The sequence below is a fragment of the Nonomuraea insulae genome (genome assembly GCF_042656245.1).
In genome coordinates, this window is sequence record NZ_JBHSPA010000055.1 from 169,601 (window position 1) to 284,587 (window position 114,987).

98 protein-coding genes, 2 tRNA genes and 3 pseudogenes (2 of these 103 only partly in view) are annotated in these 114,987 nt (G+C 68.3%); 45 read left to right on the top strand and 58 right to left on the bottom strand.

The genetic code is table 11. The features are described from left to right. A protein-coding gene (locus tag ACFPZ3_RS42390; protein WP_379520024.1) for a hypothetical protein crosses the window boundary here: on the top strand, positions 1-51 show its 3' portion. Its footprint begins 99 nt before the window's first position; the window shows 51 of its 150 coding nt (coding positions 100-150); its start codon lies off the left edge, out of view; its stop codon occupies positions 49-51. Positions 52-385: 334 nt separating this feature from the next. Here ACFPZ3_RS42390 and ACFPZ3_RS42395 read toward each other — a convergent pair whose 3' ends face one another. Beyond that, entirely contained in the window at positions 386-1,288 is a 903-nt protein-coding gene (locus ACFPZ3_RS42395) for a 4-(cytidine 5'-diphospho)-2-C-methyl-D-erythritol kinase (RefSeq protein WP_379520025.1), read from the bottom strand. 237 nt (positions 1,289-1,525) lie between these two features. Then, entirely contained in the window at positions 1,526-1,855 is a 330-nt protein-coding gene (locus tag ACFPZ3_RS42400; RefSeq protein WP_379520026.1) for a putative quinol monooxygenase, read from the bottom strand. A gap of 392 nt (positions 1,856-2,247) precedes the next feature. Here ACFPZ3_RS42400 and ACFPZ3_RS42405 point away from each other — a divergent pair, with 392 nt between their 5' ends. Beyond that, entirely contained in the window at positions 2,248-2,580 is a 333-nt protein-coding gene (locus ACFPZ3_RS42405; RefSeq protein WP_379520027.1) for a hypothetical protein, read from the top strand. Here ACFPZ3_RS42405 and ACFPZ3_RS42410 read toward each other — a convergent pair. Further along, on the bottom strand, positions 2,541-3,104 hold the full coding sequence (locus ACFPZ3_RS42410; protein ID WP_379520028.1) for a C40 family peptidase: 564 nt from the start codon (positions 3,102-3,104) through the stop codon (positions 2,541-2,543). The two genes, ACFPZ3_RS42405 and ACFPZ3_RS42410, sit on opposite strands and share 40 nt — an antisense overlap. Before the next feature lie 267 nt (positions 3,105-3,371). Between ACFPZ3_RS42410 and ACFPZ3_RS42415 the strand changes: the two genes are divergently transcribed. The 3 genes from ACFPZ3_RS42415 (at position 3,372) to ACFPZ3_RS42425 (ending at position 5,640) form a co-directional block, all read left to right on the top strand. Beyond that, the gene (locus tag ACFPZ3_RS42415) at positions 3,372-3,872 is read left to right on the top strand and encodes a GNAT family N-acetyltransferase (protein ID WP_379520029.1); all 501 of its coding nucleotides are present in this window, start codon (positions 3,372-3,374) and stop codon (positions 3,870-3,872) included. A 249-nt stretch (positions 3,873-4,121) separates the two neighbouring features. Continuing rightward, the gene (locus tag ACFPZ3_RS42420) at positions 4,122-4,442 is read left to right on the top strand and encodes a VOC family protein (protein WP_379520030.1); all 321 of its coding nucleotides are present in this window, start codon (positions 4,122-4,124) and stop codon (positions 4,440-4,442) included. 433 nt (positions 4,443-4,875) lie between these two features. Next, a complete protein-coding gene (locus ACFPZ3_RS42425) occupies positions 4,876-5,640 on the top strand; it encodes a hypothetical protein (protein WP_379520031.1) in 765 nt (254 codons plus the stop codon). Positions 5,641-5,910: 270 nt separating this feature from the next. On the opposite strand, the gene rsmA is transcribed toward ACFPZ3_RS42425, so the two are convergent. After that, a complete protein-coding gene (rsmA, locus tag ACFPZ3_RS42430; RefSeq protein ID WP_379520127.1) occupies positions 5,911-6,750 on the bottom strand; it encodes a 16S rRNA (adenine(1518)-N(6)/adenine(1519)-N(6))-dimethyltransferase RsmA in 840 nt (279 codons plus the stop codon). A gap of 91 nt (positions 6,751-6,841) precedes the next feature. Between rsmA and ACFPZ3_RS42435 the strand changes: the two genes are divergently transcribed. Both ACFPZ3_RS42435 and ACFPZ3_RS42440 read left to right on the top strand, forming a co-directional pair. Beyond that, the gene (locus ACFPZ3_RS42435) at positions 6,842-9,016 is read left to right on the top strand and encodes a serine/threonine-protein kinase (RefSeq protein WP_379520032.1); all 2,175 of its coding nucleotides are present in this window, start codon (positions 6,842-6,844) and stop codon (positions 9,014-9,016) included. A 26-nt stretch (positions 9,017-9,042) separates the two neighbouring features. Further along, positions 9,043-10,206 carry a hypothetical protein gene (locus ACFPZ3_RS42440; protein ID WP_379520128.1) on the top strand — a complete coding sequence of 388 codons (1,164 nt, stop codon included), beginning with the start codon at positions 9,043-9,045 and terminating at the stop codon, positions 10,204-10,206. Here ACFPZ3_RS42440 and ACFPZ3_RS42445 read toward each other — a convergent pair. Both ACFPZ3_RS42445 and ACFPZ3_RS42450 read right to left on the bottom strand, forming a co-directional pair. Then, positions 10,203-11,120 carry a ubiquitin-like domain-containing protein gene (locus ACFPZ3_RS42445; RefSeq protein ID WP_379520033.1) on the bottom strand — a complete coding sequence of 306 codons (918 nt, stop codon included), beginning with the start codon at positions 11,118-11,120 and terminating at the stop codon, positions 10,203-10,205. The genes ACFPZ3_RS42440 and ACFPZ3_RS42445 overlap by 4 nt on opposite strands. 83 nt (positions 11,121-11,203) lie before the next feature. Continuing rightward, positions 11,204-12,058, bottom strand: coding sequence for a TatD family hydrolase (locus ACFPZ3_RS42450; RefSeq protein WP_379520034.1), 855 nt, complete (start codon positions 12,056-12,058; stop codon positions 11,204-11,206). 132 nt (positions 12,059-12,190) lie between these two features. On the opposite strand from ACFPZ3_RS42450, the gene ACFPZ3_RS42455 reads away from it, so the two are divergent. After that, complete coding sequence (locus tag ACFPZ3_RS42455) at positions 12,191-13,414, top strand: FAD-dependent monooxygenase (RefSeq protein ID WP_379520035.1); 1,224 nt, start codon at positions 12,191-12,193, stop codon at positions 13,412-13,414. Here the strand turns inward: ACFPZ3_RS42455 and metG are convergent. Both metG and ACFPZ3_RS42465 read right to left on the bottom strand, forming a co-directional pair. Further along, positions 13,359-15,140, bottom strand: coding sequence for a methionine--tRNA ligase (gene metG, locus ACFPZ3_RS42460; RefSeq protein WP_379520036.1), 1,782 nt, complete (start codon positions 15,138-15,140; stop codon positions 13,359-13,361). The genes ACFPZ3_RS42455 and metG overlap by 56 nt on opposite strands. 318 nt (positions 15,141-15,458) lie before the next feature. Continuing rightward, the gene (locus ACFPZ3_RS42465; protein WP_379520037.1) at positions 15,459-16,679 is read right to left on the bottom strand and encodes a glycosyltransferase family 2 protein; all 1,221 of its coding nucleotides are present in this window, start codon (positions 16,677-16,679) and stop codon (positions 15,459-15,461) included. Positions 16,680-16,778: 99 nt separating this feature from the next. Here ACFPZ3_RS42465 and ACFPZ3_RS42470 point away from each other — a divergent pair, with 99 nt between their 5' ends. Then, on the top strand, positions 16,779-18,326 hold the full coding sequence (locus tag ACFPZ3_RS42470; protein WP_379520038.1) for a hypothetical protein: 1,548 nt from the start codon (positions 16,779-16,781) through the stop codon (positions 18,324-18,326). Here the strand turns inward: ACFPZ3_RS42470 and ACFPZ3_RS42475 are convergent. Both ACFPZ3_RS42475 and rsmI read right to left on the bottom strand, forming a co-directional pair. After that, complete coding sequence (locus ACFPZ3_RS42475; protein WP_379520039.1) at positions 18,262-19,851, bottom strand: dolichyl-phosphate-mannose--protein mannosyltransferase; 1,590 nt, start codon at positions 19,849-19,851, stop codon at positions 18,262-18,264. The two genes, ACFPZ3_RS42470 and ACFPZ3_RS42475, sit on opposite strands and share 65 nt — an antisense overlap. Before the next feature lie 10 nt (positions 19,852-19,861). Then, the gene (gene rsmI, locus ACFPZ3_RS42480; RefSeq protein WP_379520040.1) at positions 19,862-20,704 is read right to left on the bottom strand and encodes a 16S rRNA (cytidine(1402)-2'-O)-methyltransferase; all 843 of its coding nucleotides are present in this window, start codon (positions 20,702-20,704) and stop codon (positions 19,862-19,864) included. Between the two features lie 84 nt (positions 20,705-20,788). On the opposite strand from rsmI, the gene ACFPZ3_RS42485 reads away from it, so the two are divergent. The 3 genes from ACFPZ3_RS42485 to ACFPZ3_RS42495 all read left to right on the top strand — a co-directional run bounded on the left by ACFPZ3_RS42485 (position 20,789) and on the right by ACFPZ3_RS42495 (position 24,742). Next, the gene (locus ACFPZ3_RS42485; protein ID WP_379520041.1) at positions 20,789-22,429 is read left to right on the top strand and encodes a dolichyl-phosphate-mannose--protein mannosyltransferase; all 1,641 of its coding nucleotides are present in this window, start codon (positions 20,789-20,791) and stop codon (positions 22,427-22,429) included. A 112-nt stretch (positions 22,430-22,541) separates the two neighbouring features. Next, positions 22,542-23,741, top strand: coding sequence for a hypothetical protein (locus ACFPZ3_RS42490; protein ID WP_379520042.1), 1,200 nt, complete (start codon positions 22,542-22,544; stop codon positions 23,739-23,741). A 74-nt stretch (positions 23,742-23,815) separates the two neighbouring features. Next, the gene (locus tag ACFPZ3_RS42495; protein WP_379520043.1) at positions 23,816-24,742 is read left to right on the top strand and encodes a DUF5996 family protein; all 927 of its coding nucleotides are present in this window, start codon (positions 23,816-23,818) and stop codon (positions 24,740-24,742) included. A gap of 203 nt (positions 24,743-24,945) precedes the next feature. Here the strand turns inward: ACFPZ3_RS42495 and ACFPZ3_RS42500 are convergent, their stop codons facing one another. From ACFPZ3_RS42500 to ACFPZ3_RS42510, 3 genes are read right to left on the bottom strand one after another with little or no spacing between them, the layout of a single operon-like run. Continuing rightward, a complete protein-coding gene (locus ACFPZ3_RS42500) occupies positions 24,946-25,608 on the bottom strand; it encodes a TetR/AcrR family transcriptional regulator (protein WP_379520044.1) in 663 nt (220 codons plus the stop codon). A 25-nt stretch (positions 25,609-25,633) separates the two neighbouring features. After that, the gene (locus ACFPZ3_RS42505) at positions 25,634-26,860 is read right to left on the bottom strand and encodes an RNA polymerase sigma factor (RefSeq protein ID WP_379520045.1); all 1,227 of its coding nucleotides are present in this window, start codon (positions 26,858-26,860) and stop codon (positions 25,634-25,636) included. A gap of 12 nt (positions 26,861-26,872) precedes the next feature. Then, positions 26,873-27,280, bottom strand: coding sequence for a YciI family protein (locus ACFPZ3_RS42510; protein WP_379520129.1), 408 nt, complete (start codon positions 27,278-27,280; stop codon positions 26,873-26,875). 102 nt (positions 27,281-27,382) lie between these two features. Between ACFPZ3_RS42510 and ACFPZ3_RS42515 the strand changes: the two genes are divergently transcribed. Beyond that, positions 27,383-28,165 carry an alpha/beta fold hydrolase gene (locus ACFPZ3_RS42515; protein WP_379520046.1) on the top strand — a complete coding sequence of 261 codons (783 nt, stop codon included), beginning with the start codon at positions 27,383-27,385 and terminating at the stop codon, positions 28,163-28,165. On the opposite strand, the gene ACFPZ3_RS42520 is transcribed toward ACFPZ3_RS42515, so the two are convergent. Next, positions 28,113-29,066 (bottom strand): helix-turn-helix transcriptional regulator, encoded by a 954-nt coding sequence (locus ACFPZ3_RS42520; protein WP_379520047.1) that lies wholly within the window; start codon positions 29,064-29,066, stop codon positions 28,113-28,115. The genes ACFPZ3_RS42515 and ACFPZ3_RS42520 overlap by 53 nt on opposite strands. A gap of 82 nt (positions 29,067-29,148) precedes the next feature. On the opposite strand from ACFPZ3_RS42520, the gene ACFPZ3_RS42525 reads away from it, so the two are divergent. The 3 genes from ACFPZ3_RS42525 to ACFPZ3_RS42535 all read left to right on the top strand — a co-directional run bounded on the left by ACFPZ3_RS42525 (position 29,149) and on the right by ACFPZ3_RS42535 (position 32,278). Continuing rightward, positions 29,149-29,619 (top strand): VOC family protein, encoded by a 471-nt coding sequence (locus ACFPZ3_RS42525; protein ID WP_379520048.1) that lies wholly within the window; start codon positions 29,149-29,151, stop codon positions 29,617-29,619. Positions 29,620-30,087: 468 nt separating this feature from the next. Then, positions 30,088-31,446: an MFS transporter gene (locus ACFPZ3_RS42530; RefSeq protein ID WP_379520049.1), complete on the top strand. Its 1,359-nt coding sequence runs from the start codon at positions 30,088-30,090 to the stop codon at positions 31,444-31,446. A gap of 4 nt (positions 31,447-31,450) precedes the next feature. Beyond that, positions 31,451-32,278 carry a maleylpyruvate isomerase family mycothiol-dependent enzyme gene (locus ACFPZ3_RS42535; protein WP_379520050.1) on the top strand — a complete coding sequence of 276 codons (828 nt, stop codon included), beginning with the start codon at positions 31,451-31,453 and terminating at the stop codon, positions 32,276-32,278. A gap of 19 nt (positions 32,279-32,297) precedes the next feature. On the opposite strand, the pseudogene ACFPZ3_RS42540 reads toward ACFPZ3_RS42535, so the two are convergent. From ACFPZ3_RS42540 to ACFPZ3_RS42575, 8 genes and pseudogenes are all read right to left on the bottom strand, one after another. Then, a pseudogene (locus tag ACFPZ3_RS42540) lies at positions 32,298-32,750 on the bottom strand (alpha/beta fold hydrolase); the annotation flags it as partial. Positions 32,751-32,818: 68 nt separating this feature from the next. Then, a pseudogene (locus ACFPZ3_RS42545) lies at positions 32,819-33,244 on the bottom strand (alpha/beta fold hydrolase); the annotation flags it as partial. After that, positions 33,150-34,751, bottom strand: a complete 1,602-nt coding sequence (locus ACFPZ3_RS42550) for a hypothetical protein (RefSeq protein WP_379520051.1) — start codon at positions 34,749-34,751, stop codon at positions 33,150-33,152. The pseudogene ACFPZ3_RS42545 and the gene ACFPZ3_RS42550, both read right to left, overlap by 95 nt. A 563-nt stretch (positions 34,752-35,314) precedes the next feature. Then, entirely contained in the window at positions 35,315-38,923 is a 3,609-nt protein-coding gene (locus ACFPZ3_RS42555) for a vWA domain-containing protein (protein ID WP_379520052.1), read from the bottom strand. Then, a complete protein-coding gene (locus ACFPZ3_RS42560) occupies positions 38,920-40,140 on the bottom strand; it encodes an ATP-binding protein (RefSeq protein ID WP_379520053.1) in 1,221 nt (406 codons plus the stop codon). Before ACFPZ3_RS42560 ends, ACFPZ3_RS42555 begins: the two co-directional genes overlap by 4 nt. 25 nt (positions 40,141-40,165) lie before the next feature. After that, the gene (locus ACFPZ3_RS42565) at positions 40,166-44,872 is read right to left on the bottom strand and encodes a DNA-binding protein (RefSeq protein ID WP_379520054.1); all 4,707 of its coding nucleotides are present in this window, start codon (positions 44,870-44,872) and stop codon (positions 40,166-40,168) included. Next, a complete protein-coding gene (locus ACFPZ3_RS42570; protein ID WP_379520055.1) occupies positions 44,869-45,723 on the bottom strand; it encodes a DUF4132 domain-containing protein in 855 nt (284 codons plus the stop codon). The genes ACFPZ3_RS42565 and ACFPZ3_RS42570 overlap by 4 nt, the downstream gene beginning before the upstream one ends. Before the next feature lie 110 nt (positions 45,724-45,833). Next, complete coding sequence (locus ACFPZ3_RS42575) at positions 45,834-46,277, bottom strand: DUF2000 domain-containing protein (protein ID WP_379520056.1); 444 nt, start codon at positions 46,275-46,277, stop codon at positions 45,834-45,836. Between the two features lie 114 nt (positions 46,278-46,391). On the opposite strand from ACFPZ3_RS42575, the gene ACFPZ3_RS42580 reads away from it, so the two are divergent. Further along, positions 46,392-46,886: an Lrp/AsnC family transcriptional regulator gene (locus tag ACFPZ3_RS42580; protein WP_379520057.1), complete on the top strand. Its 495-nt coding sequence runs from the start codon at positions 46,392-46,394 to the stop codon at positions 46,884-46,886. A gap of 3 nt (positions 46,887-46,889) precedes the next feature. Here the strand turns inward: ACFPZ3_RS42580 and pip are convergent, their stop codons facing one another. Further along, a complete protein-coding gene (pip, locus tag ACFPZ3_RS42585) occupies positions 46,890-47,840 on the bottom strand; it encodes a prolyl aminopeptidase (protein WP_379520058.1) in 951 nt (316 codons plus the stop codon). An 83-nt stretch (positions 47,841-47,923) separates the two neighbouring features. Beyond that, entirely contained in the window at positions 47,924-48,706 is a 783-nt protein-coding gene (locus tag ACFPZ3_RS42590; protein WP_379520059.1) for a neutral zinc metallopeptidase, read from the bottom strand. Positions 48,707-48,851: 145 nt separating this feature from the next. On the opposite strand from ACFPZ3_RS42590, the gene ACFPZ3_RS42595 reads away from it, so the two are divergent. Beyond that, positions 48,852-49,601, top strand: coding sequence for a hypothetical protein (locus ACFPZ3_RS42595; protein WP_379520060.1), 750 nt, complete (start codon positions 48,852-48,854; stop codon positions 49,599-49,601). An 8-nt stretch (positions 49,602-49,609) separates the two neighbouring features. Here the strand turns inward: ACFPZ3_RS42595 and ACFPZ3_RS42600 are convergent, their stop codons facing one another. Further along, positions 49,610-50,047: an NUDIX hydrolase gene (locus ACFPZ3_RS42600; protein WP_379520061.1), complete on the bottom strand. Its 438-nt coding sequence runs from the start codon at positions 50,045-50,047 to the stop codon at positions 49,610-49,612. Between the two features lie 10 nt (positions 50,048-50,057). Then, positions 50,058-50,447 carry a RidA family protein gene (locus tag ACFPZ3_RS42605; protein ID WP_379520062.1) on the bottom strand — a complete coding sequence of 130 codons (390 nt, stop codon included), beginning with the start codon at positions 50,445-50,447 and terminating at the stop codon, positions 50,058-50,060. Between the two features lie 30 nt (positions 50,448-50,477). Here ACFPZ3_RS42605 and ACFPZ3_RS42610 point away from each other — a divergent pair, with 30 nt between their 5' ends. Then, positions 50,478-51,041 (top strand): LysR family substrate-binding domain-containing protein, encoded by a 564-nt coding sequence (locus ACFPZ3_RS42610; RefSeq protein ID WP_379520063.1) that lies wholly within the window; start codon positions 50,478-50,480, stop codon positions 51,039-51,041. A gap of 47 nt (positions 51,042-51,088) precedes the next feature. On the opposite strand, the gene ACFPZ3_RS42615 is transcribed toward ACFPZ3_RS42610, so the two are convergent. Further along, positions 51,089-52,297 (bottom strand): cytochrome P450 family protein, encoded by a 1,209-nt coding sequence (locus tag ACFPZ3_RS42615; RefSeq protein WP_379520064.1) that lies wholly within the window; start codon positions 52,295-52,297, stop codon positions 51,089-51,091. A 124-nt stretch (positions 52,298-52,421) separates the two neighbouring features. Between ACFPZ3_RS42615 and ACFPZ3_RS42620 the strand changes: the two genes are divergently transcribed. Further along, entirely contained in the window at positions 52,422-52,895 is a 474-nt protein-coding gene (locus tag ACFPZ3_RS42620) for a GNAT family N-acetyltransferase (RefSeq protein WP_379520065.1), read from the top strand. Between the two features lie 215 nt (positions 52,896-53,110). Continuing rightward, on the top strand, positions 53,111-54,934 hold the full coding sequence (locus ACFPZ3_RS42625) for a rhamnogalacturonan lyase (RefSeq protein ID WP_379520066.1): 1,824 nt from the start codon (positions 53,111-53,113) through the stop codon (positions 54,932-54,934). Here the strand turns inward: ACFPZ3_RS42625 and ACFPZ3_RS42630 are convergent. Then, a complete protein-coding gene (locus ACFPZ3_RS42630; RefSeq protein WP_379520067.1) occupies positions 54,922-55,317 on the bottom strand; it encodes a hypothetical protein in 396 nt (131 codons plus the stop codon). The genes ACFPZ3_RS42625 and ACFPZ3_RS42630 overlap by 13 nt on opposite strands. 172 nt (positions 55,318-55,489) lie before the next feature. Between ACFPZ3_RS42630 and ACFPZ3_RS42635 the strand changes: the two genes are divergently transcribed. Beyond that, positions 55,490-56,065 carry a TetR/AcrR family transcriptional regulator gene (locus ACFPZ3_RS42635; RefSeq protein WP_379520068.1) on the top strand — a complete coding sequence of 192 codons (576 nt, stop codon included), beginning with the start codon at positions 55,490-55,492 and terminating at the stop codon, positions 56,063-56,065. An 8-nt stretch (positions 56,066-56,073) separates the two neighbouring features. Continuing rightward, the gene (locus ACFPZ3_RS42640) at positions 56,074-56,598 is read left to right on the top strand and encodes a histidine phosphatase family protein (protein ID WP_379520069.1); all 525 of its coding nucleotides are present in this window, start codon (positions 56,074-56,076) and stop codon (positions 56,596-56,598) included. 146 nt (positions 56,599-56,744) lie between these two features. Here ACFPZ3_RS42640 and ACFPZ3_RS42645 read toward each other — a convergent pair whose 3' ends face one another. From ACFPZ3_RS42645 to ACFPZ3_RS42660, 4 genes are all read right to left on the bottom strand, one after another. Continuing rightward, positions 56,745-57,176 carry an SRPBCC family protein gene (locus ACFPZ3_RS42645; protein WP_379520070.1) on the bottom strand — a complete coding sequence of 144 codons (432 nt, stop codon included), beginning with the start codon at positions 57,174-57,176 and terminating at the stop codon, positions 56,745-56,747. A 214-nt stretch (positions 57,177-57,390) separates the two neighbouring features. Beyond that, positions 57,391-58,122, bottom strand: a complete 732-nt coding sequence (locus ACFPZ3_RS42650; RefSeq protein WP_379520071.1) for a sulfite exporter TauE/SafE family protein — start codon at positions 58,120-58,122, stop codon at positions 57,391-57,393. 233 nt (positions 58,123-58,355) lie between these two features. Further along, positions 58,356-59,726: an FAD-dependent monooxygenase gene (locus ACFPZ3_RS42655; RefSeq protein WP_379520072.1), complete on the bottom strand. Its 1,371-nt coding sequence runs from the start codon at positions 59,724-59,726 to the stop codon at positions 58,356-58,358. Between the two features lie 319 nt (positions 59,727-60,045). Then, the gene (locus tag ACFPZ3_RS42660; RefSeq protein ID WP_379520073.1) at positions 60,046-60,249 is read right to left on the bottom strand and encodes a hypothetical protein; all 204 of its coding nucleotides are present in this window, start codon (positions 60,247-60,249) and stop codon (positions 60,046-60,048) included. 41 nt (positions 60,250-60,290) lie between these two features. Between ACFPZ3_RS42660 and ACFPZ3_RS42665 the strand changes: the two genes are divergently transcribed. Continuing rightward, entirely contained in the window at positions 60,291-60,473 is a 183-nt protein-coding gene (locus tag ACFPZ3_RS42665; RefSeq protein ID WP_379520074.1) for a hypothetical protein, read from the top strand. A gap of 354 nt (positions 60,474-60,827) precedes the next feature. Here ACFPZ3_RS42665 and ACFPZ3_RS42670 read toward each other — a convergent pair whose 3' ends face one another. The 11 genes from ACFPZ3_RS42670 to galU form a co-directional block, all read right to left on the bottom strand. Then, entirely contained in the window at positions 60,828-61,355 is a 528-nt protein-coding gene (locus ACFPZ3_RS42670; protein WP_379520075.1) for a hypothetical protein, read from the bottom strand. Between the two features lie 274 nt (positions 61,356-61,629). After that, positions 61,630-62,157: an NUDIX hydrolase gene (locus ACFPZ3_RS42675; protein WP_379520076.1), complete on the bottom strand. Its 528-nt coding sequence runs from the start codon at positions 62,155-62,157 to the stop codon at positions 61,630-61,632. A 53-nt stretch (positions 62,158-62,210) separates the two neighbouring features. Next, the gene (locus ACFPZ3_RS42680; protein WP_379520077.1) at positions 62,211-62,660 is read right to left on the bottom strand and encodes a FadR/GntR family transcriptional regulator; all 450 of its coding nucleotides are present in this window, start codon (positions 62,658-62,660) and stop codon (positions 62,211-62,213) included. A 39-nt stretch (positions 62,661-62,699) separates the two neighbouring features. After that, positions 62,700-63,176, bottom strand: coding sequence for a hypothetical protein (locus ACFPZ3_RS42685; protein WP_379520078.1), 477 nt, complete (start codon positions 63,174-63,176; stop codon positions 62,700-62,702). A gap of 206 nt (positions 63,177-63,382) precedes the next feature. Continuing rightward, a tRNA-Ala gene (locus ACFPZ3_RS42690) sits at positions 63,383-63,456 on the bottom strand. A 49-nt stretch (positions 63,457-63,505) separates the two neighbouring features. After that, the gene (gene sepX, locus ACFPZ3_RS42695) at positions 63,506-64,090 is read right to left on the bottom strand and encodes a divisome protein SepX/GlpR (protein ID WP_379520079.1); all 585 of its coding nucleotides are present in this window, start codon (positions 64,088-64,090) and stop codon (positions 63,506-63,508) included. A gap of 124 nt (positions 64,091-64,214) precedes the next feature. Further along, positions 64,215-64,871, bottom strand: a complete 657-nt coding sequence (locus tag ACFPZ3_RS42700; RefSeq protein ID WP_379520130.1) for a GNAT family N-acetyltransferase — start codon at positions 64,869-64,871, stop codon at positions 64,215-64,217. A gap of 44 nt (positions 64,872-64,915) precedes the next feature. Continuing rightward, positions 64,916-65,395: a MogA/MoaB family molybdenum cofactor biosynthesis protein gene (locus ACFPZ3_RS42705; protein ID WP_379520080.1), complete on the bottom strand. Its 480-nt coding sequence runs from the start codon at positions 65,393-65,395 to the stop codon at positions 64,916-64,918. Next, the gene (moaC, locus tag ACFPZ3_RS42710) at positions 65,392-65,868 is read right to left on the bottom strand and encodes a cyclic pyranopterin monophosphate synthase MoaC (protein ID WP_379520081.1); all 477 of its coding nucleotides are present in this window, start codon (positions 65,866-65,868) and stop codon (positions 65,392-65,394) included. Before moaC ends, ACFPZ3_RS42705 begins: the two co-directional genes overlap by 4 nt. Further along, a complete protein-coding gene (glp, locus tag ACFPZ3_RS42715; protein ID WP_379520082.1) occupies positions 65,865-67,052 on the bottom strand; it encodes a molybdotransferase-like divisome protein Glp in 1,188 nt (395 codons plus the stop codon). Before glp ends, moaC begins: the two co-directional genes overlap by 4 nt. Beyond that, positions 67,039-67,941 carry a UTP--glucose-1-phosphate uridylyltransferase GalU gene (galU, locus tag ACFPZ3_RS42720; RefSeq protein WP_379520083.1) on the bottom strand — a complete coding sequence of 301 codons (903 nt, stop codon included), beginning with the start codon at positions 67,939-67,941 and terminating at the stop codon, positions 67,039-67,041. Before galU ends, glp begins: the two co-directional genes overlap by 14 nt. Before the next feature lie 24 nt (positions 67,942-67,965). Between galU and ACFPZ3_RS42725 the strand changes: the two genes are divergently transcribed. The 3 genes from ACFPZ3_RS42725 to ACFPZ3_RS42735 all read left to right on the top strand — a co-directional run bounded on the left by ACFPZ3_RS42725 (position 67,966) and on the right by ACFPZ3_RS42735 (position 70,462). Continuing rightward, entirely contained in the window at positions 67,966-68,535 is a 570-nt protein-coding gene (locus ACFPZ3_RS42725; RefSeq protein ID WP_379520084.1) for a 5-formyltetrahydrofolate cyclo-ligase, read from the top strand. A 24-nt stretch (positions 68,536-68,559) separates the two neighbouring features. Beyond that, positions 68,560-70,065: a potassium/proton antiporter gene (locus tag ACFPZ3_RS42730; protein WP_379520085.1), complete on the top strand. Its 1,506-nt coding sequence runs from the start codon at positions 68,560-68,562 to the stop codon at positions 70,063-70,065. Between the two features lie 70 nt (positions 70,066-70,135). Beyond that, positions 70,136-70,462: an FmdB family zinc ribbon protein gene (locus ACFPZ3_RS42735; protein WP_379520086.1), complete on the top strand. Its 327-nt coding sequence runs from the start codon at positions 70,136-70,138 to the stop codon at positions 70,460-70,462. Between the two features lie 235 nt (positions 70,463-70,697). Here ACFPZ3_RS42735 and ACFPZ3_RS42740 read toward each other — a convergent pair whose 3' ends face one another. Then, positions 70,698-70,913, bottom strand: coding sequence for a hypothetical protein (locus ACFPZ3_RS42740; RefSeq protein ID WP_379520087.1), 216 nt, complete (start codon positions 70,911-70,913; stop codon positions 70,698-70,700). 242 nt (positions 70,914-71,155) lie between these two features. After that, the gene (locus tag ACFPZ3_RS42745) at positions 71,156-73,123 is read right to left on the bottom strand and encodes an MFS transporter (protein ID WP_379520088.1); all 1,968 of its coding nucleotides are present in this window, start codon (positions 73,121-73,123) and stop codon (positions 71,156-71,158) included. Between the two features lie 110 nt (positions 73,124-73,233). Here ACFPZ3_RS42745 and ACFPZ3_RS42750 point away from each other — a divergent pair, with 110 nt between their 5' ends. From ACFPZ3_RS42750 to mscL, 3 genes are read left to right on the top strand one after another with little or no spacing between them, the layout of a single operon-like run. Continuing rightward, on the top strand, positions 73,234-74,040 hold the full coding sequence (locus ACFPZ3_RS42750) for an S-methyl-5'-thioadenosine phosphorylase (RefSeq protein WP_379520089.1): 807 nt from the start codon (positions 73,234-73,236) through the stop codon (positions 74,038-74,040). Beyond that, a complete protein-coding gene (locus ACFPZ3_RS42755; RefSeq protein WP_379520090.1) occupies positions 74,037-74,627 on the top strand; it encodes an RcpC/CpaB family pilus assembly protein in 591 nt (196 codons plus the stop codon). The genes ACFPZ3_RS42750 and ACFPZ3_RS42755 overlap by 4 nt, the downstream gene beginning before the upstream one ends. A gap of 23 nt (positions 74,628-74,650) precedes the next feature. Next, positions 74,651-75,049 carry a large conductance mechanosensitive channel protein MscL gene (gene mscL / locus ACFPZ3_RS42760; RefSeq protein WP_379520091.1) on the top strand — a complete coding sequence of 133 codons (399 nt, stop codon included), beginning with the start codon at positions 74,651-74,653 and terminating at the stop codon, positions 75,047-75,049. A gap of 7 nt (positions 75,050-75,056) precedes the next feature. Here the strand turns inward: mscL and ACFPZ3_RS42765 are convergent, their stop codons facing one another. Further along, positions 75,057-76,115: a D-alanyl-D-alanine carboxypeptidase family protein gene (locus tag ACFPZ3_RS42765; protein WP_379520092.1), complete on the bottom strand. Its 1,059-nt coding sequence runs from the start codon at positions 76,113-76,115 to the stop codon at positions 75,057-75,059. A gap of 851 nt (positions 76,116-76,966) precedes the next feature. On the opposite strand from ACFPZ3_RS42765, the gene ACFPZ3_RS42770 reads away from it, so the two are divergent. From ACFPZ3_RS42770 to ACFPZ3_RS42785, 4 genes are all read left to right on the top strand, one after another. Continuing rightward, positions 76,967-77,039: transfer RNA gene (locus ACFPZ3_RS42770), tRNA-Arg, on the top strand. A 38-nt stretch (positions 77,040-77,077) separates the two neighbouring features. Beyond that, the gene (locus tag ACFPZ3_RS42775) at positions 77,078-77,368 is read left to right on the top strand and encodes a hypothetical protein (protein ID WP_379520093.1); all 291 of its coding nucleotides are present in this window, start codon (positions 77,078-77,080) and stop codon (positions 77,366-77,368) included. Positions 77,369-77,548: 180 nt separating this feature from the next. After that, positions 77,549-77,818 (top strand): hypothetical protein, encoded by a 270-nt coding sequence (locus ACFPZ3_RS42780; protein WP_379520094.1) that lies wholly within the window; start codon positions 77,549-77,551, stop codon positions 77,816-77,818. After that, a complete protein-coding gene (locus ACFPZ3_RS42785; protein ID WP_379520095.1) occupies positions 77,808-77,996 on the top strand; it encodes a hypothetical protein in 189 nt (62 codons plus the stop codon). Before ACFPZ3_RS42780 ends, ACFPZ3_RS42785 begins: the two co-directional genes overlap by 11 nt. Here the strand turns inward: ACFPZ3_RS42785 and ACFPZ3_RS42790 are convergent. The 3 genes and pseudogenes from ACFPZ3_RS42790 to ACFPZ3_RS42800 all read right to left on the bottom strand — a co-directional run. Further along, positions 77,909-78,853: pseudogene (locus ACFPZ3_RS42790) on the bottom strand (recombinase family protein); the annotation flags it as partial. The gene ACFPZ3_RS42785 and the pseudogene ACFPZ3_RS42790 sit on opposite strands and share 88 nt — an antisense overlap. Before the next feature lie 218 nt (positions 78,854-79,071). Continuing rightward, positions 79,072-80,082: a DNA-methyltransferase gene (locus ACFPZ3_RS42795; protein WP_379520096.1), complete on the bottom strand. Its 1,011-nt coding sequence runs from the start codon at positions 80,080-80,082 to the stop codon at positions 79,072-79,074. Further along, positions 80,082-80,660, bottom strand: a complete 579-nt coding sequence (locus ACFPZ3_RS42800) for an XF1762 family protein (protein ID WP_379520097.1) — start codon at positions 80,658-80,660, stop codon at positions 80,082-80,084. Before ACFPZ3_RS42800 ends, ACFPZ3_RS42795 begins: the two co-directional genes overlap by 1 nt. Positions 80,661-80,884: 224 nt before the next feature. On the opposite strand from ACFPZ3_RS42800, the gene ACFPZ3_RS42805 reads away from it, so the two are divergent. The 7 genes from ACFPZ3_RS42805 to ACFPZ3_RS42835 are packed head-to-tail and all read left to right on the top strand — an operon-like array spanning position 80,885 to position 90,703. Beyond that, a complete protein-coding gene (locus ACFPZ3_RS42805) occupies positions 80,885-82,141 on the top strand; it encodes a hypothetical protein (RefSeq protein WP_379520098.1) in 1,257 nt (418 codons plus the stop codon). Between the two features lie 5 nt (positions 82,142-82,146). After that, complete coding sequence (locus ACFPZ3_RS42810) at positions 82,147-83,691, top strand: conjugal transfer protein TrbL family protein (RefSeq protein WP_379520131.1); 1,545 nt, start codon at positions 82,147-82,149, stop codon at positions 83,689-83,691. Beyond that, entirely contained in the window at positions 83,688-84,626 is a 939-nt protein-coding gene (locus ACFPZ3_RS42815) for a PrgI family protein (RefSeq protein ID WP_379520099.1), read from the top strand. The genes ACFPZ3_RS42810 and ACFPZ3_RS42815 overlap by 4 nt, the downstream gene beginning before the upstream one ends. Continuing rightward, the gene (locus ACFPZ3_RS42820; protein ID WP_379520100.1) at positions 84,623-86,371 is read left to right on the top strand and encodes a VirB4 family type IV secretion system protein; all 1,749 of its coding nucleotides are present in this window, start codon (positions 84,623-84,625) and stop codon (positions 86,369-86,371) included. The genes ACFPZ3_RS42815 and ACFPZ3_RS42820 overlap by 4 nt, the downstream gene beginning before the upstream one ends. Beyond that, on the top strand, positions 86,371-88,692 hold the full coding sequence (locus tag ACFPZ3_RS42825; RefSeq protein WP_379520101.1) for a type IV secretory system conjugative DNA transfer family protein: 2,322 nt from the start codon (positions 86,371-86,373) through the stop codon (positions 88,690-88,692). Before ACFPZ3_RS42820 ends, ACFPZ3_RS42825 begins: the two co-directional genes overlap by 1 nt. Then, the gene (locus ACFPZ3_RS42830; protein WP_379520102.1) at positions 88,689-89,522 is read left to right on the top strand and encodes a replication-relaxation family protein; all 834 of its coding nucleotides are present in this window, start codon (positions 88,689-88,691) and stop codon (positions 89,520-89,522) included. Before ACFPZ3_RS42825 ends, ACFPZ3_RS42830 begins: the two co-directional genes overlap by 4 nt. Continuing rightward, positions 89,519-90,703, top strand: a complete 1,185-nt coding sequence (locus tag ACFPZ3_RS42835; protein ID WP_379520103.1) for a C40 family peptidase — start codon at positions 89,519-89,521, stop codon at positions 90,701-90,703. The genes ACFPZ3_RS42830 and ACFPZ3_RS42835 overlap by 4 nt, the downstream gene beginning before the upstream one ends. Positions 90,704-90,814: 111 nt before the next feature. Here ACFPZ3_RS42835 and ACFPZ3_RS42840 read toward each other — a convergent pair whose 3' ends face one another. The 5 genes from ACFPZ3_RS42840 to ACFPZ3_RS42860 all read right to left on the bottom strand — a co-directional run bounded on the left by ACFPZ3_RS42840 (position 90,815) and on the right by ACFPZ3_RS42860 (position 96,816). After that, positions 90,815-91,405, bottom strand: coding sequence for a hypothetical protein (locus ACFPZ3_RS42840; RefSeq protein ID WP_379520104.1), 591 nt, complete (start codon positions 91,403-91,405; stop codon positions 90,815-90,817). Between the two features lie 2 nt (positions 91,406-91,407). Further along, the gene (locus tag ACFPZ3_RS42845) at positions 91,408-92,823 is read right to left on the bottom strand and encodes a YifB family Mg chelatase-like AAA ATPase (protein ID WP_379520105.1); all 1,416 of its coding nucleotides are present in this window, start codon (positions 92,821-92,823) and stop codon (positions 91,408-91,410) included. 56 nt (positions 92,824-92,879) lie between these two features. Then, a complete protein-coding gene (locus ACFPZ3_RS42850) occupies positions 92,880-93,929 on the bottom strand; it encodes a DUF4192 domain-containing protein (protein WP_379520106.1) in 1,050 nt (349 codons plus the stop codon). A 256-nt stretch (positions 93,930-94,185) separates the two neighbouring features. Further along, complete coding sequence (locus ACFPZ3_RS42855; protein ID WP_379520107.1) at positions 94,186-94,995, bottom strand: hypothetical protein; 810 nt, start codon at positions 94,993-94,995, stop codon at positions 94,186-94,188. A gap of 507 nt (positions 94,996-95,502) precedes the next feature. After that, positions 95,503-96,816: a helix-turn-helix domain-containing protein gene (locus ACFPZ3_RS42860; RefSeq protein ID WP_379520108.1), complete on the bottom strand. Its 1,314-nt coding sequence runs from the start codon at positions 96,814-96,816 to the stop codon at positions 95,503-95,505. Positions 96,817-97,116: 300 nt separating this feature from the next. Between ACFPZ3_RS42860 and ACFPZ3_RS42865 the strand changes: the two genes are divergently transcribed. From ACFPZ3_RS42865 to ACFPZ3_RS42875, 3 genes are all read left to right on the top strand, one after another. Next, the gene (locus ACFPZ3_RS42865) at positions 97,117-97,380 is read left to right on the top strand and encodes a hypothetical protein (protein ID WP_379520109.1); all 264 of its coding nucleotides are present in this window, start codon (positions 97,117-97,119) and stop codon (positions 97,378-97,380) included. Between the two features lie 923 nt (positions 97,381-98,303). Continuing rightward, positions 98,304-105,800, top strand: a complete 7,497-nt coding sequence (locus ACFPZ3_RS42870; RefSeq protein ID WP_379520110.1) for a polymorphic toxin-type HINT domain-containing protein — start codon at positions 98,304-98,306, stop codon at positions 105,798-105,800. A gap of 4 nt (positions 105,801-105,804) precedes the next feature. Further along, on the top strand, positions 105,805-106,287 hold the full coding sequence (locus ACFPZ3_RS42875) for an Imm21 family immunity protein (RefSeq protein ID WP_379520111.1): 483 nt from the start codon (positions 105,805-105,807) through the stop codon (positions 106,285-106,287). A gap of 122 nt (positions 106,288-106,409) precedes the next feature. Here ACFPZ3_RS42875 and ACFPZ3_RS42880 read toward each other — a convergent pair whose 3' ends face one another. Continuing rightward, positions 106,410-106,760, bottom strand: a complete 351-nt coding sequence (locus ACFPZ3_RS42880; RefSeq protein ID WP_379520112.1) for a tyrosine-type recombinase/integrase — start codon at positions 106,758-106,760, stop codon at positions 106,410-106,412. Between ACFPZ3_RS42880 and ACFPZ3_RS42885 the strand changes: the two genes are divergently transcribed. Continuing rightward, the gene (locus tag ACFPZ3_RS42885; protein ID WP_379520113.1) at positions 106,678-107,517 is read left to right on the top strand and encodes an alpha/beta hydrolase; all 840 of its coding nucleotides are present in this window, start codon (positions 106,678-106,680) and stop codon (positions 107,515-107,517) included. The genes ACFPZ3_RS42880 and ACFPZ3_RS42885 overlap by 83 nt on opposite strands. On the opposite strand, the gene ACFPZ3_RS42890 is transcribed toward ACFPZ3_RS42885, so the two are convergent. From ACFPZ3_RS42890 to ACFPZ3_RS42900, 3 genes are all read right to left on the bottom strand, one after another. Then, positions 107,514-108,452 carry a hypothetical protein gene (locus ACFPZ3_RS42890; RefSeq protein ID WP_379520114.1) on the bottom strand — a complete coding sequence of 313 codons (939 nt, stop codon included), beginning with the start codon at positions 108,450-108,452 and terminating at the stop codon, positions 107,514-107,516. The two genes, ACFPZ3_RS42885 and ACFPZ3_RS42890, sit on opposite strands and share 4 nt — an antisense overlap. A 466-nt stretch (positions 108,453-108,918) precedes the next feature. Next, on the bottom strand, positions 108,919-109,158 hold the full coding sequence (locus ACFPZ3_RS42895; RefSeq protein WP_379520115.1) for a hypothetical protein: 240 nt from the start codon (positions 109,156-109,158) through the stop codon (positions 108,919-108,921). Positions 109,159-109,172: 14 nt separating this feature from the next. After that, positions 109,173-114,987: the 3' portion of an RHS repeat-associated core domain-containing protein gene (locus tag ACFPZ3_RS42900; RefSeq protein ID WP_379520116.1), read on the bottom strand. It continues 911 nt past the right edge of the window; the window shows 5,815 of its 6,726 coding nt (coding positions 912-6,726); its start codon lies off the right edge, out of view; it ends in the stop codon at positions 109,173-109,175.

The following is a 114,987-nucleotide window of genomic DNA, read 5'->3' on the forward strand; positions in this document are numbered from 1 at the left end:
TGGGTCGAGAGCGACCTGGAGGCGGTCCGCGCCGTGGCCGAGCACGCCTGACCGGTGTGACCGTTAATTGATGCACCGTTCAGTGGGCAGGGCCTGGACGGACGGCCCGTTGGACTGCCACCGGAGATCCGGAAACGGCCCTCGCGCATCCAGCGGCAAGTGAGTGCGGGGCGCACCATATACGGCTCCGAACTGCGGGCGCACCACATGCGGCGCCGAACTGCGGGCGCTTCTCGTGCGGCGCCGAACTGCGGGCGCACCACGTTGCGGCGCCGGGCGCTTCTCGTGCGGCGCTGGGAGGCGGGGCCTGATGCGGTTTCGGGGGGCGGACACGCCGGAGCGCGCCGGCCCGGAGGGTGTCTCGGGCCTGCGCGTGGTGGGTGGGTCAGATCAGGGTCGCACCGTGGACGGGGCCGTGGGCGGCGACCGCGGTGTGGGCGGCGCCCGTGGTGGTCAGGCTGTGGGCCAGGTCGCGGGCGTGGGTGGGGTCGATGGCGAGGAACGCGCAGGTGGGGCCCGAGCCGGAGACGATCGCTCCCAGGGCTCCGTGCTGGCGGCCCGAGTCGAGGGTCGGGGCGAGTTCGGGGCGGAGGTTGAGGGTGGCCGACTGGAGGTCGTTGCTCAGGTGGGAGCCGAGGGCGTACGCGTCGCCGGTGCCGAGCGCCTCCATGAGCGAGTCGTTCAGCTGAGGCCACGGGACGTGGGCTCCTGAGGCTTCCCTGAGGCGGTCGCATTCGGCGTACACGCTGGCCGTCGAGAGACCGCCGTTCGCCAGCGCGAACACCCAGTGGAACGTGCCCCCGGTGGGGAGCTCGCTCAGTTGCTCACCGCGGCCGGTGCCGACCGCCGTACCGCCGAGCAGGGAGAACGGGACGTCGCTGCCGAGATCTCCCGCGATCTCCATCAGATCGTCGAAGGGCAGGCCCAAACCCCACAGCTCGTTGCAGGCCACCAGCGCACCGGCGGCGTCGGCACTGCCGCCCGCCATCCCGCCCGCCACGGGGATGCCCTTCTGGATGATCAGCTCGGCGCCGTAGGTGCGGCCCGCGTGTTTGGCGAGCGCCCGGGCGGCCCTGATCGCCAGGTTGCTGTCGTCGGTCGGCACCTGGTCGGACCACTTGCCGTTCACCTGGACGGTGATCGACTCGGATTCCTTCGCCACCACCTCATCGAAGATCGATACTGCGTGGAAGACGTTGACCAGGTCGTGGTAGCCATCTTCCCTGAGCGGGCCGACAGAAAGCTGCACGTTGACCTTCGCGGGCACACGTACGGTCACCGAACTCATCGATCTTCTGCCACTCTCATCACTTGCCGGGGTCAAGGACACTCGATGCTATCGGGGCGCGCGGCCCTGACATGCGGTTCTTGAAATATGACCCCGACGACTGTCGGCTCCTCGACACAGAGAGTCAAGTTGGTGGGCATTTGCCCGATCCCCCGGAGTGACGAAGCGAGGCTCCTTAGTGGCGTAGGCGCCGAAGCGGGTGATGCGGGCGCGCAGGCGCGGCGAGGGGCGGGCCGGTCAGCCCGCCGTGTCCGGGTGGGGGCTTCTCATCACGCCGGAGTAGGCCTCGGGCGCCCCTTCCACGTGCTCGGGCAGTCCGTCCATGAAGGCGCGCAGCAGCGGGGTCGCGTTGTGCCGATCGATGTCCTCCTGCGAACGCCAGACCTCGTAGAGGAAGAAACGGCCGTCGTCCTGCTCGTGGAGGTGGTACTGAAGGCTGCCCTCGTGCCCCCGGGACGGCTCGACGAGATCCATCAGGAGCTTCCTGAGCTCGTCGGCGTGTCCAGGCTTGGGGGTCAGGAACCCGTAGAGCGAAACGGGCGTATGCACCTTTGATGTCGTTGTCATGCGATTCACCGTAGAACGTACAACTAGTGTGAGATTCAAGCCGCTTTCCTGTGATGTGGGTCATAAGAAGGTCGGGGAGTCGTCCGGCGGAACGAACGTGGCGGCCACACGCCCCCTCCGCTACTACGAGGCCCAGGGCCACCTGCGGGCAGCCGGCGTGCTGTGTGCTGTTGACCTTCACCTTGCGGTCTCGGAGCTGGGCCAGGCCCGCCTGGTGGCCTCCTTGCGCCGGATCGGTCCCGCTGGTCCGGATCAGGGAGATCTTGGCGCTGGAACCGGCGTCGGCTGCCGAAGAGATCCGGGCCTACTGGGCTCGGACCGAGGCGGAACATACCGCCCAGCGGGAACTGGTCGGCCACCTCCTTGCCCGCCTTCACGGAAAGAAGTCCGCCATGTACGAGGTAGCCGTCCGCGATATGCCCACGCGCAGCCTGCTCAGCCTGATCCAGAGGGTGCACCAGGACGAGGTGGTGCTGGCGGGCCAGGAGCTGTTCATCCACCGGCTACGGGGTGGCGGCGTCCCACGGATCGAGGAGATCGCCGGAGCACCATTCATGATCTACCACGGAGAGGTGAGCGCGGACAGCGACGGCCCTGTCGAGTGGTGCTGGCCCGTCCCCGACGATCAGGCCGCCGAGATCAAGGACAGGCCGCGTGATGTGGGTGGCCGGCGGCTGTGGTGCGGTCAGCCTGGGCGACGGGCGCCGCGGAAGGTGGTCCGGTAGTAGGGCGTGGCGAAGTTGGTCGTCTTCACCACGTCGCCTGTCCTCGGAGCGTGGATCATGAAATTCCCTCCCAGGAACAAGGCCACGTGAGTGGGGTCGCCGGTGCGCCCGCCGAAGAAGAGCAAGTCGCCTGTACGGCGGGCGGCGAGAGCAATTCTCCGGCCCTGGCGAAACTGGGCGCCCGTGTAGTGGCTCAGTCTTATGCCCGCTCTCGACCAGGCATACAGCGTGAGGCCGCTGCAGTCGAAGCCCTTGGTGGCGGCTCCCCTACCTACTCCGAGGGTCGGACCCTTCACCGAGCCTCCGCCCCAGGAGAAGGCCACGCCTCGCTGCGTCAGAGCCGCTGCGGCGGCGACCTGACCCCTGGTGAGGTCCTTACCCGCCTTTCGGATCTTGTCCATGAGGAGCGCGATCGGAAGGCGAGGGGCCGCTTGGGCGGGGGCGGCGGCGATGGTCTGAGCGGTCAGGAGGATGGCCAGGAGTCCGCTGCTGAGGGCGAGCCATTGGAGAGCGCGGTCGGTCATGGTGGCCTCCGGGTTGATCGGGGGTGGGAGGCCAGGATCAGTTGGTGAGCGGGGGCGAGGATGGGCCGAACGGGATTCTGTGGAGAACGATCGCTTATCCACAATCAGCGGAGTTGATGGAGCTTCACGGCAACGCCGCCCCGGTCGGCCGTGAGCGGCCCGGTTAGTACTCAGCCGTAGATCGCTATGTGCCCTGGCCTTGGGGAGCTGTCTGCCGGTGGCGGAAACTCCGTTGGCCTCAATGCACCATCTGAGTAGAGTCGGGCGGTGCCCGAGCTGCAGCGGCTGCGCGCTGACCATCCCCCCGCGGTCCTGGCCTTCGAGTTGGCGAACCGTGCCTACTTCGCTGCCTCGATCTCCGATCGCGGCGATGACTTCTTCGACCAGTTCGCCGACCGGCACAGTGAGTTGCTGGCCGAGCAGGAGACCGGGATCGGCGCCTACTACGTGCTCGTCGCCGAGGATGGCTCGGTCCTGGGCCGGTTCAACCTGTTCCGGCTCAAGGACGGCACCGCGGATCTCGGCTACCGGGTCGCGCAGCACGTCGCCAGCCGCGGCGTGGCGACCGCGGCCGTCCGGGAGCTGTGCCGGCTGGCGATGGCGCGGCACGGACTGCGCACACTGCGGGCGGCCACCTCCCGTAACAATGCAGCGTCCCAGAGGGTGCTGATCAAGGCCGGGTTCGTCCCGGTTGGCCCGGCAGACCCGGCCGACCTCGGCGGTAAGCCGGGCACCTGGTATCAGCACGACCTGGTGCTCCAGCCGTAGACCGTGATCTTGTGGGTGGACCGGCTGTCACCGCTGATCATCATCGGTGTGTGAGGACTGAAGACCATGCGGTGGCCGCGGGTCACAGCGTAGACCCCGCCCGCCGGCAGGAGGCGTTCGAGGTTCGGGAGCTTGTGGCATATCACGAGATGGGGCTGTGGAGCGAGCGATGATGTGGCGCCGGCCGGCCGATCGCCGTCCTGGCAAGATAGCGCCATGGAACGTGTGCTTGGAATCGGTGGATACTTCATGCGCGCCGCCGACCCGGTGGCCCTGGGCGCGTGGTATCGCGATTGCCTAGGCCTGGACGCCGATGAGAACGGCCTGTGGCGTCAAGAAACCGGGCTCACGGTGTTCGCGACGTTCGAGTCCGAGACCGACTACTTCGGGTCCCGCGCCCAGCAGGCGATGGTCAACTTCCGGGTCCGCGACCTGGACGCGATGCTCGCACAACTGCGCGCCAAAGGCGCGGACGTGGCTGCAGAGACGCAGGACATGGAGGGTGTCGGTCGATTCGGCTGGGTCACCGATCCCGAGGGCAATCGGATCGAGCTGTGGCAGCCCGCCTGACCGTGTCTTCACGCACGACACCAGTGGCCACTGCCAGGGCTTTCAAGGCGCTTTTGGGAAACCCCCTCGGGCTGGCCGCCGCACTGCGTGCCTACGGCCCGCTGGACCCGCCGTAGTCCTGCATCAGCGCAATATCTCGCCGCACGGCGGGGGCTACCGAATTCGTCAACCTCCTGATCAGGGCCACGACAATCTCTTTCTGTGGATGAAGCCGAGCTAATAGGCATAACCCGTTTCGGAACGGAGCTTCCAGCGGGGAGTTCAACATGTCCTAATTAGCACTCCAGCGACGCTTCGCGATTATGGTTCGGATCTGCGGACAGCGGCGTGAAGCGTGCAACCGGGATGAGATCTCCACCTGCGATGATCATCCCGCCTGGCCCCGTTCCGAGGAGACGACCGCATGAGGCTTTGGGCGCTTGCCCTGACGATCATGTCCGTTGCCGTGATCGTCCCGCCGTCGGCCGTAGCCGAGGCTCGCCTCGACCCCGTCGCCGCGCTGCGCCGTCAGCTCGCGAGCGGCAACGGTGTGACGTTCTCGAACGTCACGGTCTTCAAGTCCTGGGATGGAGAGCCGACCGCTTCTCGGCTGTCAGGGGTCCACGAACTGGCTCACGGTGAGGTCATCGCGAGCGAGTTCCTTGATCCTAAGGATGGCAGGAACCCCGAGCGCTTCATTGTCTTCCCGGACCGGTACTACGAGCAGTCCTCTCTCTGGCGCAAGCATCTGCCGGAAGGCAAGAGCTGGTTAGTCATTAGGGACAAGCAGTCCCTTGCCCTGACCTGTGGCCATATGCGGCTGAGCCACCCCGCAACGCTCAAGGCCCTGCTCGCCGGCGCCAAGGCCAGGCGCCCGGCCGGTGTATATGACGGCACCCGCACCACTCTGTACGAGGGGATCATCACGCTGGGCGACGTCGCCAAGGCGGATCCCGACCTCCTCGTCCTCGATCGCAAGCCCACCGGCATATACGCCCAAGTCCGCATCAACTGGAAGCTATGGATAGGGCAGGACCAGCTCGTCCGCCGATGCCAGAGTTCTTCCTTGCTGCCCGGCTGGCCGGGGATAGACGACTTGGAGCCCATGCAGTTCGACGACGACGTCCGCCTGTCGCGGTGGGGCCGCGCGACCGACATCAAACCACCTGCGGCCGATCAGGTAGCGACCCACGACGAGCTCATCGACATGCCCGAATAGGCCCCTGTCGCGCTTCGCCAACGGCGGCCCAGGCTCGCCGGTCGCCTTTCCGACGAGTGGTGAAAGACCGTCACCACCGCGTCCAGCAGCACGAAGAGCCCACTCATTGCGACCATCGTCGGCCCGAATGTTAAATGTCCGGTTGCGTCCGTGAACGTCCGCGCTGTCGTCCCTGCCAGCGGAGCTTCACAACTTTTGGACCGTGCCCCCCACCAGACGCAGCCTGAGCCTCCATCGCGCGAAGCGCGCCCCACGGTGGAGCCCGAGCGGTTAGGGGCGGTGTTCGGCTATGCGGGCGAAGGCGTGGACGTCCAGTTGTTCGCCCCTCTCCGAAGGGTCCACGCCTGCTGCCCGCAACGTGGTTTCCGCGTCGGCGGGGGTGCCGGCCCAGGAGGAGAGGGCGGCTCGGAGGGTTTTGCGGCGTTGGGCGAAGGCCGCGTCCACCACCTCGAACACTTCCTCCCGCGATGCCGTCGTGGGGGGTGGGTCGCGGCGGGTCAGGGAGACCAGGCCGGAGTCCACGTTGGGGATCGGCCAGAAGACCGTGCGGCCCACGGGGCCTGCCCGGCGTACGTCCGCGTACCAGGCCGCCTTGACCGACGGAATTCCGTACACCTTCGAGCCCGGACCCGCGGCGAGGCGGTCGGCCACCTCCGACTGGACCATGATCAGGCCCTTGCGCAGTGAGGGGAGGGTTTGCAGGAGATGGAGCACCACCGGGACGGCCACGTTGTACGGGAGGTTGGCCACCAGAGCGGTGGGGACGTGGCCCGCGAGGTCGTCGAGGGTGATCTTCATGGCGTCGGCGTTGATGACCGTGAGGTTGCCGGCCGCCTCGTGTTCGGCCGCCGTGATGGGGAGTTGAGTGGCCAGGACCGGGTCGATCTCGACGGCCACCACTTGCGCGGCGGCGGGCAGGAGCGCGAGGGTGAGTGAACCCAAGCCAGGGCCGACTTCTATGACCACGTCATCGGGGGACAAATCGGCCACGCGGACGATGCGGCGGACGGTGCCCGCGTCGATCACGAAGTTCTGGCCAAGTTTTTTTGTCGGACGCAGATCTAGCTTGTCCGCCAAAATACGTATTTCTGCAGGGCCCAACAGCCTCATCATCCAATCAGTCTCTCGCACCGAAGAACCTGTGATGGCGGATGGGGAGACCAAAGGAGAGGATGGCGTGGAACAGGAAGGAACGTCCCTCATGGAGCCAACAGGCGCCGCGCCGCTCCGGCCGACCGACCTGCGGGAGATCGGGCCGTACCGGTTACTGGGGCGGCTCGGCGAGGGCGGGATGGGAACCGTGTTCCTCGCGCGGGCGCCGACGGGTCGTTTTGTCGCGCTCAAGGTGGTCAAGGCGGAGTTCGCCAACCAGGAGGGCTTCGCGGCCAGGTTCCATGCGGAGGTCGACAACGCCCGGCGGGTGGCATCGTTCTGTACGGCCCAGGTGCTGGACAACGGCAACACCGGCGACGGCCGACCGTACATGGTGACCGAGTACATCGCGGGCACCCCTCTGTCGGATCAGATTTCGAAATACGGGGCTCTGGACCCGGGGCCGCTGCACGGTGTCGCCCTGGGGGTCGCGGCGGCGCTGGCGGCGATTCACGTGGCGGGGCTGGTGCACCGCGACCTGAAGCCGGCGAACGTGATCCTTTCGTTGTCGGGGCCTCGGGTGATCGACTTCGGGATCGCCAGGGCGCTCGATCGTGAGACGGGCTTCACGATGTCCGGCGAGCTGCTGGGGAGTCCGGGATGGTGGGCTCCTGAGCAGGTACGCGGGGAGGTCGTCAACCCGGCGGCCGACATCTTCGCCTGGGGCTGCCTGGTGGCCTACGCCGGCAACGGGCGGCATCCGTACGGGCGTGGCGACCCCATCACGCTGGCCTCACGCGTCCTGAACACTCCTCCCGAGCTGGGTGCGCTGCCCGCGCCGCTCAACGAGCTCGCACGGCTGGCCACCTCGATGGACGCCTCCCTGCGGCCCACCGCGCAGGATCTGCTGATCGCCCTGGTGGGAGGCAGCTCGCCCGCACCCGTGGCCGTCGTCGACCCGCCGACCCTGGTCGCGAACGAGATGCTCAACGACTGGCAGCCGCCGCAGAACGTGGTGGACGAACCGGACATCACGGCGACCTTCTCGACGCCGCCGCCCAGTGACGCGACCGGGCAGAGGGCCGCTCCTGGCCTTGCGCCTACGGCATTCGGCGCGACGGCGGGGGCCGCGCCGACCGGTCCCACGGGTCCTCCCGGTGTGCCGGGCGCTGCCGAGATGGGCGGCGCGCCGTCGCAGGAGGAGCGGGCTCGGCGGGAAGAGGAGGCGGCCAGGCAGGAGCTGGCTCGCTGGCAGGTTCCCGACCAGGCTCCGGCGCGGGTTCCGTTGCGGGAGCGGGCGCGCGGGCTGTTCCGTTCCGGCCGTACGCCACAGGAGGAATCCGGGCAGCAGCCGACGGGAGCAGGGAATCAGGCGCCGGCTCAGGAGTCGCCTCAGGCCTGGGCCCAGGGGGCGCCGCCACAGGCGCGGACTCAACCGCCACAGGGTCGGACACAACCACCGCAGGAGCGGACGCAACCACCCGAGACACGAACGCAGTCGCCGCAGGAGCGAACCCAACCGCCCCAGGAGCGGACGCAACCACCGCAGGGACGGACGCAGCCGCCACAGGAGCGGACGCAGGCCCAGGCGGCTGACCACGCCACGGCGCCGAATCAGGATCAGGGCCGAAGCCAGGATCAGGACCGGAACCAGGCGCAGGTGCCGCAGGGAAGCCCCTTAGGCATCGAGACCCATCCGGGCACGCGAGCCACCCCCACCGACCCCGGCGACGAGCCCGAGACCCTCGGCGGCTCCCGTACACCGGGGACAAGGTGGCTCATCGCCGCCGCGGCCGCCGTGCTGGCGATCGTCGTGACGGTAGCCGTGCTGATCGTCAACTCGGAGCGCAACACGCCCACCACCGCCACCCAGAGCTCCCCCTCCCAGAGCACGGCCGCCGCCGCCGCCGGCCCGAACGATGTCGGCCGCCGGTTCGCGCTGGGCGCCAACTTCGACGACCCCGTGGCGATCGTGGCGGCGGCGCCGGAGTGCGGGCTGAAGGAGTTCGAGGGTACGACGTCCGCCAGCGGCCAGCTCTGCGTGATCCGCTGGACGATGCTCAACCCGGGCGGCGAGCGCAGGGAGCTGATCCAGCCCGTGGTGACCATGGTCGATGACCGGGGCGGGGAGCACGACGCGGTCCCGCTCACGTTGCCGCCGGCCATCCTGCCGGGCGCGCGGGTGGACAGCGCGTTCGTGTTCGACCTGGCCACGTATCGCAAGCCCGTGAAGATGACGGCCACCATGCTGGAGAACGGGCAGCAGATCGAGGTGGCGCTGTGATGATCGGATCCGCCCTCGTGGCGGTCATGCTCTCGACGGGACTGCCCGCCCTCAGCACCACCGCGGCCGTGGCCTGCGCCGGTGCCGCCGACTTCGACGGTGACGGTGTGGACGACGTGGCGGTGGGTGATCCGTTCGCGGATGATCAGAAGGGGGCGGTGCACGTACTGTCCGGGGGGAAGGTCGTTCCCGTTAGTGTTCCTGGGCTGGTCAGAGGTGATGGGTTCGGCTGGTCCGTACGGTTGGCGCAGGTCAACGGCGATGCCTGTGCCGATCTGGTGATCGGGGCCCCGTACGCGGACGCGGACGGCGCCGAGGACTCCGGGGCCGCGTACGTGGTCTACGGCGGCGGCGTCGCGCCCCCTCAGCGGCTGGACCCGCCTCAGCCTCAGCGGTTCGCGCACTTCGGGTGGTCGCTGGCCGCTCGCGGGGACCTGGTCGCGATCGCGGCGCCGTATGAGGACGAGCGCCAGCTCCTCGACGTGGGCGCCATCTACGTGCGCCAGGGCGCGGGCGAGCTGCGCCGCATCAGCCAGGAGACCGTGGACGTGCGGGGCAACAGCGAGGTGGGCGATCAGTTCGGCTGGTCGATGGCGTTCGGGGCGAAGAACGGGCTGGTCGTCGGCGTGCCGTACGAGAACGACGACGGCACGGGCCGCCAGGTCGACAGCGGGAAGATCGACTCGGGTTCGGTCGTCTTCATCGACGACGTGCTGGCTCCGAAGGTCACCTCGTTGAAGCTGGACTCGCCGACCGCCGCCTCCGGCGACCGCTATGGGTACGCGGTCGCCTACTCCGAAGGCTCCGGGTACGCCGTCAGCTCCCCCGGCCACGGCTACGTGCAACTCCTGGACCCCGCCAAGAAGCCCACGCGGAGGGTGACGCAGGCCGGTAAGCAGGCGTTCGGGTTCAGCATGGCCGCCTCGGCGGACGGCCGGCTGGCGATCGGGGCTCCGTACGGCGGCGGCGTGCGGGTCGTCTCGTGGAAGGACGCCGCCGAGGACCGTCGGCTGGCGGCGCAGGACGGGCTGCTCGGCTGGTCGGTGGCCTTCAGCGGCAACAAGTTGTACGTGGGCCAGCCCGACGCGCGACCGTTCGGGAAGGTCGCGGTGGCCGGGCGGAACGCCGAGACCCTCCAGCCGCTCCAGCCGTCCAAGGGAGCCGACTTCGGGATCTCGGTGTCCGGCTAGGCGTCGTCGAACAGGCGGTTCCCGCAGTTCGGCCACTGGCCCTGCCATCTGCCGCCCACCCGCTGGTAGAGGAGCTGCGCCCGGTACGTCTGCTCCTCCTCCGGCCAGGCGGTCGGCAGCCCCATGCCGCCGACCGCCTGCCACATGGTCAGGCTGAACTGGTACATCCCGTAGTAGGGCCCCTCCGCGTTGTACGCCAGCGGGTCCCCATGAGACTCGCACTCGGCCAGCGCCTGCCAGTCGAGCCGCGCGATGGCGGGCGGGATCGGCATGGTCCGGGGCGGGGTGACCGTGATGACCGTCCCGTCCTTGGGGAAGCTGCCGAGCGGCGGGCTCACCTGGTATCCGCGGCGCAGTGCGATGCGCTTCTGCCTGAGCACCTCGCGAACCGTCCTGGCCGTCGTACGCGAGGTCAGCCGCGTGGTGCCCGCCACGACGTGCACCTTCCGCCTCGTGTACACCGTCAGCTCCATCCCCTCAAGCGGCACCGCGTCGCCGGGCGGCGCGGAGAGCTTGCCGGCGGCGGCCGGGGTGATGTCGAGCTCGGCCAGCGCGTCGCCCACGTTCGTGGCGGTGACGAGATGTTCGCTGGTGCGGCCGTCCAGGGTCAGGGTGATGGGGCGCGCGCGGCGTATCTCGATCGTGCTGCCGTCGAAGACCGCCTCCTGGGCGGCCGGGTGTACGACGTCGCCGAATCTCACCGACACCTCGGCGTCGGCGAGCACCTCGCCGACGGTTCCCGCGACCGCGCGGATCGGCATACGCTCGCCGTCCACCACGACCACTACCTCTTTGACCAGGAACGACACCGCGACGAGCGCGCCGACGGCGACCGCGCCTGCCAGGCAGACGACCGGCGTCCATGGAGAACGCCACGGGATCGGCGGACGGGGTGCGCGCCTTCTTCCTCGCACGAGCCACCTCCGGTTGGGGGCAGGACCGCCGCGAACGCTACAGCTGGTCCTATGCCCGTATCCACCGGTTCACCAAAAGTTGGTCACCACTCGCCGAAAACAGTGACTCCGTTGACGCTGATCGCCGCACACAACTCGTCCGGATGGACCTTTTTGACCTCGGCCAGGCAGCGCAGGGTGAGCGGGATGAGGTAAGGGGCGTTGGGCTTGCCGCGGTGCGGGACCGGCGGCAGGTAAGGGGCGTCGGTCTCGACCAGCATGAGCTCGGCGGGCGCGACCTCGGCGGCCGCGCGCAGGTAGGCGGCGTTCTTGTACGTCACAGGACCGGAGAAAGACATGAAATATCCGGCGTCGACGCACTTCTTCGCCATGTCGGCGTCGCCCGAGTAGCTGTGGAAGACCACCTTGTCCGGCGCCCCCTCCTCGGCCAGCACCTTCAGCACGTCGTCGTGCGCGTCGCGGTCGTGGATGACCAGGGCCTTGCCGGTGCGCTTGGCGATCTCGATGTGGGCGCGGAAACTCGCGTGCTGGTCGTCCTTGCTCGCCCAGTCACGGTAGTAGTCGAGGCCCGTCTCCCCCACCGCCCGCACCTCGGGCCGCCGGGCCAGCTCCTCGATCTCCGCCAGCACCTCAGGAGTGGCCTCGTGGGCCTCGTTCGGGTGGATGGCCACCCCGGCGTACACACCCTCCTGCCCGGCCGCCACATCGGCGTTCCAGCGCGAGGACTTCAGGTCGTAGCCGATCGTGACCAGCCTCGTCACGCCGACGGCCCGCGCGTCGTCGAGGATGCTCCGCACGCTGGCCGCCGACGCCTGCGCGGCCTGCGCCACCGGATCACCGGACGACGCCTGCCGGTTGCCCACCATGATGTCGAGGTGGCAGTGGCTGTCGAACACCGGTGCGGAAAGCGGCTCTGGCGCGGCGGGAAGCTTGGTCACGCCCTCTAAAGTAGCCGCCACGCACTCCGGCATCCGCGGCGACACCGGAGATCATCGACCGACGCCATCCGGCAAAGGGCCGGTGAGCAAGCGGTGAGACTACGGTGAGCGGAGAGCGGCAAGGTCACGGGCATGGACATTCTCATCTCCGGAGCCAGCGTCGCCGGCCCCGCGCTGGCCTTCTGGCTCAACCGGTACGGCCACCGCACCACGATCGTCGAGCGTGCCCCCTCCCTTCGTGAGGGCGGCTACTCCGTCGACTTCCGCGGTGAGGCCCACCTCACCGTGCTGCGCCGGATGGGCGTCCTGGACGCCATCGAACAGGCCCAGACCAACATGGGCGCCATGTGGAACGTCAACGTGGACGGCAAGAAGCTGGTCGCGATGCCGGGCGACCTGTTCGCGGGCGACGTGGAGATCCTGCGCGGCGACCTGGCCCGCATCCTGTACGACGCCACCCGCCTAAGCACCGAGTACGTCTTCGACGACTCCATCGCCTCGATCGACCAGGACCGGGACGGCGTGACGGTCGGCTTCGAGCGGGGGCCGACGAGGCGGTTCGACCTGGTGGTGGGGGCGGACGGCCTGCACTCGAACGTGCGCTCCCTGGCGTTCGGCCCCGAGTCGGCGTTCGTGTCGCACCTGGGGCTCTACTGCGCGGTGTTCACCACGGACAACTACCTGGGGCTCGACCACACCGGCCACGCCTACAACTCTCCGGGCAGGATGGTGGCCCTCTACAGCGCGAGGGAGAACACCGAGGCGAAGGCGCTGTTCTGGTTCGGCTCGCCGGTGCTCGACTACGACCGGCGCGACGTGGCCGGGCAGCGGGAGTTGCTGGCGCGGGCCTTCGAGGGGGTCGGCTGGGAGGCTCCCGAGCTGCTGCGCCGCATGCGGCGGGCCGACGACTTCTACTTCGACTCGATCAGCCAGGTCCGTCTGGACTCCTGGTCGCGCGGCCGGGTGGTGCTGCTGGGCGACGCCGCCGCGTGCCCGTCGCCGCTGTCGGGCATGGGCACCGGGCTGGCCATGATCAGCGCGTACGTGCTGGCAGGAGAGCTGGCCGCCGAGCCGGATCACCGCGCCGCCTTCGAGCGCTATGAGCGGGAGGTACGCGACTACGCCACCGGCTGCCAGGAGTCGGCCGTGGGGGTCGCCAAGTTCATGGTGCCGGAGAACAGGTTCATGGCCTGGTTCATGAACCAGAACTACCGGCTGCTGCCCTATCTGCCGTGGAAGGGCATGATGGCGAAGTCGGTCAGGAAGACCGCCTCCGCCATCACGCTCAAGGACTATGAGGTCAGTCGGCCAGCCGGGCCAGCTCCTCGTCCACGACCTTCGGGTCGAGCTTCTTGAACAGCGGGGAGGGCGGCGCGAGCGGCGTGCCGGGCTTGATCGGCCGGTGCTCCCAGCGGGCCGCGCCGTTGTACTCGCCCGTGATCACCGGATACGGCTCGCCGCCGTCCTCGTCGACCTCGCGGATCTCCGGCATGCCCGACCACACGTCCTCGCCGCCCAGCATGGCGTGGACCTTGTTGGAGGAGCTGGGCAGGAACGGCGTGAGCATCGTCTTGGCGTCGTCGACCACCTGCAGTGCGACGTGCAGGATCGACTTCTGCCGGTCCGGGTCGTCCTTGAGCTTCCACGGCTCCTGCTCGGCCAGGTATTTGTTGGCCTCGCGGACCACGTCGAACGCCTCGGTGATGGCGCTCTTGAAGCGCGAGCGGCCCAGCTCGGCCCCCACCGGCGCGAACGTGTTGCGCGAGCGCTCCAGCAGGGCCCGGTCGGCGTCGGTGAGCTCGCCGGCCTCGGGCACGGAACCGAAGTTCTTGGCCGCCATCGAGATCGACCGGTTGACCAGGTTGCCCCAGGCCGCGACCAGTTCGCCGTTGTTGCGGTTGACGAACTCCTGCCAGGTGAAGTCGGTGTCCTGGTTTTCCGGGCCGGCCACGGAGATGTAGTAGCGCAACGCGTCGGCGTCGTAGCGGGCCAGGAAGTCGCGGACGTAGATCACGACCTGCCGCGAGGAGGAGAACTTCTTGCCCTCCATCGTCAGGAACTCACTGGAGACGACCTCGGACGGCACGTCGAGCGCCCCCAGCGGGCCCGGCGAGCCGTCGCGCGCGCCGATGCCGCTGTAGCCGAACAACATCGCCGGCCAGATCTCGGCGTGGAAGACGATGTTGTCCTTGCCCATGAAGTAGTAGCCGCGGGCGTCGGGATTCTGCCACCACTGGCGCCACGCGTCAGGGTCGCCGGAGCGCCTGGCCCACTCGATGGAGGCCGACAGGTAGCCGATGACCGCGTCGAACCACACGTAGAGGCGCTTGTTGGGCTGGTCGCGCCAGCCGTCGAGCGGGATCGGCACACCCCAGTCGAGGTCGCGGCTGATCGCCCGCGGCTGCAGGTCACCGAGCAGGTTGAGCGCGAACTTCAGCACGTTGGGCCGCCACTCGCCCTGCTTGGACTGCAGGTAGGTGCCGAGCACCTCGGCGAAGGCGGGCAGGTCGAGCATGAAGTGCTCGGTCTCGACGAACACCGGCGTCTCGCCGTTGATGCGGCTCTTGGGGTTGATCAGCTCGATCGGGTCGAGCTGGTTGCCGCAGTTGTCGCACTGATCCCCGCGTGCTCCGTCGTAGTCGCAGATGGGGCAGGTGCCCTCGATGTAGCGGTCGGGCAGGGTGCGGCCGGTGGAGGGCGAGATCGCGCCCATCGTGGTCTTGGGGAAGATGTAACCGTTGTCGTAGAGCCCCTTGAAGATCTGCTGCGTGACGGCGTAGTGGTTCTTCGTGGTGGTCCGGGTGAACAGGTCGTAGGACAGGCCGAGGCCGGTCAGGTCTTCGGTGATGACCCGGTTGTAGCGGTCGGCCAGCTCTCTGGCGCTCACGCCCTCCTTGTCGGCCTGGACCTGGATGGGAGTGCCGTGCTCATCGGTGCCGGAGACCATCAGCACCTTGTTGCCCGCCATTCGCTGATAGCGACTGAAAACGTCCGACGGCACGCCGAAACCCGAAACGTGCCCGATGTGCCGGGGGCCGTTGGCATACGGCCACGCAACAGCGGTCAAAATGTGCTGGGACATGGGTCTAAGCCTACGGGGTCTATGAAGATCATTTGTTACGCGTAGCCATAGTCTGCCACTCGCCGCACTTCGGCTGATGGCCCTCCAGGAAACGGCCTCTGACCATTCACCGGTGACCCGCCACTACGCGAGCCCACCTTGCCCGGTTACGTGGTTAAAAGCCCTGCCTGGGTTACGTGGTTCACGATTCACCACGGAAGTCGGCCGGCGGGGCGCTCCGTAACGGTGGCGCGCCACTGAACGGTCAGAGGGCGTTTTCCTGGACAGACATCCGCCGGAGACGGCGGGTGGCTGACCAGGGCAGCGCGTAAAGGATGGTCAGTGCTTTGTTTCTTCGAGAGAAATGCCCGCGGCGGCCTCTTCCGCCGCGGCGGCGGCGTGGTCGATGGGCGTCTCGCGGGTGCGGCGGATGCCGAGGATGCTGATGAACAGCGCGGCGAAGATCGTCTGGAAGCTCATGATGAGCGCCGTCGCCGACGGCACCACGATACGCAGCGACTCGCGCGGGTCCAGCTCGCCGAAGCTGCGCACCTGCCAGTGCGCCAGCGACATCACCAGGCCGACGATGCCCGCCAGGGCCAGCAGCCCTCCGACGACGAGCCCCTTCTCCAGGCTCACGATGTCGATGAGCCGGCGGATGCGCGGCGACTCCGGCAGGAAGCCCTCCTCGGCCGCGTAGACCTTGGTGAACACGGCGAACAACGCCGCCTGGAAGCCGATCACCACCAGGGCGGACGTGCCGACCAGCGTGTCGACGTCGAAGGCCAGCTCGCCGATCTCCACCGGGCCGAACGTCAGCGCGGTCCCGGCCACCAGGCCGATGACCATCATCAGCACGCCGGGGTAGAAGAACAGCCACTTCGGGCTGTAGAGGAGCAGGAAGCGCAGGTGACGCCAGCCGTCGCGCCAGGAGCGCAGGTGCGGCGGGCGGGAGCGGCCGTCGGGCGAGAGCGTGGTGGCCACCTCGCGCACGTCGAGCCCCGACAGCGTGGAGCGGACGACCATCTCCGAGGCGAACTCCATGCCGCCCGTCTGGAGCTGCAGCCGCAGGATCGAGTCGCGGCGGAAGCCGCGCAGCCCGCAGTGGAAGTCCTTGATCGCCGATGGGAAGAACAGCCGCCCGATGAACGACAGCACCGGGTTGCCGAGGTAGCGGTGCAGCGGTGGCATGGCGCCAGGGGAGATGCCGCCCCTGAAGCGGTTGCCCATCACCAGGTCGGCCCCGTCGCGCAACTCCTCGACGAACGGCAGCAGCGCCGTGAAGTCATAGGAGTCGTCGGCGTCGCCCATGATGACGAATTTGCCGCGCGCCGCCCTGATCCCGCCAATGAGGGCGTTGCCGTAGCCCTTCTCGTCGACATGGACCACACGGGCACCGGCGTCCCGGGCGAGCTGCTGTGAGCCGTCCGAGCTGCCGTTGTCGGCGATCAGGACCTCGCCCTCGATGCCGTGCTCCTCCATGCACGCCAGTGCCTTGCGTACACAGACTTCCACGGTCTCCGCCTCATTGAGGCAGGGCATGACCACCGTCAGTTCCACGTGTCTACCCTTCAGTTAAGGCTCTTCCAGTGAACCATCATGCCCTGAACGCGACGATGGTCGGGCACAGACCTGAAAACGACTGGCATTCTTTACAACATGGTGAGCGTCGCGGAGATTACCCGTGTGGCCAACTCCGCCCCAGGTCGGGCAGCTCGTGCGCTGTCCATGTTGCGCAGGCATCAGGTGTTCGCCGCGGCCTTCGGCCTCGGCGCCGTGCTGCGGCTCATCACCATGCTCGGCTACGGCCCTGCCATGTGGTTCAACGACTCCTACGAGTACGTCTCGGTGGCGTTGCACCCACGTCCGCATCCCATCAGGCCCGACGGCTACAGCTCCTGGCTGATGCTGCTGGAGCCGTTCCACAGCTTCACGCTGCTGATCTTCACCCAGCACGTGATGGGGCTGGCCACGGCGGCGCTGATCTACGCGTTGCTGCGGCTGAAGTTCCGGCTGCCGAAGTGGGGGGCGACTCTGGCGGCGGCGCCGGTGTTGTTCGACGCCTACCAGATCCAGCTCGAGCAGATGGTGATGTCCGACACGCTGTTCATGCTGCTGGTGGTGGGCGTGATCACGCTGGTGCTGTGGAAGCGGCGGCTGACCTGGAAGGCGGGCGCGGTCATCGGGCTGCTGCTGGCGCTGACCTGGCTGACGCGCTCGATCGGCCTGCCGGTCCTGGCGCTCGTGGTGCTCTATCTGCTGGTCAAGCGCACGGGCTGGCGGCCGATCACGGCGCTCGTCGTCGCCTGCGCGATCCCGGTGATGGCGTACATGGGGTGGTTCGCCTCCGCGTACGGCAAGTTCGCCATGACCAACAGCGACGGCCTGATTCTTTACATGCGCACGGCCATCTTCGCCGACTGCAACAAGATGCAGTTCGACAAGTACAAAGAGGTTCAGCTCCTGCTGTTGTGCATCAACGACCCGGTGAGCCAGCGCAAGGACTACGCCCAGTGGTACCTGTGGGGCCAGGGCAACGGCGACGGCACCGGCACCGGCGAGGTGCTGCACCGGTGGGGCATCAACAAGAAGTGGAGCGAGATCACCAACGACGCCGCGAGCGCGTTCGCCACGCGGGCGATCCTGTCGCAGCCGGGTGACTATCTGCAGGTGGTCGCGCGTGACTTCTTCCGCTCCTTCCACTGGTCGCGGCCACGTTTCCCGGACGAGTCGACGTACAACATGTACCAGTTCAAGCCGTACGTCGAGATCGACGAGAACGGCCAGCCCAAGCGGCTGCCGAAGTGGTCGTCCTACCAGGGCGGCAGGACCGACACCGACGCGTTCAGCTACGAGCAGGGCCCGCCGGAGACCCGCATCGTGCACCCGTGGGCCGACATCATGAGCGCCTACCAGAAGGTGTTCTACCTGCGCGGCATCATGCTCGGCGGGATCCTGCTGATCGGCCTGTTCGGCGTGGTGGTGCGCTGGCGCACGTTCGGCGGCCCGGTGGTGCTGCCCTGGCTGGGGGCGGTGGGGCTGCTGCTGGCGCCGGCGGCGACGGCGGAGTTCGACTACCGCTATGTGCTTCCCGCCGTCCCGCTGGCCTGCATCGCGGCGGCGATCACGCTGCGCCGCGGGATCACTTGGGTGCGGAGGTCACCCAAGAAGTCAGCAACATCCGAGCCCACCACTGTGCCTGCGTGAGCGTCTCGGCGGTCAGCACCGGGTAGAGCCACCAGAAGTTGATCAGCACGATGAGCGCGAACGCGCCCACGCTCGCCGCCCCGATGGCCCGCCGGGTGGGCGGGGCGTCCTGTCTGCCGAGGATCAGCCCCGCCATGAGCACGACCGCCAGCACCATGAACGGCAGCACGGGGATCATGTAGAACAGGTACATCGTGCGGTTGTCGGCGATGGCGTAGTAGAACCAGGGCAGCCACCCGACGGCGAAGGCCAGCACCGTCGCCCCTGCCCGCCAGTCGCGGGAGGCCACGTACCAGGCGATGAGGCCGATGAGGGCGATCGCGGCGGCGTACCAGAGTGCGGGGGTGCCGACCCCGAGCACGGCCTGTGCGCACTTGTCGGATCCGCAGGCCGACGGCGGCAGGCCGGAGGGGTAGTGGAAGGAGACCGGGCGTAAGAGCAGCGGCCACTGCCAGGGCTCCGACATGTACGGGTGATAGTCGTCCAGGCCGCTGTGGTAGCCGAGCACCTGCGACTGATACTGCAGCCACGACCGCACCGAGTCGATGACGAAGAAGAGCGGACTGCCCGAGGAGGTGGCCTGGGCCCAGTTGCGGCCCCAGCCGCCGGAGGTGGCGAACCAGCCGCTCCACGACGCCAGGAACGTCACCGCGGGCACGACCGCCATCGCCAGCAGCCCGCCGGGCAGGTCGTACGACAACGCCCCCCTGTAGGCCCCCCGCAGCCCGAGCGCCCGCCTGGCCCCCATGTCCCACAGCAGCGACAACACGGCGAACGCGACGAGGAAGAAGATCCCCGACCACTTGACCGCGCACGCCGCCCCCAGGCAGAGCCCGGCCGCCAGCCGCCACGGCCGCAGCGCCAGCCGGGGGCCCTGCTCGGTGACCGGCCGCGTGTCGTACAGGTCGGCCAGCCGTTGCCTGGCCCAGTCCCGGTCCGCCACCAGGCAGGCGAACCCGGCCAGGACGAAGAACATCACGAAGACGTCCAGCAGCGCCGTACGGGAGAGCACCAGGTGCAGCCCGTCGAGCGCCAGCAGCAGCCCGGCCAGGCAGCCCAGCAGCGTCGAGCGGGTCATCCTGCGCGCCACCCTGGCCAGGACCAGGATCGACAGCGTGCCGATCACCGCCGCGACGAAGCGCCAGCCGAACGGGTTCATCCCGAACATCCACTCGCCGAGGCCGATCATCCACTTGCCCAGCGGCGGGTGGGCCACGAAGGAGGCGCAGTCGGCCGGCTGCGGGCACTGCTTGAAGACGTCCAGGTTCCCGGCGAGGATGCGCTTGTCGGCGATGGGGTCCTTGGCGTCGCCGAGCATGGTCCGCTCGACGCCGTGGGTGATCAGCGAGTAGGCGTCCTTGACGTAGTACGTCTCGTCGAAGACGACGGCCCTGGGCTCCCCGAGCCTGATGAACCGCAGGAGGCCGCCGAATAACGTGACGGCGATCGGCCCGAGCCAGCCCGCGAGGGCGGTGCCCTGGATCGGCGGGACCAGCCGGAGCGCCGATGCCCCCCAGTTCCTCACGATGCGCACCCTACGGTGTGGCGGATCTCCTGTGAACCAGGTCATACAGCTCTCGTCTGGGCACTCCCGCGCCCTTGGCCACGTCGGCGACCGCGTGGTTGCGCCGCTCCCCTTCTGCGACCCTGCGGTCCACCTCGGCGACCAGCTCGTCGAGGTCCTGCTCGGCCTCGCCCGGCACGTATCCGGCGACCACGACCGTGATCTCGCCCTTGACGCCGGGGGCCGCCCATTCGGCCAGCTCGCCGAGCCCGCCCCTGCGTACTTCCTCGTAGGTCTTGGTCAGCTCCCGGCACACCGCCGCCCGCCGGTCGGGGCCGAACGCCAGCGCCATGGCCTCCAGGGAGCTCGCCAGCCGGTGCGGCGCCTCGAAGAAGACCATCGTGCGCTCCTCCCGCGCCAGCGAGCCCAGGCGGCGCCCCCGGTCGCCGGGCTTGCGCGGCGGGAAGCCCTCGAAACAGAACCGGTCGCTGGCCAGCCCCGACACGGCCAGCGCCGTGGTGACGGCGCTCGGGCCCGGCAGCGCGGTGACGGTGACGCCCGCCTCGATCGCCAGGCTCGTCAGGCGGTAGCCGGGGTCCGACACGCCCGGCATGCCCGCGTCGGTGATCACCACGACCGTGCGGCCGTCCTTGAGCGTCTCGACCAGCTCCTGGGCCCGGCCCGCCTCATTCTGGTCGTAGTAGGACACGACCCGGCCGCCGATCTCGACGCCCAGGTCGGCCGCGAGCCTGCGCAGCCGCCTGGTGTCCTCGGCGGCCACGACGTCGGCGCTCGCCAGCACTTCGCGCAGCCGGGGCGATACGTCACCCGCCTGGCCTATGGGGGCTCCTGCCAGCACCAACCTGCCGTTCATACTCACCTGACCATTGTGGCAGGGCATCCCAATTAGACCGTGTTTCTTGGGTAACCACCGCTCTGGGGCCCGTACGATGTCCGAATGGCGGTGACCGATTCCCCGTACCAGGCCTACGACAGCTCGGAGGTCGGCGAGAGCCAGCCCCGGGCTCAGTCCGTGCGCGATCGGGTCATACCTCCCATGCGTGGCAGCGTGATGTGGGGGTGGATCGGGCCGCTGATCATCACCTTGTTCGGCGGGATCCTGCGCTTCATCGGGCTCAGCCATCCCAAGGCCGTGGTGTTCGACGAGACGTACTACATGAAAGACGCCTTCTCGCTGATCACCCACGGTGTCGAGAAGGTCACGATCAAGGACGCCGACAAGGCGATCATGGCCGGCAACACCGACATCTGGCAGGCGTGCACGCCCCAGGATCTCGACAAGTGCGCCTCCTACGTCGTGCACCCGCCGCTGGGCAAGTGGATGATCGGCCTCGGCGAGTGGATGTTCGGGATGAACCCGTTCGGCTGGCGCTTCGTCGCGGCGGTGATCGGCACGCTGTCGATCCTGGTCCTGGCCAGGGTGGCGCGCCGGATGACCCGCTCCACGCTGCTCGGCTGCTTCGCGGGCCTGCTGCTGGCGCTCGACGGCCTGCACTACGTGCTCTCCCGCACGGCGCTGCTGGACATCTTCCTGATGTTCTGGGTGCTGGCGGCCTTCGCCTGCCTGGTCGTGGACCGGGACCGGGCGCGCGAGAAACTCGTCAGGTGGTACGAGGACTCGCCGATCTCCCCGCTGGGCCCGTCGCTGGGCATCAGGTGGTGGCGGATCGGGGCCGGGGTTTGCCTGGCCTTCGCGATGTCGGTCAAGTGGTCGGGAATCTTCTTCCTGGCCGCGTTCGCCCTCATGTCGCTGCTGTGGGACTTCGGCGCCCGCCGCGCCGTGGGGCTGCGGCAGCCGTATGTGGGGGCGTTCAGGAAGGACGTGCCGCAAGGGCTCGTGGCGCTCGGCGCGGTGCCGTTCGTGGCGTACATGGCGACGTGGGCGGGCTGGTTCGCCAACGCCACCGGCTACGGGCGCAACTGGGACCAGGCCACCTCGGCGGGCAATCCGCTCTTCTTCGCTCTCGACTCGATGCGGTCGTGGATCCAGTACCAGTGGCAGGTCTTCACCTTCCACAGCGGGCTGGAGACCTCGCATCCCTACATGTCCGAGCCGTGGCAGTGGCCGCTGCTGCTACGTCCGGTGGCCTTCTACTACGAGGGCAAGCAGAACGCCTGCGGCGCCGGCGTCAAGGACTGCTCGGAGGCCGTGCTCGGCGTGGGCACGCCGGTGATCTGGTTCGGCGCGGTGGCCGCGCTGGTGGCCCTGATCGCCTGGTACGTCTCCTCGCGCGACTGGCGGGCGGGGGCCGTGCTGCTGGCGTACGCGATGGGCTGGCTGCCGTGGTTCTACTTCGCCATCGCCGACAACCGTACGATGTTCCTGTTCTACGCCATCCCGATGGTGCCGTTCATGGTGCTGGCGATCACGTTGTGCGCCGGGCTGCTGATCGGGCCGTCCACGCCGACGGCCACGGGAGCCATGCCGTTGCGGCGTACTGTGGGGGCCGCCGTCGTCGGGGCCTTCGCCCTGCTCGCACTGATCAACTTCTGGTGGCTGCATCCCATCCTGTCCGCCGAGTTGATCCCCTACGTGGACTGGAAGGCCAGGATGCTCTTCGAGAAGCGGTGGATATGATCGGTAACACTGGCCTCCGTTGGGGTTTCTTAGGGTAGTGACTGTGCAAGACCCAATACGCACCGGATTCGGTCATCGTCAGGCCCGGGGTCGATACGGCAAACTTCGAGGCATGAGTGCACCGGATGTCACCGCCCTTCTCGCCGAGTTGGAGCGATCTCAGCCGGATCTGGCCGAGGAGGCCAGGACCGCCGTCGAATGGTTGACGGGTGGGGAGCCGTTGGAAACGGTGACCCAGCTCGACGTCTGCGAGTTCCTCTGGTACACGTTGCCGCTGAAGGTCGGGCCCCAGAAGGCCGGTGGTGACCACGAGCGCCTGGCACGTTCGCTCGGCCGGTTGCTGCTACTCGGTGGCATGGAGCGCTACGCCGCTCTGTGCGAGTCGCCGACGACCCTGCAGATCCTGCGCACCTACGCCCGCGAGGGCGAGGACGCCGGCACCAGCGCCTACCAGCAGGCCCTAGAGGCCACGGGCGTGCTCCCGCCCGACGTGCCAGAGCTGCAGTGGAGCATGATCATGGGGCCCGAGGAGCTGGGCGCGCACATCGCCTGCTCCGCCGCGCTGGAGCTGGCGATCCAGGCCGGCGAGAGCGTGGATCGCACCGAGCTGACCCGCCGCTGGCTCACCGAGCCGCGCACCGACCTGGGCGGGGACAGCTGGCTCAACCGGGTCCACGGCGAGCGGCTCAACCGCTGGGTGCTGGGGCGCGGACCGGCCAGGCGGGAGCTGGCGCAGCCGTTCGAGGTGCGTCTGCACGCGCCCGTGACCCCGCAACCCCTGCCTGTCCTGCACCGGTTGTTGTCCCTGGCCGCCTCGGGAGAGAGCCTGCCGCTTCGGCTGGCGCCCTCGCCGGAGGCGCTGCGGCTGCGCGACCTGGCCGAGCGTGAGCTGGGCGCGATCAGCCGCGACGGGGCCAAGCTGGCCATCACCGACTACGGCCTGCGGCTGCTCAGGTCGAAGAAGGCCATGTGGAAGGCGGTCACCAGGCTGCTGCTGGCCAGGGGCGAGCACGAGTTCGAGGTGTCGGCCAGGGAGGCCGCGCTGATGTTGCTCGCCGACGGCACGCTGATGTCACCCACGCAGTTGCGCGAGCGGGTGGCCGAGGTGGTGGGCGGCGAGGGCTGGCATCCGGCGACGAGCCTCGACGACGTCACCGGGCCCGTGACCGATCTGGTGGCCCAGCTCACCGCGCTGGGGCTGGCGTTCAGCGACGAGCTGGCGGTGCGGATGGACCGGCCGGGCCAGCTCGCCGCTCTGGCCGCGCTGCGGGCCCACGCTCTGCGGCCCAGGAAGTACGTCAGCTCCGGCTGACGACCCCTGAGAGTTGTCCGAATACTCCGGGTAGTTACGATTGTCGGAAATGCTCTACGTCGGAGGGGGCCGTCATGGAGCTGTTCCCGGCCATGCCGCTCGCGGAGTGGACCGAGGCAAAGGAGACATTTCACAGGTTCGCCCAGATCGTGGGAAAGATCCGGCTCGCGTCGAGCAATCGGCGCAACCACTGGTGGCAGGTGCCGTTCCACCCGACAGGGCGGGGGCTCACCACGCGGCCGATGGGCGGCCTGGGCGAACAGCCGCTGTTCTGCGTGGACTTCGACCTCGTACGCCACCGCCTGGTGGTCGACGTGTTCGACGGCCGCAGCGCGGAGTTCAGCCTGATCGGCCGGTCGGTGGCCTCGTTCCACGACCGGCTCTTCGAGACCCTGGGCGGGCTGGGGATCCGGCCCGAGATCTGGGCGGTGCCGTTCGACCTGGGGGACGACACGCCGTTCGCCGAGGACACGCTGCACGCCCGCTACGACCCGGTGCTGATCAACCGATACTGGCGGATCCTGTCGCAGGTGGTGCAGCTCCTCGACCGGTTCGCCGCCGACTTCGCCGGGAAGACGAGCCCGGTGCACCATTTCTGGCACACCTTCGACATCGCGGTCACCCGGTTCACCGGGCGCGTGGTCAAGGTCTCGCCGGAGACCGATCCGGTCACCCGGGAGGCCTACAGCTGGGAGGTGATCAGCTCGGGGTTCTGGTTCGGGGACAAGGAGCGGCCGTGGCCGGCGTTCTACTCCTACACCGCGCCGGAGCCCGAGGGGCTCGAACGGGAGCCGCTGCGTCCCATGCAGGCCGACTGGATCCCGGCGCGGGGCAGCCATCTGGCCGTGCTGCGGTATGACGACGTACGGGTGATGGAGGATCCCGTGGGGGCGGTGCTGGAGTTCCTGGACAGCGCCTACCAGGCGGGGGCCAAGCTCACCGGGATCGACGCGGAGACGCTGGCCTCTCCAGGGGGCATCACGGATCCGTATTTCTCCTGAATCGCGAACGCCCGCCCTCCGAGGAGGGCGGGCGCTCTACGAGTGCGTACCGGTGTGCGTGTCGCCTCTCGGCGAAAGGCACAACGCGGCTCCAGCCGAACGGTATTCCGCGAAGGCAATAGGTGAGGCCCGGGGACACTGGGCACACCGGCCACGTTTTATGTAACCACACCCGCCCCGCATGCATTCCCGGGCCGCGCCGATCAATTTTCCTTGTACGCGCCGTGCAGGAAGAGCTCCACCAGTTCGGCCGAGGTGAGCGGGAACTCGCCGCGCCCGGCCGCCATCGTCATGAACTGGAACGCCTCCGCGAGGCGGTCCGGCTCCAGCCTGAGGGAGTCGCGCTCGGGCTCGAACAACCCGGCCAGCACCTCGCGAGTGGCCGCCATCGAGGCCTCCCTTCCCGACGGAGCCCGCCCTCCGCCTTCGGGGCGCTCCAGCGCTTCCGGCCGATCGCCTTCTGGACGCTCCGGTCCTCCCGGCCGGCCGGCTTCTGGGCGGGACAGTCCTCCTGAGGCGGCCAGGGCGCCGGCCACCGCGCCCATGCGCGACAGATAGCCCCGCAGCGCGTCGGACGCCTCCACCAGCCGCTCGGCCAGCGGCAGGTCCAGCGAGATCCCCGCGACGTGGGCGAGCGTGTCGTCCGGCCGCAACGCCTCGGCCATGCAGGCGGCCAGCAGCGCGTCCTTGTCGCCGAAGGCGCGGAAGATCGTGCCCTCGCCGATCCCGGCCGCACGGGCGACCTGGGCGGTGGTCACGGACGTGCCGTACTCGACCACCAGCGGCAGGGCAGCGCGGACGATCATCTCGCGGCGCTGCTCCGGGCTCATCGCCGGCGCCCGCCGCCGGCCCGTCGTGTTCGTCATGCCTCCGACTGTACGGAGTGAGTACTCACTCCGTCAACCGTGCCGCCCTGGCGTGCAGGTAACGCTGCTGGGGCGGGCTCATCGCGCGACCGGCCGCCTCCTCGTACGCCTCGCGGGCCGCGGCGTGGTCGCCGGACATCTCCAGCAGGTGGGCCATGACGGCGTACAGACGGTGGTCGCCGGCGATCCGGTCGTCGTGCCGGAGACGTTCGAGCAGGTCGAGACCGGCCTGCGGGCCTCGGGCCATGGCCACGGCGACCGCCTGGTTGAGCGCCACCATGGGGTTGTCGGAGATGCGCAGCAGCAGCTCGTACAGCGCCGCGATCTGCGGCCAGTCGGTCTCCTCCGCCGTGGGAGCCTCGTCGTGCACGGCGGCGATGGCGGCCTGGAGCTGGTACGGCCCCGGCGTCCCCCGGGGGAGCGCGCCGGTGACGAGTTCGACGCCCTCGGCGATGTAGGCGGCGTTCCACCGGCCGCGATCCTGCTCGGCCATCGGGATCAGGGCGCCGTCAGGGCCGGTACGCGCCGGGCGCCGCGCGTCGGTGAGCACCATGAGGGCCAGCAGCCCGGCCACCTCGGCGTCGTCGGGCAGCAGCCGGTGCACCATGCGCGCCAGCCTGATCGCCTCGGCCGTCAGCTCGGCACGGTGCAGGTCGGGCCCGGAGGTGCTGGCGTACCCCTCGTTGAAGATCAGATACAGCACGTGCAGCACCGCGGCCAGCCGCTCGGCGCGTTCGGCGGCGCGGGGCAGGCGGAAGGGCAGGCCGCTGTCCTTGACCCGCTGCTTGGCCCTGGTGATGCGGCGCGTCATGGTGGCCTCGGGCACCAGGAACGCGCGGGCGATCTCCGCCGTGGTCAGGCCGCCGACAGCGCGCAGCGTGAGCGCGATCTGCGAGGTCGGCGACAACGACGGGTGGCAGCACATGAACAGCAGCACGAGCGTGTCGTCCGAGGCGCCCACCGGCTGGTCGGCGGCAGGCGCCGACCAGCCGCCCGGCAGCGTCCTGGCGGCCGCGGTGTCCTCGCGGCGCCGCCGCGCCTGCTCGGCGCGGAGCAGGTCGGTCAGCCGGCGCGAGGCCACCGTGATGAGCCAGGCCCGCGGATTGTCCGGTACGCCCTCCTCCGGCCATTGGGTGGCCGCCGCGAGCAGGGCCTCCTGCACGGCGTCCTCGGCGGCGGCGAAGTTCCCGTAACGGCGGACGAGCGCGCCGAGGACCTGCGGCGCCAGCTCGCGCAGCAGGTCCTCGATCACGACGCCGTCGATCTAGAACCCCAGGTCCTCGGCGGACTCGACGACCGGCCGGATGTCGGCGTAAGCGTTGGCCATGACCTCGCCGGGGAACGGGCACTGCCCCAGACGGGCGGCGATCTCCGTGGCGCGGTCGAAGCTCTCGCACTCCACGATCCAGTAGCCGGCCAGGACCTCCTGCGTCTCTGCGTAGGGCCCGTCGGTGACGAACGGGACACCGTCGCGGGAGCCCATCCTGCGGGTGTGCACGGGAGCGGCCAGGGCGCGGGTCTCGACCAGCTCGCCGGACTCCTCCAGCTCCTTGTTGACCGTCGACATGAACTGGTGCATGGCCGCCATGTCCTCCTGGGACCAGGTGACCCGCCCGGTGTCCTTGCCGGACATCTCGTCGATGTCCTGCTGGGAGGCGTACGAAAGGATCATGTACTTCACGGGATTCTTCCTCTCCTCGTTTGCCTTTCAGCAGGGACGTCGGAGCCGGGGCGGCGTACCGGACACTTTCTCACGTAGGGCACTATCGACAGCGTGCCTTACGCAACCACCTCCGACGGCGTGAAGCTGTCCTACCAGGTCCGCGGCGGCGGGCCGCCCCTCGTGCTGCTGCAGGGACAGGCCAACGACCACCGCTGGTGGGACTCCGTACGCGCGGACTTCGACGGGACGTACCAGAGCATCACCCTCGACTACCGCGGCACGGGCGACAGCGACAAACCCGACGAGCCGTACACCACCCGTGGCTTCGCCACCGACGTGCTGACCGTGCTCGACGAGGTGGGGGTGGAACGGGCGCACGTCTACGGGACGTCGATGGGCGGGCGGGTGGCCCAGTGGCTGGCGGCCGGCCATCCCGCGCGGGTCGGGCGGCTGGTGCTCGGGTGCAGCTCGCCGGGCGGCGCCCACGGGATCGAGCGGAGCAACGAGGTACGCAGGTCGCTGGCCCAGCCGGACCGGGCCGCCGCCGAAAGGGCGCTGCTGGAGCTCATGTACACCCCGGCCTGGCTCGCCACCCACCCAGGCCCGCACCACACGACCGGCGACCCGCGCATGCCCGCCCACGCCCGCCGCCGCCATCTGGCCGCCAGCGCCGGCCACGACGCCTGGGACGCGCTGCCCGCCATCACCGCGCCCACGCTGGTCGTGCACGGGACCGACGACGTGTTCAACCCGGCGGCCAACGCCCCGCTGCTGGCCGGGCGCATCCCCGGGGCCGAGCTGCGGATGGTCGAGGGGGCGCGGCACGCGTACTTCGAGGAGTTCAGGCAGGTGGCGAGTCCGATGGTGCTGGAGTTCCTGTCGCGGCTCGCGTGAGGCGGGCGGCCAGCGCGCGCAGGTGCGCGGTGAGCTCGGGCGGGTCGTGCACCTCGAACTCGCAGTCCAGCGTCGTCAGCCGGAAGGCCAGCCAGTCGAGGGTGTCGGCGTGCATGCGCAGGCGGCAGGCGCCCTCGCCGATCGGGGTGACCTCGCCCAGCGCCCTGATCATCTCCGTCGCGGGGGCGTGCAGCGTGACGACGGCCGAGTACGTGGGCGCGCCGGAATAGAGCTGATCCGCCGCGTCCGGGATCTCGCGCGGCACGACCCTGACGCCCGTCGGCCGCAACTCCTCGATGCGGTCGATGCGGAAGATCCGCCAGTCGTCCCGGTCGAGGTCGTGGGCCTGCAGATACCACCGCCGCCCGGCCGCCACCAGGCGATGCGGATCGGCCAGCCGCCTGCTCACGGCCCCGTCGTTCGACCGATAGGCGAACCGCACCCGCTCCTTGCCCGCCACCGCCACCGCCAGCGCGGTGAGCCGCTCCGGGTCGACCTGCGGGCCGTCGAGAGCGGGCATGGGCACGGTGGCGCCGCCCAGCGACCTGACCCGGTGGCGCAGCCGGGCGGGCAGTACCTGCTCCAGCTTGGCCAGGGCGCGTACGGACGCCTCCTCGATGCCCCGCACCGGATGTCTGGCGGCGGTGGACAGGCCGACCGTGATGGCCACCGCCTCCTCGTCGTCCAGCAGCAGCGGCGGCATCGCCGTGCCCGCGACCAGCCGGTACCCGCCCGCTGCCCCCATGGTGGCCTCGACCGGGTAGCCGAGGTCGCGCAGGCGCTCGACGTCGCGGCGCACGGTACGGCGGCTGACGCCCAGGCGCTCGGCCAGCTCGCCGCCCGGCCACTCGCGCGGGGTCTGGAGCAGCGACAGCAGGGTCAGGAGGCGGGGGTCGCTCATGCCTTTCAGAATGCCGTACATATAGGACAAGTCCTGACCTATATGGTGTCTAGCCTGGTGTTCCCACACCAAGGAGGCAGTCATGAATGCGATTCCCGAGGGCTACACCACCGTCACGCCGTGGATCATCTCCCCTGACACGGCCGGGGTCATCGCGTACCTCTCAGCTGCGTTCGACGCCGTCGAGCTGGGTCGGGTCACGGACGACGAGGGACGTATCGGACACGCTGAGGTGCGGATCGGCAACGCGATGGTGATGCTCTTCGACTCCAGGCCCGAGTGGCCGTCCACGCCGGCCTTCCTGCGCCTGTATGTCCCCGACGCCGACGCCACCCACCGCCAGGCCGTCGCGGCGGGCGGCACGTCGGTCACCGAGGTCACGCACCTGGCCTGGGGGGACCGGGTCGGCCGGGTCAAGGACCCGTTCGGGAACCTGTGGTGGATCCAGAGTCGGGTCGAGGAGGTCTCGGAGGAGGAGATGGTGCGGCGGATGAGCGATCCGGAGTTCACCAAGGCGATGGAGTACGTGCAGAGCGCCCGGTTCTTCGATTAACGGGTTGAGGCTTCGCGAACGGGGTTGCTACATTGCCCGGTATGTCCAGCCCCGAGGCGTCAAGACGCTAGCCACCGGTCGTCCGGTGGCTGTTCCCCTTTGAGACGGACGCGCTGACGCATCGCCGTTTCTTTGGGCTGGGCGGGAGCTTTCCGGCTCCCGCAGGGTGAGAACTTCGCTTCCCCGCTTCGGCTCACTGCCGGGTGGAAGCTTTCGGCTCGCCGTCGGGTGGGAGCATTCAGCTCACCGTCGAGTGGGAGCATTCAGCTCACCGTCGGGTGGGAGCATTCAGCTCACCGTCGGGTGGGAGCATTCAGCTCGCCCTTCCCTCTCCTCGCCACCGGATCACCGTGACACGGGCCATGCCGTGCCTGGCCGCGCGTCGCTGCCAGGCATCTCCATCGCGGGAGGACGCTTCGTCCTGCCCGCCTTCCTGTGCCGATCCACGTGGTGGTCGCGGAGTTTCTCATGCCTTTCGCTGTTTACCTGCTCGGACTGGCGGTCTTCGCCCAAGGGACGTCCGAGTTCATGTTGGCCGGGCTCGTGCCCGGAATCGCCCGGGACATGGGCGTGTCCATCCCCGCCGCAGGGCTGCTGACCTCGGCGTTCGCCGTCGGGATGGTGGTGGGGGCGCCGCTGATGGCGGTGCTGAGCCTGCGGCTGTCCAAGCGGTTCGCGCTGCTGGCCTTCCTGGTCGTCTTCCTGCTCGTTCACGTGGCCGGAGCGGTCACGACCAGCTACGAGGTGCTGCTCGTCACGCGGGTCGTGGCGGCGCTGGCCAACGCCGGGTTCCTCGCGGTGGCCATGGCGACCGCTGTGGGCCTGGCGCCGCCGGACGCCAAGGGGCGGGCCACGTCCATACTGCTCGGCGGGGTCACCATCGCCTGTGTGGCGGGGGTTCCCGGAGGTGCGCTGCTCGGTGAGCTGTGGGGGTGGCGCTCGGCGTTCTGGGCGGTGGCCCTGGCGCTGGTGCCGGCCATTCTCGCGGTCATGAAGTCCGTCCCAACCGAGACCCCCTCTATCCCGACCGAGACCCCCTCTGTCCCAACCGGGACTTCCACCGTCCCGACCGGGACCTCCACCGTCCCAACCGGGACCTCGACTGCACCGGCCGGAACCTCCTCCGTACCGGCCGGAACCTCCTCCGTACCGGCCGCGACCTCTGAAGGGACGATCGGAACCTCTGAAGGAACAGTCGGGCCCTCCGGGAGTGCGCGGCGCGAGTCGCGGGTGTTGCGGCGGCCACGGCTGCTGGTGCTCCTGCTGCTGGGGGCGCTGGTGAACGGGGCCACCTTCTGTACGTTCACCTACCTCGCGCCGCTGCTCACCGAGATCGCCGGGATCGGGCCGGCGTGGATGCCGGGGATGCTGGCGTTGTTCGGGCTGGGGTCGTTCGCCGGGGTGACGATCAGCGGGCGGATCGCGGACACGCGACCCGTACCGCTGCTGGTGGTCGGCGGGCTGGCGCTGGTGACCGGGTGGGCCGTGTTCTCCGGGGTCGCCGGGGCACCGGTGGCGGCGGTGGTGATGGTCTTCGTTCAGGGGACGTTGTCGTTCGCGGTCGGGTCCACGCTGATCTCACAGGTCCTGTACGCGGCCACCGGCGCTCCCACCTTGGCCGGCGGGTTCGCCACGGCGGCGTTCAACGTGGGCGCCGCGCTGGGGCCCTGGCTGGGCGGGGTGGCCATCGGGGCCGGACTCGGGTTCCGGTCGCCGCTGTGGGTGAGCGCCGCGCTGGTGGGCCTCGCCCTGGCCGTCGCGGGCTGCGCCCACTGGGCAAGCTCGCGGAATCCGGTGGAGGCCGATCTTCCGCGTGGGGCACAGTGATGCCATGGAAGTGGAGCACGGTGGTGCCATGGAAGTGGAGCACGGTGGTGCCATGGAACTCGTCGCACATTTCCGCCGGGAAGTACGCGCATTCCAGGAGGCCGCGCGCCAGGTGGGTGACGCGCCTCTCATACCGTCCTGCCCCGGCTGGTCGATGTCCGACCTCGTGCTCCACCTGGGCGGGGTGCACCGAAGCGTGAACGCCATCGTCAGGGACCGGCTCGACGGGCCGCCCGACCTCGCCGTGCTGGCCCGTACCGAGTTGCCTCCCGACACGGCGGGCTGGCCGTCGCCGGACGGGGCGCCCACGATGGGGCCAGTCCCGCCTACCCTGCTGGACTGGTTCGACGAGGGGGCGGACCGGCTGGAGGCGCTGTTCATGGCGCGCGCGCCGGAGGAGGCCGTGTGGACCTGGTCGCGGGAGCAGACGGTCGGGTTCTGGCTGCGGATGCAGACCATCGAGGCCGCCGTGCACCGGTGGGACGCCGAGAACGCCCTCGGCGCGGCCCACCCGATCTCGGAGGAGGTCGCGACGGACGCGGTCACGCAGACGTTCGAGGTCATGGCGCCCGCGCGGCGCTCCTGGACACGGGCGCCGGAGGGGGTGGGCGAGCGGTTCCGCTTCGTGCGTACCGACGGGCCCGGGGAGTGGCTGGTGCACTTCGACGGCCCGCACGTACGGCTCGGGGACGGGGACGCCGCCCTCGAACTCTCCGGTACGGCATCGGACCTGATGTTGTTCCTCTGGCACCGAATCCCCGCCGACGGGCTGAACATTCAGGGCGACAAGGCCCTACTCGACCGCTACTTCGTCCTGGTTCCTCCCGTATGACCAGTGGTCGCGGCCGACCTTAACCACCGTTCTCAAGGAAGGGCGCCACAACAGACCAGAAGTCGTCGAGCCTGACGCTGTGCACCCGGTGCCCAGCGTCCTCGACGGTCACCAGACGACAGTCCCGGATGGCCCGGCTCACTCGTGCCAGCGCTTCCGGCGAGACATGGCTGGTGGGACCGCCGCTGACGAGCAGCGTACGCGCGTGGATCGCCTTGAGCCGATCCCACCAGCCAGGGTCGGGAGTCCTGAACTCCGAGATGATCGGCTCGATCAACCTCCAGTCGAACGACAACGGCTCGGCCGGCTCCGTCACAGGGGCGAGGGGTTCGCTGGGCGGCGTCGCAGGAGGAGGCGGAGTGTCCTCGACGACCAACCGCCGCACCCGTCCGGCCTCCCGCTGAGCACCGAGAACGGCCACCGCCCCACCCATCGAATGCCCGACCAGGTCCACCCGCTCGATCCCCTGACCGTCGAGAAACCGATCACGTCGTCACGCATCAACCCCAGCGAGTACTGCTCCGCCCACGAACTGTCCCCATGTCCCCGCAGATCCAAGGCAAGAACGCGGCGCCCCTGGGCGACCAGCCGCCCCGCGAACCCCTCCCAGGTGCCGGCGCTCCTGCCCAAGGCATGAAGCAGCACCACGGGGACACCATGACGTACACCGACCTCGCGAAACGCGAGCGTCACACCCTCCAGCGCCACCCGACCATGCCGAATCCCCGACCCCATGCGCACGGAGCCTGCAATTCGCCCAAACCCGCGACCTTCCAGGCACACCAGAGACACAGACCCACCCAAGCCAACACAACTCCAGCCCACACCAACCGCAGCTGCCCCCTCCCGAAGGACGCCGATGCTCATGACCTCAGACGTGCACCTCCTGCCATGACGCCCGGACCAGGGACCGCTCCGTCGCCGCCAGGTGGACGGCCGCCGCCAGCCACGCCCGCGCGTACCCATCGGGCCCGGAATCCGTCGACCGGCCGAACGTGTCCCGCTCCCGTCGATCGGCCTCGGCGGCGAGGGCGGCGACCAGTTGGGCAGCGGCCGGAAACCCGTTCCGGCGCAGAGACACCCTCTGAGCTGTGAAGTCGCCGCCGCGCCCCGCCTCGGCCACGGCCCGGCGTCCCCCGGCAACGGCCAGCTCGACCAGCCGCCGTACCCGCCACAACGGCGCGCCCGCCACCGGATCCACCTCCTCGGCCAAGCTTCGCCCGCCCAGCCCGCTTCCCCGTGGGGGAAGGTGAGAGCTCTGAAGGCGGTCGTACCCGAGATCGGCCCGCCCTTCCCATTCGGGCGGCAGGCGCAACGTCGCCTCAACCCCAGGCACGGGCCCCACCGCCAGCGGAGTCAAGGTGGCCGCCCGATCCAACTCGACCCGTCCCACAACCCGCACACACAGACCAGGCCGGGACGCGAGCCGCTGAAGGTTGGCGACATGCCCAAGATCAGGATGCCGCCCAGCGGGAACAAGCCGAATCAACGGCCCAGTCAACGCAGTCACGCCATCAACCCAGCGCCCCTGACCGGCATCAGCCACACCATCAACCTGACGATCCCGGAGAGACGCAGACCCCTCACCGGCCCGGCCTCCCTGGGCAGACGGACGCGCATCATCAGCCAGGTGCTCGTGGACGGCCATGCCCGCGCCCTGCGCCAGCGGCGCACGACCGGGGGCGAGTTCGCGGGCCAGCACGTGGCCACCCGCAGCGCCGACGATCATCAGGTCACATCCGACCGGCTCCCCAACCTCGTCCGCCAGATCCGGCTCGCTCCACGACTCCCCGGAAAGCCGCAGCCGGGCAGCCTCACCCAGCGGACGCGCGAACAGTGCGGCCATCGCCCCCTCCGTCCACGGCATGCCGTTCGCCGGAGTCGCGCGAACCCCTTTGCCCGCCCCGAGACGACCGTCGGGTGAGATCGTGGCTCCGGTGATCAGCAGCCCGGCCCTGGCAAGCTGGGCATGGTTCAGCATGCCCGAGCCGATGGCGACGGTCGCGGTACCGGCGCCCCGGGCCCGCGCCGACCCGCCCGGCCTGACGTCGGCGACGGAGAACCACCGGCCGTCCTCCGTGATGACATGGGTGACCACGCCGCCGTACCCGGTGGCGCTGATCACGGGCTCGCGGAAGACACCGTGTACGCGCAGACTGCCGCCCTGCTCGTACGTCCGCCGAACGCTGCCCACCAGCTCGGGATCGGGATCGGCCACGGCGAGCCGCCCCGCGACGAGCAGGAGCTCACGCAGCGCCGACACGAGGTCCGCCAGCCGGTCGCCAGAACGCTTCTCCCGTGCCGACCGCAGCCCTTGGACGACACGAAGGGCAGCAGCCTCAGCCCTGGGCAACCCGGCCAGGCGAGCGGTATGCGCGGCACGCAACAACTCCGCCTGCGCCACCGCACCGGCGGCGGGCACCCCGGCCACCAACACGGCCGCCCCGGCACCCCACAACCCCTCCGCAGCCACCACCTGCGCCTGACCAGGCCGCTGAACACCAACGGCCCCATCGACCAATGCCGTTCCCCCAGCCGGGATCCGCCCGGCAACATCCACGACCCGCCCACCCATGTCGGCGCTCACACCCTGCGAGCCACCATCCACGCTGACCGCCGCAACACCCCCTACTCCCCCGACGCGGTCAGCACCACCACCAACCGCCGCACCGCCTCCAGCCCTCTCGACCTGGTCAGCACCGCCACCAACCGCCGCACCGCCTCCAGTTCCCTCGGCATCGCCCCCAGCCTCCACCGGGCAGAGGCTGAGCACGGCGGCCCGGTGCAGGCACCGTGGCGCGAGCAGGCAGCTGCACCGCGCCTGCCCCTCCTCCACAACCACCCCGGACCCCCCGGGCGAGAGCGTCACCACCGCGTCCTCACCACAGACGACCCGAACCTCCTCCCCCACCTCGACGGCAAGAGCGGCGTACTGTTCGACGGCCGCGTCCAGCTTCTTCCGCAGCCGGGAGGTCAGCCCCTCCACGGCGGCAGCCACCACGGCCGGCGCCACAGACGGCAAGGGCCCCGACGGGTTCACCGGTTCTCTCCGCGAAGGCGATCGCCCACCCAGCGGGCGAGGGCGAGCGGGCTGAGGGCGGCGACCGGCATCCCGGCCGCGACGAGTTGCCGCGCGATGGGCAGCGAATAGCGAGGTACGCCCCCATCGTCCAGGGCGGCACACCCCAGCAGGTGTACGCCGGACCCGGCCAGAGCGCGTACCTCTGCAAGCAGCCCCCCGAGGGGATGACCCTCCTCGAAGTCGCTCACGACCACCACGATCGTCCGGCTGGGTACGCTCACCAGCGATCGCGCGTGAGCGAGTCCGGCGGCGATGTGCGTGCCCCCGCCCACCTGTACTTCGAGCAGCAGTGAGAGCGGGTCGGTCACCTGGCCGGTCAGGTCGATCACTTGGGTGGAGAACGTCAGGAAATGGGTGGAGAGCGTGGGCACTCCCGCCAGAACCGCGGCGGTCAAGGCCGACCACACTACGGACGCCTCCATGGACCCCGACACGTCGACCACGAGGATCAGCCGCCAGTCGGCCTCCTGCCGCGCCCGTGTCCCGAACACCGGCCGCTCCGGCACCACCACCAGCCGCCCGTCCTCCAGGCGCCGGCTGTGCTGGAGGTTGGCCCGCAGCGTACGCGGCAGGTCGAGCCGCCCTCCAGGACGACGGGTCGGGCGCGGCGTGGCCAGCCCGCTCAGCGCGGGCCGCAACTTCGTGGCCAGCTCCCGGGCCAGCTCGTCCACCAGCCGCCGCACAAGTGGCCGCAGCTTGGCGACCTGCTGCTCGGGCAGGCCACCGGCCAGCGACAACACGGAGGTGAGCAGGTCGATGGAGGGCCGTACGGACGCGGGGTCCAGCTCCGCCAGCACGTCGGCACGCCCGGCGTCGGCGGCCCGGGCCAGCACTTCCTCGCGTACGTCGGCCCCGAACAACGACTCCAGCTCCTCCGCCCACTCACGCGCCGTGGGAAACGACTCCCCCTGGCCACCGGTGTCCTCGAAGTCGTCGGAGCCCTCGCCGCGGCCGGCCCCGTACAGCTCGTCGAGGGCACGCGCGTACGCCCGCCCAGCGGCCGGGAGCCGCTCGGACTCCCTCCCGAGCAACAACCGCCACCGATCCCCGGCCCCCAGACTCCGCGCCGGCGGCGCGGGAGCGGCGACCGGTGTTGCGAGTTCGCTGGGAGCATCCGGGACCGACAGCCCCAAAGATCGCAGAACGGACAGGCCGGCGGCGTCGGCGGCCGTCCAGAGGCCGAGCAGTTCGGGTGAGGCACTCAGCGCCAGGTCGAGCCGGTCTCCGAGGCGTTCGGACACGACGCCGAGCAGCCGGGTACGGGCCGCGGGCGTGAGCGTGTCGAAGCCACCGCGCAACGCGGGCAACCGATCGAGGAACTCCTGGTCGGGCAGGCCGTCGATGCGTTCGATGAGCGGGTCGAGAGCCGCCGGCGCCGCCTCGAGGAGTGGCCCGGCCGCCGTCAGCGCACCGGTCAGCAGGCGACTCAGCCGGGCGCGACCGTCCGTACCGGTGGCGTTGTCGATCCATCCGGCCGCCCGCGCGCCGAGCGTGCCGGAGCCGTCCAGGTCGAGCAGCACCCGGGCCGCCAGCGCCGCGCCACGCATGAGCGGCGACGCCGTACGCGCGAGTTCGCCCAGCGCGTCGTCCAGCCGCAGCCCCAGCCGCTCTTCGCCCGCCCAGGTGGCCAGCGCGACCAGCGCGGACGCATCCTCCGGCCGGTCGCTCCCTGCCAGCCCCGGCAGCGACCTGACGGCGGCCTCCAGCAACGTCCCCGCCAGCCCGGCGGCCTGCCCGCGGCCCTCGGGCGTGGTGCCGGGCAGGTGCTCGCGGCGCAGGGCTTCGAGCAGGTCGAGGGCGTCGAGCAACTCGATGAGGGTGGCGGTGGCGGGCAGCGCGACGGCCGCGTCGGCGAGCCGGTCCGCGACCAGCTCGGGCAGGTCACACCGGGCCGCCGCGCGGAGGCCGTCGAGAATCAGCCGGCAGGTGGGCCCTCCGTTTGCCGATTCGCGCCGGTACGTCTCCCGCAACATCCCCGCGGCGGCCTGTGCCAGGGTCACACCGCGTACGCCCGCCAGGTCGAGCAGGGCCGGCACCGCCGGCATCCAGGAGATGCGCCACCTGGTGCCGATCGCGGCGGCGTCGCCCGTACCCGCCACCTCGACCGGCTCGCCGTATCCGGCGCCGCACACGAGCAGCCGCCGCAACGCGACCTCGCGGCGCGCGTCGAGGCCGGAACGCAGCGGATCGAGGCGTACGTCACGTGCGCCCTGATCATCCGGGCCTGGCAGCCGCAACGCGGCCAGCTCCGCCTCGACCGCGGGCCCGAGCCCCGATCGCGGCGTGCCCGGGGCGGTACGGCCGCGTTCCGTGCCGACGAAGACGGTCTCCAGTGCCTGCGCGAGAGCCCTTCCCCTGCCGAGCGGCTCCCCCTGGCCCAGCACCGTCGTCACCGCCTCCAGCAGTTCGCCGCGCCCTGGAGCCGGCAGGCCGCGCAGTCGCGCCAGGTCACAGGCCAGGCGCAACGTCTCAACGGCCTCCCCCGTGCCCGCCGTGTGACCGGCGGAACGCAGCTCACGACACAGGTCGGTGATCGCCCGCGCGGCCCCGTCCCTGACCCGATCAGGATCACCCCCGGCCTCGAACACCGCCTGCTGCCACCTGGGGTCCCGGATGCCCGCGGGGTAGCCGGAGCGCGAGTCGAGCAGGTCGAAGGCATAGGGGACGAGCGAGGTGACAGGCGGCTCCCCTGCGCTGGATCGAACGGAGGGATTCCCAGAGATCGACCAAGCGCCCGACTTCGGCGGCACCTCTTCTGCAGCGGTATCGACCCGAACAGGGACATTCCGGGAGCCATCTGCGCCGGCACCGACCAGGCCAGGAGCATTCCCGGAACCATCCGCGCCGGCACCGACCAGGGCTGGGGCGTGGAAGGCACCGATCACCGCCGTGACCCGGCGGCCGCCCGCCGCCGCTTCGGTGACCACCCGTCGCATGTGGGCCTCCCGCGCCAGATCCCTGCCCGGTACGCCGCCCGCCGCCTCGGCATCTCGCCTCAGGGCCCAGCCGACGCCGAGCGCGGCCCGGCGTACCGCTTCGGGCTCGCATCCGGGCGCGAGGACCTCCACGGTCCGATCCCACATGTCATCGCCCTCACGCCCGGTCCCGGAGGCCGCCAACGCCTCAGCGAACGAGATGGCGGCATCCCCCGGGCGGACCTCACTCTGCGGCGGGTCGGACGCATGCCGGCTCGTGTCCGACAACGGCAGATCGCAGCACAGCACCTCCACCCCGAGCCGCCGAGCCCACCGAATGGCCACCAGCTCAGGCGAGAAGTCCGCGAACGGGTAGAACCCCAGCCCGCCCTCCCCATCGACCCCGGCCAACGCGACCGGTGCACGGGTCTCGGGCGAGGCGAGATGATCCAGCCACGGCTGAAAGTCCGCGGGCAGCTCGACGCACACCACCTCCGCCTCAGAAGCCTCCAGCAGAGCGGGCAGGACCGCGGCCAGGGCAGGACTGTGGTGCCGCACCCCCAGCAGGTACGGCCGCCCGCACACGGCCAGCCCATCCACCGCACGCCGGGGATCGGCCTCCACCACGTCACCCGCAGGCCGGCTCACCGGAGGTTCTCCCGCAGGTCCCAGAGCCGGCGCCACATGGCCGACCCGTCCTCGGCCCGCCGCCGCACCGGCCCGTCCCAGTACCCCAGCAGCCGCCCGTGGTCAGCCGGATCGTCCTTCCGGACGACACCGAGCAAATGCCCGGGAACCAGGTCCAGCACATCCCCCGGGGGCAGGTACGCCGCCGCCACCCCCAGCGACGCCGCCACCTGCACCGCCTCGGCCGTGGACATGACCGTGCCGGGCCGCTCCACGTCCCATCCCTCGCCGGACCGCCCGGTACGCAGGTCGCGGAAGACGGTCACCAACGCCTCCAGCACCGCGTCGTCCACCCCGAAGGCCGCCCCGGCCCGATGCACGACGGCCGTCGCCTGCCGGCGTACGAGTGAGGTCTCCGCCTCGGCGTCCGCGATGGGCCCGACGGTCTCGAAGTTGAAGCGCCGTTTGAGGGCGGCGGACATCTCCGACACCCCGCGGTCCCGCAGGTTGGCCGTGGCGATCACCGTGAACCCGGGCGCCGCCACCACCTGGGCGTCCTCGGCGCCGGCCAGCTCGGGCACGCTGACCCGCCGGTCGGACAGGATCGACACCAGGGCGTCCTGTACCTCGGGCAGGCAGCGGGTGATCTCCTCGACCCTGGCCACCCGGCCCGACCGCATGGCGGTGAGCACCGGGGAGTCGACCAGCGCGGCCCTGCTCGGGCCCTGGGCCAGCAGCAGGGCATAATTCCAGCCGTAGCGGAAGGCGTCTTCCGTCGTCCCCGCCGTGCCCTGTACGGTGAGCGCGCTCGTGCCGCACACGGCAGCGGCCAGCAACTCCGACACCATCGACTTGGCCGTGCCCGGCTCGCCCACGAGCAACAGCCCGCGCTCACCGGCGAGCGTCACGACGCACCGTTCGACCAGCGCCCGCTCCCCGACGAACTTCGCCGCCACCTTGAGCCTCCCGGGAACGAGCCCCCCAGGAACGCCACCACCCTCCGACAGCCGGGAAAAGCCGCCATCCCCCGGCGTTCCTGACGTCCCCGCGACGACTCGGCCCTCCGGCAGCTCCAGCGTCTCGTCACCGCTCCCGCAGATGAACGTCACCACCGCCCGCGGCGTCAACGCCCACCCCGGCGGCCGGGGCCCATCGTCGTAGGCGGCGAGAAAGGCCAGCTCGTCCGCGTACCGTTCCTCGGCCGCGAGCACCTGACGCCCCGAAGTGTCCTGAGTCATGAAAAGTCCTTATAAGTGGTGGAATTCAACGACGCCGTGCGGCACGCCCGACCCTGAGCTCCTCGAACCGGGGAGCGTCGCCTTCACGCACCCGCCCCCACGCCCTCGCGTAGAGGGCCGCGACAGGCTCACTGGGCACCAGCGGCGTGCCGGGACAGACGTCGAACATGGCGAGCTTCCACCCCTCCACGGGCAGAGCCGGCGAGCGGAGCTCCGCCCAGTCCCCGGGCAGGAACAACGTGCGACCGGCCCGGCTCCTGCCGGCCTCCACGACGAGGGAGGTCGCGGCCAGCTCGGCGCGGGCGGCCTTGAACCGGGCGGGCTTCCACCCGGTCCACCTGACGACGTTGCGATCGCTCGGATCCGGCATCGCCAGCACCATCAGATACAGGGCCGCGGCGTCCTCACCCAGCCCATGAGCACCGGCCACCTCGGCGACCAGTTCGGGCACCGACCGCGTGGGATCCTGCGGCCACCACTCGGCGGAACCGGGCCCGGTCTCGGCGAGCAGGGCGGCGAAGCGCGGGTCGTGGACCGTACGCAGGGCGACCACGACGGGGACCGTCTCCTCGAACCCGAGCAGGGCCCGCAGATAGGGATCCTCGGGGTCGTACAGCGAGGCGGAGATCGCCGGCGACGGCCGGTCGTCGTAGGTGGAGAGGATGAGACACCCATAACGTACGAACCCCTCACCGGTCTCGGTCGGCGCCCCCGCGACCTTCGTGAACGCGGGCAGTTCGACGTACCGATCGAGGTCGAGCAGCAGCCCCGAGCAGGCCAGCCGCTCATGGACCGCCGCCAGCGCCCCGGGCAGCGCGGCCCTGACCGGATCGCCCACGGGCAGCCGGTGGGCCAGCCACGCGATCATGCGCACCGCCGTGAGCAGCGTGACCCCGGTGAACCCGGGAGCGTCCTCATCCTCCGGCGCGGCCCTGTCGTCGCGAAGCGTCCAGGCCAGGTCCCGGCTCAGCTCGGGCGCGGCGGCGGGATCGATGAGGGCGCGCAGGGCCTGACCGGCGTCCCAGTCCGTCCTGAGCGCGCGGGTCGCCTCCCCGAGCAGCCATTCGGGCACCGGCGTCTGCGGCCCGACCTGGGCGTTCCACACCTCGGCCGCGGCGGCCACGTCGGGCCCGTCCGTCCACAACCTGGCGATGTCCTGAGGCAGCAGTGCCGCCACGACCGCCCACCGCACGCGTACGTCAAGCAGTCGAAGCTCCTCCTTGGCGACGGCGGCGTCGGTCATCTTCACGTCGAGCGTCGCGCGCTCCTGTTTGCTCAGAAACCCCCGCTCGTACGTATCCAAACCCGGCATCCCGGCCACCACCAGCTTCGCGACGGTCAGCGACACCCCGGTCAACCGGGCGAACTCCGCGCAGTCCTCCGCCCGCCACGGCACGGGCCCACGCGCGTCCAGCTCGGCGAGGAACTCCCGCACCCACCCCACCGGCCTCGCCGCGAACACGGGGTCGGAGGACCTGACGGTGTACGGCTCGGGCACCTCGAACGCCCCGGCCGGATCATGGAACAACACCTCCCACGTGACCCCCGAGTCGCCGTATTCCAGCACGCTCAGGAACGCGATGAACGCCCCCTGACCCAAGGGCAGCACCGCGAGCAGAGTGCCGGTGTACCACGTCCTGCCCGGCTTGATCAGGTGCCGCTCGTGGAGGTAGAGCGACATCCTGCGCCACCGGGCGGGCCCGGCCGAAACGGGCAGCCCGCGCTCGTCCAGCTCGGCGAGCAGCGCACGCAGCACCTCACCGTGTTCCCGACCGGCCGCCCGGAAGGCCAGGGCCTCGGGATGGTCGAGCACCGGTATCCAGCGAACCCCGGCCTCCTCCAGCTCACGCAGATCCAGATGGTGCCCCCCAGGCGGCGGGCCCTCGGCGACCAGCGCCTGCTCGACGGCCCGGATCTGACGGAAGACGCCGTCGACGCTCCGCGCGTTGCCGTCGTCGCCGGCCAGCCCGCTCAGCGCCTCGCGCATCAGCCCGTCGCTGGGCCCGGGAGCCGCCTGCGGCCGCTGGTCGCCGGAGAGCGCCTCGGCGAGCCTGATCACGATCCCGCGTAGCGACTCCTGCTGCGTGGCGGCGAACCGCGCGACCCCGGCGACGCCCGCCAGCAGCCCCTCGTGGCTCAGCCCCGGCAGCAGTGCCCTGACGTCGTCATCGCCCGGCTCGGCCGCCTTCAGCAGCGCTGCCGCGGTGTCCCTGTCGATCCGGCGCAGAAGCGCGGAGCCCTCGGGGTCGCGAGGCTCCAGATGGTTCCAGTAACGCGAGGGCGGCAGCATGGCCGTCCCCATGCCGAACGCACCGGGCCTCGCGTCGGTCCTGACCGTGGAGGTGACCACCCCGTCGGGATCGACCAGGAGCAGCTGGTAACCCCCTTGAACGACGGCGCAGGCCCGCTCGGCGCCGGGGAAGAGCACTCCCCGGATCGGCGACCGGGAGCCGGCCGGCACGGTGACCGTGAGCCCGGCGCCGTCCTCTCCCCGCCTGGAGCCATCGGGCAGGCGTACGACCCGCCAGCCGAGCAGGCCGTCCGCCACGGGCAGCAGCCACCCGCCGAGGAACGAACTCCCCTCGGGAGCCGTGCTCAGCGCGTCGGCGAAGAACCGGGGCAGACTCTTGCGGCCCTGCTCCCCGGTAAGAGGGTCGAACTCGTGCCAGGAGGAGTCGTCCCACACCCAGGAGGAGGAGCCGTCGGTGAGCACCGCCCGCTCTTCCGGAACCGCCGTGTCGCCCGGCCGCAGGACGGCGTGCCCGGTCGTCCGCCCGCCCCCGGGCAGGGCCAGGGTGACGAACTCGGAGCCCCGGTACCAGTCCATCCGCGCGCCGCGGACGTGCTGGCCTTCCAGCGGCCGCAGGCGGCCGGGATCGGTGTGCCAGTAGCCGCGCAACCGCTGCCCCAGCTCCTGCGAGCGCCAGTAGACCAGCAGCTCGCCGTCCACATAGTGGAAGCTGGGGATGCTCCACGCGTCATCGGCCGGCACGCGCAGGTCGTGGGTGAGCGCGACCCCCTCGGGGCCGAGCACGCGAACCTGGGCGGCCCCGGCGACGACCAGGTGCGGCCAGGCCTCGGACACCACGAGGCCGCCGGCGTTCTCCTTGGGCACCAGGCTCGCGACCGCCTCCTCCCAGGCCGGCCAGCTCAGCTCGTCGATCAGCCCGGCCCGCAGCGTGCGGGCGAGCGTCTCGGCGACGTCGGTGGCGGCCACGGCGCGCACCTCGTCCTCGGCCAGCACCAGCGCCTCGCCGGGCAGCCAGGCCAGCCGCCGCAAGGCGTCGGGCAGTTCGGGCAGCCCGGCGGCCGACGACCGCCGCGCCACCTCGCGCATCCACTCGGCCAGCATCGGCCGCCCGCCGGGTGAGCCGGCCAGCAGCCGGAGGGCCTGCCGGTCGCGTTCGTGGTCGCCGAAGGCGTCGGCGCCGCGCTGGAAGGCGTCACGGAAACGAGGATCGGCCGCCAAGGCGACCAGGTCGCGCCGCTCCTCGCCCCGCGCCCAGTCCGCGAGCGGGAGCGAGGTGTGCCGATCGGGATCGGCCACGGGGAGGCCGAGGGCGAGCAGCAGGTCGAGCACGTCCACGTCATGTGGCACCGCCAGTGCCCCGGTCTCAGCCCTCAGCGAAGGGGCCAGCCGCTCGATCAGCGGGTGCAACGCGGGCAGCCCTGGCGGCAGGTCCCAGGGCCGCTCACGCATCGCCAGGAACCTGCCCAGCCAGCCGGCGGCGCCGTCGCGCGGCCTGACCCGCCCGGCGACCAGGTCATCGGCGGCGCCGGACGACTCCAGGATCCCGAGCCACACCCCGGCCAGCTCGTGATCCCTGGCCTCCGGCATGAGCTCGAGAAGCGTGCCGCGTACGGAGGAATCCTGCCTGCCCAGCGCCGCGATGGCGCCCGCGTGGGACCTCCACCAGCCGGTGGGCGCCCGCAGGGTGGCGGGCAGGGTGAGCAGCTCGGCCAGGTAGCCCCGCTCGGCGGCGTCGGCGTCCGCCCCGGCGGCCCTGGCGAGCCTGCGCAGGTCCTGCGCCATCTGGGCCGCGGGCGGCATGCCGCCCGCGGTGCGCCGCAGGCAGAGCCGGCCGAACCGGCGCAGCGCCTCGTCGGCGGGCAGCCGCCCGGCCAGCTCCCTCGCGTACGCGGACAACGCCTTCACCGGCAGCGCCCCGGCCAGCGCGAACTCCAGGAACACCGCGTCCAGCCGGTCCTCGTCCACGCCGAGCCCGTGCTCGGCGTCGGCCTTGCGCGCGTGGGAGAAGAGCTGGCCGGCGTAGGTGGCGTTCTCCACGCCGATGAACACGCGCCCGGCCTGTTCGTAGAACGTGGGCAGGAAGTGCGGCACGGACACGGCGAGCCGGCGGCCGATGGCATGGTAGGCGTCGAGCGCCGTCTTGGGCTTGGACTTGGCCTGCCTGGCGATGCGTTCGAGCTCGGGCACGATGGCGAGCGCGTGGTGCCCGTCGTCGGGGTGGCGCGCGAGCACCCATTCGGGGAAGCCGAGCGAGCGCCGCCGGCCGAGCCCGACGACGACGGGCTCGCCTTCGGGTTCCAGCCCGAGGAACCCGGCCGCCAGGTCTTCAGCGGCACGCAGCTCCTCCGCGACCAGCCGCACGACCACCCGATCGGCCAGCGCGGGGTGCCGGTAGGCCCGCGCCACCAGCGGCACCGCCTCGTCGCCCGCCGAGCGGGATCCCGGGGGCAACACGGCGCCGGCCTTCAACGACTCGCTCATGACCCCTCCTCGACCTGCCGCCCGGCGTGCAGCGCCGCGGCCATCCGCATCCCCTCCGACCACGCGACCGGCCCCACCTCGGCGGGCCGGAGCGTCCTGCCCTCCTGGTCGTGCCAGGTCAGGTTGCCGGTGCGGACCTCCTCCTCCCAGTACGGCTCCCCGATCCACACGGCCGCCTCCGCGATCCGCCCGTCATCGCGGACCCGGCACGTGGCGTATCCCCCGGACACCCGGTAACCGAGCTGTGTGGCCCGCGCCGCCAGCCCGAACCTGGAGGCGTATCTGCCGCCGGCGAACTCCGTCACCTCGCTCCCGCTCACCTCGGCGGGCTTGCGCCAGGTGGCCCGGTGGATCTGCTCGACCTTCTGCGTCAGCCCCAGCTCCGCGGCGAACTCCCGCAGGTCGTCGAGGTCGGGCAGCAGGACGGGATGGGGCAGCGTCACCGTCTCGGGCGACAGGCGCACGGTCTCGCCGTCGAGGTTGACCATCCGCAGTTCCCCGGGGGCGATGGCGTCACGCAGGAACCCGACCTCGTCGGGGTCGTCGCCCACCACGACCAGGTGGCGCAGCGCCGCCTGCCAGGCCTCATCGGGCCACACGCGGGCCAGCAGCCCGGTCGGGACCGGCAGCGACGACACCATCCAGGTGTCCACCTGGGCGACGCACGCCGCGGCGTGCCGGGCGAGCCACTCCTCCAGACGGCGCAGCCGGTCCACCTCGGGGTGGTCGCGCAGCGCCTTCGGCAACGATTTGAGCTGCCGCCCCGCCGCGCGGCCCGAGGTGGACCGCGCGGCCACCCGGCCATCGATGAGGGCGACCTCATATCCGTCGCCCGCTGCCAGCCAGCCCAACGCCGCCGCCTTTCGTGGTCACCGAACGCCACGGTCCTGCGCCGCCGCGATGCGCGGAACGTTATCGGCAACGACCGACAAAGACAGGGTCAGCAGCGGCAGCCGTTCGGCTACCGCAGGAGTGGCAGCCGACCGGTGAGCCGCTCCACGATCGCCCTCGGGCCGAACAGGCTGACCGCGTAGTAGGGCGGCTCCTCCGTACGCGCCAGCTCGGCCAGGTACTCGTCGTACACGTTCGTACGCTGCGCGACGGCCGCCATGTCGGAGACCACCAGCTCGGGCTCGGCGGCGGCGTCGTCCCTGATCCGCCCCACGATCGCACCGGGAGCGGCCAGCACCGTGCACCCTGTCCAGGGCAGCCCGGCGTGCGCGTGCCCGGCGGCGTCCTTGCCGCCCGACCCGACGATCTCCGGCACGGCCACCCCGGTGGAGGCGGCCAGACAGGCCGCCGCGTTCGCCTGCAGCCCCCTCGGCAGGTCACGGTCGATCACGATCACCCACTTGACCGCGAGCTCCTTGGTGGGCAGATCTGTACGGCATTCAAGCACTCGCATCCACGAATCCCCTCTCCGGTATTCCGTCAACAGATTTCCATCTTGTCCGTCATTCCAACAACCCAAGATGCCTATCTCCGAAGGAAATTCGGAAATCCGTGCCAAGATGCGTACGTGGACGAACTAGATGCGACGATACTCGCCGAGCTGCAGCGCGACGGCCGCCAGACCAACCGCGAGCTGGCCGAGCGCCTGGGCATCGCCCCCTCGACCTGCCTGGAGCGGGTGCGCTCACTACGCTCGGCCGGCGTCATCGAGGGCTTCCACGCCGAGGTCAACCTCGACGCCATCGGCCGCCCCGTGCAGGCGCTGATCAACGTGCGCCTGCACCCCAAGATCCGCGAGGCCGTCGAGGGCTTCCGCGACTACGTCGCCGCCCTGCCCGAGACGCTGGCCGTCTTCGTCGTGTCGGGCGGGGACGACTTCATCATCCAGGTCGGCGTGCGCGACGCCGGGCACCTGCGCGACTTCGTGCTCGACCACGTCTCGCGGCACCGCAACATCGCCGACGTGCGCACGTCGCTGGTGTACGACCACATCCGCAAGACGTCGGTCGAGGTGCTTCCCCCCGAAGCGCCTTCGCGCCCGCGCACCGGCAGGAAACGCTGAGGTTCAGCTGTCCGCGAAGCGGTCGACGGCCGCCATGACGGCGTCCCTGAACGTCCCGCTGCCGGTGTGCCCGGAGTCCTCCACCACGACCAGCTCGGCGTCCGGCCAGGCCTGGGCCAGCTCCCACGCCGTCAGCAGCGGGCTGCCCATGTCCATGCGGCCGTGGATCAGCACGCCGGGGATGCCGGCCAGCCGTCCCGCGTCGCGCAGCAGCGCACCCTCCTCCAGCCAGGCGTCGTTGGAGAAGTAGTGCGCGCAGATCCGGGTCAGCGCCATCACGGCGTCGGCGGGACGGTCGCTGTAGGCGTTCGGCTTGCCGTTGACCTCCAGCGAGATCACCGCGTCCTCCCAGGTGACCCAGTCGACGGCGGCCTGCTCGCGTACCTTCTGGTCGGGGTCGGACAACAGGCGCGCGTAGGCCGCCAGCAGGTCGCCGTCGCGCTCCGCCTCCGGCACGCCCTGCCGGAACCGCTCCCACTCGTGCGGGAAGAACCGACCGACACCGCGGTAGAGCCAGTCGGTCTCGGAGCGCCGCGTCATGGTGACGCCGGTGATGATGATCTCCGACACCCGCTCGGGATGGGTCTCGGCATAGGCCAGGATCAGCGTGGACCCCCACGACCCGCCGTACAGCAGCCACTTGCCGATGCCGAGGTGCTCGCGCAACCGCTCCATGTCGGCGATCAGGTTATGGGTGGTGTTGCTCGTCAGGTCGGTCGCCGGGTCACTGGCGTGCGGCCGGCTGCGGCCGCAGTTGCGCTGGTCGAACAGGATGGTACGGAACCGCTCGGGGTCGAACGTACGGCGCATGTTGACCGAGCACCCCGACCCGGGCCCGCCGTGGACGATCAGCACGGGCTTGCCGTCCGGGTTGCCGCAGGCCTCCCAGTAGACGAGGTTGCCGTCGCCGGTGTCGAGCAGGCCGTGCTCGTAGGGCTCGATGGGGGGACGCAACAGGGGGCTCCTCTCCAGCAATATAACAGTGCTTACATATTAGCTGGAGCCGCGGCGGCCGGGCGGCCACCGCGGGAGCTTCGTCAGGCCACCTTCGAGGCCGAGGCCGTCCAGGTGTTGCACGAACCGGGGTCGCCGGTGGCGAAGCCACGCTTGATCCAGGAGCGCCTGGCGGACGTCTTTCCGTACAGGCGCTCCTCTCCGCGAGCGTCACCCTCGAGCAGTTTCATGAGGTAATTCCAGTCCTTCGTCGTACGGCCCTCCAACGGCCAGACGCTCTTCATGAAAGCGCCGCCCAGGCAATCCGTCTGGAGGGAATTGCGACGGTTCTGCTCATGAAGTTCGGCCTTCTTGCCATAGGGCTCCGCTTCATAAGCGTCGGCTATGCCGACGAGGTTCTGGATGTGGTAGCCGTACATAGAGGCGGAGACGGAGAACAGCCAGAGGTCAGAGGGGTCCTTCACCCAAGACTTGCCGACCTGGAAGACGAGTGTGCGGGTTTTGTCGCAATACCAGCCCTGAGAGTCGGTTTTGTCCGTCTCATAGCCACACCACTTCTTTGGCAGCTTGTTCATGTGCCGCACCTTCACCTTCTCATAGGTGAGACCGGCGTCGGTGAGGTGTTTTCCCCAGGTCTCCCCCAGACAGGCGATGACCGCGTCGATGTACGCGCGGGCCTGCTTGACATTGCCGCGCCTGACCGGCTTCTCCGCACAGGTCGTCGTCGGCAGAGCGCCCGCCTCATAGAGGGGGTTAGCGATGAGTTTGGGGTGTTTTACGGGGTATGCTGCCGCCGATGCGTTGGCCGTACCGGCTAAAGGCGCCACGAGGGCACACGCGAGGACCGCGGTCTTCAGTGATTTCACAAATCGTGACAATAGGGCCCCGGCTACTTTCCCGCAATCCAGTTCCCTGCCGGTAAAGAGGACTAGATCCAACTATGAAGTAATTGAACCACCACTAAGGGTACGGATCGCAACGATAACTAGATCATCACCCTTGGGGAGAACCATGTACAGGCACGCAGTTGCCGTATTCACCGCAGCCTCCGCCATGCTGCTGACGCCCACCGGCCCGGCCCACGCCGCGGACGGGCCCGCCCTCTGGTGCGGCAACAATCACGTCTTCAGCACGAACGAAACGCCGGCCAGGCCGGCCCCGTCGCCGGCGCTCACCGTCACCGCCGACGACATCAGGGCTCTCATGAACACGATCGCCGCCAGCACCTCTCTGCAGGGGTTCTTCTCCCCGGCGCTGAGCATGCCCGCCGTCCCCGGGATCTCGTACAACGGCGCCGCGATCACGTGGCCGTCCTACGTCCCCGCCCAGGCCGCCGCTCCCAACCCGGCGCCCTCCGGCAGCTCGCCCGCGGACGTCTCTCCCGAGAGCGCCATGATCGAAGACATCATCGGCAGGGCGCTGGTGGCCTGCTCCCACTCCACGACCGCGCCGGTCACGGTGCCGTCCACGGCCACGCTCGACGACGCCTCCATCGCCAAGCTCGCCGGCGCGCTCCTCGCCACGAACCCGGCCACCTGCGTCATGGCCCCGGCCGCTCCCGCTCCCGCCCCGGCGCCCGCGCAGAGCCCCACGACGCTCCTCGACGCCATCGGCGTGCGGCAACTCCTCGACGCCATCGGCGTGCGGCGGCGCGAAACACCGGCCGCCGACCCGGCCGCCGCCGCAGCCGACAACCCGGCCGCCTGTACGTTCCCTGACTCGCTCATGGACGCCATCGGCGTGACCGACCTGTTCAACTGACGGGAGGTTCAGCCGATGAGTGCCTGGTGGCGCAGGCGCTGGTCAAGCTCCCACAGGGCCGTCTTGTCGTCGTCGTAACGCAGGGTGTCGTACGCCGCCTCGTAGGCGAGCCACCGCACCGCCCGGTGCTCGTCGGACAGCACGATCTCGCCCTGGCCCGTGGCGTCCATGGCGAAGTAGTGCTTGGACACGATGTAGAGATCCTCGGGCCAGTGCGCGGCGGCGGCGAAGCACTCCTTCTCCACGCCGCTGACCATGTCCAGCTTGTAGAGCGGTCCCGCCAGACCCGCCTCCTCGGCGCTCTCGCGGCGGGCCGCCGCCACCAGGTCCTCCCCCTCTTCGACCCCGCCGCTCACGCCCTGCCAGCAGCCGTCGTCGGCCCGCTGGAGGACGGCGTACTCGCCGGCTCGGAAGATGAACACCACCACGTTGTACGGCTGTCGCATAGGAAGATCATCACGCAACCGACCGCCGCGCGTACACCTCGATTTCGATCTTCATCCGCGGATCGGCCAGACCGCACATCATCATCGTCGCGGCCGGGCGTACCCCGCCGAAGCACTCGCGCAGGACCGGCCAGCAGGGCTCGAAGTCGGCGCGGTCCGGCAGGAGGTAGCGCACGCGTACGACGTCGGAGAAGCCGCACCCCGCCTCCGTCAGGGCCGAGCCGATGTTACGCAGGCACTGCCGCGCCTGCTCCACCACGTCGTCGGAGATCGTCATCGTCGTGTAATCGAAGCCAGTTGTCCCCGAGACGTGCACCCAGTCGCCGTCCACCACGGCGCGGGCGTACCCGATCTGCTCCTCGAACGTGGAACCGCTGAGGATCGCGCGTCGCTCTGTCACGCGCCGAACGCTACGGCGACCAGCAGAGATATGTCTAATACTGCCCGGCTGAACACCTACCGGGAGCGCTTCCCCGGCGTACGCATCGAGATCCACGAGATGACCACGGCGCCGCAGATCGCCGCCCTGCACGACCGGCGGATCGACGTCGGCCTGCTGCGGGAGCCGCCGGACGACGAGCCGGAGCTGGGGTTCTCGACCGTGCTGAGCGAGCCGTTCGTGGCCGTGCTGCCCGCCGCGCATCCACTGGCGGCGGGGCGCACAGTCGAGCTCGCCCGGCTGGCCGGCGAGCCTTTCGTGCTCCTGCCGCGCGATCACGGGCCGGGGCTGCACGACCGGATCGTCGGGATGTGCCGGGCGGCGGGGTTCACGCCGGAGGTCGCGCAGCACGCGGTGGAGTGGCAGACCGTGTGCGCGCTGGTCGAGGCCGGTCTCGGCGTCTCACTGGCGCCCGCGGGCATCCGGCGGATCCGGCTCAGGGGCGTCGCCTTCCGCGGGGTCGCGCCGGACGACGTACGGACGAGCGTGGCCGCGGCCTGGCGCCGGGACGACACGAACCCCCTGGTCGCCAGGCTCCTTGAGGCAATGCTCTGAAGGCTCGGCGCCGCCCCGCGAACCGGCGCCGGTGATCCAGGATGTGCTCACCGGAGTAATACCGGCAGCTCCATCGGGCCCTCGGTGATGAGCGAGGAGGTGTAGGCGACCTCGTTCTCGCCGACGGCCAGCCGCAGCCCGGGGAACCGGGTGAACAACGACGACAGCGCGATCCGTACCTCCAGCCTGGCCAGCGGCGCGCCCAGGCAGAAGTGCGGCCCACGGCCGAAGCCGAGATGCGCCTCCGGCTCACGCTCGACGTCGAACCGCGCGGCGTTCGCGCCGAACCTGTCCGGGTCCGTGCCCGCCCCGGAGAGCCCGACCATGATCGGTTCCCCGGCGGGAACGGTGGTCCCGGCCAGTCGCACGTCCTGTCTCGGGTAGCGGAACAGCACGCTGACCACCGAGTTGCGGCTGCGCAGCGCCTCCTCCACCACCTGCGCCCAGGAGTCGCGCTTGTGTACCTCGGCCAGTTGACCGGGGTCGGAGGCGAGAGCGATGACCGTGTTCGCGATCAGGTGAACGGTCGTCTCGTGACCGGCGATGAGCACCAGCCACAGGATCCACAACATCTCGTCGTCGGACAGCCGGTCGCCGTCGTTCTCCTGCACCCGGATGAGCCTGGAGGTGAGGTCGTCGTCGGAAAGGCCGCGCTTGCGCTCGATGAAGGCGGCGAGATAGGCGAGCAGCGCCTGCCCGACCGCCCCCGCCTCCTCCGGGGTGGCGGTGTGCGACAGCAGCACGTTCGTCCACTGGCGGATCTGGTTACGCTCCTTCTCGGGCACGCCGAACAACTCGCAGATCACCGCGATGGGCAGAGGCTCGCTGAAGTGCCGTACGAGATCCACCACGTCGCCGGCCCCGGCCATCTGGTCGAGCAGATCGTCGGTGAGCTCCTGGATGCGCGGTGCCATCGCCTCCACGCGGCCCGGGGTGAAGGCACGGCCGATGAGACTGCGCAGGCGCCGATGGTCCTCGCCGTCCTTGGTCAGCAGGTGATCACCCCCGATGACCTGCCGGATCGGCCAGTCGGGAGGGATGGTGCCGTCGTGCAGCGCGGTGTAGTTGCTCGAGTTCTTGCTGTAGAGCGTGCTGTCGTTGATGAGCACCTCGTTCACCAGGTCGTACGAGCTCACCAGCCAGGCCCCGACCTTGCCGGGAAGCTCGATGGGACAAACCGGCCCTCCTTCATCTCTGATGCGGCGGATCGTCTCGGACGTCCGCTCACCGGGAACCGGAATCTGCGCAGGATCCATGGGACTTCTCCCTGTAGGGTCTCCCTGCAAGGTTCCTCTCCGCCCTGTCCTGGGCCTAGAGCGCTTCGTTGTCACCACCCCGCAGCCAATATCTGCCGACCGCGCCACATGTCGGGAGCTCCACGTGGACACCATCGAGACACCGGCCCTCGTCCTCCTCCCCCTGCGTGCCGAGCACGCCGAGGAGATGGCGGTCGTGCTCTCCGACCCGGCCCTGCACAGGTTCACCGGTGGCGCGCCGCTCACCGCGCAGGAGCTGGCCCTCCGCTACGAACGGCTGGTCTCCGGGCCGCCCGGCTGGCGCAACTGGGTGATCTGGCTGCGCGCCGAGAAGCGGCTCGTCGGCTACGTGCAGGCCACGATCGACGAGCGCACCGCGGAGGTCGCGTGGGTGATCGGCACGCCGTGGCAGGGCCGCGGCCTGGCCGGCGCCGCCGCCACGGCCCTGGTCGGCCGGCTCATGGAGCAGGAGATCGACACCATCGTGGCGCACATCCACCCCGGCCACGCGGCCTCAGCGGCCGTCGCCACCGCGGCCGGCCTGCATCCCACGGAGCGGTGGGAGGACGGCGAGGTTCTCTGGGAACGGCGTTCCTAGAGCCTTGCGGATCACCGGCCTCCTGGCTTTAATACGCCCTGGCGCCGACCCCGTCACCCTTGTCGCCCCGAAGGAGCTCCTGTGACCATCCCCGCAGGTCGGGTAGCACTTTCCAGCGCTGCCGTTCTCCGCGTGGGCCTGTTAGCGCTATCACCGCACCATGAAACTTTCTTTTTGCCCGTTGGGAAAGCGCTTACCAAGCGAAAGGACCCACCATGCGCTTACACCTGGCCGTCGCGGCCGCCGTACTGGCCCTGGCCGCGATCCCCGCAGCCCCCGCCCAGGCGGCGCCACCCACGAAGCAGATGGAGGACCTGGACCGAGGACTGATCAGCGTCCGCTCCGGCTCCGGCAACCTGGTGTCATGGAGGTGGCTCGGCACCGATCCCGACGGCGTCTCCTTCAACCTCTACCGGGGCTCGACCAGGGTCGCCTCGGGGCTCACCACCTCCACCAACTACCTGGACAACGGCGCCGCCGCCGACTCCTCCTACACCGTGCGGGCCGTCGTCGGAGGAACCGAGCAGGCCGCCTCCCCCGGCTCCCTGCGCTTCACCGGCGGCCCATACCTGGACGTGCCCATCCAGCCCCCGTCCGGAGGCACGACCCCTGACGGGGTCAGCTACACCTACAGCGCCAACGACGCCAGCGTGGGCGACATGGACGGCGACGGTCAGTACGAGATCGTCCTGAAATGGGACCCGTCGAACGCCAAGGACAACTCCCAGTCCGGCTACACCGGCAACGTGTTCGTGGACGCGTACCGGCTGGACGGCACCCGGTTGTGGCGCATCGACCTGGGCCGCAACATCCGCGCCGGCGCCCACTACACGCAGTTCCAGGTGTACGACTACGACGGCGACGGCCGGGCCGAGGTCGCCATGAAGACCGCCGACGGCAGCAAGGACGGCCGCGGCACGGTGATCGGCAGTTCCAGCGCCGACTACCGCAACTCCAGCGGGTACGTGCTCAGCGGCCCCGAGTTCCTGACCATGTTCAACGGCCAGACCGGCGCCGCGATGTCCACCGTCAACTACGACCCGCCGCGCGGCACGGTCTCCTCCTGGGGCGACAACTACGGCAACCGCGTCGACCGGTTCCTGGCCGGGACGGCGTACCTGGACGGCGAACGCCCCTCCCTGATCATGGCCCGCGGCTACTACACCCGCAGCGTCATCGCCGCCTGGGACTTCCGCAACGGCACGCTCACCAAGCGGTGGACGTTCGACAGCAACTCGGCCGGCTCGCAGTACGCCGGACAGGGCAGCCACAGCCTGTCCGTCGGCGACGTGGACGCCGACGGCCGCGACGAGATCGTCTACGGCGCCATGGCCGTGAACGACAACGGCACCGGCATGTGGAGCACCCGCACCGGCCACGGCGACGCCCAGCACCTGGGCGACTTCGACCCCGCCAGGGCCGGCCTCGAATTCTTCAAGGTCAGCGAGTCCACCTCCCAGCCCGGCTCGCTCTACATCGACCCGCGCAACGGCTCGATCCTCTGGTCCACCGCCTCGGGCTCCGACAACGGCCGCGGCGTGGCCGGGGACATCTCGACGGTCAGGGCGGCCGGCGAGTTCTGGTCGGCCGCCGACGGCAACCTGCGCAGCGTCACCGGCAACACCGCCGGCCGCAAGCCGTCCTCGATGAACTTCCTTGCCTGGTGGGACGCCGACCCGGTCAGGGAGCTGCTCGACCAGACCAGAATCGACAAGTACGGCACCAGCTCCGACACCCGCCTCCTGACGGCCTCCGGCGTACACTCCAACAACGGCACCAAGGCCACGCCCTCGCTCTCGGCCGACCTGTTCGGCGACTGGCGCGAGGAGGTCGTCTGGCCCACCAGCGACAACCGCGCCCTGCGCGTCTACTCCACCCCCACGCCGACGGACCGCCGCATCTACACCCTGATGCACGACCCGCTCTACCGCGTCTCGGTGGCCTGGCAGAACACCGCCTACAACCAGCCCCCGCACACGAGCTTCTTCATCGGCGACCGCATGACGGCGCCGGCCCGCCCTGACATCTACGTACGCTGACCCTGCGGAACCGCCGGGGCGTCCCCGGCGGTTTCTCTCATGACCAGGGTGGCGCACAACGTACTGATCACCAGAAGCACGGCGACGGCGATGACCACCCGCAGCAGACCGTCGGCGGAGGAGGGCGCCGCGAAGTAGACGCTTCCGAGCCCGGCGACCGCCGCCACCTCCGCCAGCACGGGACCGGTGGCGTTCAGCGCCGAGATCGCCGACGCCAGCCGCGGCTCCACCAGAGACGAGATCCGCGCGATCAGCGGACTGTACCCGGCGGCGTGTCCGGCCCCGGCCAGGAGCAGCAGCGGCACGGACCCGAACGGCCGCCACTCCGCACGGGAGATGAGCACCAGCAGGCTCGCGCCGACCGCGAACACGATCGGACCCACGACCGGCAAGACGCTCTGCAGCCGCCGCGGATAACGGTTCCAGGTCAGGCTGAGCAGTCCGAAGCCGAGAGCGTACGGAACGAAGGCCAGCCCCGCCTGGAGCGGCGAATACCCCAGCGTCCCCTGGAGGTAGGGATAATAACAGACTGAACTGACCGGTTAGAATGGCCACATGTCGCGCACGTCACCCGCTCGCGACCGGCTGCTGAAAGCCGCCCGTGAGCTGTTCTACGCCGACGGCTACGGCGTCTCGATCGACGCCGTCACCGAGCGCGCGAACGTCGCCAAACCGACCGTTTACGCCCACTTCAAGTCCAAGGACGAGCTGATCGGCACCGTGCTCACCTCGGCGTGCGAGGAATGGTTCACCGAACTCGACGCCGAGCTGGAACGACGCGACGGCGACCCCCTGGCACAACTGCTGGCACCGTTCGACCTGCTGGCGGCAAGCCTGCCCGACCCCGCCTACCACGGCTGCATCCTGGTGAACAGCGCCGCGGCCTTCCTGTCGGCCGACCATCCCGCCCACCACGCTCTGGCCACTCATGACCAGCGCATGCTGGCGCTCTTCGAACAGCTGGCCACCAGGGCAGACGCCGCAGAGCCGGCCGCTCTGGCCCGGCAACTCCTGGTGTTGTACGACGGGGTTAAGGCACGCGGCCTGGTCGACAACACCGGCGACGCGGCTCGCGATGCCCGCACGGCGGCGACCGCACTGCTCCATGCACCCTCCCCCCTCGCCCGTTAGGCCCCCAGATGTTGCTCTTGGTCCGCCACGCCATGCCCGCGTACGGTCCGACCGTCCCGGCACACGCATGGACGCTCAGCGCCGAGGGCTGGCAGGCGGCCCGGCGGCTGATCGCCCAGCTGCCACGAGAGGCCCGCCTCGTCTCCAGCGACGAGCCGAAGGCCTGGCAGACCCTGGGCGGCGACGACGCGGTCACGCGCGATCGACGGTTCAACGAGGTCACCCGCGTGGAGCCGTGGGAGGGCGACTACCGCGAGTTGCGGCGCGCGTACGTGGAAGGCGCAGATCACGCGGACTGGGAGCCTCGGGCCGAGGTCGCCGAGCGCTTCGACGCCGGGATCACGGAGCATCTCGCACTCTCCGGCGAGCGCCCGCTCGTGGTGGCGACGCACGGCATGGCGATGACCGTCTGGATGACGGCACGGCTGGACCTGCACGACCCCGGCGACTTCTGGGCGGACCTCCGCTTCCCTGACGCGCATCTCATTGACCTGGACTCGGGCATCGTCGAGCGAGCCGACCTGCTGCCATAGATCACCGGCGAGAACTCGGACAAATACATACAATCTGGACAACGAGGGTAGGTCTCCATAGGGATCGATTTGCCCCGTCCCCGGAACGACGCCCCGGTTGTGGGGACACAGCCGGGGCGTCCTGGCTCGATATCAGGTGATCTTTGTCAGTCGTGGGCATCCTCGGCCAGTGCCTTGCGCAGGTATTCCATGTCGGCGCCAAGGGCGTTCCGGCTCGTCAGCCGCAGCAGCGGAGAGAGCAGCGGGTTGCGTAGATCCAGGTCGATCCGGTGCAGGATTCGGGTCCCGTCCGGCACCCGGTCGAGCCGGAAGCTGAGTTCGGCCCGCCGGAACAGGCGGGACTCCAGCAGCACGAAGGACAATCCTCGCTCAGGGTCGTACTGGGTGACGCGGAACCGCTGACGCTTGCCCGACGGCGCGATGGTCATCGCCTCGTATCCCACACCGACCGGCGCGGTCGAAAGCGGGACCACCTCCGCGATGCTGCGGTCCCAACGAGGCGCGGTCTGCGGATCGCCGAGGAAGCGCCACACCCGCCGGATGTCCTGCGGGACGACGATGGACGAGTTGAGCTGCATCAGATGCCGACCTCTCTCACAGTGCTCGCCTCCGACGCGGGGGAACGTCGGTGCCGTTGCGGCAGCGGAGGATGATGCCGCGCGCCACGCCGAGAAGGATGTCTGCTGTCGTCATGACGCCCAGCTTCACGGCCACCGCTGACATCCACCTGGCAGGACCCTGGCATCTCCGCCGCGCGTGAGTGGGGGCGGAGATGTCAGACGCTCAGCCGGCTCAGTCCCCGGCGAGGAACAGGATCGCCGCGATGAGCAATCCAGCCTCGATGACCAGCGTAAAGACCCGGGCGTTCATCCGCATGACGGTTCTTCTGCCCAGCCAAGCTCCGGCGACTATCGCAGGAGTGAGGACCAGACCGAGCTGGAGCACATGGACAGACAGCAGGCTGCTCGCGCCGTAAGCGGCGACCTTGGTCAGATGAATGATCAAGGAGGCGGCGGCTTCAGTGCCGATGTACGCGCCACCGGCCAAGCCCTTGGCGAGGAAGAACGGGGCCGCAAGCGGTCCCGCGGCGCCGAGCAAGGAGGAGCCGAGTCCCGCGCCGGCCCCGATGACGGCGAACGTTCCGTCAGCCGGCGCGCGCGGCACCCGCCGAAATCGCCGCCAGATGACGACGGCGATGAGAAACGCGCCGAGAACACGCTTGAGCGGTTCGACCGGCACGTAAGGCAGGAGAAGTCCCCCTGTCAGGGCGAAGGGGACGGCGCCGACGGCGTACCAGCTGATGACCCGCCACTGAACATCGCGCCGATTGAACCAGGCGCGGCCCCCGTTACTGGCCAATTGCGTCAGCGTGAGGGTGGGCACAGCCACCTGAAGACCGAACAGGGCTGTGAAGACGAGCAGCATCAGCACACCGCCACCCACCCCGCCCACGGACGACAGCCAGGCAAGAGCGAATGCCAGAATTGAGGCGACCAGCAACGTCGCGATGAGGTCAGCGGACATCGGGAGAGCCGATGCGCTCTGTGGCGAGATTCCACCCGGTCTGTGCTGGATCAACGGTTGGGCACACGAGAGGCCTCTCCGGCTCCCACGCTCGCGGGAACCGCGACCTCCAGGCTTTTGTCCCTTCAGTTGACCCGCAGCCGTCGGAAGCCGCCGGTGGTGTCGCTCGGACCAGCCCGCCGGACCACAGGAACCCGGGCCAGGCAGCGGAACCCTAGACACTCGCAAAGACCTTACAACCCATCCCTCTCTTGATGGGTGGCCGACCAGGGCCGGTCGATGTAGTCCTGCACCGGCTTCACGTCGGCAGGCCCTGCGACCATTGCGATGTATCCGTCGGGCCGTACGAGGACCAGCACGTCCTGCTCGCCTGGCATCGGCCGGGTCGTCACATCGCGGACGCCGCTCAGCGAGTCCGCGGCCGTGCCGAATCCCAGCAACGTGAACCCGCCCCCGCCGATCTCCTGAAGCCATGGTGCTCGGTCGCCCGCCTCCGGCCCGTCCCATGTTGTGAGGTTCTTCGACAGCGGCCCGTCGCGGTAGCCGAGCCCGAGTTGGCGGTGTTCGGGCTTGTTGACGGTCTCGATCGCGCCGGTGCCGCTCGTGACGGCCGTCCACAGCTGCTCAAGGCCGGTGCTGCTGGTGTTGAGAGTCCACTCGGCGATCGGCACTCGCTCCTGCCGGTAGGTGTCGAGCAGTTCGGGCGACGCCGTACCGGCCAGCGTGCGGGCGAGTTTCCAGCCGAGGTTGTAGGCGTCCTGGATGCCGGTGTTCATGCCCAGACCGCCCGCCGGCGGGTGCACGTGTGCGGCATCGCCGGCGAGGAACACCCGGCCGACCCGGTACTCCTGCGTCATCCGCGCGCTCACGCGATAGGTCGAGAGCCACGTGGGCTTGCTGATCGTGACGTCGCGCAATCCGGTGAACAGGTCGAACTGGCGCCGGAACTCGGCCAGCGACGGCTCGCCCGCGTCGGGGGTGGCGGCCTGGAACTGCCACTGCGGCACCGTACGGAACGGGGTGAGGGCGAGCATCCCACGCTGGGGGTCGATCCAGATGTGACCGTACTCGCGGGAGAGCCCTGTGACCTCGACGTCGCCCAGCACCATGGACTTGCCGGCGCTGCTTTCGCCGGTGAAGGCCACGCCAAGCGTCTTGCGTACGGTGCTGCGGCCGCCGTCGCAGCCCACGAGGTACCGGGCGGCGATGCTGCCGCGCGAGGTGGTGGCCACGACACGGTCGGCGGATTGCTCGAAGCCGGTCAGGGTGGTGTCGAGCTCCACGGTCACGCCGAGCTCGGCCAGCCGGGCGCGCAGGGTCTCCTCGACGATCGATTGCGGCAGGATCAGCGTCGCCGCCGGCGGCAGCTCCCGCACAGGGCGGCCGCGGGTGGACACCCGCGTCGGCAAGGCCCAGCCGGCCGCTCTCAGCTGGTCGGCGACGCCGAGGTCGGCCAGCACTTCGAGGCTGCGCTCCTGGAGCCCCTTACCGCGGGACCCGACGAAGTGCGAGGCGGCCCTGTCGATGATCCGTACGCGGGCACCACGGCGAGCGAGGTCGACCGCCAGCGTCAGTCCGGTGGGTCCGGCGCCGGCGATGAGCACGTCCGTGATCGTTGGGTCGTTGATGATCGCGCCCCTTTCATGATCGTTTCACTGTCACCACGCCGAGTATCAATCATGCACTAGTGACATGTCAATATTTACACGTCTATGTAGGACTGTGCCCCCATAGGCCGACCGGACCCCTTCGCCCGGGCGACCGAATGGACCGGCGGGGCCCGCGCACCCGTCATCAACGCTCTCTGAGCTGGCGCAATGGACGGCCGGTGACCGTGTTGCACTGACGACGGCGGCGGGATGCTCGCCGTCCCCCTGACATTCCTGGAGCGATGATCGCTATCTGATCGGCGCCTCGATGCACTCATCGTGGCGGGGGCGTCCATGATCCGTCGCTCGCGATACCGGCTGTCGCGGCGATCCGATCGCGGGACTCCAGCAGCCGTGCCCGCAACGCCGCCAGGTCCACGCCGAGCAGCCGGCCGTCCCGCTTGACCGCTCCAGCTTCGGCCCCGCGCTCTTGGAAGGCGCTGAGGCAATGGACCGGATCTTTCCCGATGCCTGACACGTACGCCATCATGGGGTTCCACCCGCCACGAAGGACGGTCCTTGAAGCGCAGCAACAGAGCCTTCGGCTTGTTGGCCCTCGGTTGGGTCATCCTCATCTTGGTGGCTTGGACGGCCTACTTCACGAATGCCCTGGCCAACGCTGTCCCGTCCGTGATTGCGATCGTGGGCATAGGGCTGGGATGCCTTCTGACCGCAGTCGTCGTAGCCATCAACGACCGCTGACCACCCTGACCAGACACGCACGCGAAAGGGCGCTTCCTCGCCCTGGAGACGGGCTGTGAGCTGGGGACTCGTCACTGCCAAAGCCGCACCCACGGGACGTGAGGGCTTCCATCGAGCCGCGGCAAAGCCGCCGGGGCGACGGCCTTTGCCGCACAATCTCGGAAGGCGAAACCGCCGCAATCATCGTCGCGCCGTCGGAAGGCGAAACCGCGCAATCATCGTCGCGCCGACCGCCTAACGTGCTGCCTCACCTGGTGATCCCCATCGACGGCAGCGGGACCGCGCTCGCCGGTCCGATTGCTCGCAACCTTGATAGGCGGTCGCCGAGAGGCCCTGCCGGCTATGTGCGAATCATCAGGACCGCGTGCCCAGCCTGGCCAACGCCGCTCCACGAACCCGAACTCCGCCGATCAACAACACGACCGCGCTGCCAAAACCGGCCATCGGGAGTAGACGCCACACCATCCACGGGAGCCTTCCCTCCCACCCCCCACAGCTGAGCAACAGGAAATACGAGAACGCCATGAACGCCCAGTGAAGCGCAACCACCGCCACGACCAGGGCTGCCAGCACCCCCACCACTGTCCCGAGCCACCGCTTCGACCAGGCGGCGACCACACCAGACAGCAAAACGCTCACCATAGGCAGACCGTTCAGGGCCAGATACCGTCCGTACGTGGACTCCACCTGCTGCCGGAGATCGAGCCACATCTCTTCCAGGTCGGACCACAACTCCGCCAGTCCCGATGGAAGAGGGCCATAGCTCGCACAACCCACCGCTCCGTCGCCCTCGAAGAGCGCCGGCAGCCATAAAGACAGAAAGCTCAGCAGACTGACCACGAACGCGGCCAGCCACCATCGAAGATGGCGCCACCGGGACATGACCTGCCTTCCTCAGAAAGATGATCAGAAGCAGCCATTGTTCCAGCAGACTCAATGACGCGACGAAATCTGCGCGATCGACGGCTGAACGAGCAGGCATACCCATCGAGGCCACCTCACGCCTGGTCGGCCACCGCAATACCACCGTCACCGAGACCGTCTACCGCAAGCAACTCCGCCCCGTCATCCTCGACGGCGCAGACGCTTCCCGAGGCGACGAAGATCGCTTCCCGCGGCATATCCAGCGAGGGCCCCGGGCAGGCGGGTATGGCGCTCACGGGGGCCAGGGGCCGTCACCTGCCACTGCCTCTTCCAGAGCACGGAAGGAAACCCGGGTCGCAGCCAGGTCGGGATCGCGGACGTACTTCTTCGCCTCGGACTCCGGAACCAGCCGCCGGTGCTGTATCTCGAATTCCGGCTCCCATTCCTGAAGCCGGACCTCCGCGCGCCAGTAAGAGCGAATGAGGACCAGACCAAGCTCGTGCCCGCGCACGCATTCGCTGCGGGAGTATCCAAGCAGGCGGCTACCGATGACGGTGACACACGCTTCTTCGAGCATTTCCCGGCGAAGGGTCTCCTCGATAGTCTCTGTTCCTTCAGGACGTCCGGCTGGGAAACCCCAGTGCTCGCCGTCATGGCTGATCAGGACCATCTCCTTGGCAGCCGTCACGCAGATGCCGGCGGCTCCATGGGGCTTGCCTTCCTGTGGGTCGTCGACAGGGTGCCAGGACACAAGCCAATCCTGGCCGTTCGAATGCGTCAGCATCCGCTCCCCATCATGGGCAGGGACGATTGATGTCATGTGGCTCTCACGTTGAGGTTTGTGGAGAGAAAGACCATGTTCATTCCGATTATTCACATAGCATGCCTGACCGGTTGACCGGAGAGTTCGTGGCCTTCGGTTCTAAATCCCTGCCGCGGGCGATGTCGGCCGGGAGGTAGCTCGCCCCATCTCCTCAGGGGTATCGGTGTTCTTGTCGTACAGCACGCGACGGCGCGTGATGACCTCAGTGCCTTCCGAGACTCCCATGGCCTCGGCGATGGTGGCCGGCACTTGCTCCGGCCCCGCAACCACGATGTCGTGCCGCAGGTGAGAAGCTTGCCGTCGCTACGGGCCCGGCTGTAGCGGCAGCGGGACCGGCGTTCGAGCCGGTGGTCTTGCCGTACGAAGGTGCCGATGCCGTGCTTGGATTCCACGACGCCTTGTGCTCGTAGGACCCCTACGGCTTGGCGGATGGTCGGCAGGCTGACCTTGAAGCGCTCTGCCAGAGCCGTTTCCGCAGGGAGTCGTTCGCCGCTAGACACGCAGCAACCAGGCCGTTTCCCCGAAACCGGAAGCGGCCTTCACCTGTAATCAGTGGCCGCCGAGCGGAGGGACGCGAGCACCTGGGCACCCGGGTAGGGGCTGAAGTCCGGAAACCTCCAGCGGTAGTAGCAATTCCAGTAGCTGACGGCACGCTGCCGCATCAACGTCATGAAGTTCGGGTTCTCGGCCGCAAAGCGCCCGTACCGCTGTTGTTGCCAGGTGCCGGAAGTATCCAACTCGGCAAGACCCGCCCAGACCACGTCAACGATCTCGATGACATACTCACCGACCAAGGTGACGATGAACGGCACGACCCAGTCGACATCTATGGAGATCACTCTCTCCGCGTGCTGCTGTCGCACGTAACCGCTGTGATGGCGGGTAAGCAGGCAGTCCAGGACCACCCGGGCCACCTCGCCGAAATCGTCCAGCATCTCGGGTGGTGGCGGCTCCTCGTAGATCCGGTACGGGATCCGCAAGCGCTGTCCCCGCACGGCCACGTCGAAGCCGCCCATTGACGCAGAGCGGGAGGGCACCAACAATCGCACGGCCTGCTCGACCTCAGGACCCAGCTCCGAGGGAAACGCCTACGCCGCGACATCCTGTTACCGTGCTGCCGCTGCCTTGTTCACCCCGCCCCCATCGCTGGTCCCGCCTGGCATAGTCACTCAGCAATGCAAAAGGCCGCCTCTGATCACTCAGAAACGGCCTTTGACCTGGGTGGAGATGAGGGGATTCGAACCCCTGACCCCTTCGATGCGAACGAAGTGCGCTACCGGACTGCGCTACATCCCCAAGGACTCGACCAGATTAGCAAACTTCAGAGGGTCCTCGCGCCACCGTTTCAGTCACCCACTGCCCGCCTGGGCGGTTCGGCGTACTGATCGAAGAGGACGTCCGCCTGCATCGCCGCGAGATCGATGACCTCGGCCTCCGCCTCCGCCTCGACCCGCCGCTGCTCACGCTGCCTCCGCAGGCGCTCAGCGCGCGCCTGGCGGGCGCGCTGGCGGCGTTCGCTGTCCACCTGTACGGCGATGCGGAGAAACGCCATGTACGCGAGCGTGACGACCACGGAAGGCGCCACGCCCCACCACGGGATCAGCTTGACCGCGGCCGTCACCACGGAGGCGATGACGAGCAGGGCGGTGAAGAACAGCAGGCGGCGCCGGCGGGCGACGATGATGGCGCGGCGCCGGAACCGGAACTGGCGTACGTCGACCTTCTCGATCTCGGCGACCGGCGTCCCATCGTCCTCGTCGGGGTCGGCGGGAGCCAAGTTGTCGAGATCGGGCAGTTGGTGCTCGCCGGTGTAATACTCTTCGAGCTCTGCCAGTTCGGCGAGGTTGCTCTTGTCCCTGCGCAACCACATCGGGATCAGGACACAAAGCCACATCACGACGATGGCCAGATAGAGGAGGACGCTGCTCACGGCCACCTCCGGGCAGCACGAAGACGCGGGTGTGCTCGTCGCGCCTTCAAAGTGCTCACGTCACGCACCGTAAGACCGCGTGTCACTGATTGACGAGCATTCGGTGCGGTGTGTCGCGAGATCGTCAAACCTCTTCGACGGAAGGCCCCCCGTGAGAGGCTGATTCGCGCGCGCGACGCCACTGCACGAGCAGCCCGCCGGGAACGTCCTCCACGGTCAGCGCGTAACAGATGTGGTCGCGCCAAGCTCCGTCGATGTGGAGTTGGCGACGCCGAATGCCTTCTTCCCTGAATCCCAGCTTCTCAACCACTCTACGGCTGGCTTGGTTCTCGGGGCGGATGTTCGCTTCCAGCCGATGCAATCCCGTGGTGAAAAAGCAATGGTCAACGGCCATGGCGAGGGCGGTCGGGGTGATGCCCTTGCCAGCCACCGCCCCGTCGATCCAGTAGCCGACCTGGGCAGAACGGGCAGATCCCCACACGATGGCGCCCACGGTCAACTGCCCCGCGAAACGACCGTCGTACGTCATCACCCACGGCAGCGCCAGTCCCTGCCTGGCCTCGCGCCGCAGGGTGCCGACCATGGAGAGGTAGGGTCCGAGCCCCGTCCTGAACAGCGGCGTCTCGGGATTGCTCGGCTCCCAGGGGCGCAGCCAGTTGGCGTTTCGCAGCCGAGTCTCGCGCCACACGCGCACGTCGCTCAGCCGCAGCGGACGCAGGCCTACGGGGCCTTCGTTCAGGGTCGCCGGCCAGCCACGAAGTCGATCCACATTTCTTATCATCCCCCTATCGGGCACGATGTCGCCACGGATCAACGATTCGCCTTTCAGCGTGGGTGATCGCCGCCTCGGATCTGATCGACCGCGTGACGCAGAATCGGAGCGAGTACGGCGACGCCATCCCGTACGCCACCGGACGATCCGGGCAAATTCACGATCAAGGTGTCACCCGCCTGCCCGGCCAGACCCCGGGACAGTACAGAGGTAGGCACCTTGTCCCGATTCGCCAGCCGGATGGCCTCCGCGATGCCGGGGATCTCCCGCGAGATCACCCGGGAGGTCATCTCCGGCGTCAGATCCATCGGGGTCAGCCCGGTGCCCCCGGTGGTCACGATGACCTCGAAGCCACCCGCCACTCCCTCACGGAGCGCCTGCTCGACCGCCTCACCGTCGGGCACCACGACGGGGCCCTCGACCTCGCACCCGGCCTCCCGCCGCAACAGGTCGGCCAGCAACGGCCCGGATTTATCCTCATAAATCCCGGCCGAAGCCCGGTTCGACACCGTGATCACCAGCGCGCGCGTCATGCCTGCTCCCGGGTCCACCGGCCGGTCTTGCCGCCCAGCTTCTCCTCCACGCGCACATCGGTGATCACCGCGCCCGGGTCCACGGCCTTGACCATGTCGATCAGCGCCAGGGCCGCCACCGAGACCGCCGTCAGGGCCTCCATCTCCACTCCGGTACGGTCGGCCGTCTTCACCCGGCACGTGATCGCCACGCCCCAGTCCTCGACGTCGAGCGTGACCTTCACGCCGTGCAACGCGATCGGATGGCAGAGCGGAATCAGGTCGGGCGTACGTTTCGCCCCCATGATCCCGGCGATCCGCGCCACCCCCAGCGCGTCGCCCTTGGGCACCTCGCCCGAGCGCAGCAGCGCCACCACCTCGGCCGACAGCAGCACCCGCCCGGTCGCCGTGGCCGTACGGGCCGAGACGTCCTTGGCGGACACGTCGACCATGCGCGCGGCCCCGGTCTCGTCGATATGGGTCAGTTCGCTCACAGTCGCACCACCTCCACCATCGATCCGGCGTCCACCTCGGTCACGTCCTCCGGCACCACGATCAGCGCGTTGGCCGAGGCCAGGGCGGCGAGCTGGTGAGAGCCCTGCCCGTGCACCGGCGACACGGCGCCGTCCGCGGCCAGCACGCCACGCAGGTAGGACCGCCGCCCGAACGGCGACCGCAGCGGCCCGGTGACCCGCGCGGTGACCGTCTCCGGCATGCCGCCGGGCAGCCCGCGCATCTTGTCGAGCGCGGGGCGTACGAACAGCATGAACGACACGAAAGACGAGACCGGATTGCCGGGAAGCGCGAAGATCGGCACCTGGTCCTCCCCCAGCACGCCGAACCCCTGCGGCATCCCCGGCTGCATCGCGACCTTCTCGAACCGGACCGTGCCCAGCGGCGACAGAGCCTCCTTGACCGGCTCGTACGCCCCCATCGACACCCCGCCGCTGGTGATGACCGCATCGGCCCGCACCAGATGGGTGTCCAGCCGATCGAGCAGGACGGCCGGATCGTCCCCTACCGAACCGGCGCGGAACCCCTCGGCCCCCGCCTCGCGCACGGCCGCCGTCAGGGTGTAGCTGTTGGACTCCCAGATCTGCCCGGGCGCCAGCGTCCCGCCCGGCTCGACCAGCTCGGCGCCGGTCGAGATGACCACGACCCGGGGCCGCGGCCGCGCCCAGACGCGCCGCCGTCCCACCCCGGCGATGATCCCGAGCTGCGCGGGACCGATCACGGTGCCCGCCTTGAGCACGATCTCGCCGGCCTGCACGTCCTCCCCGGCCCGCCGGATCGCGTTGCCGGCCTCGGCGCGGCGGTCGATCTGTACGGTGACCGTCCCCCCGTCCGTCCACTCCACCGGCACCACGGCGTCGGCCCCGGCCGGCAGGAGAGCGCCGGTCATGATGCGGATGGCGTGCCCAGGCCCCACGGCCCGCAGCTCCACCGACCCGGCCGCCACGTCGTCGATCACCGGCAACCTGACCGGAACCTCCGACAAGTCCTCGGCCCGCACCGCGTACCCGTCCATGGCCGAGTTGTCGAACGGCGGCAGCGGCACCGGTGACGACACGTCCTCGGCCAGCGTCGCGCCCAGAGCCTGCTCCAGCTCCAGTTCGAGCGGGGCCAGCGGACGTACGGTGGCGAGGATCTCAGCCAGATGCGCGTCAACTGATTTCATCAAGGAACTCCCGCAGCCACGGTACGAACTCCGGCGCCAGATCTTCCCGATCCGCCGCGAATTTCACCACAGTCCGCAAATAGTCCAACTTGTCACCCGTGTCATACCGTCGCCCCCTGAACAGCACACCATGCACCGGACCGCCGTCCTCCGAGTCGCGCGCGGCGAGCGTCCGCAGCGCGTCGGTGAGCTGGATCTCGCCGCCCCGCCCCGGAGGGGTGTTCTCCAGCACCTCGAACACCATCGGATCGATCACATAACGCCCGATGATCGCCCAGTTGGACGGCGCCTCGTCGGCCGGCGGCTTCTCGACGAGGTCGGTCACGCGCACGACGTCCTCCTCGGAGGTCGGCTCGATGGTCGCCACGCCGTACAGCGACACCTGCTCCTTCGGCACCTCCATCAGCGCGATCACGCTCCCCCCGAACGTGGCGCGCACCTCGATCATGCGCCGCAGCAGATGGTCGCGGTGGTCGATCAGGTCGTCGCCGAGCAGACAGGCGAAGGGATGATCGCCGACGTGCTGCTTGGCGCAGAGCACCGCGTGGCCGAGCCCCTTAGGCTCGCCCTGACGTACGTAGTGCAGGGTCGCCAGCGAGGCGGGCTCGCGGACCTGCGACAACCGCTGCTCGTCGCCCTTGGCCTCAAGGGCCTCCTCCAGCTCGAATGCCCGGTCAAAATGGTCCTCGATCGACCGTTTGTTCTTGCCGGTGACCATGAGGACGTCGAGGAGCCCAGCGGAGGCCGCCTCCTCGACGACATACTGGATCGCGGGCTTGTCGACGATGGGCAACATCTCTTTCGGTGTCGCCTTGGTCGCCGGAAGGAACCGGGTGCCCAGACCCGCGGCGGGCACGACGGCTTTCGTCACAGGGTCGAAGTCAGCCATGAGTAGACCCTAGTGGAGGGACCTGTGGACAAGCTGAACCTGCGCCGCGAGCTGAATGCGGCGCGCACCTCCTTCTCCCCCGAGCAACTGCGTGCGAACTCCATAAAAGTCCGCGAAACGCTGCTCGAACAACCCTGGGTACAGATGGCCGGCCTGGTGGCCTGCTACTGGTCAACGGGGTCGGAGCCGGATACGCACGGGCTCGTGTTCGCTCTCTGGAAACATGGAGCCACCGTTATCCTGCCCGTCCTGCGTGCGGACAATGACCTGGATTGGGCGGTGTACGACGGGCCGGACACGCTCGCCCCTGGCCGTTACGGGATCATGGAACCGGTCGACGACCGCCGCGGCGTGGACGCCGTACGCACCGCCGCCCTCGTGATCGTGCCCGCGCTGGCGGTGGACCGGCGGACCGGAGTACGCCTCGGGCGCGGCGGCGGCTCCTACGATCGGGCCCTGGCCCGGGTAGGCCCGAACGTGCCGACGGTGGCGCTGCTGCACGACGGCGAACTGATCGACGACGTGCCGTCAGAGCCCCATGACCGGCAGGTCCGCTATGTGATGACACCCTCCGGACTCACTAGTCTTATGTGAACGCAGGTACGAGAGGGGAGCCGGATGACACTTGATGTCTGGCTGCTCCTAGGTGCCGGAATTGTCATCGCGGCGATCGCCTCCGTACGCATCGCGCATCGCACCGGTCTGCCCAGTCTTCTGGTGTTCCTCGGCTTCGGGCTGGCTCTGGGGCCTTCCGGGTTCGGAATCCCTTTCGAGAGCCCGCAGCTGGCCCAGCAGATCGGCCTGTCGGCTCTGGCGGTGATCCTGGCCGAGGGTGGCCTGACCACGAGCTGGTCGCATGTGCGGCGTTCCGTGCCCATGGCGCTGATGTTGGCGACCGTGGGCGTGACGGTCAGCATCGTCGTGGTGGCGCTGGCCGTACAGGGACTTCTCGGCATAAACGGGACGACGGCGCTGATCCTCGGCGCGGTGCTGGCCTCCACGGACGCCGCGGCCGTCTTCTCCGTGCTGCGGCGCCTGCCGCTGCCGGCTCGCCTGGCCGGGGTGCTGGAGGCGGAGTCCGGTTTCAACGACGCGCCCACGGTCATCGCCGTGGTGCTGCTGAGCGGGTCGTCGCATTCGCATGCGACGTTGGGAACGTTCCTGCTGGAAACGTCGATCGAGCTGATCATCGGCGTCGCGGTCGGGCTCGCCGTCGGCCCCACCGGCGCGTACGCCCTGCGCCGCGTCGCCCTCCCCGCCTCCGGCCTCTATCCCATCGCGGTGCTCGCGCTCACCTTCGTCTCGTACGGCGGCGCGGTGCTGCTGCACGGCTCGGGCTTCCTGGCCGTCTACCTGACCGCACTCATCCTGGGCAATTCGCGCCTGCCGCACCGGGCGGCGACCCGAGGTTTCGCGGAGGGCGCAGCTTGGCTGGCGCAGATCGGCCTGTTCGTCATGCTGGGCATGCTGGCCGACGTCGAGGAAATGCCGTCGGCCATCGTTCCCGGCCTGATCACCGGCACGGTCCTGGTCCTCCTGGCCCGCCCCCTCTCCGTCATGGCCAGCTCCGCGCTGTCGTGGGTTCTCCGGCTCGGCTGGGTGAGCTGGCGCGACCAGGCGTTCCTGTCGTGGGCCGGACTGCGCGGCGCGATCCCGATCGTCCTGGCGACCATCCCCTGGGCGGCCGGGGTCGAGGGCTCCAAGGACCTCTTCAACCAGGTCTTCGTGATCGTCATCGTGTTCACCCTGCTCCAGGGGCCGACGTTGCCGTTCGCGGCCCGGCTGTTCGGGGTGTTCTCGCCGGGCGAGGCCCACGACCTCGAAGTGGAGTCGGCGCCGCTGGAAGAGCTCAAGGCCGACCTGCTGCAGGTCAAGATCCCGACGGGCTCCCTCCTGCACGGCGTCGAGATCTTCGAGCTCCGCCTGCCCGCCGGCGCCGCTGTGACTCTAGTCGTACGCGACGGCAAATCCTTCGTCCCCGCCACCACCACCCGCATCCGAGTTGACGACCAACTCCTCCTGGTCACCACCGCTTCCTGCCGCGAACAGGTGGAGCGCCGTCTGCGCGCGGTCAGCCGCAGCGGTAAACTCGCCGGTTGGTACGGGGAGCGGGGGCTGGAATAGGTGTTTGACCCAATCGGTTACCATTAGCAGTCGCATCGCTCGAGTGCCAAAGCTTTGTAAGGAGGAGCGCGTGCCGACCTATCAGTACGCCTGCAACGACTGCGGTGAGCAGCTCGAGGTGGTTCAGAAGTTCACCGACGATGCGTTGACGGTCTGCCCGAACTGCCAGGGCAATCTGCGGAAGGTCTTCTCCGCGGTCGGCATCGTGTTCAAGGGCTCCGGCTTCTACCGGACCGACAACCGCTCGTCGGCCTCGACGGCCGCCGCCGCTTCGTCTTCCTCGCCGTCCGCTTCGTCGTCATCGTCGAAGTCCGAGGAGAGCAAGTCGTCGGACTCGAGCTCCTCCAGCTCCAGCTCCACTTCCACGACCCCCGCCCCGGCCGCCGCCTCCAAGTGACCCACGGGGCGCGCAGACACGCCTGTGCCCGCGGGGCGCACGTACCGGCTGTGCCCGAGTGACCTGCGGGGCGCGCGTACGCGGCCATGCCCGAGCCTGTCAACCGGCCAGGCTCCTCGCCTGAACGTCCCCCTCGGCACGGCACGCACGGCCACGGTCTGGCCGGCTGATCACGCGCGGGCTACAGCCCGGTCCCCGACCGACCGCTCCGTAGCTTCTCGCACGGCGGCGACAGTCAGGCGGTCACCAACCCCTTGGTCTCCCCCACGCGGCTACAGCCAGCCTTGGTCACCAGCCCCTTGATCCCCTGCACGCGGCTACAGTCATGCCCGCTCACCAGCCTCTCGCCTGCCGTACGCAGCTCGATCAGGCCAGCCATCAGCCCCTCGGCTCCCACACGTGGCCCGGCCAGGCCCCCTCGCCTGCCGTACGCCGCCCCGAGTGGGCTCATCCACCAGCCTCTCGGCCTCCCACCGTGGCTCGATCAGGCTCACCGCCAACGCCTCGCTGTCCGTACGCAGCCCGATAAGGCTCACCTACCAGCCCTCGATCTCCCACGCGTGGCTCAGTCAGCCTCACCTGAGCGTGGCTACGGTCTGGTCTCCAACCAGGCCGCTCCACGACCTCCCACACCTGACCACCTGGGGGCCAACGAGCCCTGGGCTTCGACCGCACGACAGACAGCCTGTGCCGCTAAGGCGGTCGATCGGCCCGGGCCCCGAGCAATTCGGGCGCGATCCGATCAACCAGCCGTTCGAGCTGCGGATCAGGCCCCCAATCAGCCACCAACCGGCTCAGCCCCTCCCGCGAGCAGCGCAGGAGCCGTACAGCGGCCTGATCCCCCGCCGCCGTGAGCCGCAGTTCCTCATCATCGTCCGACCGCCGCACCAGCCCCGCCGCCACGAGCTGATCGACGTACGGCCGCCCGTACTCCCTGCTCACGTGAGCCCGCTCGGCCAGCGCCCCGGCCTGCACCCACCCTTCCCCGCCCAGCCTGGCGATGATCCACACCCCCTGCGGCGATATCCCGCTCAACCCCGCGACAGCTCCCAGCCGGTCGTAATAGCCCCGGCGCAGGTCCGCATCGGCCAGCCGGACGAGCCCCCGCTCGACCTCGGCCAGCGAAGACCGCTCCGCGGACGTGGCCCCCAGCCCCTCACCCAGATCCGCCGCCTTCGTGGTCTCCCTGAGCCGAGCCTGCGGTATGAACCAACTGAGGAGGAACGCCCCGAACATCACCGGCGCCGCCACCCGGAAGACCGCCGCGATCGCATCGGCGTACACATGCAGGAACCCCTGCGCGAGCCCCCGCGGCAACTGCTGGATAACGGTCGGATCCTCCTGAACCCTTTTCGGATCGAACCCAGGGGGCAACCGCACACCACGCAGCGCCTCCCGGAGATCATCGTTCAAGGTGGCCGCGAAGACCGACCCGAGCGTCGCCACCCCGAACGACCCACCGATCGACCGGAAGAACGTGGCCCCCGAGGTCGCCACCCCGAGATCCTTGAAGTCGACGGCGTTCTGCACCACGATCACCAGCACCTGCATGGTCATCCCCAGCCCGACCCCGAGCAGCAGCAGATAGACCCCCATCGTGAGCAGACTGCTCGCCTCGGTCATCGTCGAGAGCAGGAACATCCCCACAGATGCCGCAGCCGTCCCCGCAATCGGCAAATACCGATATTTCCCGGTCTTGGAGATGATCTGCCCGCTCACGATGGACATGGTCAACATCCCGGCCATCATCGGCAGCAGGTACACCCCCGACAAAGTCGGACTGACGCCATGCACCACCTGCAGATAGAGCGGCAGATAGGTGAGCGCCCCGAACATCCCGAACCCCACCACGAACCCCACCACCGACGACATGGCGAACGCCCTGACCCCGAACAGCCCGAGCGGCAGCACCGGCTCGGCCGCCCGCCGTTCGACGAGCACCCAGGCGACCAGCAGCGCCAGCGCCGCCCCCGCCAAGCCCAGGATGACCGGATCGTTCCACGTGTACGTCGTCCCGCCCCACGTCGTGATCAGCACCAGGCAGGAGGTCGCCGCGCCGAGCAGCACCACGCCGCCGTAGTCGATCGCGTGCCTGGTACGCGTGTCGTCCCCCGGCAACACCGTCACGATCACGAACAGCGCGACGGCCCCCAGCGGCAGGTTGACGTAGAACACCCAGTGCCACGACAAGTGATCGACGAACAGGCCGCCGAGCAGCGGCCCCACGATGCTGGACACGGCGAAGACCGCGCCGAAGAACCCCTGGTACTTCCCCCTCTCCCTGGCGGAGACGACATCGCCCACGATGGCCTGGGCCAGCACCATCAGCCCGCCCCCGCCGAGCCCCTGCGCGGCCCGGAACGCGATGAGCTCTCCCATGTTCTGACTCAGCCCGCAAAGCGCCGACCCGACCAGAAATATGCAGATGGCGGAGACGAAGAGCCTCTTGCGCCCGTACTGATCGCCCAGCTTCCCCCAGAGGGGCGTCGAGACGGTGGAGGCCAGCATGTATCCGGTCACGACCCAGGACAGCTGCTCCAGCCCGCCGAGGTCGCCCACGATCGTCGGCAGGGCCGTGGACACGATGGTCTGATCGAGCGCCGCCAACAACATACCGAGCATGAGCGCGACGATGATGAGCCCGAGGCCCTGATGCCGCATGCGGCGATCCTACTCTTCGTACTGGTGTGCCTACTCCACGCCACCAAGTTATCCACAGAACGCCATTCGGGCCATCCTCGCCCCCGGCCACTCCGGCTACTCTCAGCGCCATGGTCACTCGCGCAGACATCGGCGTCATCGGCGGTTCCGGCTTCTACTCCCTGCTCGACGACGCAGAGGAGATCGAACTCGCCACACCCTACGGCCCCCCGAGCGATGTCGTCACGGTCGGACGCATCGGCTCGCGTTCCGTGGCGTTCATTCCCAGACACGGGCGAGATCACCGCTTCCCGCCTCACCGTATCCCCTATCGCGCCAACCTCTGGGCGCTGCGCTCGCTCGGCGTCCGCCAGGTGCTGGCACCGAGCGCCGTAGGTTCGCTGAGAGCCGAGTACGGCCCTGGAGCCATCGTGATCCCCGACCAGCTCGTAGACCGCACTTCTGGACGCGTCCAGACTTATTACGATATTGACGGCGCAGTCCACGTCTCGTTCGCCGACCCCTACTGCCCGGCGGGCCGCTCCACAGCCGCGCGAACCGCCCGCTCAGGTGGCTGGCAAACGGCCGACAGCGGCACCCTGGTGGTCATCGAGGGCCCGCGCTTCTCGACGCGTGCGGAGTCCCAGTGGTACGCGAGCAACGGCTGGTCCATCGTGGGCATGACCGGCTTCCCCGAAGCGATCCTGGCCCGCGAGCTGGCACTCTGCTATACGTCGATCTCCCTGGTGACCGACCACGACGCCGGGGTGGAGGCCGGCGAGGGCGTCACCCACGACGAGGTCTTGGAGTTCTTCGCCCAAAATGTCACCCGCATGCGCACCCTCGTGTCCGAAACAGTGCAATCCCTCCCGGATGACCGCACCTGCCCCTGCGGCACGACCCTCGACGGCATCAAGCTCCCCTTCGAGCTACCGTGATCCCTTCCTGGCTGTCCCGCTACGGCCGTCGCCGCCGCCTCATAGCGGCGGCGCTCGCCGCCACATCCGTCATCTGCGCCTTCCTCGCCACCCGCCCCACCACGGCAGCGACCCCCACGGTTCTGGTGGCCTCCCGCGACCTGTCCCCCGGCCCGGTGACCCCAGCCGACTTCCACCTGGTCGCCCTCGACCCTCCCCCCGCAGGAGCGGTACGCGACATCACACCAGGCCAAACCCTGGCGACCCCCATGCGCAGAGGCGAACCCCTGACAGACGTCCGTCTCCTGTCCTCCTACCGCCTCCCACCAGGCCTGGTAGCCGCCCCCGTACGCATAGCCGACGCCGCCGCAGCGGCCTTGATCGCCCCCGGCTCAACGATCACCCTCCTGGCCGCCTACCAAGAAGCCACCCACGCCCGCCAAATAGCCTCGGACACGCAAGTACTGACCATCCCAAAACCGCCACCACAGTCATCAGACGACGGCACACTGATCGTCCTGGCGGTGACCCCGCCCCAGGCAGCCGAATTAGCAGCCGCCCAGGCTCAAGCCCGCCTTTCGATCACCATCAAACCTAACTCTGGGTAATCATTCGGCTACGATCACTTGCCATGAACGGATTCAAGAAGTTCCTCACGCAGGGAAATGTCATCGACCTCGCGGTGGCGGTGGTCATCGGGGCGGCCTTCAACGCGATCGTGCAGTCGTTCGTGGCCGACCTCCTCACCCCGCTGATCTCGGCGTTCGGCGGCCTGCCCGACTTCGCCTCGCTCAAGATCACCATCGGCCAGTCCAACTTCATGTACGGCAACTTCATCAACGCGATCATCTCGTTCCTGATGGTCGCCGCTGTGATCTATTTCCTCGTGGTCAAGCCATACACCCACTTCAGAGACCGCGCCGCAGCCAAGGTCGAGTCGACGACCCACGAATGCCCGGAATGCCTGTCAGAGATCCCCAAGGCCGCCTCCCGCTGCGCCTTCTGCAGCGCGGAAGTGGCCCGAGCCTGAAGCGGGCTCAGAGCAGCGAATCGATCTTAGGGTCGTACTCCCAATGCCACGGCTCGAACGGGCTGCTGTAGGCCCAGGAGGGGTGGAACCACCCATACCGCTTGGAGTTCTTCTCCATCCACACGAACTCCACGGACCCGGCCCTGTCCACCCCTCCACACAGGTCCACAGCCAGCCCGAGCCCGTGGTTGCTCCGCCCCGGCACGGCGGCGAACCCAGGCCGCCGATAGTAGACCGACTGCTGCTCGGCAAGACTGCGGTACGCGTCCGTCACGCACATGGCCTTCCCGAACCGCTGCCGAAAAGCCTCGTTCAAACTCACGAAAGCGATGGTCGCGTCCGCCCTGAGACTGAACCCCTTCTGCTGCAAGGGACAGAGCATGCCCCTGGGGATCAGCCCATTCGGGTAGCTGTCGGCCGTAGCTGCCCGAAGCGGGTTACACCCCAGCGCCGCCCGCCCCACCTTGTCAATCTTGATCCCCAGCTTCACCAGCGCCGCGGTCAGCGACTTCACGATCTTGTCCGACCTCTGCCGCAGTGTGTCGACCTCGGCCGCGAGCTGCGCCTCGGTCAGCAGGTTGCCTGCCCGAAGCTCCTGCGCCTCGCCGGCCAGCCGCTCGGTCTCCTTGTACAGGGTGCTGGTCTGCTCAACGGCCTGCTGCCGTACGGCCACGATCTGGTTGGCGTCCGACAGAGCCCGCAAGGTCTTCTCATCGGCGCTTCCAGACAGAAACGGTACGACCCCACCGGCAATGAGCGGCTGCTGATACAGCAACTCGGCCATCTGCGACACCGGCTGACGCATCACGGCCAGCCGCCCCTCAAGCTCCTGCAAGGCGGTTAGCTTGCCCTTGAGCGCTTTCTCGGAAGCCGCGATGTCCGCCCGCCGCTTCTCCAGAGCCTTGGTGGCGTCCTCCAGCTCCTTCGCCGACCGCTCAGCCTCTTTCCGCAGCTCAGTCAGATTGGACGGATCCTGCCGCTCAACCCGCTGCCGCACCTGCTCAACCCGTGCCTGAGCCTGCACCGGCACCTGCCCAAAAGGCGCCAAAAGCGAAGCCACCGCCATGACAACCGCGATCAGACCCGCTGATCGAGGGGCTGGCACGTTCGACTCCTCCGTTTGCAAACTCGTTACCCAGGTCAGGCACGCACGTTACTACAGCCCCCCGAGTGTCCGGACCGAACTCCGAAGAGCTGCTATGAGACGAATAACCCGCTTTGTACGGCCCGTCACACCCTGTACCACACCCCAGACCCACCAATGGCACCCAGAACACCACGCCTTACACCTCAGTACGCCATCCCCTCACAGAAGGTTCATATCCCTGGCGCCAGGGACTCCGCAGCCGCCGCCTCCTGCTCCCGATCCCGGCACAACTCCCACAACCAGGTATCCACCCACTCCCCCGGACACCCAGCCCGAGCCACCTGCGGCGGAGCCGGCGTAACAGGCTCCTCGACAACAACCTCCGGAGCCGCCTCGACAGTTTCGGCCTCCCGCACAGGCCTGGGCAGCCCTCGCGCAGGCGCAGGCGCAGGCACAGCGCCCTCATACCTCCGATCGGGCCGAGCCGGCGCAGGCACCAGAACCGGCTCCAACGCCACCCCCCTCACACCACCTTCCGCCCCGCGAGAACCCACCCCTTCCGCCTCAAACCCCCGAATCTCCCCCGCCAACAACCCTCCTGCGAGGATCGCCGGCGCCAGCAACGCCCCAAACAACACAACGGGCCGCCGACGAGCCTGCGTGCATCGCCTCCTGATCACAGGCAGACGCTATCCGCGCACGATGATCCCGAATCTGAGCACTTGTCATGCCTTTACCGCAGCTCAGAGCACCCATAACCAACCCCGCCAAACTGATCGCGCCCCCACGTCCCACGGAGTGCCAGACTTTCGCTAGGCTTACAAGCGTCCGCCTCCGTAGCTCAGGGGATAGAGCACCGCTCTCCTAAAGCGGGTGCCGCAGGTTCGAATCCTGCCGGGGGCACGCATCAAATCTTCGGCACTGGCACTCGCGACCTGCGGGTGCCTGTTTTCGTTGCCGGGGATTTCCTCTGCCATGGTGGCGACTCCTTCGATGGTGTTGTTGTCGAGAGTGACTCTGATCAGCACGATGCCGACGGCGTCGTTGTAGCGGATCTCCAGGTGGAAGGCCGAGAAGAGCTTGCGCTGCAGTTCTTCGGGCAGCTCGGCGATCCTGGACTGGAGCATGGGGATCTTGTGGAGCAGGTCTGTCTGGTGGTCTTGGGCGGGCGCATCGGCCTCGACCTCGGCGAGTTCCTGAGCCTTGGCACGCCGTTGCACCTCCAGTTCTGAGAACCGGGTGCGCAGGCGGCGCGTGAACTCGCCGTCTGCGTCGCTCTCCTCGACCTGGGCGATGATCCGGTCCTGCTTCCTGGCAAGATCGGCGATGCCGTTCTTGAGGGACTGGCACCGCGATTCCCATTCCTGTCGCGCCAGATCGCTGCTCTTCGGCAGGTCGACCGCGAGGAGCTGATGGCGGTGGCGGCCGAAGATGCGTCGCTGGAACAGGTCGTGGACGGCGTCGAGAAGGACGTCCTCCCGAACCCGGATGACCTTCGGGTGCCCCGGAAAGCGGTCCTCACGGCCGAGGTGGTTGCGGTCGGGCTGACAGCAGTAGTAGGAGTCCTTGGCCTTGCGGCGGGTCTCGGTCTGGCCGAACATGCGGCGATCACACAGGTCGCAATGAACGAAGGAGCGCAGCACGTAGGTGCGCCGGGTCTGCGGGTGGCTGTTGGCCTCTGAGCCGGTGCGGGAGGTGTTGCGGACGCGTCCGATGGTCTGGGCGGCGTCGTACATCTCCCGGGTGATCAGTGGCTCGTGCGTGGGGTGGTCGGACCAGACCCACGTGCTCGGCGGGTTGTCCATGCCGCGCTTGCTTCCCCTGCGGCTGGTGGTCGCCTTGCGGTTCCACACCATGTAGCCGGTGTACTTGGGGTTGCGCAGCATCTCCCGCACCCCGGAACGGCCCCAGGCGTTGCGCCCCCGGAAGTTCGGGTTAAGCGACTCGGGCGGTGGGAAACGATCGTGGTCAGCGTTGAGGCGGTCGGCGATGTCGCCGTAGCCGAGGCGCTCCATGACCCGCCAAATGAAGATCTGGGTGATGGCCGCGCCTCGGATCGGTGCCGGGATGAGGAGCGTCTTGGTCTTGCCGTCGGCAGCCTTGGCGGGGACGGGGTGAGGGACCTTCTTGGCCTGGTAACCGTAGGGCGGGCGGCCGACGTTCCAGCCCTGCTGGGTGTGGGTTCTGAGGCCGTCCCAGGAGGCTTCCATCATCTGGACCGCGTACCACTCGGCGATGCCCTGCTTGACGCGGCGGGTGAGGATCGCGGTGGCGCGCTTGCCGTTGAGAGTGATCGGCTCGTCGGCGGCGAAGAGGGCGACGCCGAGCTCTTCCAGCTCGTGCTCGATCTTCGTGCCGTAGAAGGTGCGCCGGGAGATGCGGTCGATGGACTCGCAGATCACCGCGTCGAAGCGGCGATCGCGCCGGGTCGCCTCGGCCAGCAGATCCTGGATGCCGCCATCGCGGGGGATGGGGATGTTGAAGCGCTCGTGGGCGGTGCCGTGACCGCGGTCTTCCAGGTTCTTGCGGCCGGACTCGATGTCGTAGAAGTGGGCGACGATGAGGGAGCCGGACGGCAGAGCCGCCCGGCTGTTGTGCAGCTGACGAGGCAGCGAGAGAGTCGGGTCCTGCAGGTCCTCGGTTGAGGTACGGCCGCACCAGGCGACGCGTAGACCGTCAAACGGGTCCTGGGCGGCCCCCGTCCCCCATGTGCTCATCGCTCTCCTCACGTGCGTCGTATGCGGCGAACCAGCACAAGATCTCGTGAATGACCTTCGACTGAGCCGCACGCAATGTCCGGCCTTCCTCCCCGTGGAGCAGGAGGAATTCGGTCTCGATCCGTACCGTTGGCTGATCGTCGTCCAGTTCGCCAGGCCCTGCAGCGTACGACACCGGACCTGTTTTGGGAGGCCCTGAGCAGGCCCTTTGTATCCCTTCAGCCACCGTCGGCCTCTGGCGAATCACCCTGTTGTGTGGCCGCCAAGCGGGCGCACGCTAGCTCGCAGTAGGCGGCGTTGAGTTCGATGCCCCGGAAGTAGCGCCCGAGTTGCCGAGCGGCGATGCCGCTCGTGCCGGCACCGCTGAAGGGATCGAGAACGGTACCGCCCGGACGACAACCAGCGGCGATCGCCCGGAGGGGCAAATCGATGGGGAAGGCCGCGAAGTGCGCCTCGCGAAGCGGACGAGTGCAGATCGACCAGACGTCGCCCGGATTCTTGCCGTCTGGGTGTGCCGCGTCATGCCGTCCCCCAGTGGGGAGCATGGCATCGCCATGCCGTCTGCCGCTGAAGACCTTCGCCCCGGTGCCGTACTTGCCGCCTGAGGGCCGTGCGTAGCCCACGGAGGTCGGTCTTGTGCCATCGCGTTGCGGCCGACGGTCGCCTTCTGCAGGGCGCTCCCGGATCGGGTCGAGGTTGAACCAGTAGTGCCGTTGTTTGACGAGCAGGAAGATGAACTCGTAGCGGTTGGAGAGGCGGTCGAGCACCGACTGAGGCATGGCGTTCGGCTTGTGCCACACGATGGCGTTGCGGAGGATCCAGCCGTCCTGCTGCAGGGCGAGGGCAACCTGCCACGGCATGCCGCGAAGGTTTTTGGGCGGCAGAGACCGTCGGCCTGCTGGTCGTACTCGAGGCTGGTGCTCGTTGAAGTTCTCGCCACGAGCCCAGCCGTCGGAGTTGGCCGCGTAGCAGTCACCGAGGTTCAGCCAGAAGGTGCCATCGTCGGCCAGGACTCGCCGAGCTTCGGCGAAGACACCTTGGAGATTCTCCACGTACTCCGCTGGCGTTGACTCTTGGCCGTATTCGCCAGGGCAGTAGTGGCGGAGCCCGTAGTAGGGCGGACTGGTGACGATGCAGTCGATGGATCCGCCTTCCATCTCGGCCAGGACTTCGCGGGCATCGCCTTGGAAGATCTCAGCCTGCTCGTCGCTCCAGTAAGGCTGGCGCATCAAGGGCGCTCCCATCCCGGAAGACGCCTGCAGGCGGTATCGGGCACGAGCTGAGTGCCCTCAGCCTTGATCTCCCACCGAGTGCGAACGACGTTGTCGGCCTCCCCTGAAGTTCGGAGGCGACTGGTTGTGGCTGGAACTTGTTCGGGCGGCACCTGAGCAACGGGGCGGTAGCCGGCCGCGCGGAGACTGGTGCCCGGATCGTCGGCGTGGGTGTAGGTGACCAGGCGGCGGTGGCCCAGAACGCGGGCTGCTCGCCAGGCCAGACAGAGGAGGAAGGGACAGACGTTCGGGGTGCCGTCGGTGCAGAGATGGGTGATCTCAGCGGTGTCGCCGTCGTCGAGAGTTCGGGCGTCCAGGCGTCCGAGGATCACGACGCCGACGAGAGTGCCGTTGCTGGTCTTCGCGCCGACCGCGAATTTGGCGCCGATCGGTGGTCCGAGGTGCCGATGAGTCCAGGCGACGAATGCCTTGGCCGTTTGGATTGTGATCGGTGCAACTGCCAATTGCACTTTGGGCGAGTCCTCTTTGGCTTTCATTTGATCTGGCCGCCGGGAATTGTCATTCGTGTTCTCCATGTGCTGTGTCGGGACGTTCTTCCGGATGCAGTCCCAGGACAACAGCCAGCTCAGAGTTCGCTCAGAGGGCTCAGAAGCGACTCAGAAGCGGCGCCTCTCAGAGAACCAGAGTTACGACTCTGAATGAATTCAGAGCGCTCGCTCCCAACAGTCTCTGAGAAATTTCTGATGCCGCGCGTAAACCAGGTTCGAGTCAACGGATTCCTCTCGACCTGGAGAAAGAAATGAGCGCCGAACGCATTACAGGCTCATCGCTGGACATCGCGGAGACCTCGTTCCGTCTGCTGGCCGCCGGTCCCGGAGGGCTGTACCTCGACTGCGCCGGCCTCGCGCCGGACCTCCCGCAGGGCAAGATCGGGCTGCTGGACCTACGGCGCCTGCTCACCAGCCGAACTCTGGCCAATGACACGCGAGACATCGTGTGGCGGGAGCTCGTCACCCGCTCCCGCCAGCACGGCGCGGCCTGGACTGTCGCGGCTGTCGGCATGGCCATCCCGGCCCTGCGCCTGATCGCCGGAGCACTGGCTCGTCAGGCGCCCTCGGCGGGCATGGACGACGTGGACACCGAAATCCTCACCGGCTTCCTGCAGGCTCTGCAGCGCATCGACCTCACCGGCCCCAACATCCGTCCCCAGCTCTGGGGAGCGGCGCAGCGAGCAGGTGAGCGAGCCATACGCGACGCCGCCTCGGCCGGGCGCCACCTGCCTCTGAACGAGTCCGCCCCACCGGCACGCCCGCCTGGCCATCCGGACCTGGTGCTGAGCGACGCGGTGGCCAGCGGTGTGCTGAGCCAGCTTGACGCGGAACTGATCGGACTGACCCGGCTGGAGCGGATGCCGTTGCGGCAGGCGGCCGCGCGTCTTGGGCTGAGCGAGGCCGCGGCGCGGAAGCTGCGGCAACGTTGCGAGCCGGCGCTGATCGCCGCCATTCAAGCCGGGATAGTCCAGTCGACGCTGTCCCTAGCGATCACTTCCCCTGCCCCTCGAAGGGTGGGGGACACGATCCCCGCGCGGAGCCGGGGGCTTCCGGATGCGGAAGTGGCAACCGACCCGAAGGGAGGCAGGGACGTTGCCCCCGGCTCCGCGCGGATCTTTCCCATCGGCAACCCCTTCGCGGCACGGCAGAAGGCGGAACTGCGGCGCAGGCGGCGGCAAGCCCTTGCCCGCCGCGTGGCAATGGCCGTCGCGGTTGTGGCAATTGTTGCCGCGCTCGTCATTCTCCTGACGGCAACAGGAGCACTGGCGGCGCCCGCCGATCTCAACGCCGTGTTCACCAACATCCGGAACTGGCTGATCGGCCTCCTGGCGACCTTGGCCACGCTGATGCTGACGGTCGGCGGTCTGCGCTACCTGGTGGCCGGCGGAGACCCCGGCGAAGTACAGAAGGCCAAGTCCGCGCTGAAGGCCGCCGCCTTCGGCTACGCGCTGGCCATCCTCGCCCCGATCTTGGTGAACGTTCTCAAGAGCATCGTGGGCGGGTGAGCGAGATGTCTCCAACCGCCCACATGGCAATCGCCGCTGCTGCCGGAGTGGCAACGCTTGCCGCAACCGCGTCGGCTGCCGTTGCCACTCCATCGCCAACGCCTTCCCCCATCATCGACAACCTGCCGTTGCCTGGACGTCCCGGTACCGGCACCAGCCTCGGGCTCAACATCGGCGACTGGATCATCGGCCAGATCAACCACTGGTTTGCCGAACTCGTGGCCATGGCAATTCAGCCGCTTCTCGAACTCCTGACAGCCACTCTCCTCACCACTCCGAACCTCTCCGAGGACGGCCGCGTGTTCGACGTGTGGAAGGCCACCGCCGCGATCGCCAACGCATCCTTCCTTCTCCTCCTCACCATCGGCGCCATTGCCGTCATGGGATACGAGACCGTCCAGACCCGGTACGCCATCAAGGAGGTCCTGCCGCGGGTCGCCATCGCGGTCGTGGTGACGAACACCAGCTATCTCGTCTGCGGCAGGGCCATCGAGCTGGCCGACGCCCTCTCTCAGGCTCTGCTCGGCGAGGACTTCGATCGGCAGCGGGCGGCGACCACGCTCCGATCGATGCTGCTGCCCAACAGCGCCATGACGGCCTTCTACAACCTGCTCGCCATGGCCGGGATCATCCTGCTCATCCTGCTGCTGATCACGTTCATCAAACGGGCCGCGCTGGTGATCCTTCTCGTGGTGGCCGCTCCGCTGGCGCTCGCCTGCCACGCGCTGCCGTACACGGAGGGGCTGGCAAGGTTCTGGTGGCGGGCCTTCGGCGGGCTGCTGGTGATCCAGGTCGCTCAGTCACTCACGCTGGTCCTGGCCGTACGGATCTTCTTCAACCAGGAAGGCCGTCTGCTGCTCGGCGTCGCTCCGAGCGGCCAGCTGGTCAATCTCCTACTCGCCCTGTGCTTGCTGATCATCCTGGTACGTATCCCGGGCTGGATCAGCCGCCGCATCTTCGCTCAGGCCAGAGGCGGACATGGCGGCCGTGGCGGCTTCGTTGCCCGGACCTTCAAGTACGCCATCGCGTACAAGCTCACCTCACCCGTCCTGAACGCCCTTCATCTCGGCCGAGGTGGACGCGGCGGCAAGAAGACCACGACAACGAAGAGAGCGGCAACCGCCACGCTGGCCGGCAAGGTGCTGCCTGCCGTTGCCGGAGGCCCTGCCGGTACGGCTGCCGCCACCGCTGCCACCGCGGCCGGACGTGGCACGCGCGCCGTAGATGCTGCCAGAACCGGCGCATCCAGGACGCCAGGCCGGCAAGGCTGGACGCCGCCCGATCCGAACGCCCGGGTTGCCTGGGGCTCCTCCACCACACCCCAGGCACACCAACGCTGGTCGAACCCGGCCCAGCGATGGACGCCGCCGGACAGCTCCCCTGCGCCCGGAGCCGGTGCAGTCCCACGTCGTCCCATCCCATCCACCAGCCGCCCCATGGCGATCACGCCCCCCGCGGCAACGGCATGGGTTCCGCCCGACGACAAACGCCCCTCACCACCCCCTGCCCGGGGTCAGCGCCCACGACGCCGTGGGGGTGAAGAACGGTGAGCTGGTCGGAAACGGTACGGATTCCCGCTGACGTTGAGCAAGAGGACAAGATCCTCTCCAATCTCACCGCTCGTCAGGTCGTCATCCTCGGCGCGACCGGAGCCCTGCTCTATGCCGCCTATCTCGCCGCGGGCGACCGGATTCCGCTGCCCGTCTTCGCCGCTGCCGCACTGCCGATCGTGGTCATCGGGATCGTGCTGGCCATCGGCAAACGTGACGGTGTCTCGCTGGACCGATATCTGCTCGCGGCAATCCGATACCAGCGCTCCCCCAAACTCCTGGTCTCAGCCTCGGAGGAGACCCCTGCCGCACCGGCCTGGATCTCCGCCCGACCCGGACCGCGCCCCGCACCACTTCGCCTCCCCGCGCGGGCGGTGTCAGGGAACGGCCTGATCGACCTCGGACCCGATGGCGTCGTGGCCATCGCGGAGGTCTCCACTGTCAGCTTCGCTCTCCGCACAGCGGACGAGCAGGACGTGCTCGTGGCGGTCTTCGGCCGGTGGCTCAACTCGCTGTCCGGCCCTGCCCAGATCCTGGTCCGGGCCGAACGTACCGACCTGACCCAGGCGATCTCCGACCTGGAGCACAACGCCCGACAACTCCCCCACCCGGCACTGACCGCCGCCGCCCAAGAGCACGCCGCCTTCCTCGCGGACATCTCCGCGAGACACGACCTGCTGCGCCGCCAAGTACTGCTGATCATCCGCGAACCCGCCGCTGGAGCCAACAGCCGCGACGCGGCCGCGGCCCGTGCCCTGCGCCGGCTCGACGAAGCCTCCCGGGTGCTGTCCGCGTGCGGCCTCACCGTCCGCCTCCTGGACAGCCCAGCCACGAACGCCCTGCTGGCGTCCTGCTTCGACCCCACCGCGCCACCCATGCCCGACACCGACTTCGCCCAGCCGGACGAGGTCATCACAAGAGGAGAACACTGGTGAGCCTTCTCCGGCGCCAACGTCCCGTCCCGAAAGGCTTCGGTCCCGAATCGGTCGAAGTCCAGTCCCGTCACCTCCGCGTCGGCGACAGCCTTTGTGCCACGTTCGCCATCACCGGATATCCCCGCGAGGTCGCGCCCGGCTGGCTGGAACCGCTGCTCACCCACCCCGGACGCCTGGACGTCTCACTCCACGTCGACCCCGTCCCCTCCCTGGTCGCCTCCGACCGGCTCCGCAAGCAGCTCGCCCGCCTGGAGTCAGGGCTCCGCAACGACCAGCAACACGGCCGGCTGCTGGACCCCGGGGCGGAAGTGGCCGCCGAGGACGCCCAGGACCTGGCGTCCCGGATCGCCCGCGGCCAGGCCAAGCTCTTCCGCGCCTCGATCTACCTCACCGTTCACGCCACCACCCCGCAGGAACTCGACGACGCCTGCGCCCAGGTCAGGGCTCTGGCCGCCTCCCTGCTCCTGGACGCCAAACAGGCGACCTTCCGCCAGCTCCAGGGCTGGGTCTCCAGCCTGCCGCTGGCCTACGACAACCTGACGATGCGGCGTACGTTCGACACCCCCGCCCTCGCGGCGGCCTTCCCCTTCACCTCACCTGATCTGACGACCGAGCTGGGACCGACCACCGTCCTGTACGGGGCGAACGCCGCCAGCGCCTCCCTGGTCGCCTGGGACCGCTTCGCCCAGCCCAACCACAACTCCACGATCATCGCCAGCAGCGGCGCAGGAAAGTCCTACCTCGCCAAGCTCGAAGCCCTGCGCTCCCTCTACCGGGGCGTCGAGGTCGCCGTGATCGACCCCGAGGACGAGTACGCCCGGCTCTGCGCGGCCGTCGGCGGAGCCTACCTTCATCTCGGCGCACCGAAAGTCCGGCTCAACCCCTTCGACCTGCCTACCCGCAACCAGCGCGGCGAGGACCCGCTCACCCGTCGATCGCTGTTCCTGCACACCCTGGTCGCCGTCATGCTCGGCGGGCCGCTGGACAAGACCGGCAAGGCCGCGCTCGACCGGGCCATCCTCACCGCGTACAAGCAGGCCGGCATCACCTTCGACCAGCGCACCTGGAAGCGCCGCCCGCCGCTGATGAGCGACCTCGCCGACGCCCTGGAGCAAGACGGCGATCCCAAGGCCAAGGAGGTCGCGGCGGGTCTGGCTCCGTACGTGACGGGCAGCCACCGCCAGCTCTTCGACGGCCACACCACCACCCGCCCCGACTCCCACCTGATCGTCTTCTCCCTCAGAGACCTGCCAGAAGAGCTCAAGGCAGTCGGCACCCTGCTCACCCTGGACGCCGTGTGGCGGCGCGTCTCCGATCCACACGACCGCCGCCCTCGGCTGATCGTGGTGGACGAGGCGTGGCTGCTGATGAAGGACCCTGAGGGGGCCAAGTTCCTGCTGCGCATGGCGAAGGCGGCGCGCAAGCACTGGGCGGGCCTGTCGGTGGTCACCCAGGACGCCGCCGACCTGCTCGGCTCCGACCTCGGCCAGGCCATCGTCGCGAACTCCACCACGCAGGTCCTCCTCCGCCAAGCGCCCCAGGCCATCGAGACCGTCGCCGAGGCCTTCCGGCTCTCCGACGGCGAACGCCAGCTGCTCCTGTCGGCGGACAGAGGATTCGGACTCTTGGCAGCGGACTCTGGGGCCGCTCGGGTGGCCTTCCAAGTGCTGGCCAGCGAACAAGAACACCGCCTCGTGACCTCGTCGCCCCAGGAGATCGCCGAGTACGAGGAGGACGAGTTCTGATGCTCTACGACCTCCTCACCTACCCCGACCCCTATCTGAACTGGCTGTACGCGCACGTGTGGCAGCTCGCCGCCCTCACGCTGACCGCAGATATCGCGGTCATCGCGCTCAGATTCTTGCTCGTACGACTCCGCCACCGTCACCTGACCAAGAACGCGCGGTGCGTGGAGATCCTCGCCCCGCCGGTCGCCGACATGCCCGGTGCCGAGGCGCTGTGGGGCAACTTGATCGGCCTGTTGCGGCCGGCGTGGAAGCGGCTGCTGTTCGGCCAACCACACCTGAGCTTCGAGTACGTCTTCGGCCCCGACGGCGTGCGGATCCGACTGTGGGTTCCGGGCGTCATCCCTCAGTACCTGGTCGAGCATGCCATCGAGGCCGCCTGGCCATCAGCGCGCACCTTCGTACAGGAAGCCGCTCCCCCTGTGCCGCTCGACGGGACCGCGACCGGCGGACGGTTCGCCATCGCCCGCGGCGAGCGGTTGCCCCTGCGTCACAGCCATGACCGCGACCCGCTCCGCGCGCTGATCGGAGCCGGGGTGGGCATGCCGCCCTGGCAACACGCGGTGGTCCAGGTCCTGGCCCGGCCCGCCACCGGGCACCGCCTCAGCAGCGGCCCGACCGGGCTCGTACGAGCTGTACTCGACTTCGTCTTCCCCATCCACACGGGCCATGCGGTGTCCAAAGATCAGGCCGTTCGGCTCGAAGGGGCGGCCGAGGCACGCGCCATCCGCGACAAAGCCCACCGGCCCCGCTACGAGGTGGCGATTCGCTACGCCGTACAGGCTGACGGGACAGGTGAGACCCGGACCAACGCGATCAGAGGACGCGCGCACGCCATCGCCTCCGCGTTCGCCCTGTTCTCCGGATACAACCGGCTCGAACGTCACCGCCTCCTCATGCCCGCGCGCCGGCTGGCCTCCCGGCGTCTCGGACGCGGCTTCCTGGCGTCGATCCCCGAGCTGTCCGCCCTCGCCCACCTCCCGCTCGACGTCGCGGTGCCCGGCCTCCAGCGGGCCGGGGCCAACACGGTCGCGCCCTCTCCGCAGGTCGCCCGCGGCGGCAAGGTCCTCGGGTACTCGGACGCGGGCCACGAACGGCCGGTCGCGCTCCGGGTGCACGACTCCTTCCACCACGTTCACGTACTCGGGCCGAACGGCACCGGCAAGTCGACGCTCCTGGCCCAAATGATCCTCTCCGACATCGACGCCGGCCGGGGCGTCGCCGTCCTCGAGGCCAAAGGCGATCTGGTCACCGACCTGCTCGGACTCATTCCGGAGGACGCCGGAAGCCGGGTCGTGCTGATCGACCCCGACGACAGGCACTCACGTCCCGCGCTCAACGTCCTGTCCGGCACCGACCGGGAGACCTGCGTGGACAACCTGGTCGGAATCTTCCACAAGATCTACTCCGACTACTGGGGCCCGCGTACCGACGACATCCTGCGCGGCTGCGCCCTTACCCTGGCGCACGGCAACGGGACCCTCGCCGACATCCCCGCCCTGCTCACCGACTCGGCGTACCGCCGGCAACTGGTCGAACGGCTGGACGACAGCTTCCTGCTGGGCTTCTGGCACTGGTACGAACACCTGTCGGAACAGGCCCAGGCCCACGTCACGGCCCCGATCATGAACAAGCTGCGGGCCTTCATGCTCCGCCCGTTCGTCCGCGACATCCTCGGCAACGAGCAGTCCACGTTCGACGTCGGCGATGTGCTGGACGGCGGCATCCTGCTCGCCCGCCTCCCCAAGGGAACCCTCGGCGAGGACACCGCCAGGCTCGTCGGCTCCCTGCTGGTCGCCCAGGTCTGGCAGGCGGCCTCCCAGCGCGCACGGCTCGGCCACTCGCGGGCACCCGCCGCCCTGTACGTCGACGAGACCCAGAACTTCCTCAATCTGCCCCACGCCCTGTCCGACATGCTCGCCGAGGCCCGCGCCTTCAAGTTGTCGATGGTGCTCGCCCACCAGCACCTCGCCCAACTCCCCACCGCATTGCGCCAGGCGATCAGCTCCGACGCCCGCAACAAGATCTACTTCTCGCTCTCGCCGGACGACGCCCGCGAGGTCGAACGCCACTTCGTCCCGTACCTGACCGCCCACGACCTGGCCAACCTGGACGCCTACCAGGCCGCCGCCCGTCTGATGGTCCGCTCCGCCGAGGTCCCGCCCTTCACCCTGCGTACCCGGCCGCTCCCTGAACCCTCGAAAGACGTCGCCGACCGCATCCGAGCAGCCGCCTCGCAAGCCCACGGACGCAACCCCATCACCACCACCCACCTGCCCGAGGACGACCCCCGGCAGCAACCATCAGGAGGAAACGCATGAACGAGCACTACACCCCGGCCGTCCTCGCCTCCCTGGCCACCAAACTGGCCGACCGCGACCGCCGCCTGCTCCGCCTGGTCTGGACCCACAAGGTCCTGACCTCCCACCAGCTCCTACGGCTCTGCTTCGACGACCCTTCAACCGCACGTCACAGGCTCGTCGCCCTGCACCGCCTGGGCGTGCTGGACCGCTTCCGCCCCAAGCCCCCGACCGGCTCCGCGCCCTGGCACTACGTACTCGGCGAACCCGGCGCCGCGGCACTGGCCCAGGAAGATGGCGTAGACCTGCCCGCCTTCGGCTACCGCCAGGACCGCGCACTGTCCATCGCCTACAGCCAGCGCCTCGCCCACACCGTCGGCGTCAACCAGGTCTTCGCCGATCTGTACAGCACAGCCCGCCATAAGCCCGGCTGCTCGCTGGACACCTGGTGGCCCGAGAACCGCTGCGCCGACACCTGGGGCAAGCACGTCCGCCCGGACGCCTACGGCCGCTGGCGCGAGAACGGCGGAATCCTCGACTTCTTCCTTGAGTACGACACCGGAACGGAAACCCTCGACCGCGTCGCCGCCAAGCTCTCCGGCTACGCCTCCCTGGCTGCGACCACCCGAATTGTCACCCCGGTCCTGTTCCTCACCAGCACGCCGCGCCGCGAGAAGTCCCTCCACGCACGACTCCAGCAGCGCGCGACCCAACTCGCCGTACCCACTGCGATCTCCGTAGAGGTCTGCAACTGGCTGCCCCATGACAGACAGGACGCACGCCTGAGCCTCATCGAACTGGCCCAGCATTGGCCGCACCTCGGCCCCGAGCCGAAGGAGGGCAGCGAATGATCGTCGGGGCAATCGCCGCAGGAGGCGGTCTCGTCACGGGCCTGGTCCTGATCGCCGGAATGGCCGGTGGCGCCCAGTACGCGGCCGTCGCGTCGGATCCGGCCCAGATGAGCCATGCGGTGTGCGGCTACGAGACCAAAAACAAGGGCATCACGCTGGGATTGTCCGCCCGGCAGGCCGACAACGCGAAGGCCGTCGTCGAAGTCGCCATCAAGCTCAACCTGCCTCAGAGAGCAGCCGAGATCGCCCTCGCGACGGCGCTTCAGGAGAGCCGTCTCGACAACGGCGCCGTCTCCAAGGAGGGAAAGTCCTTCGGCCTGTTCCAGCAAACGCCCTCGGTCGGCTGGGGCACACGCGAGCAGGTCACCACCCCCAGCTACGCGGCCCGCTCCTTCTACAAGCGGCTCATCCAGGTACGCGGGTGGACGACCATGCCCCTGACGAAAGCCGCCGCGATCGTCCAACGACCGCAAAGGAACCTGCGCGGCGAGTACGCCAAGCACGAGGCGCTCGCCAGGAAGCTCGTCGATACCCTCTGGCCGGATGCGAAGGGCCTGACGGATGAGGAGCAGTCCCAGGTCCAGACCAGTATCGAGGCTGCCGCCAGTCTCGGTGTCCCGAGGGAGGCGGTCGTCACGGATCTGGCGTCCGGCCTGCGCCAGAAGTACGGCACGCAACGGGATCCCGCCGCTGTTCGCAAGCAAGCCGAGGACATCGTCCGCACCATTGCCGGCAAGCTGTGCACGAAGCTCGACGGCCTCTCGACAGCCGCCGGCTCCGCCCGTGCTGTCATCGCTGTGACCTCCGCATTGGCACAGCGCGGAATCGCGTACTCATGGGGCGGGGGCGGCCCCGCGGGCCCCAGCTTCGGCATAGGACGGGGCGCCAACACCAAGGGGTTCGACTGCAGCGGTCTTACTGAGTACGCATGGGGCAAGGCCGGCGCTCGCATCGGCGGAACCACGTATGAGCAGGTCAACTCGGGTCAGAAGATCCCTCGATCACAGATTCAGCCCGGCGACCTCGTCTTCTATGAAACCGACTCCTCCCGCCCGGGCCCTGACCACGTCGGCCTGGCCGTCAGCGGCGCCGAAATGGTGAACGCACCCCACACAGGTGCTGTCGTCCGTGTCGATCGCATAGACAGGCGAGGCTACGCAGGAGCGGTACGCCCGTCCTGACGGCGAGGGCTCCCGATACCGCGTACGCTGGCGACGACCGATCTCAACCTTTCTTTGGTCAGAGAGTTGTAGATGGTCAGAGGGCCGTCCTTTCGAGGGCGGCCCTCACCCTCAGAAGCCGTCTTCCTGCAGAAACGCCTTCAGAAGGGTGCGCCCCGGCATCACGTCACGCGGGCGGATGCCGATGTCGAAGATCTCCGGCTCCTCGAACACCGGGTCACCGTTGGGGCGGCGGGCATACAGGACACGGCCATAGTCGACGCCGTCCGCCTGGTCGAAGCTCGTCCACGTGATCGCCTCCTGCTCACCCTCGCGAAGTGGGTGGTTGGACACGGCTCGGAGCGCGATGGTGCTCGGTGGCTTGAATATCCACACCTGTGGAACCGCCAGCACCCAGCGGATCGCGCTGATCTCACGTACCTTCTCCGCCGCCCGGGACTCGAAGGCAACGGCGGCATCTCGATCTCGGAGGTAGTCGTAGTCGCTGAGAATGAGCTTTCGCCGGCCGTCGAGCGCGGCGATCGCGGGGCACTCGCGACTGACGATGCTCTTCTCCAAGCGCTGGACCACGTCCAAGAGCAGATCGACAGTTTCGGAGTTCATCCGCTTCTCTTCCTCGTCGCAGGTCTGCTCACGGTAACGGTCGGAGAGCGGCCCGGAGGCAGAAAACGGGTCCCGGCACCGCCGGGACCCGTCCGCCATCGTCATCCTTCGTGGCCGAGCCACAACTCCAGCGCTCCGGCTGCGTCCTGGTGGGCCGGGCGACCGGCTCCTCGCAGGTCTGCCAGCGTCCAGGCGACGCGGAGAACCCGGATGAACGCCTCCGATGTCAGCAGGCCGCTGTCCAATGCCGAGCGGAGCAGTTCGATCGCGCCATGTTCGGCCGGGAATCTGACCCTGAGTTCCGAGGCGGGCACCTCAGCGTTGGTGCGCCAGGGTGTGTCCGCCAACCGGTCCGCGGCTCGGCCTCTCGCCTCAAGTACGCGGGCGGCCACCGTCGCGCTGGACTCGCCCGCCACGGCTGGCCAGTGCAACGGCTCTATGCACGTACGGACCTCGACTCTCTGGAGCAGCTCTGTGAGCCGGGCCTGATAACGACGGCGGATGAAGGGCGTGCAGTCGCACCGACCGTTTCCCTCGCACGGGCAGTGCCGAGCGGAGGCGACGAGCATGAACTCCGCCGGGTATCGGACTGTGTGATCGTGCCCGGCGAGGACGATTTCGCCGGTCTCAATCGCCCGACGTACGCCATCGAGGGCCTGCCAGGTGAATTCCGGCGCGTCCGCCAGGTAGAGCAACCCGCGGTGAGCCAGGGATACAGCGCCAGGTCTGGAAAGGTTGCCGACGAGAGCCGCGAGTGTGGCCGTGTAGTGCGGCTCGCGAATCGGGGATCTCCTTCCCGGCGGTACCTCCAGGATCCCCGCCGCCGAGTGGATCTCACCGACCTCTCGCGCCGCGTCGAGGTCGAGGGGCGGGAGGATGCTGGGGAGGCGTTCGGCCAGCATGGCGGCGGGCCCGTTCCCGAGCATGAAGAGGTGGTGTCCGCCCGCCGCGCAGACTTCGAGCGCCCGGCGCGCCGAGTGGTTCCCGGCGACGTCGGCGAGGTCCAGCGCTGGTGCGGGTTGCGTGACGGGCCCGACGAGTACGTGATTGTCCAGTGAGCCCTCTCGTAGGCCCTTGATCAGGTCGGCGAGGCGAGCTGCGGGGAAGATCTCGGCGCCGGGCACCTGCGCGGCCTCGTCCGCACATGTGTCGGGTACGACCGCGGTGCTGATCCCTGCCCTCATGCCCGCGCCCACGGCGGGGAGCACCCCACGAGCGGGGCGGATTCGGCCGTCGAGTCCCAGTTCGCCGACGAACATCGTCGTGGCGATACGGTCGGGCGGCAGGTGCCTGGCGGCCGCCAGCAGGGCCACCGCCATGGCAAGATCCGCCATGGGCCCGCAGGGTGGGATCGCCGGATGGACGGTGATCGTGATGCTGGCGTCGGGCCAGTCGAAGCCGCTGTTCAGGATCGCGGCACGGACTCTGTCCCGCATGGACGCGGTGGACATCGCGGGCGGTCCGATCAGGTTGAACCCGGACAGGCCCGGCGTCACGTCGGCTTCCACGGTGAGCACGTGTCCGACGATTCCCAGGACACAGGCAGAGCGGGTTGTCGCGTATCCCATCACCATCACCAACCTTCAGGCAGGGTCGGGCGCGCTCCGGTCGGTCGCGCGGACACCTTGGCGGCGATCTCCTCGGCCATGTCTCCGAAGTCCATATCGGAGGCCACCACCGCAGGCGGGATGGCCTGCTGGAGGGCGAAGCGGGTCATCATGGCGAGTCGGTATTCCGGATCTGCGGCGAGGGAACGTTCCACGGCGATCCGCGCCAAAGTCCCCTGTCCGATCCGATAGGCGGCGAACGCCAGCAGCGCTGCGGGAGCGGCGGCGAACGCGGCCTCCACTCGGCGGGTGAGTTCGGTCCAGAGACGGACGTGGGTGTCGTCGTCGTACCGTCCCAGGAAGGTCATCGCGCCATCTCTGTTGAGGATCGCGGTCAGCAGGATGCCGAGCCACGCCACTTGATCGGCGTTCAGCGGTGCGCCGGATCGGGTCACTTCCAGGGCTTCGGCGGTCCTTCTGAGGGTCTCGCCGTACCAGTCGTGAGTGGTGTCGAGCATGGCACGGGCGCGTCCGCACGCTGCTCGGGTGGCTGCGGTGATCTGCTCGCGGTCCGCCCCGGTCACGGGCGAAAGGGTGGCCGCGAACTCTTCTCTGTCCGGGCGGGCAACCAGCCCTGCCAGTACAGCTTCGGCAGCGGCGGGATTGCCGCCGATGTCGTACGGGGTGCCGTCGGCGGGGCAGCATTCCGGGTTCGGGCAGGTGTAGGACCAGTAGCGGCTGTCCTCACAGCGGAGCATGTCGGTGATCTTGATGTCTCTTGCTTCCACGGCGTGCGCCACCGCGTCTACGGTGGGCGTGACCATGGCACCGGGGCCGTATCCGATCAGCAGGGTTGTGTGAGCGTTGTTGCGGATGAGCATGTCGGCCAGCTGGCTGGCCAGGTCGGGAGCGTCGGAGGAGTCGGCGGGCAGGTCAAAGCGGAGCACGCTGCTCACGCGGGTGATCGGTTCGTCGAAGGCGAGGGCGACGAGGCTCATGGTCGGCATGTAGCCGAGCAGGTACGGGACGATGGTGATGAAGTCTTCGGGCTTGCTGAGACGTACGGATGCGGTCATGACAGGTCACCTCCAGGGACGGGCGCGCCGCATGGCGGGAGCGGTTCATGCGGCACGGGCGATGCGGGGGCTTCTACCTAGCAGACATCGAGACCCGCGATATTGGGTAAGCTCGATTTCCCCTTCACCTAAATACGGCAGCCGGTCTCAATCGACCGTCCGAATCGCTTCATGGCCATTCGGATCCTCTGAGTCGCATACCACATGCAAGAAGGGCCTCAGAGTACTTTCTGAGGCCCTTCTAAGCGCGGCTATGTCAGTCGTCGATGGATTCTGATCCCGTGTAGACCATGGCGTCCCTGGCGTCGTCAAGACGCTCTGAGAGATCCTGCAACTCCGCCCGTGCGGCATCGCGTACTCGGATCACGTTCCGGCGTGACCCGTACGCGCCCCCGTACCGGGACTGAGCGATCGTGCTGATAATGCCCGCACGACCCAAGTCGTCGGCGTGGGATGCCAGATCTATCGCGTCGGCGATGATCGGGAATTCACTGCCGTCCCCGTAAGCCGTGCGGAAGATGGCCGCGCTGTTCTGGGCGGCACAGGAATCCACCGCCATGCGCGTCATGTTCTCCGAGTGCGGTAGCTCATGCACGAGCTGCGCGCCGGAGGTCTCGTCAATTCCTTCAGGAAGTGCGGTTCGGTAGCCGTTGCGGGCGGCAGCGTCGCGTACAGCCCAGCGCTTGAGGGTCGTGCGCGTGATAACCATCTCTGATCCGTCGCGCCTCACGTAGATCCACGTAGGCTCGTCGGGGGTGCTGTCAGATGCCGTTGCGCACTTCGCGATGATGTCGCGTAGACGCTGCGCGAACATGAGGACAGCGTCCTGCGTGACGTCGTCGGACACGTCGTCGGTGCCGTACTGGGCGTATCCGCCCTTGACGACCGTGGCGCTCCCGTCCATACGCTTCCTGGAGCGGGTGCTGTCGACGGTCCGGCAGTAGCCGCGCGAGAGCTTCTGAATCTCCGCCCAGTCTTCCAGGGCGACGCTCGCCATGTCTTCCGCTGTGAGCGTCCCGCCGGGAATGTTCGCGGGGACGGTCTTGCCGAGAATTCCATTCGCCATGATGGCTCCGATCTCCTGCGACGCTATTCGCGCCACACCTTTCTTTGGTCAATTCAATTGAATCCCAAAACGAAGATCGAATCAATCGCTCTCGCCAGTCTTTTCAATTCATTTGCGCAGCTCAAACGCCTACAAAAAGGGCACAGGAATGGCGGCGGCCGGCTCACGCAATAGAGTTGACCTATTAGACCTTATGAATTGATAGCGAAGAATTAGACGGCGAACGGAAAACCTAATTACGTCACCCCTCGCTCTTCCCCACGGTAAGGCGGGCTCCGCCTAACAGTCGGGGCAGCGACTGGCCAGGGCGCTCGTAGGCCGACCAGCACCGGCACCCAGGCGATCATGGCCAATCTAAATCGGCTGGTCATTGGCTTTCGATTGGCCACTCGACTGGCAGAGAAGCTGAGAGGCCCAGGCGAGGATCCGCAACCGCAGAGGCCAACACACCATCCGCCCCGCTATCAGAGCTGGAGAGGAATCGGATTCACCAAATTTCGGCCGCCGCTAGGCGTCGCTGACTGACCCTTTGGTGAGGCTGCGCAATTCGTGGGCGGCTTCCGACTCAAGGCTCTTCTGTGGAAGGTCGTCGAGCATCTGGCCGATGATGAGCCTGCGGATCGTACTGACCGGCCACGCCTGGGCGGTGGCGATGGCCTCCTGGAGGCCGTGGTCGACATCGCGGCCCCTGGCCTGGGTAAGGGCGTAGACGAGTGCGAGGTTCGCGGCGTTCCCGTGGAAGGTGGGCGGGCACAGGGCGCGTGCCTGGTCGGTGGCGTCGATCGCCTCTCGTGTCTGGCCGAGCAGGGCGTACGGGTAGGCCAGCGCCCATGCTTGCGCCCAGGCTCGGAATGACCACAGCGGCGAGGTCTGGTCGCTGTCCACGGCGTCCGGGAACGCGTCGAACGTGCGGCGCAGGTCGACGAGCGCTGTCTGGGTGCTGGCAGCATCTCCCTGCGACGCCAGCAGGAACGCCCTCACCATGTGCGCCTCGGCGAGGCTGCGGCTCGGGCTGCCGTCGGCTATCTCGATGGCGTCGTTCGCCAGCCGGGCGATGACCGGAGCCGGCCTTCCCGCCCAGTATCCGTATTCGGCTTCCCAGCCTCGTACCCACACGCGTAGATCGCGATCGCCTGTGGCGTCCGCTGCCCGGCGGGCCAACCGCCAGGCTCGCAGTGAGGATCCCTGATCCCCGACGTCGGACATCTCCATGCCCATGAGGACCGCGAGTTGCGCGCTGATCCGAAGCAGACCGGAGCGCGCTGTAGCCGTGGAGGTGCGTTTGAGGAGGGTGGAGACCTCGGCGAAGTCGGACGCGATGGTCTGGAAGACAGTGCCGGGCGGGTTGGTGTAGTACGCGAAATCGTGCTCCCAGACGATCTCTGACCAATCATCCACGCCAATGCCGCTGCGACCAGCGATGGTGCGCTCAACACCGGAGAACAGCGCGTCCCAGGTACCTGGTGGGATCGCCGCCCCCGCGCCGAGAGCGGCGAGGATCTGCATCACGGCACGCCGTTCCATATCGTCATCCTCGTCACGAGATGAGGCATCTGGTGCAACTCTACCCATACGGTAGTTGTCCAACTCGGTCATTGCGGCATGAAGTGCAGCAAGTCTGCCGTTGGCTCCGTACAGGTCATCCAAGCGGTCGATCACGTCCGTTTGCATACGCGCGAGACCACGTTCCCACTTGGACAAGTCGCCATGGTCGCACAACGCTTTCGCAGCCGCTTCACGCAGGTTGAGTTTGCGCACTTCATCACGCCAGTACCGCAGCTCGGCGCCCAGCAAGTGCCAGGGCGACGCGGCGGGATCCACGGCGTCAGGGCGGCGAGGCATTCGGATGCATCTCCTCGTTGGTGGGATTGGTGGAAAGCGACGTTCCAACATCCACCCTCTTGGATGTCCCCTTGAACTCTTTCACTATGACACTGCGCTTTCCGTTGGAAGCGCGAAATCCCCTGGAGGGCGTGTACCCCCCAATCAGAAAGGCCCCAAAGTGATTCCCGGATCTGATCTCAAATCGACCGACGTGATTGGATTCACGGGGCGGTGTCCGATATGGGACTGATTGATCCGAACGTGCACGCGCTCGCCGAAACCGCCGACTGAAATGCCGTGATCAGGGCGTGGGTACGGCTCGACGTACGAGAACGTCAGCTCTCCGTTCTGTGCAACACCTTCCCCGACTGGACGATCGGCTACGAGCTCGGCCCTGCCGACAGCTGGGTTTGGAAAGCCACCGCTCGCTGGGATCTCACGTTGGAGATGGTGACCGCCGGCGCGCTACCGGAGGTGCAATGCGACAACCCCGTCGAACTCATGGCGAACTTGACCTTCCAGGCATGGCTCATGGAGAGGCTCATCCCTCCTCGCCCCTGACCCGCGAAGCCTCCCCCGGCTCTTCGTTGCCTGCGCCTCAACGGGTTGGGGTTAAGACGGGCATCGCCCGGCCCCAGTGAAGACATCTCGGAGCTCCATGGAGCGCCCCTTCTGGCCCGGGCCAACAGGCGCGACGGCGGCGCGGTCTACCCGTCGAGCGCTCCGCCGCCGCGCCACTGGAAGTGGTCTTCATGTACCGCTGGGAACCCGCACATCCCAGGAGGCTCCCCCTATGCATCATCGAATCATCGTGCTGAGAGGAGTTCATCCCGTCCGCACAGAGACTGAAGGCCATCGGCAAGCGGCCAGGGCCTCGATCGTCCTGATCGCCCCTTTGTCTGATAAGTGACATTCCGTGTTCTTCTGTTCGCGAAACTGGCTCTTGTCGCTTGATCTTGCGCAAAGTTACGATTTGCGCGTTTGGTCAGGGCTCCAGAGCCGCACGAGTCAGGTCACGCCTGCCGGGTGGGGTGGAGCGACGTTTGGCACCTCCAAGGGTGTCCCTCGTTGTGGTTCGGAGCGTGACGGCTATGCGCCGGTTCTTTTCGCGTGCCCTTTTCTCCCGATCGGCAGCCGTCATCTTGATTGCTGGCCTGCCGGGGCTTGTTTCGCTGGCTACGATTCCCGCTTCTGCCCAGCAAGCAGCTTGGGGCAGCGAGGTGCTCTCCGCAGAGGGGTCTGTGGTCACGCCGAAGCAGCAACGGGGTTCTGCGGGAGTCCTACCAAGTCTGACGGTTGCGTCCACGGCGGCCACGGCATCGAATGTGGCGGAGGATCCGCCAGTACCAGAAGCTTTGCCCCGAGACGGCGGTGCGTGGCCGCGAACGGGGTTAACTCCTGATCCTGGGGCGGAGCCGGAACTGCCTGCGGGTGTTCAACGTGCTGAACAGCAGGATCAGGAGACCGCGGCGGATACATTCCCGATGATCGAGGATGTGTATCCCGACGCGGGATCTTTGGTGGAGGCGACTCCGCTGCTGACTGTGCGGGCGAAGCGCCTGGGCGGACCTACGATCCCGATGCGGTACACGTACCACGTCTGCGAGAAGCCCGAGGAAGAGGAAGAAGGAGGAATTGTCTTTCCTCCTCAGCCTCCTCCAACGCCGCCGTGCTGGGACTCCGGCGCCCTGTTGGGAGTCAAGAGCTGGCGGGTGCCCGCGGGCACGCTGGAGTGGGGCAAGCAGTACGAGTGGTGGGTCCGTGTCGTGGACCCGGAGAGCAAGGCGGTCGCTACGAGCGCCAAGAAGTTGATCGCCACCGGGGGGCGTCAGCCGTTCAACAGCGCTCATCTGGGTGAGCGGGTCGGCGATGGAGAGGAGTTCTCCCTGGTCAACGGCAATTACACGACGACGGCGATGGATGCGCGGGTGCAGGTGGCGGGCCCGGCGCTGGCGGTGGTGCGCACGTACAACAGCTCGGATTCGCGCACCAGCGGGATCTTCGGTGCCGGCTGGTCGACCGCGTGGGACATGAACGTGAGTGCCGAGCGGTCGGGGACGACCATCACCGGGTTGCTGGTCACCTACGCCAGCGGCCGGAGGGTCCGGTTCGCGGCCAAGGGCGATGGCACCTACCAGCCGCCGCCCGGCATGAAGGACGTGCTGGCGGACGTGGCGGGTGGCGGGTGGCGGCTGAAGGACACCTCCTCGACGACGTACGTCTTCAACGCCGCGGGGCGACTGCTCAAGCTTGAGGACAATCGGGGCCGGGCGCAAACACTGGACTACAACACCGGCGGCACCTTCGACACGGTGAGCGGCGCCGGCGGCAGGAAACTGCATCTCACCTGGAACGGCCCGCGAGTGGCCACGGTGTCCACCGACCCGGTGGACGGCAAGGCGCAGACCTACACCTACGCCTACACCGGCGACAACCTGACGTCGGTGTGCACGCCGGCGGCCGCGCCGAACTGCACCAGCTACAGCTACGGTGACGGCTCCCGCTACAAGGGCCTGGTGCTCGACTCCGAACCGGTGGGGTACTGGCGGCTGGGTGACGCGCAGTACGCGCCGGCCGCCAACCTGGGCAGCGAGGGTGGCGCAGGCCTGTACGACAACGTCACTGTCGGTCAGCCGGGCGCGCTGGAAGGAACAGCCGACACCGCGGCCGGATTCACCAAGTCCACGATGATGGTGCCGGGGCCCATGCTGGACCGCCTGCGTGATCAGGTGTCCATCGAGGGGTGGATCAAGACCACGCAGCCTGGTGTGATCTTCTCGGCCGCTGGGCTGCTCAGCGGCGGTGTCGGTGCGACACAGCCGGTCCTGTATGTGGGGACGGACGGCAAGCTGCGAGGCCAAATGGGCCAGGTGAGCGGGCCCGGATACGCACCCATCACGACAGCCGGCCCGGTCAATGACGACCGGTGGCACCACGTAGTGCTCACCGTGGCAAGCGACAAGCAGAAGCTCTACCTCGACGGTCAGGCAGTGGGGGAGCTCAACGGCACACTGCTGGACGAGAACCGCCAGTACGCCTACGTGGGCAGCGCCGATCGTGCCAGTTCATGGTCCGACATCCCCGGCGGCCCCACCACGAAAGGCACCTGGCCATTCCAGGGCTCGATCGATGAGTTCGCGCTGTACGGCAAGCCGCTGACGGATGAGGTGGTCCAGTCGCATTGGGCGGCCCGGGCCAAGGTCAGCCACAAGCTGTCGCAGGTCACGCTGCCGTCTGGCCGGATCTGGGCTAAGAACACCTATCACCCGGCGACCGACCGGCTCCTGACACACACCGACCGGCACGGCGGCACGTGGAAGCTCGGCGACTTCGGGATTGACTGGGTCAAGCGGCTCTACACGATCGTGTTGACCGATCCACGCGATGGCACGCTGAGGTACGAGTACGACTCGCTGCGCAACGCGCGCCTGGTGTCGGTGTCCGACCAGGTCTCGGGCAAGACCAGCTACGAGTACGACACCGGTGGCTTCTCCGTCAAACAGACCGATCCGAACGGCAATGTGTTCCGTTGGTGGAACGACAAGCGCGGCAATCTCATCAGGGACAAGTCATGCCGCAAGACCGACGACTGCCAGCAGGTCTACTACGGCTACCGCGTCAACAAGGACGACGACTTCGACGCACGCAACGACAAGCTGGAGACTTTCCGTGATGCCCGCTCCGCCGATGCGAGCAGCAACACCTACGCCACCACGTGGGAGTACAACACCCAGGGTCAGGTGACCAAGGAAACCAGCCCCGCCACTACCGACTTCCCCAACGGCCGTTCCACCACGACCGCCTACACCGACGGCAGTGAACCCGCCATCGGCGGCGGCACTACCCCGCCCGGCCTGGTCAAAACCAGCACCGATGCCAAGGGCAACGCCACCGAGCTGCGTTACGACGCGGCCGGCGACCTGGCTGAGCAGCGCGATCCGTCCGGGTTGGTCACCGCGTTCGAGTACGACGCGCTGGGGCGCATGACCGCGCAGATCCAGGTTTCCGACGCCGAGCCTGACGGGGTCAGGACCACCTTCGCCTACGATGTCGTCGGCCGGCTCGCCACTCAGACGGCGCCAGGTGTGAAGAACGAGATCACCGGCGTCACGCACACCGCCCAGACCAGTTACAGCTATGACACCGACGGCAACACGCTCACCGCGACCGTCAAGGATCTGACCGGCGGCGACGCGGAGCGGAGCAGCACCTACGCCTACGACGCCTACGGCCGTGAGGAGAGCGCGACCGATCCCGAGGGCGGCGTCGTACGCACCACCTGGGACACGTTCGGCCTGCCGGCGACCAGCACCGATGAGCTGGGCTCGGTGTTCGGCTACACCTACACCGCACGCGGCCAGTTGGCCACGACGAGCCTGAAGAACTGGACCGGCAGCCCGGTCAACCCGCAGACGGCCAAGGACATCGTGCTGGAGTCCTACTCCTACGATCCCGGCGGGCGCCTGACCGCGCAAGCCGACGCGATGGGCCGCAAGACGTCCTACACCTACTTCGGCGACGACCTGCTCTCGCAGGTGATCGGTGACAAAGTCAAGGTCAACCCCGACCTCACCACCAAGGACGTCACCCTCGAGAGCAACACCTACGACAAGGCGGGCAACCTGATCAACCAGGTGACCGGCGGCGGGACCACCACCACGTCGTACGCCTACGACGCCGCCAGCCGTCTCACCTCGGCCACGCTCGATCCGGCCAAACTGGCCCGCAAGACCGTCTTCGAGTACGACGCCAACGATCAGACCACCAAGGAGACCCGCACCGGCGCAGCGGGAGGCACCCGCCAAGAGGCCGCCACCTACGCCTACAACGCCGCCGGGATTCTGACCCGTCAGACGGTCGAGAACGGCGATCAGGACCTGACCACCACCTGGACGGTCGACGACCGCGGCCTGACCACCGCGACCACCGACCCGCGGGGCAACGCCGACGGCGCCACCGCCGCCGACTACACCACCACCAACAGCTACGACCCGCTCGGCCGCCTGATCGAGATCAAGGCACCCACTGTCAAGATCGAAAAAGCTGGGAACGCCGAGCAGGGCCGCCCCACGACCCGGATCGGCTACAACAACGCCGGCTGGCAGACCCACGTCATCGATCCGGAAGGCCGCCTGTCCACCTCCGGCTTCGACCGGATGGGCCGCCGCACCTCGCTGACCGCGATGCCGTACACGCCGCCCGGCGGCACCCAGGTCACCCCCAAGATGGGCTACGCCTACGACGCCGCGGGACGCCTGACCAAGGTCACCGACCCGCGCGGACAGACCACCACGACCGAGTACGACGCGCTCGGCAACCCGGTCCGCATCACCGACCCACCGGCAGCGCCCGGGCAGCCCGCCGGACAGTGGATCTCGGAGTACAACCTCCTCGGTGAACAGCTGACCGCGGTCGACCCGACCGGCGCCCGCGCCCAGGCCACCTACGACGACCTGGGCCGGCAGATCACCCGCACCGTGCTCGAACGCAAGCCCGCCAGCGCGGCCTACACCACCAAGCTGTCCTACAACGACGCCGGCTACCTCACCAAGGAAGTCCTGCCGGGCGACAAGACCACGGACTTCGCACCCAACGCGGCCGGCGAGGTCGAAACGGTCACGGACCCGGCGCGCGACAGCACCACCTACGCCTACGACCTGGCCGGACGGCCCGCCAAGACCACCAACCCGCTCGGCAACGCCATGGTCGGCGACTACGACCTGGCCGGACGCCTGACCAGCGTCAAGAGCCTGAACAACACCGGTGGGACGGTGCGTACCGTCGGCCTGGGCTATGACACCGCCGGCAACGCCACCCGGTATACCTCCGGCGAGGGCCATGTCACCCGTCGCAGCTACGACGCTAGCGATCTACTGGTCGAGCTGGTCGAGCCGGTCTCCGACAGCAAAACGATCACCACCGGATTCGGCTACGACGCCACCGGCGCCCGAACCCGCATCACCGACGGCCGCGGCAACGCCACCTGGACCGGCTACAACACCCTCGGCCTGATCGAAACCCTCACCGAGCCGGCCACCACCGCGCACCCCGCCCTAGCCGACCGCACCTGGACCCACGTCTACGACGCAGCCGGAAACGAGAGCGCGCTCCTGCAGCCCGGCGGCGTCCGCCATGACAAGCAGTACGACCAGCTCAACCGGCTGACCAAGGTCAGCGGCTCCGGAGCTGGCATCGTCGCCAATGACAAGACCTACGGCTACGACCTGGCCGACCGCCCCACCACGGTCAGCGACCAAACCCTGGAATACAACGACCGCAGCCTGCTCACCAAGCTCACCCCACCGACCGGGACCGCCACCACCTTCGCCTACGACGCCCTCGGCAACCCGACCCAGCGCGTCGACGTCACCGGCACCAGCACCTACACCTGGGACGCCGACAACCGGCTCAAGACCGTCACCGACCCGGTCAGCGGCCGCACCAACACCTACGCCTACGACGGCGCCGACCGGCTCACCACGATCACCTCGGCCAACCCCGTCAACACCCAGGTCTTCACCTACGACGCCCTCGACCGGCCCGAAACCCACACCCTGAAGAACAGCAGCGGTGGCCAGCTCTCCAAGATCAGCTACGGGTGGGACAAGGACGACAACCTCACCTCCAAGGTCACCGAGGGCCTCGCCGGAGCGGGCAGCAACACCTACGGCTACGACCACGCCGGCCGCCTCACCTCCTGGACCGGCCCCGACGGCACCGCCACCAGCTATGAGTGGGACGCCGCAGGCAACCGCACCAAAGCCGGTGACAAGACCTACACCTACGACGAACGCAACCGCCTCACCGCCGGCGACGGCAGCACCTACACCTACAGCCCGCGCGGCACCCTGGCCACCCAGACCAAGAACGGCACCACCCGCAACCTCACCTTCGACGCCTTCGACCGGCTCATCAACGACGGCGACGCCACCTACACCTACGACGCCTTCGACCGCATGCTCACCCGCCAGAAGAGCGGCAGCAGCCAGCAGCGGTTCGCCTACGCCGGCCTCGACAACGACATCATCGCCATCACCGACCAGACCGGCGCCGTACAAGCCAGCTACGGCCGCGACCCCTTCGGCAACCTGACCAGCGTCAAGGAAGGCACCGCCCCCGCAGCCGGAGCGCTCACCGACCTTCACCAGGACTTGGTCGGTACCTTCACCGGCACCGCCCTGTCCAGCACCACCACTTACAACCCCTTCGGCGAACCCATCGCCCAGACCGGTACCAAACCCGCGCTCGGCTACCAGAGCGAATACACCGACCCCGACACCGGCAACATCAATATGCATGCCCGCTGGTATCAGCCTGGCACCGGTAGCTTCGCGTCCCGCGACACCTGGACCCTGACGCCGGATCCGTCCATCCGAGCTAACCGCTATACCTATGCCAATGGCAGTCCTCTCATCGGCACAGATCCTTCGGGCCACGTTGTTTGGCGAGGTGATGGCGGCGGCGGTTCCTCTATAACGCTACTCGTGGGGGGTCGTCTGCTCCAAGGAGCCGAGGCGCTGAGGTATACGCGTGTGCCCAGCCGTAGCACGACAGTCAGTAAAACGACGACCGGTAAGGTGCCAAGCGGCAAGGGGAAGACAAGCACGACAACAAAGGAAACCACCGGAGGCACATCTGGTCAGCAGCAATATAAGTATGGGCATGGTGACGACCGCCGTGAGCCCAGGCCTCAGCCGAAGCGTGATGCTAAGCGGCCAGGAGAACCAAACAAGGAGCCAAACAAGGAGCCGAACAAGAAGCCAAACGGTCACCCCTGCACGGCAAACTGTTACACTCCTCAACCCGCTCCGTCACGTCCGCCTGCGATAAAAAAGAAGAGGAAGAAGGAAAAGCCAGCTTATCGGTGGGTCAAAAAAGATCGACCCAATTGCGAAACGTGCTTCGAGGAGCCCGAGCCATCCCTCGAAGAAAAATGTCCTCTCACCCCCGGAGCGCCTTGCGAGAATCCAGACCGCATCGACCTGGCCGATGGCGACATCGACGGATTCGAGGGTGTTCCCGCGGGCGACCCCGACTCCGACACAGGCAACATCATCAATTGCGACGACAGTCAGAGGTCAGCCGGGCGGTGCGTCGATGGCGCGGCCGCTGATGAACCCAGAGAGTCAGGAGATATCCCTGACACCTACGACAGCGAACCACCACCTTCCACCATCTACTCATGTGACGACGTACCCAACAGCTTCATTTCAGGCACCAGAGTGCTCATGGCCGATGGCAGCCGCAAAGCCATCGAAGATGTCAAGATCGGCGACCGCGTCGTCGCGACCGACCCCACCTCCGACCATACGAGCACCGAACCAGTCACCGCCCTGATCGAAGGCCAAGGCACCAAGCGCCTTGTCGAGATCACCCTGGACGTCGACGGAAGCGCCGGAACCGCCACCGACGCCATCACGGCCACGGACAACCACCCCTTCTGGGTGCCCCCTCTACGCCGGTGGGTCGACGCCGGCCGCCTACAGCCCGGCATGTGGCTACAGACCTCGGCCGGCACATACGTTCAAGCCACTGCGGTGCAAGCGTGGACCGCCATCCAACATGTCTACAACCTGACAGTCGACGAGCTGCACACCTACCATGTGGTAGCAGGCGGCCAAGCAGTCCTTGTTCATAATGACAGTCCCGGCCGGTCGAACCCTGATGATGTTTGTTCAAGGGGACCATATGCGGGGGAGTCGATTCCCGCCCGAAATAAGGGTAGGGATTGGACGCAAGATGAGATCGATCAGAACAACCGGAATGGCGACCACTTCGGGTGCCACACTTGTGGCACTCTTGATCCGGGTAACAGAAGAGGGACTTGGGTTAAGGATCATTGGCCGCCTAGCGAATGGATCCCTGACGGGATGAAGCAACGGCTGTACCCGCAGTGCAGGTCTTGCAGTGCCAAACAGGGAGGGTGGGTTCGCCAGATGGCCCCACTAATGAAAAAAATATACGATGCTTTCGAATGGTAATAGCATGAAGTGGATCGAGACCACGGGTGGGCCATTCGTGCTCGTCGCGCTTGATGATGTTCCCCTCTGGACAGGGCATCGGGGCGACTACCAGCAGGCTTGCGAAGTGGATGGAGCTACAGGGCTTGTCGGCTTCGGCGACCCCGAACGTCAGCGAACGGCCCTCGCCTTGTGGGACGAGCCTCTACGAACCGCATATCTGCCGGAGCATCAAGCCTTTGTGCAATGGCTGTATGCAGACTCGGAAGATGAGCTAATCCAAATGGTGAATTCTCAAATTTCGTCGGTCGCATGGGAGGATGGACCTTCGATCGACGTGCGCGATACTGCAATACTATTCGATGCATCGATACCCGGGATGGACCTGGCCTCAAGTGACTCTCTAGAAATTCAGCTGGGGCGCGGAGTATACCGAGTTCGGACGGCAGACATTGAGCCGGGGGAGCGTCAGGCGGCGCGCGTTCATCAGCTTACTTTGAATAAATAAAGTCCCTAGCAATGGGCTGCTCAGATGATAGGGACTGCCGATGGATGAACCCTTCGGCGGGCCTCTGGTAGCAGTCTGACGGCTAAGTTGACGGCTAGAGTAGCCATGATCGTTTTTCACAGCTACGTTTCGGGTGGTCGTCGAGGGCGTTGCCCATGCGTTCGATGGCGTCGCGCTGGAGGCGAAGCCGGACGTGCGTAGGTGTCGGCGGTGATCGAGATGTGGGCGTGGCCGAGCAGCTCCTTGATGATGATGAGATCCACGCCGTGATCCAGCAGGAGCGAGGCGCATGAATGTCTCAGAAGGCCATCAACACGCGGCCAAGGTGGTGTGATCGCCCGGGCCGCTTGCCGCTCACTTCGTCCCCTGAAATACGCCTGCCCCAGCCGTATGCTGCTGTTTGTGACTTCAACTGAGCAAGAAATCACATTCCGCACCCTCGATGGCCTCCACCTTGCCGGAACACTTGTCACACCAGCTGAACCCGCCAACCACGCCGTCGTTCTGATGCACGGCGGCGGGGTGACACGCGAGGAGGATGGGTTCTTCACCCGGCTGGCCCTCGGGCTGTGCGATTCCTGCGTGGCGTCCCTGCGCTTCGATCTGCGTGGCCACGGGGGGAGTGAGGGCCGACAAGAAGAGCTGACGCTCTCCGCCATCCTCAACGACATCCGCGTAGCCCTGCGGCATGTCAGTGACGCGACCGGCGCGGCAACCCTCAGCCTGCTCGGCACGAGCTTCACCGGCGGGATCACGGCCTACTACGCCGCCAAGTGCCCGGATGAAATTTCCCGTCTGGTGTTGCTCAACCCCCGGTTGAACTACAAAGAGCGCACGATCGACGGCCGTCCTTTCTGGCAGAACGACTATCTGACCGACGAGGCATCGACGCAGCTCCGCACCCAGGGCTACCTCTTCCACTCGCCAACCTTCAAGCACGGACGTGCCCTCTACAACGAGGTGTTCTGGCTGCGTCCGCATGAGGCGCTCGGCGAGGTGGCCGCGCCGACGCTCATCGTGCACGGCACCAAGGACACCTTCGTGCCAGTGGAAGCGTCCAGGGACGCCGTACCGCAGTTCCGGGCACCGTGCCAACTGGTCGAGATCGATGGTGCCCAGCACGGCTTCGCCGTACACGATGACCCGCATTACCTCGACCCGCAGAGCCAGGAGTGGCAGGCCTTTGTCATCCGGACGGTGGCCGAGTGGCTCATACAGGAGAATCGCTAAACAGGTAGCGCCTCGTCCAGATCCCTCGGTCCGGGCCGTGCGGCCCACGGTCGGAGGGCACGAACGAGGCGCCCCAGCTCACGCTTTCGCAAGGAGCTGGTGGCGTTGGCGAGCTGCACCGACACCATGCCAACAGCAGCGGCTTCATCGGGCTGGCCGGCCAGAGCCAGAGAGAAGGCTCGGCGGGCCAGAAAGTATCCCCTGTCCCGACGAGAAAGCGACGTGCCCTGCAGCACCTCCTGATACAGCCCGGCCGCCCGCGCGGGTTGTCCGGCCTCGATGTAGCAACTGGCGGTTCGCAGAGTCAGGTCGGCACGGCTGTACGTACCGCTGAGCTGCGCCCCGCTGTCGTCACGGCCGCTCTCGAACTCGTCGAGCCATCGGAGGGCCTCGCCGAGCACCCGCTCCACCCTGTCCATCGGTTCACCGACCATGGCGTAGCCGCGGCCTTGCTGCTGCGCAACCTCGGCTCTGACCTTCGCCGGCAACTGCCAGCGTTCAAGACCAGCGGCTTCCGCCAGGGTAAGCACTTTTAATGCATCGCGCCGGTCGTAGGCGAGTTGAGATTTGCGCAGCAACACGTAGCCCTGCATGGGGCCGTCGTCGGCTTCTTGCGCCCATTCGATTGCCCGGTCGTACCAGTACGTTGCCGTGGACAGATCCCCAAGATCGCGGTACAACCAGCCGACGAACTCCGCGGCGTCCGCTCCCACGGCCAGCAGTTGCCGCCGGATCTGAGGCCGTACTTCGCGGACGGAGTGCTGCGTGACCGCGAGCACGGCCTGCACTTTGGGTAGAGCCGCCGATGGACCGTGGGCGCCATCAGCTGCCTTGCTCGCTTCGAGCTGGACGCGCAGCTCCCCCACCACGGAACCATCCACATAGCGGCCAGGATCAGCCAAGATCGCCGCGACAATCTCGGCCCACTTCGGCACCCGGCTGCACCCGGCCTAGTCGCCTCATTCGGTGTCGCATTCATGGGGAAGTCCCCCTGATCGGCCCCAGTCCGAGCTTGGGGTACCCAACCTGACGCCGCAGCACCGCCACCTCGTGACGCAACACCATGATTTCTGCATCCTTCGACACTTGGCTGCGGCCAGCAACATCAGCCAGCCGAACCACCTCGAGCCACGCAAGCTGCTCAGGCCGGAAGCGGCATCGCCCCCGAGAGGAATCGCGGGTGGGTGCGCCGGCGTTCGGAGAGTCAGGCATCTTCGGTCGCCTCTTCCTGAGCCGGGATGCGCTGTCCGCGCGAGTCCGCGATCCTGAGTGCGTCCGTCAGGGCTTCCGCCAACCGGCAAGCCAACCATCGGTATTAAGTCGCCGACAGGGTTTCGCGCTGGGCCGTCAAACGGCATGAGGCCCTCCCAAAATATTCAGAAGGGCCTCATTCGATAACCACTAGATTTCAGTCAGCCATTCCCAGTCGCCGGACCTGGCACGCAGTCGTGTGAACCCTTGTTCCAGGCAGTCGCTGAGGCTGGAAGATTCGGCACGGATAAATCCCTGCCCACCTAGGCCCGGCCCCGACATTACCAACGTCCAAGGGTCCCCGCCTTCCGCCATCCTCTCATCATCCATCTTGAGGATCACGGTGACGCCAGAGCGGCCCAACTTATCCATAAGCTGCTCGATATCCATCTCTTTCGCTCCCATCAGTAGCCTCTCAAGGCCGCCGAGATGTCACTGACGTCATGCAGCTGACCTTTGCCTACCCTGTCGATTACCCTTCGGAGGTCAGCGGAAGTGGGGCCGCTCGTGACGCCGTTCCGTTGCATCAACTGCTCAACGGTAGCCTGAGCAGTTCGCTTATTTCCGTTGTTGAACATGTGACTTCCCGCAATATCCCTGATCACAACTGCCGACTTATCCCAGAAGCTATTATAGCGATTGGCATTAGCCAGGGTGTTCGTTGGCGAGCCGCTCAACAACGTCTCCCCCCCGAAACCGCGGTTAATATCGGCAATCTCGTCCGGACTCACCCCCACCTTGAACCCGCCAGTCAGCGGGCAGCTAGAATTGTGAACCAGGACCGGAGTCTGCCCCGCCAGCACATAGTACGTGTGGAGATCGGCGACAGTTACGTTGTGTACACGCTGGATGGCAGTCCACTCTTTGATGGCAGTGACCTGAATGTGCGTTCCAGCGGACGTTCGCAGCCACATGCCGGGCTGGAGATCGCCGGCGTTGACCCATTTCCTCAGGTCGGGAGCCCAGAACGGATGTTCCTCAGTGGCGATTACCGTGCCAACGCTCCTGTTGTCCCCGGCCGCCCTCTTCCCGCTCTCGGTGCTTCCCTGGACGGTCAGCTCAGCGAGCTTCTTGCGTCCCTCTCCGACGATGACCGCCATCACAGCTTTCGCCGACGTCATGTTGGCTTCGGGATCCGTCGCCATGACGGCGTCACCGATCGCAACCTTTTCGATCGCCTTGGATGTGCCATCCGCCATCAGGACCTTGGTGCCAGCTACAAAACTGTTACAGGGTCTCGTCTTCGACACATAAGGTGGAATTTTGAGATTGGGCAGTTTGATGCTGCCTATCGGCACATTACGGATGGGCTTGTTCACGCCCGGAACGCCCATGCGGTCATCGCCGCCAGGAAGATGGTCGCGCGCCGACCTCAGGTCGAGGTCTGTCTGCTTCCTGAGAGCGTCCCTGCGGGTATCCGGAAGATTGTTCTTGATCGACTCTCTCTTCCGGCTCTTCTCGTTCCGCTGGATCCGCTTCTTGTGGATTTTGCGTTCACGGGCGGTCTTCTTCGCCCCGTTGGCGTTGTGGGTTTCGGCGAAGTTCTGGTTGGCGTTGGGGCGGTTCTTGTCGCGGGAGTAGCCGTAGCTCTTGTCGGAGCTGCCGCCGCCGGCTTCGACGCGGCGGCCGTCGGGGTCGGATTGATCGATGGGGTTGTTGGCGGCGTAGGAGTAGGGGTTGGCCCATTCGGGGGTGCGCAGGTCGAGCTCGGGGTCGGTGGAGATGAACTTGGCGATGGCCGGGTCGTAGTAGCGGGCGCCCAGGTACGTCAGGCCGGTGGAGGCGTCTTCGGTCTTGCCGAGGAAGCCCCGGTCGGTGAAGGGCAGGTCATCGCCACCGCGGCGTTGGCCGAACGGTAGATAGCGTTCGCGGCTGACGGTGCCGGTGGAGTCGTTGACAGCGAGTTGGGTGCTGCCGTGCATGCCGGCGAGCATCCAGGTGACGCCGTTGGCGTCGCGCATGGCGACCAGGTCGCCGTCGGCGCTGCTGTAGTAGCGCTTGCCCGTCACCTGCCCGCCGGCCAGGCGCAGCTCCATGGGGCCGAGGTAGAGGGTGGTGCCGGCATCAGGGTCGCGCCGGATGAGGCGTTCGCCTGCCGGATCGTAGACCATGCCGGTCTGCTGACCGTCGATGGTGGCCTGGGTGAGCTGGCCGAGCTGGGTCCAGCCGAAGGTGCCCTGCTTGCCGCCGACGGTGCGCGCGGTGAGTTGCCCCTTTGAGTCGTAGGCGTAGGTGTCGGTGCCGCTCGGGCGGGCGATGCTGGTGACGGCGTTGGGACGGACGGCGTTGGCGCCGGGGGTGGGATAGGTGTAGGTGGCCGTCTGACCGTTGTCGGTCAGGGTGGTGATGTTGCCGACCTTGTCGTAGCCGTAGGCCTGGCTGTAGGGGTCGAGTCCCTGGGCGTCTGCGGTGCCGGTGCACGAGCTGGCGGTGGTGGTGTAGGCGGTCTTGAGCCGGAGCAGGCCGTCGTAGGTGAAGCATTCGGACTGGCCGTCGGTGGTGCCGGGGATGGCCGAGGCGGCGTCCAGCACGCGGGTGATGTTGCCGGCGATGTTGTAGCTGTAGCGGTCGTCCTGGACGGTGTCCGGGGTGGTCGTGTCGGTCTTGGTTTGGGTGCTGACGCGAGAGAGCCAGTCGGTGGTGGCGTCGCGTTCCAGGACGCGTTTGATCTGTCCGTTGCCGCCCAGCAACCGTGTTTCGATCTTGCCGGTGGCGGTGAAGGTGGTGTCCTTGAGGTAAGTGAAGCCGCCCAGGTCGGATGTGGTGCCCTTGGTGAGGCCCAGGTCGGTGTAGCTGTGCGTGAGCTTCTCGGCGGGCAGACCACCAGCTGCGGGGACGCCTTGTTCACGCAGGTTGCCGGCCGCGTCGTAGGCAGAGGTGAAGGTGTAGTCGCCGGCGAGCGCGCCTTCGCTTGCCGGGATGGTGATCTTGTTGCTGGTGGGCCGGTAGTCGGCGTCGTAGGCGGTCACCGCCTGGCTGTAGGCCTGCCCGCCGGTGTAGCGGATCGAGGCGCTCGGCTGGCCCTTGGCAACGGTGTCGTAGCTCCATTCGGCGAGCTTGGTGCCGGTGTTCGGCTCGCCGGCCCACTGGCTGGTGCGACGGCCCAGGTCGTCGTAGACGGTGGAGACCTTCTGGCCGTTGCCGTCGATGCCCCAGATCTGCCGGCTGGCCGCGTCGTAGCCGTTGTTGGAGGAGCCCGCGTCCGGGTCGGTGGCGGCGGTTTGCCGGTTGAGCCAGTCGTAGGTGTAGGTGCGGACGTTGCCGTTGGCGTCCGTCATCTTCGTCAGGTTGTTGCTGAGGTCGTAGCCGTAGGTGGTGTCGGCATGGTTGGTGGCGTCGGACCATTCCTCGACCTTGACGACGCGGTCGAAGGCGTCGGTGATGGTGGCGGTCTTGCCGCCGACCGGCGGGGTGACCTCGGTGCGGTCGCCGCCGGGGTAGGCGGTGGTGGTGCGCCGCAGTTCGGTGCCCTGGTGGTAGGCGATGGCCGCCGTCGCGCGTTCCTGACCGTCGTAGACGGTCTTGGTCCACTGCGGCAGGCTGGTCAGCGCCGGGTTGAGCAGCCCGCTGCCCGGCTCGCCGCTGTTGTGCACCGGCTCGGAGACCGCCTCGGCCAGACCCCGCGCGTTGTAGGTGGTGGCGATGACGATCCGGCCACTGCTGGGCGAGGCCGTCTGCGACTCGCGGGTGCGGCCGAGGCCGTCCTCGTAGCTGTGGCTGGTGGTCCACTTGGCCGCGGTGCCGCTGCCTGTCAGCAACTGCTTGACGGTGGTCTTGATCGGCTCGGTGGGCTGGCCGTGCCAGCCGTCGAAGTCGATGTCGTAGGAGGCGGTGGCGCTCGGGGTGCCGCCGCTGCGTGGCTGGCCCGGCTTCCACAACGCGACGGTACGGCCCAGCCCGTCGTAGTCCGTCTCGGTGGTCTTGCCGTTGACGTCGGTCTCCGCGGTCGGCTCGCCTAAGGTGTGCGAGACGCGGGTGGTGGCGGTGTGGCCGAGCGTGTTCTTGACGGTGATGCCGTCCTTGGGCCAGCCGACCGCCGGGGTGTAGGTGGTCGTGGACGTCTTGCCGAGCGGGTCGGTCGCGGTCAGCGTCCGGCCGTAGTCGTCGTAGGTGGCCTTGCTGGTGGAGATCGTGCTGGCGGCTGCGTAAGAGCGGACCTCGGTGGGGTTGCCGTCGCTGGGCTTGTTCGTGGCCGGATCGGTGCCCGCGTCGTACAGCATGATCGTCCTGCCGACCAGAGTTCCAGCGGCGCAGTCGTCGCCGGAACGCTTCTCCACCACCGACGAGAAGTTGATCAGCCACTGGCCTGTGTCGGCATTACGGGCGTAGCTGGTGCTGGTGCAGGAGTTGTCGGTGGCGACGCCGTCCTGGCCGTAGTCGTTGACCCGGTCCGGCAGCCCGTCGGCGTTGTGATGGGTGCGTTCGTCGGTGTAGCGCCAGGTGCCACCGGTGACCTTCTGCCGGGAACGCTCGCGCGTCTGTAACACGTAGGCCGGGTTCTGACCTGCGGGCCCGGTGCCGGTGGAGGCGAGCGTGTACTCCCAGCGGGTGGAGTCGACCTCGGCATAGGCGCGGGGGCTGAGCGCGGTCATCTGCCAGGTCTGTTCCTGCAGCACCTGGCCCTGCAGCAGGGTCGTGTCGGTGACGGCGGTGCCGTCGAAATCGGTGACCGTGCCGCCGGTGCCGCGCAGGAACGTGCGGGTGGTAACGCTGTAGCCGGCCGGGTCGCTGCCCGAACCCTGGACGGTGCGGACCTGGCCGTAGCCGCGCCAGTCCGAGCCGTCCGGCGCCAGGTTGGGCTCGGCGATTTGGACGGGGTTCGTCCAGCGTGGGCTGCCGAGGAACTCGTAGGTGTTGACCATGTCCGGCGATCCGCCGACCATGTCGCGTTCGACCACCTTGGTGGCCAGCTGCTTGTAGTAGCGAGTCCAGGCCTCGAAGCCGCCCTCGGGATCGCTGCCCATGTCGACCTGGTAGCAGTCGCCGACCTGGTCGCTCATGTAGTTGGAGCCGTCACGCCCCTTGCCGCCGCCGCACGGGTCGGCCTGGCCGTAGGTGACCTGGACCCGGCCGCCCATGCCGTTCTTGATGGCCGCGATCCGCGGCACCATCCGCCAGGACAGCTGATCTTCCCAGTCGGAGTTGTTGCTGTAGTCCATCCGGCCGGCCAGCATCACCGCGTCGAAGTCCAGCGGCGGCAGCGTCACCGCCGGTTCGGCCGCCAAGCCGCTGTGCTGCACGGTGTCCAGCCACATCGCCGCGTCCCACGGCAACCCCTGATCGGTGCGCTGGTACACCCAGGTGTGGGTGAAGTCCAGCTGGTCCACCAGATCCCACGCCCCCGAGGTGGGGTTGCGCGACTCGGTCTCCAGGCTGATCAGCTCCTGGTCGGTGTAGAACGCGATCGCGTCGTTGTCACAGCCCGCCTGCTCCTCACACAGCAGGTCGGTGGGCACGTCATCACCGCTGCGGGGGTCGGTGTAGAACGTCATACGCGCGGTCGGCGCACTGGCCGCCACCTGCGTGTTGTGCCCCCACGCCACCGAGGCCAGGAAGCCGCCCCGATCATAGGGCAGCACCTCATACACCTCATCGATGCAGGAAGGCAGGCAGAAGTAGTTGCTCTCCTTGGTGTAGGAATAGTCGATCACGTTCTCGTTGCGGTCGACCTCCTGGTCCAGATTCCACCGCCACACCCCGGTACAGGTGGGCGGGATAAAGTTGTCCCGGTAGCGGGCGTAGCACGGCTCGCCCACCTCATCGCCGACGTAGGGCACCTGCCACTGGGCATCGGTGGTGGAGCCGAACCGCCAGACCTGCCCCTCCTGATCGGTGATCTTCCAGTACGCGTTGCCGCCCGCACCCCCGGCGACCTGCTCGATCTTCCAGCCGAAGTCCGGGACCGTCTTCCACGCCCCCGCTTTGGTCTTGATGAGCTGCGCCGACCGGCCGCCCGCGCTCAGCACCAGCTCCGACTGCGTCCGGTCGGCGCCGGCCACGTTCTCATCCGGCGACTCCCAGCACAACGCCCGCCCGAACTTGCCCGCCTCCTCGGCAACCCAGATCAGCTCGGCGGACTCGTCGTAGAAGGTGGTCACCTCGCAACGGCGGAAGCGCCGCTCGATGAAGCCCGTGCTCAGATCCCAGCCGGCCCCGACCGCGCTGGACTGGTTGTTGGTCCAATCACCCTGCCCGTCCACCGAGGAGGCGTCGTACTGC

What these genes read in the sequence shown, in the direction of transcription:
- ACFPZ3_RS42895 (WP_379520115.1), bottom strand. Translation starts at nt 109,158, where the DNA reads ATGGATATCGAGCAGCTTATGGATAAGTTGGGCCGCTCTGGCGTCACC.
- ACFPZ3_RS42440 (WP_379520128.1), top strand. Translation starts at nt 9,043, where the DNA reads ATGCTCTCGACGGGACTGCCCGCCCTCAGCACCACCGCGGCCGTGGCC.
- ACFPZ3_RS42685 (WP_379520078.1), bottom strand. Translation starts at nt 63,176, where the DNA reads ATGGGCGGCTTCGACGTGGCCGTGCGGGGACAGCGCTTGCGGATCCCG.
- ACFPZ3_RS42730 (WP_379520085.1), top strand. Translation starts at nt 68,560, where the DNA reads ATGACACTTGATGTCTGGCTGCTCCTAGGTGCCGGAATTGTCATCGCG.
- ACFPZ3_RS42675 (WP_379520076.1), bottom strand. Translation starts at nt 62,157, where the DNA reads ATGACATCAATCGTCCCTGCCCATGATGGGGAGCGGATGCTGACGCAT.
- ACFPZ3_RS42435 (WP_379520032.1), top strand. Translation starts at nt 6,842, where the DNA reads ATGGAGCCAACAGGCGCCGCGCCGCTCCGGCCGACCGACCTGCGGGAG.
- ACFPZ3_RS42470 (WP_379520038.1), top strand. Translation starts at nt 16,779, where the DNA reads ATGGTGAGCGTCGCGGAGATTACCCGTGTGGCCAACTCCGCCCCAGGT.
- rsmA (WP_379520127.1), bottom strand. Translation starts at nt 6,750, where the DNA reads ATGAGGCTGTTGGGCCCTGCAGAAATACGTATTTTGGCGGACAAGCTA.
- ACFPZ3_RS42405 (WP_379520027.1), top strand. Translation starts at nt 2,248, where the DNA reads ATGTACGAGGTAGCCGTCCGCGATATGCCCACGCGCAGCCTGCTCAGC.
- glp (WP_379520082.1), bottom strand. Translation starts at nt 67,052, where the DNA reads ATGAAATCAGTTGACGCGCATCTGGCTGAGATCCTCGCCACCGTACGT.
- ACFPZ3_RS42565 (WP_379520054.1), bottom strand. Translation starts at nt 44,872, where the DNA reads ATGAGCGAGTCGTTGAAGGCCGGCGCCGTGTTGCCCCCGGGATCCCGC.
- ACFPZ3_RS42410 (WP_379520028.1), bottom strand. Translation starts at nt 3,104, where the DNA reads ATGACCGACCGCGCTCTCCAATGGCTCGCCCTCAGCAGCGGACTCCTG.
- ACFPZ3_RS42740 (WP_379520087.1), bottom strand. Translation starts at nt 70,913, where the DNA reads ATGAGCCCACTCGGGGCGGCGTACGGCAGGCGAGGGGGCCTGGCCGGG.
- ACFPZ3_RS42530 (WP_379520049.1), top strand. Translation starts at nt 30,088, where the DNA reads ATGCCTTTCGCTGTTTACCTGCTCGGACTGGCGGTCTTCGCCCAAGGG.
- mscL (WP_379520091.1), top strand. Translation starts at nt 74,651, where the DNA reads ATGAACGGATTCAAGAAGTTCCTCACGCAGGGAAATGTCATCGACCTC.
- ACFPZ3_RS42875 (WP_379520111.1), top strand. Translation starts at nt 105,805, where the DNA reads ATGAAGTGGATCGAGACCACGGGTGGGCCATTCGTGCTCGTCGCGCTT.
- ACFPZ3_RS42795 (WP_379520096.1), bottom strand. Translation starts at nt 80,082, where the DNA reads ATGCGCCAGCCTTACTGGAGCGACGAGCAGGCTGAGATCTTCCAAGGC.
- ACFPZ3_RS42855 (WP_379520107.1), bottom strand. Translation starts at nt 94,995, where the DNA reads ATGGCGAATGGAATTCTCGGCAAGACCGTCCCCGCGAACATTCCCGGC.
- ACFPZ3_RS42535 (WP_379520050.1), top strand. Translation starts at nt 31,451, where the DNA reads ATGGAAGTGGAGCACGGTGGTGCCATGGAAGTGGAGCACGGTGGTGCC.
- ACFPZ3_RS42495 (WP_379520043.1), top strand. Translation starts at nt 23,816, where the DNA reads ATGGAGCTGTTCCCGGCCATGCCGCTCGCGGAGTGGACCGAGGCAAAG.
- ACFPZ3_RS42840 (WP_379520104.1), bottom strand. Translation starts at nt 91,405, where the DNA reads ATGGCGGACGGGTCCCGGCGGTGCCGGGACCCGTTTTCTGCCTCCGGG.
- ACFPZ3_RS42500 (WP_379520044.1), bottom strand. Translation starts at nt 25,608, where the DNA reads ATGACGAACACGACGGGCCGGCGGCGGGCGCCGGCGATGAGCCCGGAG.
- ACFPZ3_RS42825 (WP_379520101.1), top strand. Translation starts at nt 86,371, where the DNA reads ATGCTCTACGACCTCCTCACCTACCCCGACCCCTATCTGAACTGGCTG.
- ACFPZ3_RS42780 (WP_379520094.1), top strand. Translation starts at nt 77,549, where the DNA reads ATGGCGGTGGCGGCCGAAGATGCGTCGCTGGAACAGGTCGTGGACGGC.
- ACFPZ3_RS42625 (WP_379520066.1), top strand. Translation starts at nt 53,111, where the DNA reads ATGCGCTTACACCTGGCCGTCGCGGCCGCCGTACTGGCCCTGGCCGCG.
- ACFPZ3_RS42645 (WP_379520070.1), bottom strand. Translation starts at nt 57,176, where the DNA reads ATGCAGCTCAACTCGTCCATCGTCGTCCCGCAGGACATCCGGCGGGTG.
- ACFPZ3_RS42525 (WP_379520048.1), top strand. Translation starts at nt 29,149, where the DNA reads ATGAATGCGATTCCCGAGGGCTACACCACCGTCACGCCGTGGATCATC.
- ACFPZ3_RS42610 (WP_379520063.1), top strand. Translation starts at nt 50,478, where the DNA reads ATGTCTAATACTGCCCGGCTGAACACCTACCGGGAGCGCTTCCCCGGC.
- ACFPZ3_RS42705 (WP_379520080.1), bottom strand. Translation starts at nt 65,395, where the DNA reads ATGACGCGCGCGCTGGTGATCACGGTGTCGAACCGGGCTTCGGCCGGG.
- ACFPZ3_RS42615 (WP_379520064.1), bottom strand. Translation starts at nt 52,297, where the DNA reads ATGGATCCTGCGCAGATTCCGGTTCCCGGTGAGCGGACGTCCGAGACG.
- ACFPZ3_RS42870 (WP_379520110.1), top strand. Translation starts at nt 98,304, where the DNA reads ATGATCGAGGATGTGTATCCCGACGCGGGATCTTTGGTGGAGGCGACT.
- ACFPZ3_RS42490 (WP_379520042.1), top strand. Translation starts at nt 22,542, where the DNA reads ATGAGTGCACCGGATGTCACCGCCCTTCTCGCCGAGTTGGAGCGATCT.
- ACFPZ3_RS42395 (WP_379520025.1), bottom strand. Translation starts at nt 1,288, where the DNA reads ATGAGTTCGGTGACCGTACGTGTGCCCGCGAAGGTCAACGTGCAGCTT.
- ACFPZ3_RS42635 (WP_379520068.1), top strand. Translation starts at nt 55,490, where the DNA reads ATGTCGCGCACGTCACCCGCTCGCGACCGGCTGCTGAAAGCCGCCCGT.
- ACFPZ3_RS42510 (WP_379520129.1), bottom strand. Translation starts at nt 27,280, where the DNA reads ATGATCCTTTCGTACGCCTCCCAGCAGGACATCGACGAGATGTCCGGC.
- ACFPZ3_RS42700 (WP_379520130.1), bottom strand. Translation starts at nt 64,871, where the DNA reads ATGATAAGAAATGTGGATCGACTTCGTGGCTGGCCGGCGACCCTGAAC.
- ACFPZ3_RS42830 (WP_379520102.1), top strand. Translation starts at nt 88,689, where the DNA reads ATGAACGAGCACTACACCCCGGCCGTCCTCGCCTCCCTGGCCACCAAA.
- ACFPZ3_RS42485 (WP_379520041.1), top strand. Translation starts at nt 20,789, where the DNA reads ATGGCGGTGACCGATTCCCCGTACCAGGCCTACGACAGCTCGGAGGTC.
- ACFPZ3_RS42670 (WP_379520075.1), bottom strand. Translation starts at nt 61,355, where the DNA reads ATGTCCCGGTGGCGCCATCTTCGATGGTGGCTGGCCGCGTTCGTGGTC.
- ACFPZ3_RS42805 (WP_379520098.1), top strand. Translation starts at nt 80,885, where the DNA reads ATGAGCGCCGAACGCATTACAGGCTCATCGCTGGACATCGCGGAGACC.
- ACFPZ3_RS42420 (WP_379520030.1), top strand. Translation starts at nt 4,122, where the DNA reads ATGCGCGCCGCCGACCCGGTGGCCCTGGGCGCGTGGTATCGCGATTGC.
- ACFPZ3_RS42520 (WP_379520047.1), bottom strand. Translation starts at nt 29,066, where the DNA reads ATGAGCGACCCCCGCCTCCTGACCCTGCTGTCGCTGCTCCAGACCCCG.
- ACFPZ3_RS42425 (WP_379520031.1), top strand. Translation starts at nt 4,876, where the DNA reads ATGTCCGTTGCCGTGATCGTCCCGCCGTCGGCCGTAGCCGAGGCTCGC.
- ACFPZ3_RS42835 (WP_379520103.1), top strand. Translation starts at nt 89,519, where the DNA reads ATGATCGTCGGGGCAATCGCCGCAGGAGGCGGTCTCGTCACGGGCCTG.
- ACFPZ3_RS42560 (WP_379520053.1), bottom strand. Translation starts at nt 40,140, where the DNA reads ATGACTCAGGACACTTCGGGGCGTCAGGTGCTCGCGGCCGAGGAACGG.
- ACFPZ3_RS42640 (WP_379520069.1), top strand. Translation starts at nt 56,074, where the DNA reads ATGTTGCTCTTGGTCCGCCACGCCATGCCCGCGTACGGTCCGACCGTC.
- ACFPZ3_RS42810 (WP_379520131.1), top strand. Translation starts at nt 82,147, where the DNA reads ATGTCTCCAACCGCCCACATGGCAATCGCCGCTGCTGCCGGAGTGGCA.
- metG (WP_379520036.1), bottom strand. Translation starts at nt 15,140, where the DNA reads ATGTCCCAGCACATTTTGACCGCTGTTGCGTGGCCGTATGCCAACGGC.
- ACFPZ3_RS42600 (WP_379520061.1), bottom strand. Translation starts at nt 50,047, where the DNA reads ATGCGACAGCCGTACAACGTGGTGGTGTTCATCTTCCGAGCCGGCGAG.
- ACFPZ3_RS42575 (WP_379520056.1), bottom strand. Translation starts at nt 46,277, where the DNA reads ATGCGAGTGCTTGAATGCCGTACAGATCTGCCCACCAAGGAGCTCGCG.
- galU (WP_379520083.1), bottom strand. Translation starts at nt 67,941, where the DNA reads ATGGCTGACTTCGACCCTGTGACGAAAGCCGTCGTGCCCGCCGCGGGT.
- ACFPZ3_RS42650 (WP_379520071.1), bottom strand. Translation starts at nt 58,122, where the DNA reads ATGTCCGCTGACCTCATCGCGACGTTGCTGGTCGCCTCAATTCTGGCA.
- ACFPZ3_RS42400 (WP_379520026.1), bottom strand. Translation starts at nt 1,855, where the DNA reads ATGACAACGACATCAAAGGTGCATACGCCCGTTTCGCTCTACGGGTTC.
- ACFPZ3_RS42885 (WP_379520113.1), top strand. Translation starts at nt 106,678, where the DNA reads ATGCTGCTGTTTGTGACTTCAACTGAGCAAGAAATCACATTCCGCACC.
- rsmI (WP_379520040.1), bottom strand. Translation starts at nt 20,704, where the DNA reads ATGAACGGCAGGTTGGTGCTGGCAGGAGCCCCCATAGGCCAGGCGGGT.
- ACFPZ3_RS42800 (WP_379520097.1), bottom strand. Translation starts at nt 80,660, where the DNA reads ATGGAGAACACGAATGACAATTCCCGGCGGCCAGATCAAATGAAAGCC.
- ACFPZ3_RS42765 (WP_379520092.1), bottom strand. Translation starts at nt 76,115, where the DNA reads ATGGCGGTGGCTTCGCTTTTGGCGCCTTTTGGGCAGGTGCCGGTGCAG.
- ACFPZ3_RS42850 (WP_379520106.1), bottom strand. Translation starts at nt 93,929, where the DNA reads ATGACCGCATCCGTACGTCTCAGCAAGCCCGAAGACTTCATCACCATC.
- ACFPZ3_RS42595 (WP_379520060.1), top strand. Translation starts at nt 48,852, where the DNA reads ATGTACAGGCACGCAGTTGCCGTATTCACCGCAGCCTCCGCCATGCTG.
- ACFPZ3_RS42745 (WP_379520088.1), bottom strand. Translation starts at nt 73,123, where the DNA reads ATGCGGCATCAGGGCCTCGGGCTCATCATCGTCGCGCTCATGCTCGGT.
- ACFPZ3_RS42455 (WP_379520035.1), top strand. Translation starts at nt 12,191, where the DNA reads ATGGACATTCTCATCTCCGGAGCCAGCGTCGCCGGCCCCGCGCTGGCC.
- ACFPZ3_RS42750 (WP_379520089.1), top strand. Translation starts at nt 73,234, where the DNA reads ATGGTCACTCGCGCAGACATCGGCGTCATCGGCGGTTCCGGCTTCTAC.